This is a genomic window from Blautia sp. MCC283 (genome assembly GCF_018785565.1).
Lineage (GTDB): Bacteria > Bacillota > Clostridia > Lachnospirales > Lachnospiraceae > Blautia_A.
In genome coordinates, this window is the sequence record NZ_WQQB01000008.1 from 57,672 (window position 1) to 173,014 (window position 115,343).

Annotated in this window: 112 protein-coding genes, 1 tRNA gene and 1 pseudogene (1 of these 114 only partly in view); 95 read left to right on the plus strand and 19 right to left on the minus strand. The window is 44.4% G+C overall.

The genetic code is table 11. The features are described from left to right. Positions 1–352: 352 nt before the first annotated feature. The 10 genes from GPK81_RS02410 to GPK81_RS02455 all read left to right on the plus strand — a co-directional run bounded on the left by GPK81_RS02410 (position 353) and on the right by GPK81_RS02455 (position 10,173). Positions 353–1,318: a beta-ketoacyl-ACP synthase III gene (locus GPK81_RS02410; RefSeq protein WP_119248005.1), complete on the plus strand. Its 966-nt coding sequence runs from the start codon at positions 353–355 to the stop codon at positions 1,316–1,318. Positions 1,319–1,419: 101 nt separating this feature from the next. Then, complete coding sequence (fabK, locus tag GPK81_RS02415) at positions 1,420–2,364, plus strand: enoyl-[acyl-carrier-protein] reductase FabK (RefSeq protein ID WP_119248006.1); 945 nt, start codon at positions 1,420–1,422, stop codon at positions 2,362–2,364. A gap of 4 nt (positions 2,365–2,368) precedes the next feature. After that, the gene (fabD, locus tag GPK81_RS02420; protein ID WP_021977156.1) at positions 2,369–3,289 is read left to right on the plus strand and encodes an ACP S-malonyltransferase; all 921 of its coding nucleotides are present in this window, start codon (positions 2,369–2,371) and stop codon (positions 3,287–3,289) included. Between the two features lie 16 nt (positions 3,290–3,305). Beyond that, a complete protein-coding gene (gene fabG, locus GPK81_RS02425; RefSeq protein ID WP_021977157.1) occupies positions 3,306–4,046 on the plus strand; it encodes a 3-oxoacyl-[acyl-carrier-protein] reductase in 741 nt (246 codons plus the stop codon). 32 nt (positions 4,047–4,078) lie between these two features. Continuing rightward, on the plus strand, positions 4,079–5,320 hold the full coding sequence (gene fabF, locus GPK81_RS02430) for a beta-ketoacyl-ACP synthase II (protein WP_021977158.1): 1,242 nt from the start codon (positions 4,079–4,081) through the stop codon (positions 5,318–5,320). Between the two features lie 4 nt (positions 5,321–5,324). Then, positions 5,325–5,927, plus strand: a complete 603-nt coding sequence (accB, locus tag GPK81_RS02435; RefSeq protein ID WP_174087732.1) for an acetyl-CoA carboxylase biotin carboxyl carrier protein — start codon at positions 5,325–5,327, stop codon at positions 5,925–5,927. A 108-nt stretch (positions 5,928–6,035) separates the two neighbouring features. Next, positions 6,036–6,464 (plus strand): 3-hydroxyacyl-ACP dehydratase FabZ, encoded by a 429-nt coding sequence (fabZ, locus tag GPK81_RS02440; RefSeq protein WP_021977160.1) that lies wholly within the window; start codon positions 6,036–6,038, stop codon positions 6,462–6,464. Positions 6,465–6,473: 9 nt separating this feature from the next. Then, positions 6,474–7,838: an acetyl-CoA carboxylase biotin carboxylase subunit gene (gene accC, locus GPK81_RS02445; RefSeq protein WP_215706473.1), complete on the plus strand. Its 1,365-nt coding sequence runs from the start codon at positions 6,474–6,476 to the stop codon at positions 7,836–7,838. Continuing rightward, a complete protein-coding gene (locus GPK81_RS02450; protein ID WP_215706474.1) occupies positions 7,828–9,597 on the plus strand; it encodes an acetyl-CoA carboxylase carboxyltransferase subunit alpha in 1,770 nt (589 codons plus the stop codon). The genes accC and GPK81_RS02450 overlap by 11 nt, the downstream gene beginning before the upstream one ends. 135 nt (positions 9,598–9,732) lie before the next feature. Then, on the plus strand, positions 9,733–10,173 hold the full coding sequence (locus GPK81_RS02455; protein ID WP_118062392.1) for a MarR family winged helix-turn-helix transcriptional regulator: 441 nt from the start codon (positions 9,733–9,735) through the stop codon (positions 10,171–10,173). Between the two features lie 141 nt (positions 10,174–10,314). On the opposite strand, the gene GPK81_RS02460 is transcribed toward GPK81_RS02455, so the two are convergent. Next, entirely contained in the window at positions 10,315–10,593 is a 279-nt protein-coding gene (locus GPK81_RS02460) for a type II toxin-antitoxin system HicB family antitoxin (RefSeq protein ID WP_021977164.1), read from the minus strand. Between the two features lie 321 nt (positions 10,594–10,914). Between GPK81_RS02460 and GPK81_RS02465 the strand changes: the two genes are divergently transcribed. The 4 genes from GPK81_RS02465 to GPK81_RS02480 all read left to right on the plus strand — a co-directional run bounded on the left by GPK81_RS02465 (position 10,915) and on the right by GPK81_RS02480 (position 15,467). Next, positions 10,915–11,358: an HD domain-containing protein gene (locus tag GPK81_RS02465; RefSeq protein WP_215706475.1), complete on the plus strand. Its 444-nt coding sequence runs from the start codon at positions 10,915–10,917 to the stop codon at positions 11,356–11,358. A gap of 127 nt (positions 11,359–11,485) precedes the next feature. Next, positions 11,486–12,292 (plus strand): DNA-3-methyladenine glycosylase family protein, encoded by an 807-nt coding sequence (locus GPK81_RS02470; RefSeq protein ID WP_118062329.1) that lies wholly within the window; start codon positions 11,486–11,488, stop codon positions 12,290–12,292. 324 nt (positions 12,293–12,616) lie between these two features. Next, positions 12,617–13,564: an alpha/beta hydrolase gene (locus GPK81_RS02475; RefSeq protein WP_118062393.1), complete on the plus strand. Its 948-nt coding sequence runs from the start codon at positions 12,617–12,619 to the stop codon at positions 13,562–13,564. Between the two features lie 91 nt (positions 13,565–13,655). Next, positions 13,656–15,467 carry a DUF6320 domain-containing protein gene (locus GPK81_RS02480; RefSeq protein ID WP_215706476.1) on the plus strand — a complete coding sequence of 604 codons (1,812 nt, stop codon included), beginning with the start codon at positions 13,656–13,658 and terminating at the stop codon, positions 15,465–15,467. 85 nt (positions 15,468–15,552) lie between these two features. Here GPK81_RS02480 and GPK81_RS02485 read toward each other — a convergent pair whose 3' ends face one another. Together GPK81_RS02485 and GPK81_RS02490 are read right to left on the minus strand one after the other, a co-directional pair. After that, positions 15,553–16,086, minus strand: a complete 534-nt coding sequence (locus GPK81_RS02485; RefSeq protein ID WP_215706477.1) for a DUF3877 family protein — start codon at positions 16,084–16,086, stop codon at positions 15,553–15,555. A 46-nt stretch (positions 16,087–16,132) separates the two neighbouring features. Next, complete coding sequence (locus GPK81_RS02490) at positions 16,133–16,768, minus strand: endonuclease III domain-containing protein (RefSeq protein ID WP_215706478.1); 636 nt, start codon at positions 16,766–16,768, stop codon at positions 16,133–16,135. 291 nt (positions 16,769–17,059) lie between these two features. Between GPK81_RS02490 and GPK81_RS02495 the strand changes: the two genes are divergently transcribed. The 27 genes from GPK81_RS02495 to GPK81_RS18130 all read left to right on the plus strand — a co-directional run bounded on the left by GPK81_RS02495 (position 17,060) and on the right by GPK81_RS18130 (position 50,008). Continuing rightward, positions 17,060–19,501 (plus strand): methyltransferase domain-containing protein, encoded by a 2,442-nt coding sequence (locus GPK81_RS02495; RefSeq protein ID WP_215706479.1) that lies wholly within the window; start codon positions 17,060–17,062, stop codon positions 19,499–19,501. Positions 19,502–19,505: 4 nt separating this feature from the next. After that, a complete protein-coding gene (locus GPK81_RS02500) occupies positions 19,506–20,414 on the plus strand; it encodes a LysR family transcriptional regulator (RefSeq protein WP_215706480.1) in 909 nt (302 codons plus the stop codon). Between the two features lie 428 nt (positions 20,415–20,842). Continuing rightward, entirely contained in the window at positions 20,843–21,835 is a 993-nt protein-coding gene (locus tag GPK81_RS02505; RefSeq protein ID WP_215706481.1) for an ABC transporter permease, read from the plus strand. After that, positions 21,829–22,746 (plus strand): ABC transporter permease, encoded by a 918-nt coding sequence (locus tag GPK81_RS02510; RefSeq protein ID WP_021977174.1) that lies wholly within the window; start codon positions 21,829–21,831, stop codon positions 22,744–22,746. Before GPK81_RS02505 ends, GPK81_RS02510 begins: the two co-directional genes overlap by 7 nt. 91 nt (positions 22,747–22,837) lie before the next feature. Further along, positions 22,838–24,424 (plus strand): ABC transporter substrate-binding protein, encoded by a 1,587-nt coding sequence (locus tag GPK81_RS02515; RefSeq protein ID WP_215706482.1) that lies wholly within the window; start codon positions 22,838–22,840, stop codon positions 24,422–24,424. A 25-nt stretch (positions 24,425–24,449) separates the two neighbouring features. Further along, positions 24,450–26,399, plus strand: a complete 1,950-nt coding sequence (locus GPK81_RS18200; protein WP_275945126.1) for a dipeptide ABC transporter ATP-binding protein — start codon at positions 24,450–24,452, stop codon at positions 26,397–26,399. A gap of 132 nt (positions 26,400–26,531) precedes the next feature. Further along, positions 26,532–27,476 (plus strand): nickel ABC transporter permease, encoded by a 945-nt coding sequence (gene nikB, locus GPK81_RS02525; protein WP_215706484.1) that lies wholly within the window; start codon positions 26,532–26,534, stop codon positions 27,474–27,476. Next, a complete protein-coding gene (gene nikC, locus GPK81_RS02530) occupies positions 27,473–28,342 on the plus strand; it encodes a nickel transporter permease (RefSeq protein ID WP_110102741.1) in 870 nt (289 codons plus the stop codon). Before nikB ends, nikC begins: the two co-directional genes overlap by 4 nt. 91 nt (positions 28,343–28,433) lie before the next feature. Then, on the plus strand, positions 28,434–29,945 hold the full coding sequence (locus GPK81_RS02535; protein WP_442860739.1) for an ABC transporter substrate-binding protein: 1,512 nt from the start codon (positions 28,434–28,436) through the stop codon (positions 29,943–29,945). Between the two features lie 100 nt (positions 29,946–30,045). Further along, positions 30,046–30,849 carry an ABC transporter ATP-binding protein gene (locus GPK81_RS02540; protein WP_215706486.1) on the plus strand — a complete coding sequence of 268 codons (804 nt, stop codon included), beginning with the start codon at positions 30,046–30,048 and terminating at the stop codon, positions 30,847–30,849. After that, on the plus strand, positions 30,849–31,613 hold the full coding sequence (locus tag GPK81_RS02545; protein WP_215706487.1) for an ABC transporter ATP-binding protein: 765 nt from the start codon (positions 30,849–30,851) through the stop codon (positions 31,611–31,613). The genes GPK81_RS02540 and GPK81_RS02545 overlap by 1 nt, the downstream gene beginning before the upstream one ends. Before the next feature lie 158 nt (positions 31,614–31,771). Further along, positions 31,772–32,266, plus strand: coding sequence for a GNAT family N-acetyltransferase (locus GPK81_RS02550; RefSeq protein WP_118607853.1), 495 nt, complete (start codon positions 31,772–31,774; stop codon positions 32,264–32,266). An 84-nt stretch (positions 32,267–32,350) separates the two neighbouring features. Beyond that, complete coding sequence (locus GPK81_RS02555; RefSeq protein ID WP_252196579.1) at positions 32,351–33,679, plus strand: MBL fold metallo-hydrolase; 1,329 nt, start codon at positions 32,351–32,353, stop codon at positions 33,677–33,679. A 161-nt stretch (positions 33,680–33,840) separates the two neighbouring features. Continuing rightward, positions 33,841–35,115 carry a YARHG domain-containing protein gene (locus GPK81_RS02560; protein WP_215706488.1) on the plus strand — a complete coding sequence of 425 codons (1,275 nt, stop codon included), beginning with the start codon at positions 33,841–33,843 and terminating at the stop codon, positions 35,113–35,115. Positions 35,116–35,153: 38 nt separating this feature from the next. After that, positions 35,154–36,383 carry a CpaF family protein gene (locus GPK81_RS02565; protein ID WP_215706508.1) on the plus strand — a complete coding sequence of 410 codons (1,230 nt, stop codon included), beginning with the start codon at positions 35,154–35,156 and terminating at the stop codon, positions 36,381–36,383. A 23-nt stretch (positions 36,384–36,406) separates the two neighbouring features. Continuing rightward, positions 36,407–37,267, plus strand: coding sequence for a type II secretion system F family protein (locus tag GPK81_RS02570; protein ID WP_118071322.1), 861 nt, complete (start codon positions 36,407–36,409; stop codon positions 37,265–37,267). 13 nt (positions 37,268–37,280) lie between these two features. Beyond that, the gene (locus GPK81_RS18245; RefSeq protein ID WP_118071321.1) at positions 37,281–38,144 is read left to right on the plus strand and encodes a type II secretion system F family protein; all 864 of its coding nucleotides are present in this window, start codon (positions 37,281–37,283) and stop codon (positions 38,142–38,144) included. Between the two features lie 68 nt (positions 38,145–38,212). After that, complete coding sequence (locus tag GPK81_RS02580) at positions 38,213–38,431, plus strand: Flp1 family type IVb pilin (protein WP_174087744.1); 219 nt, start codon at positions 38,213–38,215, stop codon at positions 38,429–38,431. A gap of 3 nt (positions 38,432–38,434) precedes the next feature. After that, on the plus strand, positions 38,435–39,127 hold the full coding sequence (locus GPK81_RS02585; protein ID WP_021977189.1) for a TadE/TadG family type IV pilus assembly protein: 693 nt from the start codon (positions 38,435–38,437) through the stop codon (positions 39,125–39,127). Between the two features lie 16 nt (positions 39,128–39,143). Further along, entirely contained in the window at positions 39,144–41,651 is a 2,508-nt protein-coding gene (locus tag GPK81_RS02590) for a DUF5702 domain-containing protein (RefSeq protein WP_215706489.1), read from the plus strand. Between the two features lie 11 nt (positions 41,652–41,662). After that, positions 41,663–42,373: a TadE/TadG family type IV pilus assembly protein gene (locus GPK81_RS02595; RefSeq protein WP_021977321.1), complete on the plus strand. Its 711-nt coding sequence runs from the start codon at positions 41,663–41,665 to the stop codon at positions 42,371–42,373. A 21-nt stretch (positions 42,374–42,394) separates the two neighbouring features. Beyond that, entirely contained in the window at positions 42,395–42,955 is a 561-nt protein-coding gene (locus GPK81_RS02600) for a prepilin peptidase (RefSeq protein WP_118071317.1), read from the plus strand. 15 nt (positions 42,956–42,970) lie between these two features. Continuing rightward, on the plus strand, positions 42,971–44,260 hold the full coding sequence (locus GPK81_RS02605; RefSeq protein ID WP_021977323.1) for a WG repeat-containing protein: 1,290 nt from the start codon (positions 42,971–42,973) through the stop codon (positions 44,258–44,260). Positions 44,261–44,278: 18 nt separating this feature from the next. After that, a complete protein-coding gene (locus tag GPK81_RS02610) occupies positions 44,279–45,853 on the plus strand; it encodes an FHA domain-containing protein (RefSeq protein ID WP_215706490.1) in 1,575 nt (524 codons plus the stop codon). Further along, the gene (locus GPK81_RS02615; RefSeq protein ID WP_215706491.1) at positions 45,850–47,811 is read left to right on the plus strand and encodes a tetratricopeptide repeat protein; all 1,962 of its coding nucleotides are present in this window, start codon (positions 45,850–45,852) and stop codon (positions 47,809–47,811) included. Before GPK81_RS02610 ends, GPK81_RS02615 begins: the two co-directional genes overlap by 4 nt. 21 nt (positions 47,812–47,832) lie before the next feature. Beyond that, positions 47,833–49,863: a serine/threonine-protein kinase gene (locus GPK81_RS02620; RefSeq protein WP_021977326.1), complete on the plus strand. Its 2,031-nt coding sequence runs from the start codon at positions 47,833–47,835 to the stop codon at positions 49,861–49,863. A gap of 10 nt (positions 49,864–49,873) precedes the next feature. Then, positions 49,874–50,008 (plus strand): hypothetical protein, encoded by a 135-nt coding sequence (locus GPK81_RS18130; RefSeq protein ID WP_021977327.1) that lies wholly within the window; start codon positions 49,874–49,876, stop codon positions 50,006–50,008. Between the two features lie 45 nt (positions 50,009–50,053). Here GPK81_RS18130 and GPK81_RS02625 read toward each other — a convergent pair whose 3' ends face one another. After that, positions 50,054–50,860: a hypothetical protein gene (locus tag GPK81_RS02625; protein ID WP_178705289.1), complete on the minus strand. Its 807-nt coding sequence runs from the start codon at positions 50,858–50,860 to the stop codon at positions 50,054–50,056. 317 nt (positions 50,861–51,177) lie between these two features. Between GPK81_RS02625 and GPK81_RS02630 the strand changes: the two genes are divergently transcribed. The 18 genes and pseudogenes from GPK81_RS02630 (at position 51,178) to GPK81_RS02715 (ending at position 65,801) form a co-directional block, all read left to right on the plus strand. After that, on the plus strand, positions 51,178–51,573 hold the full coding sequence (locus tag GPK81_RS02630; protein WP_118062351.1) for a hypothetical protein: 396 nt from the start codon (positions 51,178–51,180) through the stop codon (positions 51,571–51,573). A gap of 93 nt (positions 51,574–51,666) precedes the next feature. Beyond that, positions 51,667–52,440, plus strand: coding sequence for a hypothetical protein (locus tag GPK81_RS02635; RefSeq protein WP_021977330.1), 774 nt, complete (start codon positions 51,667–51,669; stop codon positions 52,438–52,440). Between the two features lie 130 nt (positions 52,441–52,570). Continuing rightward, positions 52,571–53,830, plus strand: a pseudogene (locus tag GPK81_RS02640) (endonuclease Q family protein); the annotation flags it as partial. Between the two features lie 14 nt (positions 53,831–53,844). After that, a complete protein-coding gene (locus GPK81_RS02645; RefSeq protein WP_021977332.1) occupies positions 53,845–54,312 on the plus strand; it encodes a metallophosphoesterase family protein in 468 nt (155 codons plus the stop codon). A 247-nt stretch (positions 54,313–54,559) separates the two neighbouring features. After that, positions 54,560–54,922 (plus strand): CidA/LrgA family protein, encoded by a 363-nt coding sequence (locus GPK81_RS02650; protein WP_021977333.1) that lies wholly within the window; start codon positions 54,560–54,562, stop codon positions 54,920–54,922. Next, complete coding sequence (locus GPK81_RS02655) at positions 54,919–55,611, plus strand: LrgB family protein (protein WP_021977334.1); 693 nt, start codon at positions 54,919–54,921, stop codon at positions 55,609–55,611. Before GPK81_RS02650 ends, GPK81_RS02655 begins: the two co-directional genes overlap by 4 nt. Before the next feature lie 232 nt (positions 55,612–55,843). Continuing rightward, on the plus strand, positions 55,844–56,098 hold the full coding sequence (locus GPK81_RS02660) for a hypothetical protein (RefSeq protein ID WP_021977335.1): 255 nt from the start codon (positions 55,844–55,846) through the stop codon (positions 56,096–56,098). Between the two features lie 15 nt (positions 56,099–56,113). Next, a complete protein-coding gene (locus tag GPK81_RS02665) occupies positions 56,114–57,100 on the plus strand; it encodes a helix-turn-helix transcriptional regulator (RefSeq protein WP_021977336.1) in 987 nt (328 codons plus the stop codon). A gap of 261 nt (positions 57,101–57,361) precedes the next feature. After that, entirely contained in the window at positions 57,362–58,366 is a 1,005-nt protein-coding gene (locus GPK81_RS02670) for a biotin--[acetyl-CoA-carboxylase] ligase (RefSeq protein ID WP_330627479.1), read from the plus strand. A gap of 182 nt (positions 58,367–58,548) precedes the next feature. Beyond that, entirely contained in the window at positions 58,549–59,214 is a 666-nt protein-coding gene (locus GPK81_RS02675; RefSeq protein WP_118062399.1) for a F0F1 ATP synthase subunit A, read from the plus strand. Positions 59,215–59,277: 63 nt separating this feature from the next. Further along, positions 59,278–59,496 carry an ATP synthase F0 subunit C gene (gene atpE / locus GPK81_RS02680; RefSeq protein ID WP_021652814.1) on the plus strand — a complete coding sequence of 73 codons (219 nt, stop codon included), beginning with the start codon at positions 59,278–59,280 and terminating at the stop codon, positions 59,494–59,496. A 50-nt stretch (positions 59,497–59,546) separates the two neighbouring features. Continuing rightward, positions 59,547–60,047, plus strand: coding sequence for a F0F1 ATP synthase subunit B (atpF, locus tag GPK81_RS02685; protein WP_330627480.1), 501 nt, complete (start codon positions 59,547–59,549; stop codon positions 60,045–60,047). Further along, complete coding sequence (gene atpH / locus GPK81_RS02690) at positions 60,028–60,531, plus strand: ATP synthase F1 subunit delta (RefSeq protein WP_015525579.1); 504 nt, start codon at positions 60,028–60,030, stop codon at positions 60,529–60,531. The genes atpF and atpH overlap by 20 nt, the downstream gene beginning before the upstream one ends. Positions 60,532–60,538: 7 nt before the next feature. Continuing rightward, positions 60,539–62,047, plus strand: a complete 1,509-nt coding sequence (atpA, locus tag GPK81_RS02695) for a F0F1 ATP synthase subunit alpha (RefSeq protein ID WP_118169537.1) — start codon at positions 60,539–60,541, stop codon at positions 62,045–62,047. Between the two features lie 8 nt (positions 62,048–62,055). Next, complete coding sequence (atpG, locus tag GPK81_RS02700) at positions 62,056–62,946, plus strand: ATP synthase F1 subunit gamma (protein WP_021977341.1); 891 nt, start codon at positions 62,056–62,058, stop codon at positions 62,944–62,946. 5 nt (positions 62,947–62,951) lie between these two features. Beyond that, on the plus strand, positions 62,952–64,349 hold the full coding sequence (atpD, locus tag GPK81_RS02705; RefSeq protein WP_021977342.1) for a F0F1 ATP synthase subunit beta: 1,398 nt from the start codon (positions 62,952–62,954) through the stop codon (positions 64,347–64,349). A 9-nt stretch (positions 64,350–64,358) separates the two neighbouring features. Next, positions 64,359–64,766 (plus strand): ATP synthase F1 subunit epsilon, encoded by a 408-nt coding sequence (gene atpC, locus GPK81_RS02710; RefSeq protein ID WP_021977343.1) that lies wholly within the window; start codon positions 64,359–64,361, stop codon positions 64,764–64,766. A gap of 186 nt (positions 64,767–64,952) precedes the next feature. After that, entirely contained in the window at positions 64,953–65,801 is an 849-nt protein-coding gene (locus tag GPK81_RS02715) for a hypothetical protein (RefSeq protein WP_215706493.1), read from the plus strand. 56 nt (positions 65,802–65,857) lie between these two features. On the opposite strand, the gene GPK81_RS02720 is transcribed toward GPK81_RS02715, so the two are convergent. Genes GPK81_RS02720 through GPK81_RS02730 form a run of 3 tightly spaced genes read right to left on the minus strand, consistent with a single transcriptional unit; the run spans position 65,858 to position 67,627 of the window. Next, on the minus strand, positions 65,858–66,571 hold the full coding sequence (locus GPK81_RS02720; protein WP_215706494.1) for a hypothetical protein: 714 nt from the start codon (positions 66,569–66,571) through the stop codon (positions 65,858–65,860). Between the two features lie 3 nt (positions 66,572–66,574). Further along, complete coding sequence (locus GPK81_RS02725) at positions 66,575–67,069, minus strand: hypothetical protein (protein WP_215706495.1); 495 nt, start codon at positions 67,067–67,069, stop codon at positions 66,575–66,577. Next, the gene (locus GPK81_RS02730; RefSeq protein ID WP_330597604.1) at positions 67,070–67,627 is read right to left on the minus strand and encodes an RNA polymerase sigma factor; all 558 of its coding nucleotides are present in this window, start codon (positions 67,625–67,627) and stop codon (positions 67,070–67,072) included. Between the two features lie 64 nt (positions 67,628–67,691). Here GPK81_RS02730 and GPK81_RS02735 point away from each other — a divergent pair, with 64 nt between their 5' ends. Both GPK81_RS02735 and GPK81_RS02740 read left to right on the plus strand, forming a co-directional pair. Next, positions 67,692–68,894, plus strand: coding sequence for an alanyl-tRNA editing protein (locus GPK81_RS02735; protein ID WP_256441802.1), 1,203 nt, complete (start codon positions 67,692–67,694; stop codon positions 68,892–68,894). A 5-nt stretch (positions 68,895–68,899) separates the two neighbouring features. After that, a complete protein-coding gene (locus tag GPK81_RS02740; RefSeq protein WP_118062401.1) occupies positions 68,900–69,790 on the plus strand; it encodes an amidohydrolase family protein in 891 nt (296 codons plus the stop codon). Here the strand turns inward: GPK81_RS02740 and GPK81_RS02745 are convergent. The 4 genes from GPK81_RS02745 to GPK81_RS02760 form a co-directional block, all read right to left on the minus strand. Further along, positions 69,760–70,923, minus strand: a complete 1,164-nt coding sequence (locus GPK81_RS02745; RefSeq protein ID WP_118071306.1) for a hypothetical protein — start codon at positions 70,921–70,923, stop codon at positions 69,760–69,762. The two genes, GPK81_RS02740 and GPK81_RS02745, sit on opposite strands and share 31 nt — an antisense overlap. A gap of 26 nt (positions 70,924–70,949) precedes the next feature. Next, entirely contained in the window at positions 70,950–71,150 is a 201-nt protein-coding gene (locus GPK81_RS02750) for a hypothetical protein (RefSeq protein ID WP_021977351.1), read from the minus strand. A gap of 127 nt (positions 71,151–71,277) precedes the next feature. Next, complete coding sequence (locus GPK81_RS02755; protein ID WP_021977352.1) at positions 71,278–72,042, minus strand: GNAT family N-acetyltransferase; 765 nt, start codon at positions 72,040–72,042, stop codon at positions 71,278–71,280. A gap of 4 nt (positions 72,043–72,046) precedes the next feature. After that, entirely contained in the window at positions 72,047–72,673 is a 627-nt protein-coding gene (locus GPK81_RS02760; protein WP_215706497.1) for an SGNH/GDSL hydrolase family protein, read from the minus strand. Between the two features lie 225 nt (positions 72,674–72,898). Here GPK81_RS02760 and GPK81_RS02765 point away from each other — a divergent pair. The 13 genes from GPK81_RS02765 to GPK81_RS02825 all read left to right on the plus strand — a co-directional run bounded on the left by GPK81_RS02765 (position 72,899) and on the right by GPK81_RS02825 (position 83,402). Further along, positions 72,899–72,970 (plus strand) — tRNA-Glu (locus GPK81_RS02765). Between the two features lie 298 nt (positions 72,971–73,268). Beyond that, positions 73,269–73,775: an A24 family peptidase gene (locus tag GPK81_RS02770; RefSeq protein ID WP_021977354.1), complete on the plus strand. Its 507-nt coding sequence runs from the start codon at positions 73,269–73,271 to the stop codon at positions 73,773–73,775. Then, complete coding sequence (locus tag GPK81_RS02775) at positions 73,772–74,785, plus strand: hypothetical protein (RefSeq protein ID WP_118071303.1); 1,014 nt, start codon at positions 73,772–73,774, stop codon at positions 74,783–74,785. Before GPK81_RS02770 ends, GPK81_RS02775 begins: the two co-directional genes overlap by 4 nt. After that, positions 74,782–75,972 carry a CpaF family protein gene (locus tag GPK81_RS02780; protein ID WP_215706498.1) on the plus strand — a complete coding sequence of 397 codons (1,191 nt, stop codon included), beginning with the start codon at positions 74,782–74,784 and terminating at the stop codon, positions 75,970–75,972. The genes GPK81_RS02775 and GPK81_RS02780 overlap by 4 nt, the downstream gene beginning before the upstream one ends. Beyond that, positions 75,969–76,751 carry a type II secretion system F family protein gene (locus GPK81_RS02785; RefSeq protein ID WP_118071302.1) on the plus strand — a complete coding sequence of 261 codons (783 nt, stop codon included), beginning with the start codon at positions 75,969–75,971 and terminating at the stop codon, positions 76,749–76,751. The genes GPK81_RS02780 and GPK81_RS02785 overlap by 4 nt, the downstream gene beginning before the upstream one ends. Positions 76,752–76,760: 9 nt before the next feature. Beyond that, a complete protein-coding gene (locus GPK81_RS02790) occupies positions 76,761–77,792 on the plus strand; it encodes a type II secretion system F family protein (RefSeq protein ID WP_119248241.1) in 1,032 nt (343 codons plus the stop codon). A 34-nt stretch (positions 77,793–77,826) separates the two neighbouring features. Further along, positions 77,827–78,006 (plus strand): Flp1 family type IVb pilin, encoded by a 180-nt coding sequence (locus tag GPK81_RS02795; protein ID WP_021977359.1) that lies wholly within the window; start codon positions 77,827–77,829, stop codon positions 78,004–78,006. Between the two features lie 56 nt (positions 78,007–78,062). Then, on the plus strand, positions 78,063–79,553 hold the full coding sequence (locus GPK81_RS02800; protein WP_243003839.1) for a DUF5702 domain-containing protein: 1,491 nt from the start codon (positions 78,063–78,065) through the stop codon (positions 79,551–79,553). Positions 79,554–79,571: 18 nt separating this feature from the next. Next, a complete protein-coding gene (locus tag GPK81_RS02805; RefSeq protein ID WP_021977361.1) occupies positions 79,572–80,348 on the plus strand; it encodes a TadE/TadG family type IV pilus assembly protein in 777 nt (258 codons plus the stop codon). Positions 80,349–80,383: 35 nt separating this feature from the next. Continuing rightward, positions 80,384–80,776 (plus strand): prepilin peptidase, encoded by a 393-nt coding sequence (locus GPK81_RS02810; protein WP_330384652.1) that lies wholly within the window; start codon positions 80,384–80,386, stop codon positions 80,774–80,776. Next, on the plus strand, positions 80,773–81,204 hold the full coding sequence (locus GPK81_RS02815) for a TadE family protein (RefSeq protein ID WP_242997086.1): 432 nt from the start codon (positions 80,773–80,775) through the stop codon (positions 81,202–81,204). The genes GPK81_RS02810 and GPK81_RS02815 overlap by 4 nt, the downstream gene beginning before the upstream one ends. A 1-nt stretch (position 81,205) precedes the next feature. Further along, complete coding sequence (locus GPK81_RS02820; protein WP_215706499.1) at positions 81,206–82,657, plus strand: DUF6382 domain-containing protein; 1,452 nt, start codon at positions 81,206–81,208, stop codon at positions 82,655–82,657. Between the two features lie 142 nt (positions 82,658–82,799). Continuing rightward, positions 82,800–83,402, plus strand: a complete 603-nt coding sequence (locus GPK81_RS02825) for a rhomboid family intramembrane serine protease (RefSeq protein WP_021977365.1) — start codon at positions 82,800–82,802, stop codon at positions 83,400–83,402. Here the strand turns inward: GPK81_RS02825 and GPK81_RS02830 are convergent. Continuing rightward, the gene (locus GPK81_RS02830) at positions 83,369–84,043 is read right to left on the minus strand and encodes a two-component system sensor histidine kinase NtrB (RefSeq protein ID WP_021977366.1); all 675 of its coding nucleotides are present in this window, start codon (positions 84,041–84,043) and stop codon (positions 83,369–83,371) included. The genes GPK81_RS02825 and GPK81_RS02830 overlap by 34 nt on opposite strands. Before the next feature lie 122 nt (positions 84,044–84,165). Here GPK81_RS02830 and GPK81_RS02835 point away from each other — a divergent pair, with 122 nt between their 5' ends. After that, a complete protein-coding gene (locus tag GPK81_RS02835; protein ID WP_021977367.1) occupies positions 84,166–84,570 on the plus strand; it encodes an HIT family protein in 405 nt (134 codons plus the stop codon). A 23-nt stretch (positions 84,571–84,593) separates the two neighbouring features. Further along, positions 84,594–85,121: an RNA polymerase sigma factor gene (locus tag GPK81_RS02840; protein ID WP_215706500.1), complete on the plus strand. Its 528-nt coding sequence runs from the start codon at positions 84,594–84,596 to the stop codon at positions 85,119–85,121. Positions 85,122–85,176: 55 nt separating this feature from the next. Here the strand turns inward: GPK81_RS02840 and GPK81_RS02845 are convergent, their stop codons facing one another. After that, positions 85,177–86,244, minus strand: a complete 1,068-nt coding sequence (locus GPK81_RS02845; RefSeq protein ID WP_021977369.1) for an undecaprenyldiphospho-muramoylpentapeptide beta-N-acetylglucosaminyltransferase — start codon at positions 86,242–86,244, stop codon at positions 85,177–85,179. Positions 86,245–86,336: 92 nt separating this feature from the next. Here GPK81_RS02845 and GPK81_RS02850 point away from each other — a divergent pair, with 92 nt between their 5' ends. The 3 genes from GPK81_RS02850 to GPK81_RS02860 all read left to right on the plus strand — a co-directional run bounded on the left by GPK81_RS02850 (position 86,337) and on the right by GPK81_RS02860 (position 89,608). Continuing rightward, the gene (locus GPK81_RS02850) at positions 86,337–87,149 is read left to right on the plus strand and encodes a DUF4367 domain-containing protein (RefSeq protein ID WP_178705312.1); all 813 of its coding nucleotides are present in this window, start codon (positions 86,337–86,339) and stop codon (positions 87,147–87,149) included. Positions 87,150–87,216: 67 nt separating this feature from the next. Continuing rightward, positions 87,217–87,690 (plus strand): DUF6147 family protein, encoded by a 474-nt coding sequence (locus tag GPK81_RS02855; protein WP_118062405.1) that lies wholly within the window; start codon positions 87,217–87,219, stop codon positions 87,688–87,690. Between the two features lie 301 nt (positions 87,691–87,991). Further along, complete coding sequence (locus GPK81_RS02860) at positions 87,992–89,608, plus strand: MBL fold/beta-CASP domain-containing RNA metallo-hydrolase (protein WP_021977372.1); 1,617 nt, start codon at positions 87,992–87,994, stop codon at positions 89,606–89,608. 69 nt (positions 89,609–89,677) lie between these two features. On the opposite strand, the gene GPK81_RS02865 is transcribed toward GPK81_RS02860, so the two are convergent. After that, the gene (locus tag GPK81_RS02865; protein WP_021977373.1) at positions 89,678–89,926 is read right to left on the minus strand and encodes a TIGR03905 family TSCPD domain-containing protein; all 249 of its coding nucleotides are present in this window, start codon (positions 89,924–89,926) and stop codon (positions 89,678–89,680) included. Positions 89,927–90,168: 242 nt separating this feature from the next. Here GPK81_RS02865 and GPK81_RS02870 point away from each other — a divergent pair, with 242 nt between their 5' ends. From GPK81_RS02870 to GPK81_RS02910, 9 genes are all read left to right on the plus strand, one after another. After that, positions 90,169–90,870, plus strand: a complete 702-nt coding sequence (locus GPK81_RS02870; RefSeq protein WP_021977374.1) for a 5'-methylthioadenosine/adenosylhomocysteine nucleosidase — start codon at positions 90,169–90,171, stop codon at positions 90,868–90,870. A 75-nt stretch (positions 90,871–90,945) separates the two neighbouring features. Further along, the gene (locus GPK81_RS02875; protein ID WP_118062370.1) at positions 90,946–91,320 is read left to right on the plus strand and encodes a hypothetical protein; all 375 of its coding nucleotides are present in this window, start codon (positions 90,946–90,948) and stop codon (positions 91,318–91,320) included. 84 nt (positions 91,321–91,404) lie between these two features. Further along, positions 91,405–92,574, plus strand: coding sequence for a class I SAM-dependent methyltransferase (locus tag GPK81_RS02880; RefSeq protein WP_021977376.1), 1,170 nt, complete (start codon positions 91,405–91,407; stop codon positions 92,572–92,574). Between the two features lies 1 nt (position 92,575). Then, complete coding sequence (locus tag GPK81_RS02885) at positions 92,576–95,029, plus strand: hypothetical protein (protein WP_021977377.1); 2,454 nt, start codon at positions 92,576–92,578, stop codon at positions 95,027–95,029. A gap of 139 nt (positions 95,030–95,168) precedes the next feature. Further along, positions 95,169–96,659: a UDP-glucose--hexose-1-phosphate uridylyltransferase gene (gene galT, locus GPK81_RS02890; RefSeq protein WP_118062406.1), complete on the plus strand. Its 1,491-nt coding sequence runs from the start codon at positions 95,169–95,171 to the stop codon at positions 96,657–96,659. A 51-nt stretch (positions 96,660–96,710) separates the two neighbouring features. Beyond that, positions 96,711–98,192 carry an InlB B-repeat-containing protein gene (locus GPK81_RS02895; RefSeq protein WP_119248094.1) on the plus strand — a complete coding sequence of 494 codons (1,482 nt, stop codon included), beginning with the start codon at positions 96,711–96,713 and terminating at the stop codon, positions 98,190–98,192. Positions 98,193–98,364: 172 nt separating this feature from the next. Beyond that, positions 98,365–99,756: an asparagine--tRNA ligase gene (gene asnS, locus GPK81_RS02900; protein ID WP_021977381.1), complete on the plus strand. Its 1,392-nt coding sequence runs from the start codon at positions 98,365–98,367 to the stop codon at positions 99,754–99,756. A gap of 69 nt (positions 99,757–99,825) precedes the next feature. Further along, positions 99,826–100,887: a metallophosphoesterase family protein gene (locus GPK81_RS02905; protein ID WP_215706501.1), complete on the plus strand. Its 1,062-nt coding sequence runs from the start codon at positions 99,826–99,828 to the stop codon at positions 100,885–100,887. Between the two features lie 28 nt (positions 100,888–100,915). Then, positions 100,916–102,463, plus strand: a complete 1,548-nt coding sequence (locus GPK81_RS02910; protein ID WP_021977383.1) for an ATP-binding protein — start codon at positions 100,916–100,918, stop codon at positions 102,461–102,463. 188 nt (positions 102,464–102,651) lie between these two features. Here GPK81_RS02910 and GPK81_RS02915 read toward each other — a convergent pair whose 3' ends face one another. The 4 genes from GPK81_RS02915 to murC all read right to left on the minus strand — a co-directional run bounded on the left by GPK81_RS02915 (position 102,652) and on the right by murC (position 107,753). Then, the gene (locus tag GPK81_RS02915; protein ID WP_118071290.1) at positions 102,652–103,836 is read right to left on the minus strand and encodes a ribose-phosphate pyrophosphokinase; all 1,185 of its coding nucleotides are present in this window, start codon (positions 103,834–103,836) and stop codon (positions 102,652–102,654) included. A 1-nt stretch (position 103,837) separates the two neighbouring features. Beyond that, positions 103,838–104,824: an ATP-binding protein gene (locus GPK81_RS02920; RefSeq protein WP_021977385.1), complete on the minus strand. Its 987-nt coding sequence runs from the start codon at positions 104,822–104,824 to the stop codon at positions 103,838–103,840. Between the two features lie 22 nt (positions 104,825–104,846). Continuing rightward, the gene (locus GPK81_RS02925; RefSeq protein WP_178705327.1) at positions 104,847–106,043 is read right to left on the minus strand and encodes a DnaD domain protein; all 1,197 of its coding nucleotides are present in this window, start codon (positions 106,041–106,043) and stop codon (positions 104,847–104,849) included. Between the two features lie 330 nt (positions 106,044–106,373). Beyond that, positions 106,374–107,753, minus strand: a complete 1,380-nt coding sequence (murC, locus tag GPK81_RS02930) for a UDP-N-acetylmuramate--L-alanine ligase (RefSeq protein WP_118169515.1) — start codon at positions 107,751–107,753, stop codon at positions 106,374–106,376. 313 nt (positions 107,754–108,066) lie between these two features. Between murC and GPK81_RS02935 the strand changes: the two genes are divergently transcribed. The 4 genes from GPK81_RS02935 (at position 108,067) to GPK81_RS02950 (ending at position 112,495) form a co-directional block, all read left to right on the plus strand. After that, positions 108,067–109,344 carry a glucose-1-phosphate adenylyltransferase gene (locus tag GPK81_RS02935; protein WP_118062375.1) on the plus strand — a complete coding sequence of 426 codons (1,278 nt, stop codon included), beginning with the start codon at positions 108,067–108,069 and terminating at the stop codon, positions 109,342–109,344. After that, positions 109,341–110,462 carry a glucose-1-phosphate adenylyltransferase subunit GlgD gene (gene glgD, locus GPK81_RS02940; RefSeq protein WP_118062376.1) on the plus strand — a complete coding sequence of 374 codons (1,122 nt, stop codon included), beginning with the start codon at positions 109,341–109,343 and terminating at the stop codon, positions 110,460–110,462. Before GPK81_RS02935 ends, glgD begins: the two co-directional genes overlap by 4 nt. Before the next feature lie 51 nt (positions 110,463–110,513). Then, positions 110,514–110,810 carry a septation regulator SpoVG gene (spoVG, locus tag GPK81_RS02945; RefSeq protein ID WP_118062377.1) on the plus strand — a complete coding sequence of 99 codons (297 nt, stop codon included), beginning with the start codon at positions 110,514–110,516 and terminating at the stop codon, positions 110,808–110,810. Between the two features lie 260 nt (positions 110,811–111,070). After that, the gene (locus tag GPK81_RS02950) at positions 111,071–112,495 is read left to right on the plus strand and encodes a PcsB-like coiled-coil domain-containing protein (protein WP_118071287.1); all 1,425 of its coding nucleotides are present in this window, start codon (positions 111,071–111,073) and stop codon (positions 112,493–112,495) included. A gap of 192 nt (positions 112,496–112,687) precedes the next feature. Here the strand turns inward: GPK81_RS02950 and pduB are convergent, their stop codons facing one another. Continuing rightward, the gene (pduB, locus tag GPK81_RS02955) at positions 112,688–113,410 is read right to left on the minus strand and encodes a microcompartment protein PduB (protein WP_174087765.1); all 723 of its coding nucleotides are present in this window, start codon (positions 113,408–113,410) and stop codon (positions 112,688–112,690) included. Positions 113,411–113,637: 227 nt separating this feature from the next. On the opposite strand from pduB, the gene GPK81_RS02960 reads away from it, so the two are divergent. The 3 genes from GPK81_RS02960 to GPK81_RS02970 form a co-directional block, all read left to right on the plus strand. Continuing rightward, positions 113,638–114,189 (plus strand): biotin transporter BioY, encoded by a 552-nt coding sequence (locus GPK81_RS02960; RefSeq protein ID WP_021977987.1) that lies wholly within the window; start codon positions 113,638–113,640, stop codon positions 114,187–114,189. Next, a complete protein-coding gene (locus GPK81_RS02965; protein ID WP_021977986.1) occupies positions 114,179–114,619 on the plus strand; it encodes a DUF1284 domain-containing protein in 441 nt (146 codons plus the stop codon). Before GPK81_RS02960 ends, GPK81_RS02965 begins: the two co-directional genes overlap by 11 nt. A gap of 408 nt (positions 114,620–115,027) precedes the next feature. After that, positions 115,028–115,343, plus strand: the start of a protein-coding gene (locus tag GPK81_RS02970) for an Ig-like domain-containing protein (RefSeq protein ID WP_215706502.1). 3,191 nt of this gene lie beyond the right edge of the window; 316 of the gene's 3,507 nt are visible here — the first part of the coding sequence; the start codon lies at positions 115,028–115,030; its stop codon lies beyond the right edge, outside the window.

A 115,343-nucleotide genomic window follows, 5' to 3' on the forward strand; every position in this document is an offset into this window, starting at 1 on the left:
AATATAAGATATCAGATGCAAAGAGGTTAAAAGTTGTTCATGTCTGCACGATAAGAGCAGGCTTTTACTTCTGATTTTGCATTATAACAATCATAGCACAAAATTCCATTCATACCAAACCATAGTCCCATCTGACAGGATATCCACGATTTTTATAAGAAATTTCCTTCTTGACAAATACTTTTATGATGATATAATTTGATAATCAAAATATTTTAAGATAAAAGATAAATCAGAGAGCAGCAGTATAGATTAATCCAGCCAGGAGGCCATTGCAGAAAAGCATAAAAGCAATGTTCACCGGATGAGATCTTTTACAGGCTGATGTAAGACAGATATCATGGAGAAAAAGATGACAGGTAAAATATGTGGAACAGGTTCCTGGGTCCCGGATAAAGTGTGGGATAACAACGATCTTGCCAGAATGGTGGAAACCAGCGATGCGTGGATCCGTGAGAGAACCGGCGTGGTACAGAGACATATTGCAAAAGAAAACGAGGATACCGTGACAATGGCAGCCCGGGCAGCGCAGAAGGCGCTGGAAGATGCAGGTATGAAGGCGGAAGAAATCGACCTGATTATTGTAGCAACGATCTCTCCTACAGAGATCATGCCCTGTGTGGCATGTGGTGTACAGGAGCAGATCGGAGCGGAAAATGCTACCTGCTTTGATCTGAATGGAGCCTGTACGGGATCTCTTCTGGCACTGAACACAGCGCAGGCATACCTGGCCCAGGGAATTTACCGGAGTGCCCTTGTGATCGGTGCAGAAAAACTGTCCGGTTTAACGGACTGGACGGACCGTGGTACCTGCATCCTTTTCGGGGACGGCGCAGGAGCAGTTGTGCTGAAAGCAGAAGAGGGTGGCAAATATGCACAGGTAACCCATTCCATTGGAAAAAAAGGCGGGGCACTTACCTTGCAGAGCAGAAATCAGATCTGTTACGAAAATAATCCCAAAGCAAAGGAAACCTACATACAGATGAATGGAAAAGAAGTGTTTACCTTTGCGGTATCCAAAGTACCGGAAGCGGTGAAGGAGCTTCTTTCCAGAGAGCAGGTTCCCTGTGGGGATATCCGCTATTATCTTCTCCACCAGGCAAACGAGCGGATCATCCGTTCTGCGGCAAGGCGGCTGGGCGAAGACATTTCCAGGTTTCCCATGAACATGGACAGATATGGAAATACGTCTTCCGCAAGCCTTCTGATCCTTCTGGATGAGGTGAAGAGAAGCGGAGAACTGCAGAGAGGTGATAAACTGGTCCTTGCAGGATTCGGCGGCGGACTGACGTATGGAGCGAGTTTGATTGAGTATTAAATGAGAAAATCAAAGTCCCGATTAACGGACTGTTAAAACTATGAGTAAGTAGAAAAGTGGATTGCAAATATCCGCCTGACTCAATTTCCCGGAGGTAAAAAATGAAAACAAGAGTTACAGAATTACTTGGTATCGAATATCCAATCATTCAGGGTGGTATGGCCTGGGTGGCAGACCATCACATTGCGGCAGCAGTATCCGAAGCAGGAGGCCTGGGACTGATCGCGGCAGCAAACGCACCGGCAGAATGGGTACGTGAGCAGATCCGCGAAGCAAAAAAACTGACAGATAAGCCTTTCGGTGTAAACATCATGCTGATGAGTCCAAACGCCGATGAGGTTGCGAAGATCGTAGTGGAAGAAGGCATCAAAGTGATAACAACCGGTGCCGGAAGCCCGGAGAAATACATGGAAGCATGGAAAGCTGCAGGAGTAAAAGTGATCCCGGTCGTTGCATCCGTAGCTCTTGCAAAAAGAATGGAGCGCTGCGGCGCAGATGCGGTGGTAGCTGAGGGAACCGAGTCCGGTGGACATATCGGTGAGACAACTACCATGGCGCTGGTACCACAGGTTGTGGATGCGGTAAAGATCCCGGTGATCGCGGCAGGTGGAATCGCAGATGGCCGTGGGATTGCGGCGGCTTTTATGCTGGGTGCAGAGGCTGTACAGATGGGAACCCGTTTTGTTGCCACACAGGAATGTAATGTACATGAAAACTATAAGCAGTTTGTCCTGAAGGCAAAAGATATCGACACAAGAGTAACCGGACGTACCACAGGTCATCCGGTCCGTACCTTAAGAAATCCCATGACAAAGGAATATCTGGAAAAAGAAGCAGCAGGAGCATCTTTTGAAGAGCTGGAGCTTCTCACACTGGGAGGTCTTCGAAAGGCGGTTGTCGACGGTGATGTAAAAACCGGAAGCGTGATGTCCGGACAGATCGCAGGTATGGTAAAAGACATTCCCACCTGTAAAGATCTGATGGCAAGACTGATGGCGGAGACAAAAGAAACAGTCAGAAAAAACAGTTTTCTTGCGGAGGAATAAACAGATGGGAAAAACAGCATTCATCTTTCCAGGACAGGGCGCACAGAAAGCCGGGATGGGAAAAGATTTTTATGAGAAATATGATACTGCAAAAAAGGTTTTTGATTCTGCCAGTAAGTGGCTGGATCTGGACATGAAAGCACTCTGTTTTGAAGAAAATGACAAGCTTGATCTGACGGAGTATACACAGGCAGCGCTGGTCACCACCTGCCTCGCCATGGAAAAGGTCGTAGAGGAGATGGGACTTCATCCGGATGTAACTGCAGGCTTAAGCCTTGGTGAGTATTGTGCCATCGAAGCAGCAGGCGGCATGGAGCTTTGCGATGCCATTACAACCGTAAGAAAAAGAGGAATCCTGATGGAACAGGCAGTTCCGGCAGGAAAAGGAAGCATGGCGGCAGTTATGGGAATGGAAACAGAGAAGATCGAGGAAGTGATCGCAGACATTTCAGATGTCAGCATTGCCAATTATAACTGTCCTGGTCAGATCGTGATCACAGGACTTGCAGAGGCAGTTGCAGAAGCTTCTGAAAAACTGAAATCAGCTGGCGCAAGAAGAGTGATCCCGTTAAATGTCAGCGGTCCCTTCCACTCCGCAATGCTTATTACAGCAGGAAAAGAGCTGGGGAAGGTTCTGGAGGGTATCACACTCCACCAGCTTAAAATTCCATATGTAACAAACGTAACCGCAGAGTATGTGGAAGATCCATCCGAAACAAAGGCACTTCTGGAAAAACAGATCTCATCTTCCGTGCGCTGGCAGCAGAGTGTGGAAAACATGATCCGCCAGGGAGTGGATACCTTCGTGGAGATCGGACCTGGAAGAACACTGGCCGGGTTTATGAGAAAGATCGACAGAAATGTAAAGGTATATAACATCCAGACTGTAGAAGACGCAGAAAAAGTCTGCCAGGAACTTAAGTGATCAGAAAGGAATTCATATGTCAGAGAAAAAAATCGCAGTGGTAACAGGCGGTGCACGTGGAATCGGAAAAGCCATCGCCCTGGAACTTGCAAAAGCAGGAAATTTTGTAGTGATCAATTATAACGGCTCAGAAGAAAAAGCCCGGGAAACAAAAGCAGAGATCGAGGCAGCTGGCGGCCAGGCAGATATCCTGCAGTGTAATGTGGCAGATTTTGATGCATGCGAAGCTTTTTTCAAAGCCATTGCAGAAAAATACGGACGTGTTGACATTCTGGTAAACAATGCCGGAGTTACGAAGGACGGACTTCTCATGAAGATGAGCGAGGAAGATTTTTCCAGAGTTGTTGACACCAACCTGAAAGGAACCTTTAACTGCATCCGCCATGTGTCCAGAATGATGCTGAGACAGAGAAGCGGCAGGATCATCAGTCTTTCATCGGTGGTAGGCCTTCGTGGAAATGCGGGACAGGCCAATTATGCAGCATCCAAAGCGGGAATCATCGGCCTTACAAAATCCGCCGCAAAAGAGCTGGCATCCAGAGGAATCACGGTCAACGCCATTGCACCGGGATTTATCAAAACCGATATGACAGACGTGCTTTCCGACAAAGTGAAAGAAAATATTTCGGCATCCATTCCCATGGGAAGCATGGGAACTGCAGAAGATGTGGCAAAAGCAGCCGCTTTTCTGGCATCGGACGGCGCACGTTATATTACAGGACAGGTACTTCGTGTAGACGGCGGAATGGCAATGTAAAAAAGGCTCCCCGGAGTCAGGAGGATAGATTGATGAAAAGACGAGTAGTAGTAACAGGACTTGGAGCAGTAACACCGATCGGAAACGATGTGGAAAGCTTCTGGAACGGAGTGAAAGAAGGAAAAGTGGGGATCGGACCGATCACCCGTTTTGATACAACCGGATATAAGGCAACACTGGCAGCGGAGCTGAAAGGCTTCGTAGCAAAAGACCGCATGGATCCCAGAACCGCAAGAAGAATGGAGCCCTTTTCCCAGTATGCGGTGGCAGCCGCACTGGAAGCTGTGGAAAATGCAGGTCTTAAGATGGAAGAGGAAGATCCGTACATGGTAGGCGTGATCATCGGTTCCGGTGTGGGAAGCCTTCAGGCTACGGAGCTGAATGAGAAGAAGCTTGTGGAAAAAGGTCCTTCAAGGGTTGATCCCCTTCTTGTTCCCAAGATGATCACAAACATGGCAGCAGGAAATGTTTCCATTGCCACCGGTGCAAAAGGAAAGTGTACAAACGTGGTAACTGCATGTGCAACAGGAACTCACTGTATCGGAGACGCTTTCCGTGCCATCCAGTACGGCGATGCAGATGTAATGCTTGCAGGCGGTACAGAAGGTGCTATCTGCCCCATCGGAATTGCAGGATTTGCAAGCCTTACCGCACTGAGCACAAGCGAGGATCCGCTGCGTGCTTCCATTCCTTTTGACAAAGACAGAGGTGGTTTTGTCATGGGTGAAGGCGCAGGTGTGGTTGTTCTGGAAGAACTGGAACATGCGAAAAAGAGAAATGCCAATATCCTGGCAGAGGTTGTGGGATATGGTGCAACTGCAGATGCTTTTCATATCACATCTCCGGCCGAGGACGGAAGCGGCGCCGCACGTGCCATGGAAAACGCCATGAAAGAAGCAGGTGTTGCACCGGAGCAGGTAGATTATATCAATGCACACGGAACCGGAACCCACCACAACGATCTGTTTGAGACAAGAGCCATCAAGCTTGCGTTCAAAGATGCGGCAAAAGATGTAAAGATCAACTCCACAAAATCCATGGTAGGACATCTTCTTGGCGCAGCAGGTGCTGTTGAGTTTATCGTGTGTGTAAAATCCATTCTGGACGGATTTATCCATCAGACTGTGGGAACTACGGAAACAGAGGAGGAGCTGGATCTCAACTATATGATCGGCGCTCCGGCAGAACAGGAAGTACGCTATGCAATGAGCAATTCCCTTGGCTTTGGAGGCCATAACGGAACCTTGCTTGTAAAGAAGTATGAGGAGGAGTGAAATCATGGAATTTAACCAGATCCTTGAGCTCATCGATCACGTATCCGCATCAGAACTTACTGCTTTTACTTACGAGACAGCAGATCTGACCTTAAGCATGGAACACGGAAAACCACAGATCATCCAGGGAGTTATGGGGGAAACTGTGGAAAACATTCCGGCGGCAGGAATGGCCGGTGGAAAAGTCCGCAGGGCAGTGCATACAGTGCCGATGGCAGGTGCAGGTTCCGTGGCGGCGACAGTATCAGATTCGGCAGATGAAATGGCAGCGGCAGACAAAAATGTAGCAGAAACACAGGGCGTGCAGAATACAGTACCTGTGCAAAATATAGAGCAGCCGGAAAACGTATCACAGAAATCAGATGACCAGACCGGCAGCCTGGTAACTTCTCCGCTGGTCGGAACTTTCTACGCAGCACCATCCCAGGATCTTCCGCCATACGTCCAGGTAGGAGATAAAGTAAAAAAAGGCCAGGTTCTTGCAATCGTGGAAGCAATGAAACTGATGAATGAGATCGAAAGTGATTTTGACGGCGAGATCGCGGAAATCTATGTGGAAAACGGACAGCCGGTAGAGTATGGACAGAAACTTTTCCGTATCCGATAAAATATCTTCAGGTCAGAATTAAAGAATAAGAAAGAGAATGTTTCGGAGAAAAAGAATACAGATTATGTAATCGGTCGTTTTCTCCGTGATTTTTCAGGAGGATAGAGAATGAAACATCTTGACGTAAAACAGATCGAAGAGATCATCCCGCACAGACATCCGTTTCTGCTTGTGGACTATATCGAAGATTATGAACCAGGTGAATTTGCTGTTGGATATAAATGCGTGACTTTCCGCGAGGACTTTTTCCGGGGACATTTTCCGAAGGAGCCGGTAATGCCGGGCGTCCTTATGGTAGAGGCTCTGGCACAGGTTGGTGCGGTAGCTATTCTTTCCCTGGAGGATATGAAGGGAAAAACTGCTTATTTTGGCGGCATCAACAAGTGTAAATTCCGCAGAAAGGTAGTTCCCGGAGATAAACTCCGTCTTGAGACAAAGATCATCCGCAGAAAGGGCCCCGTGGGAATCGGTTCCGCAGTGGCATCTGTAGATGGAGAGGTTGCCGTAGAGGCAGAACTTACATTTATGATCGGGTAAGGTGATTGTATGATTCGAAAGTTACTGATCGCCAACAGAGGCGAGATCGCGGTGCGTATTATCCGTGCCTGCAGGGAAATGGGAATTGCCACAGTGGCAGTTTATTCCGAGGCAGATGAGGAAAGCCTTCACACACAGCTGGCAGACGAAGCAATCTGTATCGGTCCGGGACCTTCCGCACAGAGCTATCTGAATATGGAGCAGATCATCAGCGCCACCATGGTTTCCGGTGCGGATGCCATCCATCCGGGATTTGGTTTCCTTTCGGAAAATGCCAGATTTGCGGAGCTTTGTGAAAAATGCGGAATTACATTTGTGGGACCGCCATCGAAGGTCATCCGCATGCTTGGAAACAAAAAGATCGCAAGAAGCACCATGATCGCAGCAGGTGTTCCGGTAGTTCCAGGCAGTGAAGGGGATGTGGAGGATATTGAAACCGGCCTTAAGGAAGCAGAGCGGATCGGCTACCCGGTGATCATCAAGGCAGCTCTTGGCGGCGGTGGAAAAGGTATGCGTGTGGCAAATACCCCGGAGGAATTTCCAGAGGCCTACGCAACTGCCAGAAAAGAGTCTGAGATCGCTTTTGGTGACGGTACCATGTATATTGAACATTTTGTGGTAAATCCCAGACATATTGAATTTCAGATCCTTGCGGACAACCAGGGAAATGTCATTCATCTGGGAGAACGTGACTGCTCCATTCAGAGAAATCATCAGAAGATGATAGAGGAATCTCCAAGCGCCGCAGTTTCGCCGGAATTAAGAGAAAAAATGGGTCATGCGGCAGTGACGGCAGCAAAAGCGGCCGGCTATGTCAATGCGGGAACCATTGAATTTCTGCTGGAGCCGGATGGAAAATTCTGGTTTATGGAAATGAACACAAGAATTCAGGTAGAACATCCGGTGACAGAATGGGTAACCGGAATCGATCTTGTGAAAGAGCAGCTGAAGATCGCTTCGGGGATGCCTCTTGAAATATCACAGGATGATGTCCATATTATGGGACATGCCATCGAGTGCAGGATCAACGCCGAGAATCCTCAGAAAAACTTCCGGCCTTCACCGGGAACTATCCAGGGGGCACATTTTCCGGGAGGAAACGGGATCCGTGTGGATACCTGCGTTTATAACGGCTGTAAGATCCCACCGTATTATGATTCCATGCTTGCCAAGCTGGTCGTTCATGCAGACAGCCGTGAGGCAGCCATTGCAAAAATGCAGAGTGCCCTTGGTGAGGTGATCATTGACGGAATCGATACAAACATTGACTATCAGTATGAAATCTTGAAAAATGAGGATTATCAGTCCGGAAATTTTGACACCGGTTTTCTGGCAAGTCATATCATTGCGGGAGTGAAGATCAATGAGAATTAAGCATATGTTCAAAAAAACAGTACGGGATATCCGGGGGGAGGAGTACGGGAACACTCCGGAGGTTCCGGATAACCTGATGCGAAAATGCAATGCCTGCAAGGCTGCCGTTTTTGCAGATGAGGTAAAACAGAATCATTACATCTGCCCACATTGTGGAAATTATTTTCATGTACCGGCTTACCGGCGGATCAAGATGGTCGTAGATCGAAAGAGTTTCACAGAGTGGGACGTACATATGGAAGAACAGAATCCGCTTCAGTACAAAGGATATGAGGAAAAAATCAGATCACTCCGTGAAAAGACAGGACTTGACGAGGCTGTGGTTACCGGTAAGTGTACGATAAAAGGGACACCGACAGCGCTTGGTGTCTGTGACTGCCGTTTCATGATGTCCAGTATGGGAGAGGTTGTTGGGGAAAAGATCACCCGGGTTTTTGAACGTGCCACAAAGGAGAGACTTCCGGTGATTCTCTATATCTGTTCCGGCGGTGCCAGAATGCAGGAGGGACTGGTATCCCTGATGCAGATGGCAAAAACCAGTATGGCCATTCGAAAACACAGTGATGCAGGGCTTCTCTATGTGCCGGTTCTTACAGACCCGACGACAGGTGGTGTGACTGCAAGCTTTGCCATGCTGGGAGATATTATCCTGGCAGAGCCAAAAGCACTGATCGGATTTGCCGGCCCCAGAGTCATTGAGCAGACCATCGGTCAGAAACTTCCCAAAGGATTCCAGAGAGCGGAATTTCTTCTGGAACACGGTTTTGTGGATAAGATCGTGGAACGTGAGGAGCAGAGAAGCGTGCTGGCGGATATCCTGAAGTTACATGAAAATAAAATACCAGATTATGGACAGTCCGATAATTCGGACATGGAAATGAAATATAAATCTGATAATGCGGAATCGACAGAAACTGCCGTGGGAGATAAACGGGAATCAGAGAATACAATCTGGCCGGAATTCATCCCATCAGGAAATTACACTCCCTGGGAACATGTCCAGCTTGCCAGAGCAAAAACACGTCCCACGGGAAAAGACTACATCGAGGCACTCTTTGACGATTTCATGGAATTTCACGGTGACCGCCACTGTGGTGATGATCCGGCAGTGATCGGCGGTGTGGCATTTTTTCACGGAAAGCCGGTGACGGTTCTTGCACAGGAAAAAGGTGAGGGCACCAGGGAAAATATTGCCCGGAATTTTGGAATGGTTTCTCCGGAAGGCTACTGGAAATCTCTGCGTCTGATGCAGCAGGCAGAGAAATTTCACCGACCGGTGATCTGCCTTGTGGATACGCCAGGTGCATTCTGCGGACTGGAAGCAGAAGAACGAGGACAGGGTGAAGCTATTGCGAAAAATCTCTATACGCTGGCGGGACTTACCGTTCCTGTACTTTCCATTGTGATCGGTGAGGGAGGAAGCGGCGGTGCGCTCGCTTTTGCTGTAGCGGATGAGGTATGGATGCTGGAGCATTCCGTCTATTCCATCTTGTCTCCGGAGGGCTTTGCCTCTATTCTCTGGAAAGACAGCAAAAAGGCAAAGGAGGCTGCCGCAGTGATGAAACTTACTGCTGCGGATCTTTATCAGATGGGAATGATCGAGCATGTGATCCCGGAAGCTGAGCCTGTAAGCCGTGAGAACATAAACGATGCTACGGCTTATCTGGAAAACGGAATAGAAGATTTCCTTGGAAAATATGGCAAGACAGAGCCAGAGAAGCTTCTGGAACACCGCTACGAACGTTTTCGGAAAATGTAGAAATTTTAAGCGCAGTGATTTTGTATCCGCAAAGCAAAAATCCAGTGGAAAAAATCCTATATTTATGTTACGATGGCTTCATAAACAGAGAACCGGAGAAGCTTTTTGGCTCCGGAGAAACAGGAGCGGGGTAGAGTGGACAATCGGGAAGTTATAAATGACGTGCTGGTGAATCTGTTCAACGAGATCCTCCGGCTGGAGGAAGAAGCCATCATCACAGATAAATATAAAGATATTTCCAACAATGATATGCACATTATCGAGGCAGTAGGCCTTGGCGGAGGAAATATGTCTTCCATCGCAGCCAAGCTGAAGATCACGGTAGGCTCCCTCACAACATCCATGAACAGCCTTGTAAAAAAGGGCTATGTGAAGAGAGAACGAAGTGAAAAGGACCGGAGAGTGGTATTTATCCAGCTTACCAACAAGGGACGTATGGCATATCACCATCATGCGGAATTTCACAGACAGATGACAGAAGCTGTGCTTGCGGAGCTTAATGAGGATGAGACAGAAGTACTGGTAAAAGCACTGGATGGACTGCGTAAATTTTTCAGGCAGTATCATGAACAATAAAGAAATGCACAATAAAAGCATCTGAATCGGTAACGAAAGAATGTTTCCGATTCAGATGCTTTTTAGCTGTGAACAGATATTTTCTGTATTGCCATATATGGAAAATGATGGCAAACAGTGGTTTTATTCCAGGTGAGAGCTTTATTCGTCCCATCCATCCTGGAAACGGATATTTACAGAAATATTGCGGACAACGTCACCCTCCTGAAGATCCAGATCGCTTTCCTCGGAAACCGGAGGAAGCTTGCCCTCAAATTCCATAAGCTCTGTGTAGATCCAGTCATATGCGGCAGCATTGGCATTTTCGATGGCGTCGTCCAGCGTGTCACCACTGGCTTCGCAGCAGGCAAGATCCGGGAAAAAAGCGTTGTATTTTTTGTCCTCTGTGGGACGGAAAACTGCGGGATATATAAATTTCATTGGTAAGATTCCTTTCTGTATTATCACCAGATCAGTGGTGATTTGCTCATTTAGAAGTAGTATATACCAATTTCAGAATGAGGGCAAGCGAGTTCATGATCGAATGAAAGATCCAGGTAAGAACAGCAGTATTTCCGGGAATGTTATAATCAGAAAATTGTCGTATATAAGGAAAAATGATAGATATATAAGACTTTTTATCCTTGTAGGAAGGAAAATCAGATGCTATACTGTGTTATACAGGGTACAGGATTGCTGTAGGCGTAAAAGGTATACAGTGATCTGAATGGCGGTTCAGAGAACCCAACGGGAGGCGCGGTTATGATTTATACAGCTTTGACGAAAAAAGCTATGAAGGTGGCATACGAGGCACATCATGGACAGACAGATCGAAGCGGGACACCTTATATTTTTCATCCATTTCATGTAGCAGAGCAGATGGATGATGAACTCAGTGTATGTACGGCACTTCTTCACGATGTGGTGGAAGATACAGAGATCACATTTGAAGATCTTACCGGAGAATTTCCGGAAGAAGTTGTGGAGGCCTTACGTTATCTTACAAGAGATAAGAGTATGAATTATTTCGACTATATCCGGAATATCCGGAAGAATCCGATCGCAAAAAAAGTGAAGCAGGCTGATCTGCTCCACAATTCTGATGTAACACGTCTTTCTGACTGCGAAAATATATCTGTGGAACAGATCTTACGTCTGCATGGAAGATATAAACGGGCATTGGAAATCCTTCATGATGCCAGGTGAATTTATTTTCGCACAGGTCATTTTATTTTCCTCTTCTGCTTTTCTTTACTTTATAAATGTCTTATAATAAACCATCGAAAATGATACGTGATAAAAATACAGAAAAATACTTACGAGAGGAACCAACATGATCACAGTAGAGCTGGAACATTTCAGCCTTGATAAAATATGCGATTCCGGGCAGTGCTTCCGGATGAAGAAACTTGGAGATGGACACTTTTCCATGGTGGCGGGAGATCAGTATCTGGAAATGCGCCAGAAGGGGGGAGTGGTAGATTTTTACTGCTCTCAGGAAGAATTTATCTGTTACTGGGTGCTGTATTTTGACCTGGATACGGATTATGAAACTTACATGAATGCAGCCAATCCACGGGATAAATATCTGGGTGCCGCCATAAAGGCAGGAGACGGGATCCGGATCTTAAGACAGGATCTCTGGGAAATGATCGTCACGTTTCTGATTTCCCAGCAGAATAATATCAAACGCATCCGCAAATGTATCGAAACTATCTGTCGGAAATATGGAGAGCGAAAAGTTTCATCAACAGGTGTGGAATATTATGCGTTTCCAACTGTGGAGGCGCTGAGTCAGGCAACGGAAGAGAACTTAAGAGACTGCGGCCTTGGATATCGGGCAAAATATATCGCAGTGACAGCCAGGACTATCGCATCCGGCGAAATCTCCCTGGAAAAAATCTATGATATGCGTTACCATCAGGCAAAGAAAGAATTGATGAAACTCTGTGGCGTTGGAGAAAAGGTAGCAGAGTGTATCTGCCTGTTTGCATTGCATCATATGGATGCTTTTCCCATAGATACCCATATCCGCCAGGTCATGGATGTGCATTATAAAAGAGGATTTCCAAACCGCAGATATAAGGGAATGCGTGGAATTATGCAGCAGTATATTTTTTACTACGACTTGTACTCGTAAGCTGCGGATGCTATCATAGTTCACAACAAAGAAAAAATTCATGGAGGTGAGGACGCGATCAGAAAGCATTTACTGAGATTAAGACGACCACAGATAAAGAAAAAAGAAAACAGTTATTACATCCGGGGCTATAAAGGAACAGAAGTAGTTATCCGTACCGATCATGAAATCCTGAAGAGGATTTCCTATGAACGAACCTGCGTGAAACGCATCCATATCCTCAGGAAGTATGAAACTGAGACGAAATATATTTATACAAGCAAAGGAAAAAGAAGAAGCCGACGTATCGTGATTCCGGGGATCCCTGTGAAAGACGGAAGTTCTATGCCACGTGCAGTACGGACAGTTCTGCAGGCTCTTTCCTATGGAGGAATTGAGGTAGACGCTTCCAGAAAGCTGGCAGATATTAAAAAAATGGATCCTATGAGTATTTTTTACAAAACACTGGATGCGGAAGTTTATAATGGGGACTATAAAGTGCCGATCCGTCTGTTTTTTCCAACAGAAGAGGCCATGGAGAATGGGGCTGCTTCCGGCAGAAAACCTCCGGTGATCCTGTTTTTCCACGGTGGTGGATGGGTTACAGAAAGCGTGGAGAATTATCAGCGTGTATGTGCCAGAATGGCGCAGTCCACCGGTCAGATCGTGGCATCTGTGGAGTACAGGCTGGCACCGGAATACCGTTTCCCGGTGGGGTTGATGGACTGCTATGCGGCAGCGAAGGCTTTTTATACCAACCGATTTCTTCTGAATACCGATCCGGATCGTATTACCATTATGGGAGACAGTGCCGGCGGAAATCTGGCTGCGGCTGTGTGCATGATGGCCAGAGACAGGGGAGAATTTTATCCGAAAAAACAGATCCTGATCTATCCGGCACTGAACAACTGTTATACAGAAGAATCGCCTTTTGAATCCGTAAAAACAAACGGGACCGGTTATCTTCTCACAGCAGAGAAGATGGAAGATTATCTGAAGCTTTATGAGAGCTGCCCGGAAGACAGAAAGAATCCGTATTTTGCGCCGATCTTGGAGAAAGATCTCCGAAATATGCCGGATACACTGATCCTTACCGCTGAGTTTGATCCTCTTCGGGATGAAGGAGAGGCATTTGGTGAACGCTTAAAAGCCGCAGGGAATCGAGTGGAAGTACACAGGATCGCGGGTGCGTTTCACGGGTACTTTGCACTGGGAATCAAATTTCTGCATGTGCAGGAGAGCTTTACGTATGTGAACCGTTTTCTGGAAACAGAAGAGCAGGAGCAGTTGTGAAAGGGCAAAATGTCTGCGGACAGGAAACAGAAATCTCAGAAAAGTCCCGGATAATGGACAGTAAATATCTCGCAGGAAGAAGGAAAACATCATGAAGAACGAATATGCACAGTGGAGAAAACTGGATAATGCGGCACTGGCGTTCCCGGCGGTGACAGGAAAAAATGACACCAGGGTATTTCGTTTTTACTGTGAACTGAAAGAAGAGATAAAAGAAGAAACGCTGCAGAAAGCGTTGGATCGTACCATGGAAAAATACCCTCTTTTCCGTGCGGTTTTAAGAAAGGGACTGTTCTGGTTTTACCTGGAGAGACGGGATATTCCGGCGGTAGTAAAGGAAGAAGCAGGTGCACCCTGCAGCGGACTTTACATTCCGGACAAAAAAACGCTTCTTTTTCGGGTGAGTTACTATAAGAACCGGATCAATTTTGAGGTATTTCACGCGCTGACGGATGGAACGGGAGCCATGCATTTCCTGATGGAACTTGTAAAAGATTATCTTCAGGAGGCACATCCGGAGAAAGAACTTCCGGAGCTTTTTCCAGACGAAAATATCACCGGAAGAGATATGGAAGAGGACAGTTTTTCCCAGTATTATTCCTCAGATGCGCCAAGAAAGAGAGAGTCCAAGAAGCCGGCTTTTCAGCTGAAAGGTGAGAAACTCAGACAGGAAGATATGAGTATCACGGAAGTATGCATTCCGGTGAAAGAGATTCACGCCCGGGCAAAAGCAGCCGGTGTGTCGATCACGGTTTTTCTTACGGCGGCTCTTATCTGGGCGATCCATGAGGAGGTGCCCCAGAATCAGGCGAAAAAACCCATTGGCCTTATGATCCCGGTAAATTTAAGGAATTATTTTCCGTCCCGGTCCATGGCGAATTTTTTCGGGTGGATCGAGATCAGCTGTTATTTTTCTGCGGAAACGACTTTTGAGGATATTCTTGAATCCGTAAAGGAGCAGTTTGCAAAAGAACTGAGCAAAGATGTGATCGAGGCGAAGCTGAATGATCTGGTAAGCCTGGAAAAGAATCCGATCCTGCGTCTGGTGCCGCTGGAGATCAAAACGCCGTTCCTTCTTGCAGGGACAACTCTTGGAGGAAGGTCCATTACCGCGATCTATTCCAATGTGGGAATTATACGGATGCCGGAGGAATACCGGAAATATATTCAGAGATTCGGGCTTTTTGCAAGTACGGACAGCCTGCAGCTGTGCTCCTGTTCTTTTGGGGATGAGATGGTTTTAAGTTTTTCGTCGAAAATTCCCAATGGAAATATAGAGCGGAATTTTGTGGGGAAGCTGAAAAAAGAGCAGGTGTCCTGTGAGATCCGGGAGAATGATTTTCCGGGGCAGAAAGAGGAACGGAAATCTCCGGCGAAGCTTTTTGAGAGCTTTACGTTTCTGTGTATTGTTCTGGCTGTGGTATGCAATCTGATCGATTATCTGGTGGACGGCCATATGGGATGGGCCTGGTTTGTGACTGCAGGAGCGTTCTGCACCTGGCTGATGGTTTCGGTGGCGTATGTGAAGCGGCGGAATCTATTGAAGAATGAAATGTGGCAGCTGGTGATCGTAACGGTAGCAGGTGTGCTCTGGGATGTGTTTACCGGCTGGCGGGGCTGGTCTGTGGACTATCTTCTTCCTCTTGCGGCCCTTGCTGTGATCTGTTCCATGTGGGCGATCACAGCGGCACAGAGGCTGGAAGTTGCGGAATATATGATCTATCTTCTGGAAGCAGGAGCTTTCGGCGTGGTGATCCCGTTGATCCTTCTGGCCATCGGTGTGGTGAATGTTCTGTATCCGTCTCTGATCTGTATCTGCGTCAGTTTTCTGATGCTGGTCTGGCTGTTTCTGTTTAAGAGAAAAGATATGGTACGGGAGATGCAGAAGAAGTTCCGGGTGTAGAGAATAAAAAGAACCGTCGGTTTACAGAAGATTTTTTTGAAAATCTGTCTGCAGACCGGCGGTTTTTTATAATGGCGTTCGGATATCAGAATCCAAAGTCCTCATAATCTTCCGGCGTGAACTTATGATAGATCATATGCTCACCTTCCAGGGACAGGCAGTACCGGTAATCGTCTGGAATACCGTCTTCAAAATATACAAGGTAGTCGAAGCCTGTGCCGGTTGTTTTTTCCATATGCACATGTTTGGAATAACTATGGAAAACATTCATCACTTCATCCAGAGTACAGCCGTGGCGGGCAACGGTGTTAATGAAACGTACCAGAAATTCACTTGGTTTCCGGTTCTCGTGAACATAGTCGGATGCCTGTGGCGGCAGAGTGATGCAGAAACGTTCGTTTTTGGAAGAAGCTTTTACTTTTCCAAGGCGGTCACAGGCATAATCGGAGAATTCTTCCATTGCGTGCTGCATTTCTTCTTCCGTAAGCTCAGTACCGAGAAGACGGTTCAGAGACTGCAGCGGATAATAAAAACGGGTAACTCCGCTCATATATCCGATCTTTACCTGCTGTTCCTGGATCATATCCAGGAGATTATTTTCCAGTTTTTTAAAATTCATAATGTTGTCCTTTCCGGGGTGTGAATGTTTATTGGACTACATACATTCATATCCCATTTTTTTCGCAGATATCACTGAGACAGCAGCGGTCACAGTAAGGCTTTGTCCGTGCTGTACAGACTTCTCTTCCGTGGTTTACAAGGCGGTGGCAGAGATCGTTGCCTTCTTCCGGAGGAATGATCTTCCAGAGAGCCATTTCCACTTTTTTCGGGTCTTTCATGTCATGGACAAGACCGATGCGGTTGGAAAGACGGATACAATGGGTATCGGTCACAATGGCAGGCTTTCCAAATACGTCGCCCATGATCAGGTTGGCACTTTTGCGCCCCACGCCGGGAAGTTTCAGAAGTGCGTTGAAGTCTTCCGGAACTTTGTCCTGGTACTGTTCGTGGAGGATCCGCATGCAGGCGCTGATATCCCGAGCCTTGCTTTTTCCAAGACCGCAGGGACGTACAATGGCCTCGATATCTTCCGGTTTTGCAGCTGCCAGGGCTGCCACGTCCGGATATTTTGCGTAGAGATCCTGAACCACCACATTCACTCTGGCATCGGTGCACTGAGCTGCCAGGCGGACACTTACAAGAAGTTTCCAGGCATCATCATAATCCAGGGTACAGTCTGCGTCCGGATATTCTTCTTTTAAACGGCTGATGACTTCATAAGCCAGTTCCTGTGTTGTCATTTGTATATAAACCATCCTTTCGATTTCGATGTGTTGAGATTTTTATTGTTGCCCCGATGCAGCGAATGCAGATCGCCAGTATCCGCTTAACTTTCAGGGATCATTACTGAATTACTACAGGTAGGATGATACCACAGCATCTGGAGAATTACAACGGCAATCCCCCCCAGGGGCTTGTTAAAACCCTGACAATTTGGTACATTAAACACAACCTATGGGGGTATGGAAAAAGTTAGGAAAACCTTATCAGATCAGGCCCCCACATAAATAAAAAAGCGCGGAGGAATCAACGTGGAAAAACTTCTCGACGAAATCGAATCTTACTGGAGCACCCGTACAGAAGGGTACTCCGAAGTGAATCATAAAGAGCTTGCAGGAACGCAGAAAAACGCATGGCTTAAGGTGCTGACCAGCCAGTTTCCAGACAAGCCAAAGGAAGAGATCCGTATCCTGGATATCGGAACAGGCCCCGGATTTTTTCCAGTGATCCTGGCAGAAGCCGGATATCACGTGGATGCTGTGGATTACACCGAAGGAATGCTGGAAAAGGCAAAGGAAAATGCGGGAGAACTTTGCCGGAACATTCATTTCCAGCGGATGGATGCACAGAAACTGGAATTTGAAGACAATACCTTTGATGTGGTTATTTCCCGAAATCTTACCTGGAATCTGGAGCATCCGGATGTTGCCTACAGAGAGTGGGTCCGTGTGCTGAAAGTGGGCGGAAAACTTCTGAATTTTGACGCTAACTGGTACGGCTATCTCTATGAGGAAGAGCAGCGGAAAGCCTACGAAAACGACCGGAAAAATGTGGAGAACAACAGTCTGGACGATCATTATCTCTGTACGGATATTGAGCGTATGGAGCGGATCGCCCTTCAGGTACCGCTGTCAAAGATCCGCCGGCCTGAGTGGGATGTAAAAACTCTCCGGGAAGCAGGACTTCTTGGAATCCACACTGATACGGAAATCTGGAAAACAGTCTGGAGTGAGGAGGAGAGACTGAATTATCAGTCCACCCCAATGTTTATGGTAACCGGCGTAAAACCGGATCATTTCCTGAATCTTCCGGTTGTGGAAGGAGAAAAAACCGAAGGATTCCTGGAGATTGGAGACGGAGAATTTACTCTTCCGGCAACCATTATCCGTGGAAAAAATCCGGGAAAAACCGTCCTTGTCACAGCTGGACTTCATGCAGGAGAATATGTGGGGATCCAGACCCTGATCGAGCTGTCAAAAAAACTGAATCCGGAAAAAGTTAACGGACAGCTGGTTCTGGTAAAAGTGCTGAACAGGCAAGACTTTGAGAAGCGAGCAGGCAGCATCAGCTGGGAAGACGGAAAAAATCTGAACCGTGTTTTCCCTGGCAAAAAAGATGGCACAAGAATGGAGCGCCTGGCAGCAGCCATCACAGAATCCCTGATCAAAAAAGCGGATTATTATATCGATCTTCACGGCGGTGACGATTATGAGGAGCTAACTCCGTATGTATATTTTGCAGGCGTGGCAAAGCCGGAGATCGTGGAAGCCTCCCGAAAAATGGCAGAGCAGGTTGATGTCCCATATATGGTACAGTCAAATGTAAGCACAGGCGGCGCCTACAATTATGCGGCAAGTACCTTCCATATTCCGGCGGTCCTTCTGGAACGCGGCTGTATGGGAACCTGGGAACGGGAGGAAGTGGATTCCATGCGAAGAGATGTAAGAAATATCCTCTGCAGCATCGGAGCCTATAACGGAATCCGTTCCCACAGTACGTACTATCCTCTGAAAATGGATGATGTGCGTTATCAATGCGCCAGTGTCAACGGTCTCTGGTACCCGGTGAAGAAACCAGGCGATATCGTTCATCAGGATGAGTATCTTGGAGAGATCCGTGATTATGAGGGAAATGTACAGGAAATCTGTCGTGCAGACATGGATGGTGTGATCCTTTATCAGGTATCAAGCCTTCAGGTTGTGGAAGGCGGCCCTGTGATCACCTACGGAAATATCGTAAGAGAAAAAGACGAGCGGAAAACAAGGATCGCCCAGTACTGGACCAGGCGCAGCGACAGCTTTCTGGAACAGAGAAGAGCAGAGCTTCACAGTGCACTTGCAGGCAGATGGATGACCGAGCTTAAGAAGCACCTGCCGGAGAAAAAGAATCTCAGGATCCTGGATGTTGGATGCGGGACTGGATTTTTTACCATTCTTCTTGCAAAAGAAGGCCATCAGGTAACCGGTATCGACCTGACACCGGATATGATCACCCATGCAAAAAAGCTGGCAGAGGAAGAAAAAGCAGACTGCCAGTTTGCGGTCATGGATGCGGAAAATCCGGATTTTCCGGATGAGGAATTTGATGTGATCGTATCCCGAAACCTTACCTGGACACTGCCGGATGCGGAACACGCTTACCAGGAATGGTTCCGTGTGCTGAAACCTGGCGGAGTGATGATCAACCTGGACGCTAACTATGGAGCAGCAGATTTTGCGGATACTGCAGATCTTCCGGAAAATCATGCCCATCATCAGATCCAGGATGAACTGATGCAGGAGTGCGAGGATATCAAGCGTCAGCTTCCGATCAGTTCTTTCCTGCGCCCGGCCTGGGATCTGGAAACACTGGGACGCATGGGCGTGGAAGAATTTTCCTTTGACCTTGGAATCAGTAAGCGTATTTATATCGAAAAAGATGAGTTTTACAATCCGACCCCGATGTTTTTGATCTTTGCAAAGAAACAGGGGTAGGATCATGCTGAATATAAAACAGATACAGTATTTTGCGGCCTGTGCCAAAACAGGCTCCTTCAGCCAGGCTGCAGAGCTGCTTTTTACCACGCAGTCAAATGTAAGCAAGGTGATCCGTTCCATGGAAGACGATATGCGTACCCAGCTGTTTGTCCGTCATGCAAAGGGCATAGAGCTGACACCGGAAGGAGAGCGTGCATATATCCATGTGCAGAGGATCCTGGAAAATATAGATGAACTGGAAATGCAGGCACAGCCACTTGCAAAAAGCAGCCTGTGTGTATGCTTTCATCCCAGCTCCTGGTTTGCGGATACCTTCGTAACGTATTATGAAGCACATAAGTGCGATGATCTTCATTATCAGGTTTACGCAGCAGATACCCATGAGATCATAAAACGTGTGAAAGGCAGACAGGATGATATGGGATTCGCCTATGTGATGCAGAATCAGCTGGCAGCGTTCCAGTATTTTCTTTCCCGAAATTACCTGGAATTTGAGCTGCTGACGGAAACCGAGGTAAATATTTATACCGGGAAAGGGAAAGCAGATGAGGGAGATTTTAAAATGTCCCAGCTCAGGCTGATCCAGAGATTTCCCGATGAATTTTCCCCGGATAATTACCGGAACCTTGTAGAGGAAAACGGTCATTCCGCAGTGGAGGCAGAGACCGTAGTCGTAACAAACAGTGATTATATCGTGGAACGTCTTCTTGGGTCCGGAGAGCTGTGTAATATCAGTGGTGCGGATCTTTCCGGCCGTGATCCGGGATATTCCTCCGTGAAATATACATTTCCGGGAGAAGGACAGAGACTTGTTTACGGGTGCATCTGCCGGAGAGGTGAAGAGCTCAGTGAACAGGGAAAGGATTTTCTGGGATTCGTGAAGGAAAGACTTCAGATTTCCGGAAAGTGATAAAAGAATAAAGCAAAAGACCAGGCGGGATTTTTCTGCACGGGACACAGGTTCCTGATACAGAAAAGTCCTGTTTTTTATATGGAATACACATCCATGCTAAAACCGACTGTCCAATATCCCCATACCGGGGTTGTCCGAAAGCTGTTAAATGATAAAATAATATCAGCAGCACACTCCGCGTGCTGAATATAAAAACACTGTGATGCACATAACCTCCGCGCACTCCTATTTGTGCATACAAATGTTTTGTCGAATAATAACACGACCCTTTCAAAAGCAGTTATGGTTTTGGATGCCATAACTGCTTTTGAAATATGAACACAAATCGTTCCACGATTTGTGTTCATGAGCATGCAGCAGAGCGGAATGCGAATGTCTGCCTTACTGTCTTACATGTAAGTAAAGGGAAGTGGGAAAGGAAAATTATGAACAAAGAAAATAAACTCGTCATCCGGATCCTGAAGCGGATCCTTCTGCTTGCTGTGGTTATGTTTCTGCTGTCTGTGGTGGTGTTCTGGCTGGCGAGACTGGCACCGGGAGATCCCCTGCAGTCCTTTTACGGAGATTCCCTGGAAATGATGACCAGCGATGAAGTGGCTGCGGCCAGAACGAGACTAGGACTGGATCAGGGAATCGGGGTACAGTATGTAAGGTGGTTTACCAATGTAGTCCATGGTGATTTCGGATTGTCGCTGAAATACAGGCAGCCGGTTATGAATGTGATCAAACCGCTGATCGGAAATACTCTGGTGCTGGGAGGAATTGCTTATATTGTGATCTTTATACTGGCAGTTCTGATCGCCATATTCTGTACGCTCCATGAGGATCAGTGGATCGACCGGCTGATCTGCAAGATCGGAACAGCAGCCTATTATGTGCCGGCTTTCTGGCTTGGTGTGGTACTAATCCTGATCTTCAGTGTAAATCTTGGATGGTTCCCAAGCAGCGGGGCCTATGATGTGGGAATGGCAGATAGTATCGGCAATCGTATGAAGCATATGATCCTTCCGCTGGTAGTAATGATCTTCAGCCATCTCTGGTATTACGCATATATGATACGTAACAAATTTCTGGATGAGGTGCGGAAGGATTATGTACTTCTTGCCAGATCCAAGGGACTTTCCAAAAGAAAGATCCTGTGGAAGCATTGTCTTCGAAATGTATTGCCGACGATCGTGAGTATCATGGCAGTTTCGGTACCCCATGTAACCGGTGGGACTGTAACTGTGGAAGCTGTTTTCAATTATGCGGGAATTGGAAACCTTGCAGTGGAATCTGCAAAATATCACGATTATAACCTGCTGATGATCGATGTGCTGATCACGGGATTTATCGTATTTTTAAGCAGCTTTGTTGCACAGACTGTCAATGAAGAGATCGATCCAAGAATGAAGGATTCGGAGGTGAGGGTATGGTAGCTGATCGGAAGCTTTTAGAAGCTGAGCTTTTTCAGGTAGTTGGTGCCGGGTGGAAGCAGCATGAATCTGAAAAACGAAAAAAAACATTTCGGGAAAAGCTGAAGGGGAAACCGGTATTTTCCATGGTCCTGCTTTTTCTGATCGTTTTGGGCTGTATATTTGCAAATGTTGTTGCAAATCATGATCCCTCAGGTTTTTATCTCCAGAATCTGAATACACCGCCGGGAAAGGAATTTATCTTTGGAACGGATTCGCTTGGAAGAGATATTTATTCACTGATCTGGTATGGTGGACGGGTTTCTCTGGTGATCGGGCTTCTGGGAGCTGCGATCATTACTGTGATCGGTGTTACCTACGGATGCATCAGCGGAACAGCAGGTCCAAAGGTGGATTCAGTTCTGATGCGGTTTACGGAAATGTGCGGAAGTATTCCGACCCTTCTGCTGATCCTGATCCTGTCTGCGGTCCTTCAGGCCAATGATGTGATCAGCATATCTGTGATCATCGGTATTACCGGGTGGTTTGCACTGGCACGTATTGTAAGAAGTGAAGTGCGGCAGATAAGGAACAGTGATTATGTGATGTATGCAAGACTCTGCGGAGGAAGTTTTGGATATGTGATGTATCACCATCTGATCCCGAATTTTGTTTCGGCGATCATGTTTGTGGTGATCTCTTCGATAAGCAGCTGTATTACCATGGAATCTACATTAAGCTTTCTTGGCCTCGGGCTTCCGGCTGATGTAGTCTCCTGGGGAAGTATGCTCTCGCTGGCAAATAAAGCACTGATCATGAATACCTGGTGGGTGATCGTGATCCCAGGAGTTTTTCTGGTCATTACTTTAATGTGCATTACCAGTATGGGAAGCTTTGTGAGAAGTGAGGTAAATAACCATTACAGCAATCTCTGATGCAGTCAAAAATATTTGAATACAAACCGTGATGAAGCATTCCGAAGTGTAGATAACCGGTTTGAAAATAAGGAAAGATGAGGAAAACAGAATGAAAAAGAGAACAGGAATCAACTATGGAAGAAAATATGCGGCGATAACACTGGCAGCAGTGACCGCAGCATGTACAGGAGCAACTGCAGGCAGTGCGGTAACCGTAGCTGCGGCAGAAGAAAATAAAACTCTGGTATATGCAGGTGAGTCAGAAAGTACAATTAATCCCCTTCTGAATAACCATGATGAACTTCCGGATCTTATTTTTTCAGGACTGATGAAATATGATGCCAATGGAAAGCCGGTAGAGGATCTTGCAGAGAGCTATACCTTTGACAAGGATACCAATACCTATACTTTTAAACTTCGAGATGGTGTTAAGTGGCATGATGGAGAAGATTTCAATGCAGAGGATGTTGTATACACTTATAAGGAGCTTACAGAGGATGAAACCCTGGGAGTCAGCATCACCAGCAACTATCAGGACATTACAAGTATTGAGGCACCGGATGATCAGACTGTGATCTTTACACTGGATCAGTATGATGCTGCCATGCTGGATTACTTTACCATGGGAATCCTTCCAGAGCATCTTCTGGAAGGGGAGGACATAAATACTACATCCTTTAACCAGAATCCGGTGGGAACAGGCCGTTATAAATTTGAAGACTGGGATGCTACCGGCGGAATGATCACACTGAAACGAAATGAAGATTATTACGGAAAGGTTCCGAATATTGAAACCGTTGTATACCGTACAGTGTCGGATGAGACTACAAAGGCAACCATGCTCCAGTCCGGCGAGGCGGATCTTGCATGGCTGAATTCCAACTATGCTTCTCAGTTCAAGGATAAGGACGGATATAATTACTGGGAGTTCACCACAGCAGATTACCGTGGAGCTGCCATGGATATGAGTACAGATTTCTGGAAGGAAAACGGAGATTCCATCGGCGTTCTGAATTATGCGCTGGATAAGGATTCCATTATTGCAGGTGTTCTTGCAGGACAGGGAGAGCCGGCATACAGCCCGATCCAGAGAAACCCTCTCGGAACAGATAAGGAAGCCAATATCTACTCCTATGATCTGGATACCTTTGCAAAGAAGATGGAAGAGCTGGGATGGAAAAAAGGTGATGATGGGATCTATGAGAGAAACGGACAGAAATTCCACTTTACCATCCAGGTACGTGATTACGAAGAAGAGCGTGTGGATATTGCCAATGTCATGTCTGATATGCTGAAGCAGGCTGGTGTGGAAATGGAAGTAAAGCTTGTTACCAAATTTGACTGGGATGCAGGATACAATGGATTTCTTGCCGGCTATGCAACACAGTTTGACCCGGATATGGCATATGTAAACTTTGTAACCGACGCAAGTGGAAACAACATGCATTATTCCAATGCAGATGTGGATAAATATCTTGAGGAAGGCCGTCACGGTGAGACTGAGGAAGCCAGAAAAGAAGCATATAGTGAATTCGAAAAGGCATATGCCAAGGCACCTGGAATCCTTCTGGTTGCTTATCTTCAGGGAGATTATGTAGGCGTTTCCGGACTTGACGGACTGGATACCACACGTGTTCTGGGACATCATTCCGTAGGTGTTATGTGGAATATTGAAGACTGGACCATTACAAAATAAGGAAAAGATCATGCAGGAAACCGTTTTGGAATTAAAAAACTATTCGGTAAGCTTTGACACACCGGACGGCAAGGTACAGGCCGTCCGGAATGTTGATCTCACGGTAAAAAAAGGAGAGATACTTTGTATCGTAGGTGAGTCCGGATGTGGAAAAACCGTTATGTGCCGTAGCGTGATGAAGCTTCTGCCACCGAATGCACATGTAAAAAGCGGAGAGATCAGTCTCTGCGGAGAGAATATCACAGCCTATAAAAGAAAAAAAATGGAAAAGCTGTGCGGAAGTAAGGTAAGCATGGTGTTCCAGGATCCTATGCTGACGCTGAATCCGACGATCCCTGTTGGCAAACAGATCACAGAGGCTATTATCAAAAATCAGAAAGTATCCAGGGATGAGGCGAAAAAAAGAGCTGTGGAAATGCTGAAGCTGGTAGGGATTCCGGATGCAGAACAGCGATATGGACTGCAACCTCATTTTTTTTCCGGAGGAATGCGTCAGCGTTGTGTGCTGGCTATTGCACTGGCCTGTGATCCGGAAATATTATTTGCCGATGAGGCGACTACAGCACTGGATGCAACCGTGGAAGCAAAGATTCTGGATCTGCTTCTTGAGCTGAGAGAAAAAACAGGGATCAGTATTGTGTTCATATCTCATGATCTGGGAGCTGTTGCAAGGATCGCAGACAGAGTTGCAGTTATGTATGCAGGAAAGATCATTGAGATCGGGACAGCGGAAGAGGTTTATTATGATCCCCGGCATCCTTATACCTGGGGACTTCTGTCTTCACTGCCTGTATTTGCAGGTGAAAAAGGGGAGCTGAATCCGATCCCCGGAATGCCGCCCTCTCTTTTGAATCCTCCGCCGGGAGATGCATTTGCCGTTCGAAATCCCCAGGCGCTGGCAATCGATTATGAACAGACTCCGCCGATGTTTAAAGTCAGTGATACGCATTATGCAGCCACATGGCTTCTGGATGAAAGAGCTCCGAAAATAGAAAAGCCCGCCATTTTGAAGGACAGATTACAGGAAAACAGCGGCCGTAAACAGAAACCGGATAAAAAGGAAGCGTCATTTTTACAGAAAACAGAACAGAAACAGGCGCCTGTACTGATCGAAGCCAGAAATCTGAAGCAGCATTTCCGTATCCGTTCCGATTATACGATCCATGCAGTGGATGATGTTTCCTTCCGTATCCGGGAAGGTGAGATCATGGCACTGTTGGGAGAGACCGGCTGCGGAAAATCCACAACAGCCAGAACGCTTGCAGGAATCTACCGGCCCACAGGCGGGGAGATCTTTTATCAGGGAGAAAGAGTGCCGGATAAAAAGGATCCTTTCGGAATGCGGAAGAAAATGCAGACTGAGATCCAGATGATCTTTCAGGATTCGGGCGCTGCACTGAATCCCCGAATGAGCATACGGCAGATCATGCTGGAGCCTGTAAAGATCAGCCGCAGGATCCGTGACAGAGAAATGCTGGAGAACAGGCTTCGGGAAATCCTGAAGGAGACAGGACTGGATGAAAGCATTCTGTCGAAAAAGCCGGGAGAGCTTTCCGGCGGACAGAGACAGAGAGTTGCCATAGGAAGAAGCCTTCTCATGGAACCACGTCTTATCATCGCAGATGAACCGATCGCATCGTTGGATATTTCTATCCAGGCACAGATCGTCATGCTTTTTAAAAAGCTTCAGCAGGAAAAAAGATTTTCTTTTCTTTTTATTGCCCATGATCTGTCAATGGTACGTTTTTTAAGTGATACAACAGGTGTGATGAAAAACGGAAAGCTGGTAGAAATGGCACCTACAAAAGAGCTTTTTGAAAATCCGCAGCATCCTTATACACAGTCCCTGCTTTCTGCGCTCCATATCCCGGATCCGCTGGAAGAGAGAAAACGAAGGCTGATCGAGTATGAAGAGCCACAGTCTCTTGGAGAGGGCTGGAAAGAATTATCCGCATGTCATTGTGTGAGAATATAAGAACATAATGGAATACATATGCATGACAAAATGGAATATGTAAAATCCCCCCGCCGGGGTTGTGGCAGAACAGCCGTGTTGTTAAACTTTTGTTATTCGAAATACTGAGAAACAAAGTGCGGAGAGGAAAATATGGGAAAATATATAATAAAACGGTTGCTGCAGCTGATCCCGGTCCTGATCGGGATCACCTTTCTTTCTTTTGCCATGATGCGTCTTGCCGGCGGAGATGCAGTAACTTATATGTATGAAAATGCAGGCTCTGCAGTATCCCAGGAGGTCATTGATAATGCAAAGGCAGAATATGGCCTTGATAAACCATTCCTTGTACAATATGCTGCCTGGTTTGCGGGAATGGCAACCGGAGATATGGGAGAGAGCTATGTGTCTCACAGAGATGTCTATGAAACCTTTATTTCAAAGCTTCCGGCAACGATGATGCTGACTCTGTCATCGATCCTTCTTACGATTGTTCTTGCGATCCCGTTGGGAATCCTATCAGCAGTAAAGCACAACAAATGGGTAGATTATCTGATAAGATTTTTAAGCTTTATCGGCAATTCCATGCCGAATTTTTTTGCTGCCATGGTCCTGATGTATTTTCTGTCCATCAGGCTGGGCGTTTTACCGGTAGTCACAAATACAGATCTTGGACAGAGTATTATTCTGCCGACACTGACACTGGCGATCTCCATGGCCGCAAAATATACCAGACAGGTGCGTGCCACGGTTCTGGAAGAACTGAATAAGGATTATGTGACCGGAGCCCGGGCAAGAGGGATCCGCAGTCGTGTGATCATCTGGAAGAATGTAATGAAGGCTTCCATGCTGACGATCATCACACTGCTGGCTCTGTCCATCGGCAATCTTCTGGGAGGAACTGCCATTGTGGAAAATATCTTTATGTGGGATGGTGTCGGAAAACTGGCGGTAGATGCGATCACCATGCGTGACTATCCGATCATCCAGGCTTATGTGGCATGGATGGCGGTTATTTATGTTCTGGTAAATCTGGTGACAGATATTATTTACCACTATCTGGATCCGAGAGTACGACTTGGAGGTGACAGAGCATGAGTGGAAAAAATAATATCACAGTCCGGAAACAGAAGATCCGGAAAAATCATACAAAAGCAAAGCTTGTCTTTTTTCTTGTGCTTACAGCATTGCTTCTGTTTGTAGCGGCATTTGCAAAATATCTCTGCCCTTATGATCCTTATGCCCAGGATCTGGCACTTGCTCAGAAACCGCCGGGACCGGAGCATCTGCTCGGGACAGACCGTTATGGAAGAGATATGCTTTCCCGTGTGATCATAGGAAGTACGACCAGTATTTATGCAACGCTGCTCCTAGTTGCAGTGATCACTGTGGTGGGAACGGCTATTGGTATTTTCTGTGGCTGGAAGGGCGGCAAAGCCGATACTGTTCTGATGCGTATCTCCGATCTGTTCCTGGCTTTTCCGGGACTGGTATTTGCCCTGGCAGTAGCAGGTGTTCTGGGAGGCGGTATCCAAAATGCCATTATTGCTCTGGCGGTGATCAGCTGGCCGAAGTTTGCAAGACTTGCCAGAGGGCTTACCCTGACTCAGAAGGACTCTGCATATCTTATGGCGGCAAAGCTTTCCGGGAGCAGTACAGGAAAGCTTCTGCTCAAACATATCCTTCCAAATATTGCAGGCCCCATACTTGTTACGTCAGTTCTTGATATCGGAACCATGATGATGGAGCTGGCAGGACTTTCCTTTCTCGGACTTGGTGTAAAGCCTCCAATGGCAGAATGGGGAAGTATGATCAACGATGGAAGAAGTATGCTGCAGATTTCACCGTGGATGGTACTTGCGCCGGGAATGGCGATTTTTATTACAGTAATGATCTTTAATCTTCTGGGAGATACGATCCGTGATTATATGGATCCGAAGGAACGAAACAGGAGAAGAGGATAACAGGCACTTATAAATAAGCATAACACAGAAAGTGAGAGCGGAGATTATGAAGAAAAAGATTCTGGCAGCAATGCTTGCTGCGTCAATGGTCATGAGCATGACGGGAGTTCCGGCAGCAGCAAAAAGCAAAGAAAAGAGTGAAGGAACTACCTTTGTTTACGGAACTACCGGATACAGTGAAGAAATGGGAGATGCAGGATTAAACCCTCACGACAATTATTCCGGATGGAGCTGTCTGCGTTATGGTGTAGGAGAAACACTGTTTAAGTACAATGACAACATGGAGGTAGAGCCATGGCTTGCTACAGACTATGAATTTACAGACGATAATACAGTAAAGATCACCCTTCGTGACGGTGTGAAATTTTCCAGCGGAAGAACCATGGACGGAGAAGCGGTAAAGGAATGTCTGGAAGATCTGATCGCAAACCATGACCGTGCACCTTACGATATGAAGATCGATAAGATCGAAGCAGATGGAATGACAGTAACAATCCATACTTCCGAACCATGTCCGGCACTGATCAATTATCTCGGTGACCCGTATGGTGCCATCATTGATATGGATTATGGCGTACAGGGAGAGGGTGGCTCTGCAAATGTGGCAGGAACAGGCCCCTATGTTGCAACAGAGGTATCCCCAACAGAGATCAAGCTGGTAAAAAATGAGGATTACTGGGGCGGAGATGTAAAGGCAGACAACGTTATCGTAAAATCTTTCTCAGATGGAAGTGCCCTGACAGCAGCATTACAGACAGGAGATGTGCAGGGAACTTACGGGCTTCAGTACGATAATTATGCCCTGTTTGACGGAAATCCGGATTATCAGATCAGCTCCGTGGCAACAAGCCGCTGTTTCTTCGGACAGTTTAACATGGAATCAGAGCTGATGCAGGATCAGAATGTGAGAAAAGCCATTGAGATGGGAATCGATAAAGAGGGATTTTGCAGCGTGATCATGCAGGAACGGGGCGTTCCGGCAGTGGGTGCTTTCCCGGGCAGTTTTTCTTATGGAAATGATGCAGTGAAGGCACCGTCTTATGATCCGGAAGAGGCAAAAAAACTTCTGGAAGAATCCGGATGGAAGGATACAGATGGTGACGGATATGTAGATAAGGATGGAAAAAAACTTTCTATTACATGGCTGACCTATCCTACACGTCTGGAGCAGCCGAAGCTTGCCGAATATGCACAGTCCACTTTAAAGGACATCGGAATTGAGGTAAATGTAAACAACACGGCAGATCATGCAACTTATGCGAAGAACGGCGATTTTGACGTATATGTAAGTTCTCTTACAACGGCACCTACCGGTGATCCGGAGTATTTTTTTACAAGTACGGTTGTATCTGACGCTGCCAAGAATTATGGTAAATACAGCAATGCTGCGCTGGATGATATCGTAACGAAGATGCATGAGACTTTTGATACTGATGAGAGAAGTAAACTTGCCATTGAAGCACAGCAGACGATCCTGGATGATGATGCGTATTTCTTTGTTTCCCATCTGAATATGGGGCTTGTATCGAAGGCAAATGTGTCAGGGCTGGCTGCGCATCCCTGCGATTATTATGAGATCACGGCGGATCTGGAAGTGAAATAATGACAGGGACAGAAGAATGTGAGCCCAAACGAAGATAAATGTACAGCAGAATGTAATATAAATGTCTGCGGTATCTGTCGGGAAAAAACGAGGAGTTAAGATGGAACCATTGTTGAAATTTGAACATGTAACGATCTGCTATAATGGAGAAAACGTTGTACAGGATATAAATCTGGAACTGAACAGGGGAGAGATCCTGGGAGTGGTAGGAGAGTCCGGAAGCGGAAAAAGCACCATCATCAAGGCAGTCATGGGACTTCTGGGAAACGAAGGCATGGTGACAGAAGGAGATATCTGGTACAAAGGAAAAAATGTAGTGGATATGCAGGAAAAAGAACTCCGCACACTTCTGGGACCGGAGATCGCCATGATCTTTCAGGATTCAGGAGCAGCTCTTTGCCCCATCCGTACCGTAGGTGACCAGATTTATGAAAGTCTCCGTGAACACGAAAAGATCAGCCGCCATGAATGCGACAGACGTGCGTTGGAAATGATGGCGAAGATCGGGCTCAAAGATGGAGGGCGTGTTTTAAAGAGCTATCCCTTTGAATTGTCCGGTGGTATGAATCAGCGTGTGGGAATCTGTATTTCCATGCTGCAGAATCCGTCGCTTCTTCTGGCAGATGAGCCTACCAGTGCTCTGGATGTAACCATACAGAAACAGGTGGTTGAGGAAATGCTGCTGATGCGTAAGGAATACGGAACAGCCATGATCGTTGTCACACACAACATCAGCGTGGTGGAAAAAATGGCAGATAAGGTTCTGGTACTGAAAAACGGAAAGGTGAGGGAATACGGAAAAACAGCTCAGGTTCTGACAGATCCGGAGGATCCCTATACAAAAGAGCTTATGAGTTCGGTACCTCGTTTGAAACGTACAGGTACCGGAAATGGAGGCAGATGATGACAGAAAATAAAAACATTCTGGAAGTACATCATTTGAAAAAAAGCTTCACCACCGGTAAAAAATCCTTCACGGCTGTAGAAGACGTAAGCTTTTCTCTGAAAACGGGGGAAGTATTAGGAATCGTAGGGGAATCCGGCTCAGGAAAAAGCACTGTGGCGAAGATGATCACACATCTGACAGAACCCACCGCCGGAGAAATTTTTCTCATGGAAAGGGATATCACACATGCAAAGGGAAAAGATCTCCGGGAAATCTACCGGGGAATGCAGATGGTTTTTCAGACACCGGCAGAATCCTTTGACCCCAGATGCACTCTTGGGGACGGGATCGGGGAAAGTCTCCGGAATATGGGGATAAGTAAGAAGGAAACCAGGAACCGTGTGGAAAAGCTTCTGCTTACCTGCGGACTGACTCCGGAATATGCAGATCGGTATCCCCATCAGGTCAGCGGAGGGGAGTGCCAGAGAGCGGCTATTGCCAGAGCCCTGGCTGTGGAACCCAGAGTGCTGATCTGTGATGAAGCAACCAGCGCCCTGGATGTGACTGTGCAGAAACAGATCATGGAACTGCTTCAGCAGTTAAAAAAAGAAAACCAGCTGTCCTTTCTTTTTATCTGTCATGACCTGGCCCTTGTCCAGCTGTTCTGCGACCGGGTGATCGTGATGCATGACGGACATGTGGAAGAGGAAGGGACACCGGAAGAGATCATTGAGCATCCGAAGACAGAGTATACGGAGCAGCTGATTCGGTCGGTACTGTAATAATAACAGATAAAAACAAAAGAGCGAAGCCCTCAGTAGTGCGAATACTGAGGGCTTTTTTGCAGGTTATACGTTGACGCATTTTCTCTCACCCGATATAATTAAAAAAGAATCGAAACCGGATGAAAACGGAATAAATATAGAGGAGACCACAAAAAATGGCAGAAAATTTACAGATCAGACTGTCAGATCCCGGTGAGGCGGATCGTCTGGCAGAGATCGAGGCAATCTGTTTTCCACCTGCGGAGGCGGCAAGTCATGAGGAAGTTGTGAAGCGTATGGGAGCCTTCCCGGAGAATTTCGTTGTAGCAGTAAAGGATGAGCAGATCGTAGGTTTTATCAACGGAGGAACCACAGATAAACCAGTACTCCCGGATGAATTTTATCATGATATCACTCTTCACAGAAAGGACGGGGAGATTCAGACTGTATTCGGACTGAATGTGATCCCTGAATACCGTCATCAGGGGATTGCCGGAGAGCTTGTGGAATATTTCAAGGAGCTTGCGAAAGAGCGTGGAAAAAAAGCCCTGATCCTTACCTGCAAGGAGCATATGATCCCATTCTATGAGAGCCACGGACTGAAGAAGCTGGGTGTGGCAGATTCCTGTCATGGCGGAGCAACCTGGTATGATATGCAGATCTGGTTCTGAGAAATGAAGACAGTAACAGAAGAAAAAAGAAGAGTCAGCTGCAGAAACAGAGACCAGCTGAATAAGAAACCAGAGGAAAAATAAATGAGAATACGAATGTACAATGTGGGGTTCGGGGACTGTTTCTGTATCCGTGACAGAAAAAGCAGCCTGCTTGTGGATTTCGGGGCAGCCAACAGCAAGATCGAAGGGCGGCCACGGAGAGAGGTCTTTGATGTGATCATCTCAGACCTTACTACTATCCGCAAAAAAAATCTGCTTCTGACACATTTTCATCCGGACCATGTTTCCGGATTACTTTATATGATGCGTTACCGAAGAGATGCCTACGAATTTGAAAAGATCTATCTTCCGGATGTATTTTCCGGTCCGGAAATGAAATACACACTGGCGCTTCTGCTCCTTGCGGATGTGACAAAAAAGGCCAGTCTTCCCGGAAGACGTGTCAGCCTTTTTGCCCTTGCAGAAGCTCTTTGCGCCAGAAGGGTAAAGATCGACCTTTTATCCAGAGGCTCAGAGTTTGAGGGAAAATATACAGCGCTCTGGCCGGATCTCAGTGAAGTCAGCCGGGAGACAGAGGAGGTATTTAATTCTCTGATCGAGAATCACGAAAATGCAATGACAGAGCTTGTGAACATTGCGGAGGAAGTAAGAGAGCTGTTTCTGTCCATGACAGAGGAGACACTGGAAGCAGAGGAGAAATCGGAGCCACTGTCTGTGCCAGAAGATACAGATGGGCCAGAGAGCTCTTTGAAAGACCCGAGAGAGTACAGCGGGGAAAACGAAGAATATACACAGGAAAAACTGGTGCTTGCAAATGAAGATGCAGGCGCAGCAATAGAAGATACAGCAGAAGATCCGGAAGAAACCGAAAAAGAGAGAGTACGTCGTCTCAACCCGGAAAAACTGGAAAAGAAATTTCGTGAATTACAGGCAACAGAAGAATTTCAGGCACTTCTGGAGAGTGCGGAAAAACAGGGCCATTCCCTGCGACAGTTCCGCCACAAGATCAGCCTGGCATTCCAGAACACCATTGACGGCGAACTGAACCTTCTGTTCACCGGAGATGTACAGCCACAGTATATGAAGATGATCGCAGAGAATTATGACGGAAAGATCCAGCTTCACGAACATTACTGGTGCATCAAGGTACCTCATCATGGAACAGAATCTCATTTCTTCGATTTCAGCGGTTTTTCCCCGGAAAACATGATGATCCCCAACGGGGCGTACTACGATAACAGCAAGAAGAAATCCAAGAACCAGAGAACTTCCATGCAGTATGGCGGCCTGTTTTATATTAATGATGCTCATATGTACTGTTCCAACTGTGACTGCTGCGACAGTTATGAAAATGGATGTTCCTGCAGAGAGTACGATGTAATTTCACCATCATATTATAAAGATATCTGATCTGTAAAAAAAAGGGGGCACACTAGGTGTCACATATTGAAAGAATTGTGTAAATGTAATAAAATTTTTGGAAAAGAAAAGATTTATCGCAATACCAGATAAATTCAAACAAATTGGACAATTAAGATCTAATATCAATCCAGAGGAAGGAGCGGGAATGTATGTATTGCGGAAGATGCGGTGCAGAAATAAAAGATAAAACAGCCAGATTCTGCGACAACTGCGGAGCGCCGCTGGAAACGGGCGGCGGTCAGAATGACTATGGCAGTGAAGATACATATAATGGAAGAGGTAATCGCAGAAACGGTACTTACAGTGGAACGGGTACCTATAATGATGGCGGAAATGGGACATACGGAACTTATGATCAGCCGTATAATAACGGAGGAAACGGAACCTATAACCGCTCACATAATAACAGAGGAAACGGAACTTATAATGGGACTTACAACAGGCGCACTGGTCAGAACCAGCAGGATGATAATCTGATCTGGGATGACGGACTGCCGGAAGTGCCAGATAACAGAGGAAACAAGGGCGATCAGAAAAAATGGCTGATCAGTATTGGATGTACAGTTGGAATCCTCGTGATAACAGTTGTCGTACTTGCTCTTCTCCTCGGAAAAAATTCCGGAGGAAGCGCCTCGGATATTGTAGTGAATATCACACAGGCACCAAAGGCTGAAATCTCACAGAACAGCACCAAAACAGCAAAAGCTGATACAGAAGAGAAACAGAATACAACAGCATCCAATCAGTCCACAACAAAAAACAGCAGTACACAGAAAAGTGTAAAAATTGCGACACCTACACCGTCAGCTGCAACAGATGCACAGGAGCTGCAGATCACAAATGAGCAGAAACCCCAGAGCTCATCTGCACAGAAAAAACAGTCAACGGTGCAGCCATCAAAAAAAAGTACACAGAAAAACACACAGTCTGCGAATACACAAAGTCAGCAGTCCCAGCAGACACAGCAGTCTGCTTCCCAGAGCCAGGCAGATAAAGATCTGGAGGCACTTCGAAATGCGCCGGTACAGGAATATACCATGCCGGAAGAAAGCACAAACAGCAGTACACAGAGTTCTCAGAACTCTACAGCAGGTACAACATCCGGATCTTCTTCAACGGCAACAACTGCAGGCTCAGGAGATTATATTTTTCCGGAGAGCAATTCCGCATATCTGACCAGGGATCAGCTGGAAGGCCTTTCCAAAGACCAGCTGGCGTATGCAAGAAATGAGATTTACGCGAGACATGGAAGAAGATTCCAAGACCAGATGTTCCAGGATTATTTCAATGCGAAATCATGGTATGTACCGCAATACGATCCAGACCAGTTCGATGCCATGCAGGATACGATCTTTAATGAATATGAAAAAGCAAACGCCAAGTTGATCCTTGAGGTAGAACAGGAACATGGATACACATACTGATCCGGTGAAAATGAGGTGATATTATGCTTTCAGAAGAGATGACAGGACGTCTTGTCAATGAGATCCGGCGTTTTCTTATAGCAGATGCGGCGACTTTGAGTAAGGCAAACGATGAACAGCTGCGAAGAAGAATTGCGGATATTATAGACCATAAGCTGGTGAATTACAGGATAAGCCCTCAGGAGCGCTCCAGGATCGTACGTCTGGTATTCAGTTCCATCCGTGGAATGGGAATCCTGGATGAGATCCTTGCAGATGACAGTATTACAGAGATCATGATCAACGGACCATTCCACATTTTTGTGGAGCGTGCAGGAAGACTGGAAGCTCTGAACAAAAAATTTGCCAGCGAAAATGAGCTGAGAAATATCATTCAAAAGATGGTAGGGTCTGTTGGAAAAGAGGTCAATGAAGCCAATCCGATCGTAGATACACGACTGGCAGACGGCTCCCGTGTAAACGTGGTCCTGCCGCCGCTTTCCCTGTCGGGCCCCATTGTGACCATCCGAAAGTTTTCCAGAACTCCGATGACGGTAGACCAGCTTTTGAAATATGGTTCCATTACACCGGAAGCAGCGGATTTTCTGGGAAAACTGGTAAGAGCCAAGTATAATATCTTTATCAGTGGGGGTACAGGCTCCGGAAAAACAACGTTTCTCAACGCCATGTCGAATTTCATTCCACGGGATGAACGTATCATAACGATCGAGGACTCTGCGGAGCTTCAGATCGTAAATATTGATAATATCGTAAGTCTGGAAACAAGAAATGCCAACACTTCCGGAAAAGGTGAGGTAACCATCCGTGATCTTATCAAATCCGCACTGCGAATGCGACCGGAGAGGATCATTGTTGGAGAGGTTCGAGGCGCGGAAGCACTGGATATGCTGCAGGCAATGAACACAGGCCATGACGGAAGTCTTTCTACGGGCCATGCCAACTCGACCAGAGATATGCTGAGCCGTCTGGAAACCATGGTGCTGCAGGGAAATGCAGGCCTGCCGCTTCCGGCTATCCGCCAGCAGATTTCCTCCGCACTGGATATCATCATCCATCTTTCCAGACTGCGTGATAAATCCAGACGAACCATGGAGATCACAGAAGTTCTGGGCTGTAAAAACGGAGAAATTCAGCTGAATCCATTATTTGTATTCAAGGAAACCCAGGGAAGTACGCTGGAAAAAGTGCAGGGACGACTGGTACGCACAGGAAATCCTCTGTATAATGATTATAAACTGCGGCTTTCCGGAATGCATTCAGGCCTGTAGATCATCAGGCCAAAAGGAAGATTATGAAAAAAGAAAAAAAACCAAAAACAAAAACTGTAAAACAAAAGAAAGTAAAACCTCAGAAAATAAAACAGAAGAAGGTTAAAGCTCCCAAATATATACCTGTAAAACCTGTTTTCGGAACAGCGGAGGATTATTATATTTATCGTCTGAATCCGGTGGAAACCGCAACAGGTGCGCTATTGGGCGGAATCGTGGGATTTTTCTTCAGTATGGTATTTTTCAGAAATGTGATTTTTTCCCTGATCGTAGGGCTGCTCCTTGTTGTTCCGGGAATCCGGAAATACCGGGATTATCTGAAAGACAAAAGAATGAAAAATCTTCTGTACCAGTTCCGTGATATGATGGAATCTCTTTCCGCATCCTATTCCGCAGGTAAAAATACCCAGGGAGCTTTTTTGGATGCCTGCGGAGATCTGATCGGAATCTATGGAGAAAAAGCAGATATTGTAAAAGAACTGAAACTGATCGTAGATGGTATTTACAACGGACAGAGCGTTGAAGAGATGCTGAGTAATTTTGCGGCACGAAGCCATCTGGACGATATCGAAAGTTTTGCCACGATCTTTGAGGTGACCAACCGCTATGGTGGTGATATGAGACGAGTGGTTGGTGAGACCAGAGAGATCATTAATGATAAGATCGAGATGGAAATGGAGATTCGGACTTTACTTACGGCGAATAAGAACGATTTGAATATTATGATTATCCTGCCGGTATTGCTTATGTTAATGTTGAATGGAATGGGAAATATGTCCATTGTGCAGAATACACCATTAAATGTAATAGTAAAGATTGGAGTACTTATTCTTTTCGGAGTTGCTTACTATATGGGAAGAAAAATTGTAGATATCAAGATATAGGGAGAGAAAAGCAGTGGATTATTTTCAGTTGATTTTACTTGCACTGGCAACACCATTTACACTGATCTGGATATATCTGGCCATAACCGGTGGGAAAAAATATCAGAAATATACAGACAGTTCTTTTGCAAAAGAATTTCAGATGAGTGAGCTTTTGTGTGTGGGATTTTCGGTTATGAGAATTCTGCATATCAGTACAAAGACAAGAGCTGCACAGGCTAAAATACGTGAAATTGCCGAGATCAAAGGGAAAAAATATGCGGAGTATTACTATTATATGCTTCTTGGGGCAAAAACAACGTATACATATACGATTGTTATAGTTGTAATGCTTCTTTCTGCAATGTCAAACAACAAAGGTCTGTTATTTATGGGATTAATTGTGGGAGGGCTTTTGATTTTATACCTGGATCTTGCACTTTTTGATAAGCTGACGGCAAGAAGACAGGAAATCTTACTGGATCTTCCACAGGTCTTATCAAAATTAACTTTGTTGGTTAATTCAGGAATGGTGCTCAGGGATGCATGGAAAAGAGTCTCCATAACAGGAGAGAGGGTACTTTACCAGGAAATGCAGAATACTAATCTCGAAATGGAAAATGGTGTTGCAGAAATTGACGCATACAGAAATTTTGCAGAACGATGTAATGTGAAGGAGATACGTAAGTTTACTTCTCTGATCATACAGAATCTGAATAAAGGTAACGAGGAACTTGCTTATTTCATGAAAGATCTTTCTGATGAAATGTGGGAGGTCAAAAAAAGTCAAGTGAAGCAGAAAGGTGAGAAAGCAAATACACAATTGCTTTTGCCGATGATGCTGATTCTTATCGGAATTCTGATTATGGTTATGGTTCCGGTAATGCAACAGGTATGATAATAAACGGCATAAGCCGATTATTATAAAAATATTGCACAATGCAAACGAAAATGGAGGACAAGAGTATGACTAGAAAACTTAATTTACTTTGGATCAGCGCAGGAAACAAAATCCGCAATTTTGTGGAAGAGTTTAAGAATGAAGAGGAGGGAATTGCTGAGATTGTTGCGATTGTTCTGATTATTCTTATTGTTGTTGGCGTGGCGGCTACATTTAATACTAATATAGGCAATGTTGTAGAAAACGTATTTGGTAAACTGACAAATTTTGTAGATAATAACTAAAATATGAACAGGGAAAACAATAACTCCGAAACAGGCGCCATCATGGTAGAAGCCGCCATCTATTTTCCCATCACCATTGGCATTGTCATGGTGGTGCTCTATTTCGGATTATTCAAGTTGCAGGAGAGCTACTTTTTCTTTCAGGTAGAAAGAGCAGCTACAGAGCTGGCGAGAGAAGCGTCTTACCCTGGCTATGACAGTTTTACAGATGAAAATCCTCTGAAAAACAGCAAGGTGGATTTTGACTGGGAAAACGGTCCGTCGGAATCACAGACGAAATCTTACTATGCTGCATATAAAGGCAGTGCTTCGAAGATCTACCGATGGGGAGTGGACAGTAAGCTTGCCAGGCGGGCAGCAGATTACCAGCAGGCGCTTCAGAAAAACAGTGCATTGTTTTCCATGGGGCGCACAGAAGCCTATGTAAAGGTCAACAGTTCCTTTTTGTCCAAGTCGGTACAGGCAGAACTCAGGTATGTTGTTTCCACGCCCGGGATACTGAAGTATCTGGGACTACGGGACAGCCTGACGATCTATACGGCGGCATATCAGCCGGCAATCAACAGCACGGACTTTGTGAGAAATGTGGATCTGGCCTGGGACATGGGAAACTTTTTCCTGAAAAAGCTGGGACTGGACGGAAAGGCTCAGAAACTGGGAGAAACCTTTGATAAGGTGAAAAATTTTTTGTTTTAACTGGGGAGGGAAGTGTATGCAGTTATTTTGCGGGAAACAGAGAGGATCGATCTGCGTACTTCTGACGTTGATATTGGTACCGGTCTTGATGTTTAGCGGAATTATTGTAGATGCTTCCCGCCTTTTTGCGTCAAAGACAGTAGTATCCGGTGCCGGAGATCTGACCATGAATGCGGCACTGGCACAGTATGATAAGAAACTGAAGGATACATATGGACTGACAGCCATGGCAAAAACTCCGGATTCACCGGACGAACAGCAGAAGCTGGAGCAGATGTTCAAAGAATCCATCAACGCAAAAAATCTGACAGGTGAAAGCAGCGATGGCTTAAGTTCACTGATACAGCTGGAAGAAACTGGCTTTGAGGCAAAAGGGGTGGCATCTTCATCCCTGGCAGAAAACGATGTTTTCCGTCAGCAGGTTATGGAATATATGAAATTCCGGGGACCTGTCTATATGGCGGATGATATTGTGGGGAAGATCAAGAAGCTTCCTTTCAACAATGTAAAAAAACAGCAGAAATATGTAAAAGCAAAGTCAGAATACGCCCTGAAAGCGTCAGAACTCAGCGAGCCTATACAGGAGGCAAAGGAAGCTGTGGAAGCACAGACGGGTGCGGTAGATCAGTTGTCAAATACAGATACTGGTTTTGCGGAGGAATATCAGAAAAAAACAGTATTTCGTCTGGCTGCGAAATCACTGCAGAAATATCTGAACGAAGAGATTGATGCACCGTTTCCGGAGGAAGCACCTGATCCGTTGACGTATGATGTGATTGAAGAATATCTGAATTATCCATTCAGCTGGGACAGCGGGAATACTACATTTGATGATCAGATGTATAAAAATATGGTAACTTTACTTGCTGTGTATCAGGTAGCAGAAGCTGATTCAGAAGTGAGAGCTGAAATCAGTGAAAGATTTACTTCAGAAGAAATACAGACATTTAATTCCATCAAATCTGTGATCAACGGAAATATCAGCAGTATGAATAAAATCTATTCTGATGCGGCCAAAACATATCAGGCCTGCATTAAGGCTTTGGAGAAAAAAGCGGATGAGATCATAGATAATGGGAAAAAAGCCAACTCAGCGCTGGATGACGTGCTGAAATGCTGGAGGAAGGTTGCTTCTAAAAAAGAAGCATATAACAAGGCAAAAGAAGATCTGATCGCAGCCGGAGAAACGGTTGAGGAAAGTGCCGGAGAAGATATTGAAATTAATGAAACAGATCTTAAAGAACTGAAAGAAACGATTCAGAATAATATAGATACAGCGAAAGCCTTTAAAGAAATGATAAAGAAATTCAAAAAGGTAACGAGAAATTTTGAAAAACTTTCTGTGGATGAGGAAGAGGCATCATATATAAGAAGTATGGGCGGCACAGCAGCTACAGAAACATTCTGGGCCCAGCATGAGGAGGAAATCGGTGGAAGTCTGTTAAATGAACAGTTCAGGGGAGGATCTTTTTATAATCCTGAGGATACAACCTTTTATCAGACCACCCTTTCCGGTGTAAAAAATGAAGACAGTGACACGACGCAGGAAGATACCAGAGCGCAGAACAGAGAAGCGGCAAAAGAGGCCAGCGGAAATTATACACAGACGAAAGACTCTCTGAATAATTCCGGAAAAGAGCAAAACCTTTCAGAAAAAGAAGGGTATCCTTCCAAGTATCCGAGCGGAATCGCCAAAACATCAGCAAGTGCAACGGGAAACAGTCCGGCAGAAGTAGATGTAAGTGCAGATAAAAAAGCAGTAGAAAGTTCCAAGGATAATGTGGATCTTCTGAACAGTGTTCTGACCTGCCTGGACAATCTGTCCGGCGGGATAATGGAACAGGCATATCTCATGGAATACACCACAGAAATGTTTAACTGTATCACGACCAAAGACGAAGATACGTCGCTCAGCAATGACAAACTTTCCGAACATGTGATCTGGAATGGGGAAATTGAATATATCCTTTATGGAAATGCTTTTACCGGCAAGAACAAAACACTGGCAGTAGCACAGCTCTATGGAACAAGGCTTGCCATTGACAGTTTATATGTTTTTATGGATTCAACTCTGAATGTAGAAGCAGATACAGTGGCAACGGTTGTATGCGGAGCAACCGGGCAGCCATGGCTTTATCCGGTTGTAAAATATGGATATCTTTTCTGTAATGCGCTGAGAATGGCAGCAACGGAAACCGTAGCGCTGGTTAACGGAGAAGAGTCGGCAGTATGGCCGGGAAAAGCGGATGGCCTTAAGTTCACTTACAAAGATTACATGAAATTATTTGTTCTGGTTAAGCTTGCAGATGAGAATGGTAAAAAGGATCTCTCCGTCCGTGCGGCAGACTGTATCCAGCTGAACACCGGCTCAACGCTAAGTCAGAAATATACCATGCTGACGCTGAACGCGAAGGTACAGACATCAACCACATTCCTTCCGAAAGTTCCGGAATTTCTGGGAAAAGGAAAGAGTACAGATGATGGCAGGAGAATCATAGATTACAAGAGTGTTTTGGCTTATTAACAGGAGGGGCAATGTCAGACAGAAAAGAAAATGGTTCGATCACTGTGGAGGCAGCACTGTTTATTCCCATGTTCCTGTTCGCGTTTATGTGCATATTCAGTCTGATCTCCTGTGTGAGGGCACAGGTACTGATCCAGTATTCTGTGGATCAGGCAGCGAAAGAGGTTGCGGAATACAGTTACATACTGGAAAAGACAGGCGTTCTGGACGCATATAAAGGACTTAATACAAAATCAGAAGAATTCTCAAAACAGATGGAGGACATTAAATCCAATCTGGAAGTGATCGAGAATACAGCCAAAAGTGTTACAAACGGACAGGGAACCATACAGGATGTGGCAGATGCCGGAAAGGCGGGAAAAGCTACATATGATCAGCTGAAAGAATATAAGAAAAATCCCAAGGAGTTTGTGAACGGTGTTCTGAACTATGTGAAAAACGGCGCATGGAACAAGCTTGCCAGTTATATGACAGGAGTCGTTGCAAAATCCTGTGTGAAGCAGCAGCTGAGTGTGGCTTCCGGAGGACAGGATGCAGACGAATATCTGGAAAAACTGGGAGTTTCCAATATGAAATTCAGCAAAAGTTCCTGGTGTGCAAAAGGTACCAATGACATAAAGATCGTTGTGGATTATGATATCAAAACGGAATTCCCGTTCTTTGATCTGGGAACAAGACATTACCGTGTCTGCGCTTCAACCCGCGTATGGGCAGGCAGCTGACGGATTGACCAAGGAGAAAAAATGGAACATATAAAAAGTCTTATAAAAGAAAAAAAATATATCCTTCTGATCATAGCAGCACTTGTTTTAGCCGAGATATTTTTTTTCAGCAAATATGGCTATCACTGGCTGAAAGCAGTCCGATATATGATATTGACGGTTTTTATGGTTTTTCTCGGATTTATCGATCAGCAGAAAACCATTATACCCAATAAGCTTCTGCTTTTCATGTTTGTCATAAGGGCAGTGATACTGGCAGGAGAAATTACAGTGAAGCCTTCTTACTGGCTGGATATCCTGAAATCAGCAGGAGGTGGAATGCTGCTGGGATTTCTGATCTTTTTTCTGGCCAGGATCTTTTCCAGAAAAAGTGTCGGAATGGGAGATGTGAAGCTGGCAGCCGTGCTGGGATGGTATCTTGGAGGCTCTCTGATATGGTTTGACATTGTTGTGAGTTTATCGCTTGCGGCACTTTATTCGATCGTACAGCTGATCCTCAAAAAACTGAACATGAAGGATTCCATTCCGCTTGCTCCGTTTTTTTCTGTGGGAACGATCCTGATTTTGTTACTTGGCTTTTGATTCGTAGAGGTGCGTATGAAAAAATTAATGGTTCTGATGATGACCGGTCTGCTTGTGGGAGCATGGTATACAACATTTACTTCTGCAGTGGAAAAACCGATGGAATATAAAAAATGTCTCCAGCAGGCTCAGAAAAATGAAGAAAAAGGAATTTATTACGATGCAATCCTGGAATATAAGAAAGCATTGGAGTATGATGGAGATAACCGAAATATCTATATGAAGATCGCGGAAGATTACAGAAATATGGGAGATGATTCCGGTTTTGTGGATGCATGCAACAGTGCGATCTCTCTTGACGGAGATAATGAACAGGCAATCCTGACACTGGCAGATTATTACGTGGAGCAGGATGAGAAACAGGACGCCATTGCCCTTCTGAAAAAACACATCAAAAAGAAAAAAAACAGTGGCGCGCTGAAGGCAAAGCTGGATTCTCTAGCAGGAGATTTCCAGTTTATCGGAGATGAATACGATAATATTTCAGAAACCTGCAACCATTATATGAGGATCACATCCGGAGAAGATGTGGGTATCCTGGATGAAGATGGAAATTCTGTGATCCGTGCGGAATATCAATATATCGGAATGTTTGGTGAAAACGGTTTCGCGCCGGTTGAGAAAGACGGCGAATGGTATTATATAGATACAAACGGTTATAAGCGGCGACAGCCGGACGAGACTTATGAATATCTGGGAACCTTCAATGAAGGGGTACTTCCTGCAAAAAAGAACGGGAAATATGGATTCCTGGATGAAGATTTCAATGAAAAGACGGAATTTGAATATGATGCGGCGACACCTATGCTTAATGGTATTGCAGCAGTAAAAAAAGATGAAAAGTGGGCTCTTATTGATAAGGACCTGAAGATTATTACAGATTTCGGATTTGACGATGTAGTCAGGGATGCCTGGGGCTTCTGCTCCAGAAATGGTGTTGTCTTTGTAAAAACCGGTGAGCAGTATCAGCTGCTTAACAGTTCCGGTGTACAGATCGGCGAAAATTATGAAGCAGTTTCTCCGTTTATTTCCAAAAATCCCGCAGCAGTTCAGCAGGCTGGAAAATGGGGATTTGTTTCATCAGAAGGAGAAAAAGTTCTGGACTGTATGTTTGAAAAAGCAAGAAGCTTTTCTGCCATTGGATATGCGGCAGTTCAGTCGGATGAAAGTTGGGGATTTATTAAGAGCAATGGTGATTTTGTGGTAAATCCGCAATTTGCAGATGCCAAGAATTTTAACAGCAGTGGAATTGCACCAGTACTGTCAGAAGGAAAATGGAAACTGATCCAGCTGGATATATACTAAGAAAAGGAGATAAAGAGTATGAATTTTGAGTATGATTTCAAAGACGGACACACAAGATTTTCCTACAGATCCAAGCCGGGAGAGGTCCTGGACGAAAAAACGTGGAGCATTTTGACACAGGGAACCGCAAATCAGTTTCTGTTGCCGGCAAATGCGAATCAGGATGGCAATGGTTTTATTTTTACATATGATATAGCCGGAACCATGAACATAATGGCATGGATGAGCGAAGCACCTCAGGAAAAGCAGATCGAAATTCAGCAGAAGGTGAATTATGTGCTTACTTTCTTTGAAGAACTGGGTGTTCCAAAGCAGGAAATCGTATCAGAGATGCAGAATATCTATGTGGATACACGAACAGAAGAAGTAAAGGTCGTTTGCATTCCGCTGAGATCAGAGTTCGGTGGATTTGGCGGCGGAGCAGACGGATTTAGTCATGAGCAGACCGGACAGACTGCCAATTATGATGAAGGTGGCCCACTGGTTCCTCCTACACCGGGTGGCGGTTTTGTAGATATGGATGGTGACGTTGAAGAAAAGAAACCGAAGAAAAAGAAGGCGTTGTTGAAGGGACTGTTCCATCGAATGGAGAAAAAACAGGAGGTACAGGAAGAAATTCCATTTCCACAGGAAATGCCACCAATGCCGCCGGAAATGCCACCACAGAGACCGGAGAATATCTGGGCGAATACTCCAAATGAGGGAGGCTGGGATAATCCGCCAGAAGAAAACAGAAAAACATATCCTTCACCAGGGGAAGGCTTCGGAGAGGACCCGGGAAGAGGTTATGAGCCAGATCCGGCGTCAGGTTTCGGAGAGACACCGGGAAGAGGTTATGAACCAGATCCGGCGCCAGGTTTTGGAGAGACACCGGGAAGAGGCTATGAGCCAGATCCGGCGCCAGGCTTCGGAGAAGCACCGGGAAGAGGTTATGAACCAGATCCGGCGTCAGGTTTCGGAGAGGACCCGGGAAGAGGTTATGAACCAGATCCGGCGTCAGGTTTTGGAGAGGACCCGGCAGGAGGTTATGAGCCAGATCCAACACCAGGTTTCTGGGACAAACCGGCAGGGGGCTATAACCCAGATCCAATGCCAGGGAATGACGGAGCTCAGGGAAGAGGCTACACTCCGAATCCAACGTCAGGTTTTGGCGAAGAACAGAGAAAAAGTTTTACTCCGAATCCGGGAACCGGTTTTGCATCAGACGATGATGACGGCAATGACGCAACTGTAATGCTGAGGGATGACGGAAGTGAAGCAACGATACTTCTGAAAGCAAGAGTTAAACCAAATGCTACATTGATCCGTCTGCATACACAGGAGAAGTTCCATATCACGACGGAGATCTGCAAGATCGGTAAGCGTGCACTTATGGTAGATATCTGCATCCGCAATAACCCGACCATCAGCAGGGAACACTGTGCGATCCATTTTGAAGAAGGTAAATATTACCTGGAAGATAAGGATTCCAGCAACTATACATACCTGAACGGAAACAGAGCAATGCCAGGCCAGAAACTGCTTCTCAATGACGGAGATCAGATCCGCCTGTCTGATGAAGAGTTTATTTTCCGAAAGGGGGATGTGAAATGAATCCAAACAATAATTCCGGAAAAAAATTATCACCGCAGATATTAGTTCCGATGATCGCAGGAATTGTCTGCGTACTCGTGATTCTGGCAGTTGTGATTTTTGTCACACCTAAAAAGGCAACTGCAAGCCAGTTACAGGAAAATCTGAACCTGGGCTCCAAATATCTGGATGCAGGAGAATACGACAAAGCAGAAGTTGCATTTAATGATGCTTTGAAGATTGATAAAAAATCCACAGATGCGACTCTGGGACTTGCAAAAGTATACAATGGAAAGAAACAGCCGGAAAAGGCACTGGATATGCTGAAAAAGACCGGCGAAAATATGAAAAATGTTTCCACATCTTCTGTGAAAAAGGATTCCGCTGCATGGAATTCCCGTGTAAACGATTATCAGAACGCTTTTGAAAATACAAAGAGCATTTTTAAAGAACAGGGAAAAACTTCTCAGGTAGAAGAGACTGAAAAAGAAGAACAGGATACAACAAAATATATCACTCTTATTATTAATATTATAAATCCAACGGCAACGCCAACGCCGACAACAGATCCGAATGAACTGGATGACGGAAGCAATAACAGTGCGGGTGGTGCAGGTCTGGATTCTGGAAAAGTTGGTGAAGTAACTGCGGCACCGCATCCTGGAGATCAGACTGATCCGACAAGTGCTCCAGATCGGGATAACACGGAATCAGAAGACGGGGCAGATCAGAACGCCGCGGATGATACGGATTCAACAGATGATGGAGATTCAACAGATGATACGGATTCCACGGATGCTTCTGATTATGCGGAAGATACAGAAAATCCATATGACAGTTCAGACTATCCGGAAGATCCGGATTCGGAAACATATGATAATCCGTCAGATGAAGCAGGAACAACAAAAGTGACCAATGAGGATGTATATGGTCAGGATGAACTCCCATCCGGAGGTTCAGAAGTTTCCAACGGAGAACAGGATGAGAACTCATACGACAATCCGGGTGAAGCCTCCAATGAAGATACAGATGATAATGCATATGAAGATCCAGCGGAAACTTCTGATGAAAACCAGGATGGAAATTACAGCGAACCGGATACAGAAACAGCTGATGATCCGGCAATACCGACACCTGGTCCGGCAGAGACTTATACGGAGACAACAGAGACCTCACAAACGGATGAGACAGGTACAGAGCAGACAGATAGCAATACCGCAGAAACTGCAGATGACGATGCTGTACTGGCTGCATATGTAGCACAGGTGGAAATCTCCAAATATACAGGAGGAAGCATTTCCTACACAGACAGTACCAGCATGGCATCTGTAAATGGCGTTCTTGCAACAGATCAGAGAGATTTTAACAGTGATGGAAGACCGGAACTTCTGGTGATTTCTATTTCCGGAGGAAAACTGCAGTTTGAACTTTACAGGGCAGAAAACGGAGAGGCACAGCAGATTGCCAGTGAATCAGCAGATCCGGGCTTTGGTGATCCAGTCGAGGGAATCACATACAGCGGAACACAGGAATGCTTTGTAAAAGATAATGGAACTTCTGTTGATATCGGAATCGCAGGCTATTATTCCGGAATGAGCGGCGAAAATGCAATGCCGGAAGCAAGGCTGGCTATCGCCCTTTATACAGTTAACAGTGACGGAACAGTAAGCCAGACAGGAAATGCGGCACTGGTAAACGGCACACAGCTTTACCTGAATGGAACGACTCCACAGGAGGGCGGAAAGGATGCCTTTATCAGCGAGATTTCCAAAATGGGATTAAGCGGATCCTGGGTTGCTGAAAGCGCAGATATGTTAGCCGGAATGGATCTTCTCAATAATCCGATGCAGGATACAGCAGGAGTACCAAATCCGATCAATACCGGTCTTTCCGCAAAAGAAACAGGAGTCCAGGACCTGGCAGTGATCAATGTGGGAATGCAGCCAGGAAGCAGCAGCATGGATTTTAGCGTAAAATAAGATAAAAAGAGGTTTGAATATATGCCAATTCCACATACTTATCGGGTTATAGGTAAGATTGGAGCTGGAAACAGCGGTGAAATCTACAAGGCTTATCAGATAAACCTTGGAAAATATGTAGTACTGAAAAAAATAAAAACAGAGATCAAAGATTTTCTGAACAACAGAGCGGAAGTTGATGTACTGAAAAACCTCAGACATTCCTGTCTGCCTCAGGTTCTTGACTTTTTTGAGGCGGACGGGGATGTGTATACAGTTATGGATTTTATCCCGGGGAATTCATTTAAGGATTATCTGGATTCCGGAACTGTTTTTGAAGAGAAATCAGTCATTATCTGGGCAAAGCAGATAGCTGCAACACTGGGCTATCTGCACAGCCAGAAACCACCGATCATCCACAGTGACCTGAAACCTGGGAATATCATGCTGACACCGGAAGGAAATATCTGTCTGATAGATTTTAACATTTCTGCCACGCTGGATGGAGATACTGCCTGGGTAACCGGATATACCAATGGATATGCGGCTCCGGAACAGATCGAGGCACTGCATTACAACCAGAACGAACTGGACCATTCACTCTGGAAAACCATAGATGCCAGAGCGGATATTTACAGTCTGGGAGCAACTTTATACCACATCATGACCGGCAGGAAGCCGAAACCGGATGAAAACGGAAATGTCAGTGATATCAGGCTTACCGGCATAAAGATCAATGATATCTTTGCACATATTATCATGAAATGCCTGGAGCCGGACCCGAACAGGCGATATCAGAGTGCGGAAGAGCTTCTGAATGATCTGAAGAATATCCAGACAAAGGACAAGAGGTATAAAGATCTCTGCGCAAAACAGCACATGGCCTATGTTCTGGTTGCAGGTCTGATGATCGGAAGTGCAGCGCTGACGATCAGTGGATATTTCAAACGGGATGTTGGAAAACAGAAAAACTATGAATCTTATGTACGTCAGGAAGCGCAGTGTATCAGCTCCGGAGATTATCAGAATTTTGAAACATATTATGAAAAAGCCACGGATCTTATTCCGGACAGGCTGGATGCCTATTATCAGAAGGCGCTGGCGCTGAACAAGCAGCAGCAGTATGGTGACAGTATTGATTTTATCAATAAAGTGATCCTTTCCAATGATGCGATCCTGAAAAGCGGATCGTCTCTGAATGATATTTATTACCTTCTCGGAAATTCCTATGAGAGAATGGAAAATTATGAGAATGCGGCAGAATGCTACAAAAAAGCCATTGATATCAAGCCGGATAACAGTGCTTACTACAGAGATTATGCCATTGCGATGGCATACACCGGAAATATGGAGGAAGCGGAAAAAGCGCTGGAGACGGCACGTGAGAATGGCCTGGATTCCATAGATATTGATTATGTTGAAGGAGAAATCTCATATAATAATGGGGACTATTCCGGTGCAAAGGATATCTTTGCAGATTGTATCCAGAAAACAGATGACGATTATCTCCGAATGCGTGCCTACATTATGGAGTGCAAATGCATTGACGGGCAGGATGACGGTGTGAGCGGATCGGATGAAAAGATCCAGATTCTGGAGAAGGCCCGTAAAGAGCTTCCAAAAGAATACAATATCGGAATCCTTGAACAGCTGGCGCAGACATACAGTGATCTTGGAAATGATACCTCAGATATGTCCTATTATCAGGAGGCCGCGAAGGTTTTTGAGCAGATCCAGAGTCAGGGCATGGGAACTTATGATACAGATTATAATCTGTCTGTTTTATATCAGAATATGCAGCAGTACGATCAGGAGGAAACGGTACTGAACCAGATGCTGGAGAAGTATGGTGATAATTATAAGACCTATAAGGCGCTGGCATATCTGGAAGTTGCAAAGCAGTCTCAGGCTGATAATGAAGGCAGAGATTATACAAAATTCCAGGAATACTATCTGAAAGCAAAGGAACTTTATCAGTCACAGCCGGATAACAATGCCAATGATATGGAGATGGATAATCTTCAGGATCTGTACGAGCAGGCAGTAGCAAACGGCTGGTTGTCTGCATCATAAGGAGAAAGAAATGGAGATAGGAACGATCATGATGATCATAGGGATCATGGGAATTATAGCAGGCATGGTCCTTTTGTTTCTGCTTCCGGGGATTTTCAGAAAGCAGAGAAAAAAAATGATGGAAGAAATCGGAGAGGATTTATAAAAAAGAGAGGCGTGTGAAAAAAATTCACACGCCTTATTATATATTTTATTTTGTTCTGCTGAGACTGCTGGATTCTACATATCCGGCAGAACTGTAGGGGTTACCGTTTCCGATTCGGGTCATAGAACTGGTATCTTTCAGATTCAGACGATATCCGAAATAGCAGTTATGACTTAATTCTATTTTGAAATAATAGCCGTAACTGGTTTTGATGATCTCATCGATATCAAAAATCCAGTATGGTTCATTTTCGGAGTCGGAGAAATAATAATTTACTTTCTTTCCGGAGAAAACAACTTTATCTCCGTCTGGTGTGTACCAGGTACCTTTGACCAGATTTAATGCTTTCTTATCTGTAGCAGAAGCCGGAATACTGGAAACACGTTTGCCATCTTTCAGACGGTAAATAACGGTTGTCTTATTGGCATCATAAGAACCGCAGCCGTGCCATGCAAAACGGTATGCGAATCGGATGTATCCATCCTTGTTGTAATCGCAGGTGCATTTGGTACTTACATAAAGTCTCATACTTCTTTTGTTTAATGTACCGTTCTTTTTGTAATCGTTGAATTCCTTAAAAAGTGTTTTTTTCAGAGAAAGATCATTGTTGTAGGAAGATTTTAAGGATTGGTTGATCCGTTTAACTGCAGTGCTGTTTCCTTTTAACTGTGGCAGCTCGTAGGAATATGTGGCACTGGAACTCTTATAGGTTTTCTTTTCCTGGATTTTTTTGATCGTATAAGTAGCTTTGGTGGCTGCCTGTACATTCTGTGTAGTTCCCACACCGGCTGTGATGCAGAACGCACACATGGCGATCAGAAATCCTGTAATTCTTTTTTTCCATATTCTCATTTTAGGGTTCTCCTTGTCTGACAGGTGGATAAGCTTATCCACTCTGGTTTCTATAGTATTTCAGAAGTTCTGTTTATAAATTTATGTAAGACGGTTCCGGAGGAGAACAGTCTTTTAAGCGGTTGATTTTATTAAGGACTTCTTCCTGTGGATTTTCAAGAGTTCTCAATAAAAAAAATTTTTAAAAAATTTTTCATTTTTTTAAAACCTGCCGGTATTCTTAGTCGTCTGTATAGTGAAAGGAGGAAAGAGGACAGGTTTTAAGCGGAAAAATATACTTATTAAAAAAATAATATTTAACACAGGAGGAAAAGAATATGGATACTATGTCAGCAAAAAATTTCTTACAGAACACAGAGGTAAAATTTAAAGTAAAAATGATCGCAACGATCATACCTGCGGCAATTTTTCTTATTACGATTCTGATTGAAGGAATAACCGGAACGGGAATACAGATCATGCAGAATATTTATCTTATTTCAGGACTGATTTTGCTGGTAGCAACAGGCGCAGTTGTGAAACTTCTGAAGATTGCTTTAACTGCGTTCAAATGGGGATGGCTGCTCACACCGTTTACACTGTTTGATCTGGTGATCGCTGTGATCGCAGGTGGATTTGTCCTGGGAGTGGGACTTCTGTTCCCATTTGGCCCTATGGCACTGGATACCTGGGATCTTTATATGGAACGTCGCAATGCGAAAGCGTATCTGTGATTTTTTCAGGTTTTTGACTGGGTTATGAGCTTTACAGATGCAGAATGAAAAATTATAATATAAATATATGCAATATAAAAAGGAGGAAATGAAATGAAGAAAAAACTTTCAATCGCAGGTATGTTGTTAATGGTTTGTATGTTGTTCTGTATTTCGAAAACAACGTATGCAGCTAGCCGTACGATTACGACGAATAAGAGTTATGATGTGATTCTTGGGAATGAGACAAAGAATTATACGGTTATTGTTCCTAATTCAGGATATTTTTATTATACGGTTATACCAATTAAATATATTGAAAATGGTATTGAATCATCTTCCAGTTCCTGGTATTTGCCATCGACAAAAATGAAAGTTGGATATAAATTATACGAAGAACAATCTGTATATTATGGCAGACCGTTTACGTCCGCGGCATATTCTTTTAAAAAGGGAACTCGGGTTAATATTTCTTTAACTGACACAAATTCTTCTAACACATATGCTTATTATAGATTGAAAGTAATTACAAAAAATCCTGAAAATTTTGAAAAAGAAAATAACAATTCAAGAAACACCGCAACGAAGATTTTATGTAATAAGACGTATAGTGGCTTGAGCCAGCAGGATGATAAAGACTGGTGGTGTTTTACTGCTCCTAAAACCGGGAAATATAAATTTTACTGCGTTGAAATTAAGGACAATAAATATCAGACTGTAAAAGCGTATTATGGAGCCAGACTTATTTCAGCGACTACAATGAGAAGTAATCAGGGCTGGGCAACATTATACAGAGGAACCTTAAAAAAAGGTCAGAAAATTTATATACTATTAGATAATGGAAGTAAGAATGAGTTCTACAGATTAAAAGTAAAGCAAATAGGGTAGTTTTTGTGTATATCTGACTATTATTAATACAGGCGAAGAATACAATAGATTCTTTTGCCTGTATTTTTTGCCATTGAGAATAAACAGAAAAGAGGATGTACATATGAAACAGAGGAAATTATAATATAAGATGTACAAATGGCATACAGGAGGAAAAATTTTGAAGCAGATCGCAGATTTACACATACATTCCAGATATTCCATGGCGACAAGCAAGGACGGAACACCGGAGATGCTGGATCTCTGGGCACGGAAGAAAGGGATCACACTTCTTGGAACCGGAGATATGACACATCCTCTCTGGCGGCAGGAATTAAAGGATAAACTGATTCCTGCGGAACCGGGGCTTTTCCGGTTGAAAGATGAATTCGTTTTGCCAGAGGCGGCACATTATCCTGGAAAATCTCCCAGATTTGTATTGTCCGGAGAAATCAGTTCCATTTATAAAAAGGATGGAAAAACCAGGAAGGTGCACAGTCTGATCCTGCTCCCGGGATTTCGGGAAGCAGATGCTTTTGCCGCAAGGCTGGAAAAAATTGGGAATATCCATTCAGACGGACGCCCTATCCTGGGGCTGCCCTGTCGTGACCTTCTGGAAATTATGCTGGAGATCAGCGAGAAAGGCATGTATATCCCGGCACACATCTGGACACCACATTTTTCTCTGTTTGGGGCAAAATCCGGATTTGATACCATAGAAGAGTGCTTCGAGGAACTGACACCATATATTCATGCGCTGGAGACGGGATTATCTTCAGACCCGGTGATGAACTGGCAGATTTCCGCGCTGGACAGATATCAGCTGGTATCCCACTCGGATGCTCATTCACCTTCCAAACTGGGAAGAGAGGCAGACCTTCTGGATATCGAGCTTTCCTATCAGGGCCTGTTTAATGCAGTTCAGAAAGGAACAGGACTTGAAGGTACGATCGAATTTTTTCCGGAAGAGGGAAAGTATCATTATGACGGCCATCGAAAATGCGGCGTATGTTTAAGCCCGCGTGAAGCAGAAAAATATAACGGCATCTGCCCGGTATGCGGAAAGAAGTTGACAATGGGCGTGGATCACAGGATCTTACAGCTTTCAGACAGGGATGAAGGTGCGGCTGCCATGCCGGAAAGCGGACGTCCTTACGAAAGTCTGGTGCCGTTGCCGGAAGTGATTTCTGCCTGCGTGGGATTTTCCACAGCAAGCAAAAAAGTGCAGGGCCGGTATGAAATGTTGCTTAAGAAACTTGGGGCAGAATTTTCCATATTAAGAGAGGTGCCACAGGAGGATATCAGGACAGTTGGAGGAGAGGCTCTGGCAGAAGGAATCCGGCGGCTGCGTGCAGGAGAAGTTGTGCGAAAACCTGGCTTTGATGGAGAATACGGAAAGATAGAATTATTCTGACGGAGGAAAATATGAAAGAAAAAATAGGTATTATCTCAGACACTCATGGCCTTCTCCGACCGGAGGTCCTGGAAATCTTAAAAGACTGTAAATACATTCTTCACGCCGGAGATGTAAATAAAGATGAAATCTTGAATGTGTTACGTTCCATGGGAAATCTTTACGTAGTACGTGGAAATAATGACAAAGACTGGGCAGAAAATCTCCGTATCAGTTTAAACTTTACAATTGGCGGGGTAAAATTTTTCATGGTCCACAACAAAAAAGACGTGACCTGGGATCTGGATGATACCCAGGTGGTGATCTTCGGACATACCCATAAATATTTTGAAAAGATCATTGATGATCGTCTGTGGCTTAATCCGGGAAGCTGCGGCAGAAGTCGCTTTGGAGGTGAAGTTACTATGGCCGTTATGACTGTTGAAGACGGACGGTATCAGGTAGAAAAAATCATTTTGACAGAGAATTCCGAAAAATGATCAGAACGTTATTTACAGATCCTTTTATGCAGAGATGTTTCCGGAAATTACTGGAATACGCTGATGCATAAAAGGATTTTTTGTATTTTATGGGATACAATCCTTGTAATTTAGGATTTGTAGCGTATAATTAGAAAACGTTTAAAACCAAAAGTGGTCTTACCACTTTTGAAATATTGCTTAAACGTATGTCAAAAAGCGGAATATGAATGTTCGCTTTACATGAATGAATCAGGAGGGATGCAGTATGAAGTACGTGCAGCAGTTCAGCATCATCCTGCTGATTTCCGTCATTGGAGAAATCTTAAAAACCTTTCTTCCACTTCCGGTACCGGCCAGTGTTTATGGACTGGTGATCATGCTGGTGGCACTGCTCACAGGCATCCTGAAGTTGGATCAGGTAAAAGGTGCGGCAGATTTTCTGGTTGAGATCATGCCGGTGATGTTTGTGCCGGCAGGTGCAGGACTGATCACAGCATGGAGTTCTCTGAAACCGATCTGTGTACCGGTTCTTATTATGACGTTTATCAGCACGGTAATTGTAATGGTCGTAACAGGAAAAGTGACACAGGGAGTGATCCGAATGGGAAAGAGAGGAACTGAAAAATGATGGAATTCATAAAAAACTCCGCATTTTTTGGAGCGATGATAAGTCTGATCGCCTACGAGATCGGACTTATCCTGAAAAAGAAATTCAAAATGGCGATTTTTAATCCTCTTTTGATTTCGATCATCTGTGTTATCGGTGTTCTTCTGATATTCCATATTGATTACAATGATTATAACGAAGGTGGCAAATATATCAGCTATCTTCTGACACCGGCAACCGTGTGCCTGGCAGTACCTCTTTATGAACAGATCCATCTGCTGAAAAAAAATCTCAAGGCAGTGGCAGCCGGGATTATTTCCGGAACACTGGCAGGCCTTTGCAGTATTCTGCTTATGTCCAAACTGTTTGGTTTTAACCATCAGGAATATGTCACCATGCTTCCGAAGTCCATCACAACAGCTATCGGAATGGGCGTTTCCGAAGAACTTGGCGGTATTGTGACGATTACAGTTGCTGTGATCATTATCACAGGAGTTCTTGGAAATATGATCGCTGAAGTTGTCTACAAGATCGCAAAGATAGAAGAGCCGATCGCAAGAGGCCTTGGCCTTGGAACTTCAGCCCATGCCATCGGAACGGCCAAAGCTATGGAGCTCGGTCCTGTAGAAGGTGCCATGAGCAGTCTTGCCATTGCAGTAGCCGGTCTGCTTACGGTTGTAGGTGCATCGGTATTTGCCGGAATGATGTAATCCTGCTTCCATAGAAAAAAAGTGTATGAAAGGTCTGCTGTTATCGGCAGACTTTTTTTCTTACCACGAAATCGAACATATTTTTGTACAAAATAAACAAATGTTCGAAAAAGACACATTCATACCGTTTTATCGGACTTATAATGCGCTATAATACCAACATACAGAAAATATGTTTGGAAAATATGTTCGGTAGATTGTAAATGGGCATATAACAGGGAGGATGGATCTTATGTGGAATACAGAGAACAGCAGGAAGGTTGCACTGGCAGAAGGAAGATACATGGAGACAGAGCACAGACACACCGGGAAGCAGAAGCTTTCTTCTGGAATGGCTATGATCCTGGGAGCGCTTCTGACAATAGAGATCATGATCGGTGGAGCGATGATCCTTAATTTTGATTTTAAGGGAGCGGATATCATTGCTGTTGTACTTGCATTCATGGTATTATACTTTGCAGTGGTTGCCTCACTGACAGATAAATAGAACGGAGGAGTCGGAATGCCCAGGGTTTTTAACCAGAAAATAAAAATTTTATATCTGATGCGCGTTTTTCTGGAACGGACAGATGAAGAACATCCCATGTCTGTGAAGGAACTGATCATCTATCTGAACAGTCTGGGAATCAGCGCAGAGCGCAAAACTGTATACGATGATATCGAAACATTACGGAATTTTGGAATGGACATTCTGAATCGCAGAGAGCAGCCGGCAGGCTTTTATGTGGCCAGCCGGAAATTTGAACTTCCTGAACTGAAACTTCTGGTTGATGCAGTACAGTCGTCCAGATTTATTACCAGTGGGAAATCCCGTCAGCTGATCGGGAAGCTGGAGAGTCTTGCAAGTGTCCATGAGGCCAGACAGCTGCGGCGCCAGGTTTTTGTACAGAATCGGGTGCGAACCATGAATGAGAGTGTGTATTACAGTATTGATGAGATTCAGAGAGCGCTTACCGAGGACAGGCAGATCTCATTTCAGTATTGTGAATGGACAGTGGAGAAGGAGCTGCGGCTGAAGAAGAACGGAGAACGGTATCGTGTCAGTCCCTGGGGACTTGTGTGGCAGAATGAGAATTATTATCTGGTCGCCTGTGATGAGAAGTGTGGCAGAGTGAAGCACTACCGGGTGGACAAGATTATGCAGATCCGGCTTGAAGAGGCGGCCCGCAGCGGCAGGGAACTTTTTGAGAATTATGATGCGGGAGAGCTGACATCCAGAACCTTCGGGATGTTTGGCGGAAAAGAGGAAACCATATGTCTGGAAGCGCATAACCGTCTGGTCGGAGTTGTACTGGACCGGTTTGGCAGGGACATTATGATTCAGAGGAAGGATCATGAACATTTCAAAACGCTGGTTCGTGTCAACGTCAGCGATCAGTTTTTTGGCTGGATAGCCAGTCTTGGCCCGGATGCGGTAATTGCATCACCCGATGATGTACGCGACAGGTACCGGGAATTTCTTGAGAAGAGTCTTTCTAATTACAAATGATAAATATATGATAAAGAAAATCTGCATATAACAGAGATTCAGGAAAATTTGCTCCTGAATCTACAGGTTTTCTACAGAAATAATTCCCAAAAAAGTTAATGAGAACAGATAAAAATGGGAAAAATTATATAATAAACATATCTGAAATATAAAAATAATATAGACAGCATATGTAAAAAAGATAATAGACATCGCGATGTTTAAGTGCTATAATGCTTTCGTCTCTTGGAAGGGAACAAATTTTGCCATTTCAGGCAGATTATGGACGGTGAAGATATGACTGTAAAAGCAAGAATGCTGAAGCTTCTGGAGCAGCACGAGAATGAGCTGATATCCGGAGAAGCGGCGGCAGCAGAACTGAACTGCACAAGAGCAGCCATCTGGAAAGCTGTGAAATCCCTTCGGGAAGAGGGATATACCATAGAAGCGGGACCAAACAAAGGCTATGTGCTCCGGGGTGGCAGCCGTTTATCGGAAGAAGGAATACGGCTTTACCTCGATCATCCGGATGTACCTGTAAAAATATACAGGGAACTGGATTCCACAAACCGTGCAGCCAAGGAGGCTGCATTTTCAGGAGAAGCAGGTCATGGCGCACTGATACTGGCGCGCAGACAGAAAAGCGGAAGGGGCCGCAGAGGCAGAAGTTTTTATTCCCCTGAAAATGCAGGACTTTATATGAGTATCGTTCTAAGACCGGACCGGACTCTGAAGGAAGGACTCCTGATCACTACGGCGGCGGCAACTGCAGTGTACCGTGCAGTGAAGAAAATCTGCGGGATTGATCTGGGGATTAAGTGGGTCAATGACCTGTATCTTCACGACAGGAAAGTGTGTGGAATACTGACTGAGGCTGTTACAGACTTTGAAAGTGGAAACATTGAGTTTGCGGTTGTTGGAATCGGATTGAATCTGTATGTACCGGAAGAGGGATTTCCAGAAGACATACAGGAAACGGCGGGTGCATTGTTTGGAAGCAGGAAGGATGCAGAACATGTAAACTGCAGTATTCTTGTGGCGGAGATTGCCAATCAGCTTCTTATGGAAGTGGAAACTCCGGGACTTTCCAGAGAATATACAGAAAATAATATCATTCCTGGAAATATGATCGTGATCGCAGACGGAGCGCGTACAAGGGAAGCATATGCCGAGGCGATAGCATCGGATGGAAGGCTTCTTGTAAGAGAACAGGATGGTTCAGAGACCTTGCTTTCCTATGGGGAAGTTTCCGTACGCAGGAAGCTGGATAAGGATCAGTCAAAATAAATTGTTTATTTTGTATAAAAAAAAGATTCTTTTTTGTGCAAAACGGGCAAAAATAATATTGACATTCTGGAAATGCGGAGTAAAATAAAGTCAACTACAAGGCGTGGTCATACCAATTGGCAAATGCAGTGATCACAGCCAGGAGAAAAGGAGGGAGAAAAACGGGAGATTTATCAAGTACACTGGCAGAAGAACTGAACAGTAAGACGGCTTTTACCATTCCGGTATTTGGTGGAATACCCATCGCGGAATGTGTGGTAGTCACATGGGTCATTATGGCGGTTCTTGTGGTTCTGTCACTGATTCTGGTTCGGAATCTCAGTGTGGAAAATCCGGGTAAGAAGCAGCTGCTTCTGGAATCCGGAGTAAGTTTTCTTCAGGATTTCTTCATGGGTATCCTTGGAGAAGAAGGCAAACAGTATGTGCCTTATTTGATGTCAACCGTAATTTACATCGGAATAGCCAACATCGCAGGCGTGTTTGGTTTTACACCACCAACGAAGGACATGAACGTAACCATTGCGCTGGCATTGATGAGCATTATTCTGATCGAATATGCAGGCTTTCATAAGAAGGGACTGAAAGGTTTCCTGAAAAGCTTTGCGGAGCCGGTTCCGATCATGCTTCCAATCAATATTCTGGAAATCGCGATCAGACCTACATCTCTCTGCATGCGGTTGTTTGGTAATGTTCTGGGAAGTTTCGTAGTCATGAAGCTGCTGGAGTTTGTTTGTCCGGCCATTCTTCCCATACCATTCAGTCTGTATTTTGATTTCTTCGACGGATTCATACAGGCATATGTATTTGTATTCTTAACATCCTTGTTTATCAAGGAAGCAATTGAGTAATGAAGCAGAGTATCTGCTTGATTCAAAAATGAAAAAAATTGTATTTTACAGGAGGAAAAAACTATGTTAATCGCAATTGGTGCAGCTATCGCAGTTCTTACAGGTATCGGAGCAGGTATTGGTATCGGTCTTGCAACATCCAAAGCAGTAGAAGCTATCGCAAGACAGCCGGAGGCAGAGAGCAAGATCAGTAAAGCACTTCTTCTTGGATGTGCTCTTGCAGAGGCAACAGCTATTTACGGTTTCGTAATCGGTCTTCTGATCATCATCATGCTTGGCTAATAGGTAAAGACGAGATACTAATTCAGGATTAAGAGAGGCAGGTGGACCAGGTGATTAAAATTGATATCAACCTTGTCTTTACTATTATAAACCTGATCGTTCTTTATCTTTTAATGAAGAAGTTCCTTTTCGGCCCGATCATTGGTGTTATGGAGAAGAGAAAATCCATGATCGATGAGCAGTTTGCTTCAGCAGAGAAGACAACCACTGAAGCAAACCAGCTGAAAGAACAGTATGAGGATGCACTGAAATCTGCGAAGGAGGAATCCTTCAGTATTGTAGAGCAGGCTAAGGACGAGGCAAAAGTACAGGCAGACAGCATCGTGAAGAGAGCTAATGATCAGGCCGGTCAGATTCTTGAGAAAGCAAGAAGAGATATCAGCACTGAGCAGGAAGCTGCTATGAAAGCGATGGAAGGCAAAGTGGCTGAGCTGGCAATGGATGCAGCATCCAGAATCATGGGAAAAAAGAACGACGAAGCACAGGATATGTCCCTATATGACCAGTTTTTAGAAGGAGCAGGTGATCCTCATGACAGAGACGTCCATTAATTATGCAAAAGCATTATACGGTCTTTCTGTCCCGGGGGAGGCAATCTGCGAAACAGGAAGGATTTTTAAGAATACACCTGAGATAGGTAAGATGCTTGAAAATCCACTTGTTTCCCTCAAAGAAAAAGAACAGGTAATAGAGCGGGTTTTTCCGCAGGAAATGAAGAGTTTTCTTAAAGTAACGTGTAAGTATCAGAAGATTGACAGAATCGGAGAGATCCTTGAAGCTTATGATGCTTACAGCCGGGAACAGAAAGGAATTCTCAAGGCAGAGCTTCTTTATGTAACACGTCCTGCCGAAGAGCAGGAAAATAAGATGAAGGAGTTTCTCCGTAGCCAGTTTTCTGCCAGAGAAGTGGAACTTACCCTTACAGAGGATAAAAGCCTTGTAGGTGGATTTGTTCTCAGGGCAGGAGATCGTGAGTACGACTGGAGCCTCATCGGACGTTATAAGAAACTGAAACAGAAATTAACCCGGAGGTGAAATTGAATTGGGTGCAATAAATCCAGATGAAATCATTTCGATTCTCAAGGAAGAAATAAAGAACTATGACGAAATCAGCAAGGACCAGGAAGTAGGCACTGTCATCTCCGTGGGAGATGGTATCGCAACTGTTTATGGCATCGATCATGCCATGTACGGTGAGGTCGTGACCTTCGAGAATGGTCTGAAAGGTATGGTACAGGATGTCCGTGCCAACAGCATGGGATGTATTCTTTTCGGAAAGGATACAGGAATCAAGGAAGGCACCAAGGTTGCCAGAACTGGCAAGCAGGCAGGTATTCCGGTAGGGGATAAATTTATCGGAAGAATCGTGAACGCACTTGGTGAGCCTATTGATGGAAAGGGAGAGATCCAGGCAGAGGAATACCGCCCGATCGAGAACCCGGCTCCTGGAATCATCGACCGTAAGTCTGTAACTGTACCTCTGGAAACGGGAATCCTTTCTATTGATTCCATGTTCCCGATCGGCCGTGGACAGCGAGAGCTGATCATCGGCGACAGACAGACAGGTAAAACATCCATCGCAACCGATACGATCATCAACCAGAAAGGTAAGAATGTGATCTGTATCTATGTTGCCATCGGACAGAAAGCTTCTACCGTTGCAAAGGTAGTTTCCAATCTTGAAAAATACGGTGCAATGGAGTATACAACCGTATTCTCCGCAACAGCCAGCGACTGTGCACCGCTTCAGTATATTGCTCCTTATGCTGGTACTGCTCTTGCAGAGTATTTCATGTATCAGGGTAAAGATGTACTGATCGTATATGATGATCTTTCCAAGCATGCAGTGGCATACCGTGCGCTGTCACTTCTGCTTGAGCGTTCTCCGGGACGTGAAGCTTATCCTGGTGACGTATTCTACCTCCATTCCAGACTTCTGGAGCGTTCCAGCCGTCTGAGTGAAGAGGCAGGTGGCGGATCCATCACAGCACTTCCGATCATTGAGACTCAGGCCGGTGATGTATCTGCATATATTCCTACAAACGTAATTTCCATCACAGATGGTCAGATTTTCCTGGAAAGTGATCTGTTCTTCTCAGGTATGCGTCCGGCAGTCAATGTTGGTCTTTCTGTATCCCGTGTTGGTGGTGCGGCACAGACCAAGGCTATGAAGAAAGCTTCCGGTAGTGTACGTATCGACCTGGCACAGTACAGAGAGATGGAAGTGTTCACTCAGTTCAGTTCAGATCTGGATGAGGCTACAACTGCACAGCTGAAATACGGAAGCTGTCTGATGGAGCTTCTGAAACAGCCGCTCTGCAGCCCGTTAAGTCTTCATCAGCAGGTAATTACTCTCTGCGTTGCGACTCACAAGCTGATGGTAGATGTAGAAAAGAAAGAGATCAAGAAATATCAGAAGGATCTTCTGGAGTACTTTGATAATGTATATCCTGAGATCGGCAAAGAGATCGAGACTACAAAGCAGCTCTCTGATGAGCTTGTAGAGAAAATCGTAAAGGCGGCAGAAGAATTCAGAGATAAGAGCAGGTAGGTGTTGATATGGCAAATGCAAAAGAAATACAGACTCGTATGAAAAGCATTCAGGACACCATGAAGATCACCAATGCGATGTACATGATTTCTTCTTCCAAGATGCAGAAGGCCAAGAAGATCCTGCAGGACACGGAACCATATTTCTATAATATGCAGGCTGCCATTGCCAGAATCCTCCGTCATATGCCGGATATCCAGCATCCTTTCTTCAGTGAGCGTCATCTTGTTCCAAAGGAAGAGAGAAAGGTAGGTACCATTGTCATTACAGGTGATAAAGGTATGGCTGGTGCATACAATCATAATGTACAGAAAATGACAGAAGATTTCATGGAAGAGGTACCGGGACATCATAAACTGTATGTTCTGGGTATGGTAGGACGTCAGTATTTCGGCAAGAGAGATGTGGATATGGACGGCAGTTTTCAGTATACAGTACAGAAGCCGACCATGCACAGAGCGCGTCTTATCACAGAAGAGATCGTACGGGCATTTCTGGAAAGAGAGCTGGATGAAATTCACATTGTCTATACACAGATGCAGAATGCAATGGCGATGGAGAATGTGAATATGCAGCTTTTACCGCTGAAAAAAGCTGATTTTAAAGTTGGTCAGGTTCCGGCAGACATTTACCAGGAGGAGATCGTGTTATCTCCATCTGCGGATGTACTTCTGGATACCATGATCCCGAACTACCTTACAGGTGTGATCTATGGATGTCTTGTAGAGGCATATGCCAGTGAGAACAATGCGAGAATGACAGCAATGCAGTCCTCTACAGATAATGCGAAGGCGATGCTGAAGGATCTTTCCATTCAGTACAACCGTGCACGTCAGGCTGCGATCACGCAGGAGATCACAGAGGTTATCAGCGGTGCTAAAGCACAAAAAAGGAAGTGATGACTATGAATAAAGGTAAGATTGTACAGGTTATGGGACCTGTTGTAGACGTTGTTTTTGAAGACGGACAGCTTCCGAATATCAAGGATGCGCTTGAAGTTGAGAACAACGGTAAGAGATGCGTTATGGAGGTGTCCCAGCACCTTGGAAATAATATCGTACGCTGCATCATGCTGGGAGCCAGTGAGGGCCTGCAGCGGGACAGAGAAGTAACAGCTACCGGAAGCGGCATCAAGGTTCCGGTTGGAGATAAAACACTTGGTCGTCTGTTCAACGTTCTTGGAGATACCGTAGATGGTGGTGAATCTCTGGAGGGCGAAGAACATTGGGTCATCCATCGTGATCCGCCTTCATTTGAAGAACAGAAACCGGCAGTTGAGATCCTGGAGACAGGTATCAAAGTTATCGACCTTCTTGCACCATATGCCAAAGGTGGTAAGATTGGTCTGTTCGGTGGTGCCGGTGTTGGTAAGACAGTCCTTATCCAGGAGCTGATCCAGAATATCGCTACCGAGCATGGTGGATATTCTATTTTCACCGGTGTCGGTGAGCGTTCCCGTGAGGGTAATGACCTTTGGACAGAGATGAAGGAATCCGGTGTTCTTGAAAAGACAGCCTTAGTGTTCGGACAGATGAACGAGCCGCCTGGAGCACGTATGCGTGTTGCTGAGACAGGACTTACCATGGCAGAGTATTTCCGTGATCAGGAGCACAGAGATGTACTTCTTTTCATTGATAATATCTTCCGTTTTGTACAGGCAGGATCTGAGGTTTCCGCTCTGCTTGGACGTATGCCATCCGCAGTAGGATATCAGCCTACACTGGCAACTGAGATGGGTGAACTGCAGGAACGAATCGCATCTACCAAGGAAGGATCTGTTACATCTGTACAGGCAGTATATGTACCGGCCGATGACTTAACTGACCCGGCTCCGGCAACAACATTTGCCCATCTGGATGCAACAACAGTTCTTTCCCGTAAGATCGTTGAGCAGGGTATTTATCCGGCTGTAGATCCTCTGGAATCTACTTCCCGTATCCTGGAGGCAGATATTGTCGGTGAAGAACACTATGAAGTAGCACGTAGAGTACAGGAGATTCTTCAGAAGTATAAAGAACTGCAGGATATCATTGCTATCCTCGGTATGGAAGAGCTTTCAGAGGAAGATAAGCAGACTGTATTCCGTGCAAGAAAGATCCAGAAGTTCCTTTCCCAGCCATTCCATGTAGCTGAGAACTTCACCGGTATCAAAGGTAAATACGTACCACTGAAAGAGACCATCCGTGGATTTAAGGCAATCATCGATGGCGAGATGGATGATTATCCTGAGAATGCATTCTTTAATGTTGGAACTATTGATGACGTAATTGCAAAAGCAAAAGCCGAGGAGAACCGGCAGTAAGGAGCGGCTATGAGTGAGACATTTGGCCTGGAAATTTACGCCAGCAATAAACTGGCTTATGCAGGACGTGCTCAGAAGCTCATTATTCCGGCAGTGGATGGTGAGCGGGGATTTCTTGCTCATCATGCGAATGTCGTAGAAGCTATCATTCCCGGTGAGATGCGTTTTGCGGATGCAGAGGGCAATGAGCATATTTTTGCGGTGAGCAGCGGATTTGTTGAGATGATCAACAACCGTGCCAAGCTGTTCTGCCTCAGCGTAGAGAGCCCGGAGGAGATTGATATCCGCCGTGCACAGGAAGCCAAGGAGCGTGCAGAAGAGCAGCTTCGTCAGAAGCAGAGCATTCAGGAGTATCATATGAACCAGATGGCTCTTGCGAGAGCGATGACACGTCTTAAAGTAACACATAAGCAGTAAAAAATATATTACAGAAAGCACCTGTTGAATAGTAAAATAAACGTAGATCATAAGTTGGTTACGTTTATGACCATGTGACAGAGCGGAATGAGAACAGCCGCTTTGTACAGAGAATATTCAAAAGGTGCTTTTTTATTATACTGATATAAAAAAGCCAGAGTATGCAAAGAAAAAGGAGGAGAAAAAATGAAGAAAGGAAGAGCAAAAAAATTACTGGGTATCTGTATATTTCTTATGGGTCTCATGATCTTTTCCGTACTGCCAGTGCAGGCGGCAGCACCCAGGATGTATACAATTCAGCCGGGAAAAACCTGGACAAGGTATGATATTACCGGCGATGGAAAGAAAGACAGGGTTAAGGTTGTCCGGAAAAAAAGTCAGTATGATGGGTGCTGGAACGGTGCAGATATTTATGTAAATAATACAAAAGTCTGTGCAATAAATAAAGCTTTTATGGATATGTCCATTCGTATTATTACATTATCTAATGGAAAACCTTTCCTGTGTCTGAGAGGTGGTACGGATAATGATATCAGTGTATTCCACGGACTTTATCAGTACCGTAACGGAAAAATCGTTCAGGTTGTAAATTTCATTAATGAAACATATGGACGACCGGTAAATGAAGCGAAAATTTACCTGAGTGGTAATACAGTTCGTGTAAGAACGGAGGCTATGTCATATTCTCTTGGATATTGTACAACAGAATTTACATACAAATATCAGAAAGGAACATTACTTCGTACATCCAATTACGGAAAATATATAAAACTTAATGCTGCTAACAAGAGAACAGGACTTTTTGCAGCGGCAAAGAACATACAGGCGTACACAACTCCCACTTCCGGAAGTAAAGCATTTGTGATCCGCAAGAATACGGGTGTGAAAATTCTGAATTTCTGGACCGCTGGGAATAAGATGTATATCCGTGTAAAAAATGGTTCCAAAACAGGCTGGATCAAAGCAGTAACATTTAAGGAATCACAGGGCTATGCAGGGTCACCGCAGTTTTCCAGGGTTATGTATACAGGCTGATGAAAATAAAAAGATCCGTTGTCGGAAGACTTCGGATCTTTTTTTGAAGTTACTGATTATTCAGAGGAAGAGGTATCTTTCTTATTTTCGGAAAGGACAGTATTTTCAGAAGGAATACTATTTTCAGAAGAAATATTGTCCTGAGAAGAAAATGTCTCAGGATTTTTTTCAGCAGCTTCTGAATTATCATCAGGGGAAGCTATTTGCTGATATGGACGGTACGGTTCCCAATAATGCTCATCTTTATTTTTTTCTTCCTCCAGTTTCTTTTTTTGTTGAGTGAGCAGATAAATACCTGCAGCAATGATACCGATAGCAATGGCAATCTGAGGAAGACTGTTGCAGATTTCATAGGCATAGTGGGACAGATTATCCGGTATAATGAGGTACAGAAGACTTGTGAAACGGCTCCACAGGATACAGATACCGAACAGGATCAGAATCCATGCAGTTACATTTCTGTGCTTCTGGAGGAACTTTCCCATATTACCGGAAAACTGATCCATGTGAAGAACGTAATTGTCATCAATAGAGTAAAATTCTTCTTCTGACAGGGATTTCAGATTATGGACATTAAAGAAACTGTAGAACCATATCACGGGGAGAAACATGGCCAGCCATCCAAGACCGGTAATGGAAGCCAGCGCGATTGAGCCCCAGAACAGCAGCATAATGCTGATCCCCTGTTTTTTGAATCCCATGTACATTTCCCCGGCACCGGGGATCAGAGAAAAAATAAATACCCAGAAACCATGTTTTTGTTTTTTCATAAATTATTTGCCTCCGTTTATAATTTTATTCGTAAGATCATTCAGATTATCACTGATATTCTGAGAATGTTCGTAAAGATGTGACCCTACCTGTTCAGAAATCCAGTTCAGTCCGGACCCGATGTTAAAAGATGAAGAGATTTTTGTCCGGGTTTCCCGGGAAGGTCGTAAAGTGGTAAAATCACTCTGTGATACAGAAAAAAGCATGATCAGTGCCACACCCATTCCAACAGCGGTACGTAAACCTGCACAGAGAAGCCGGAACCAGTAAGCGGTTTCGCGGATTTTTCTGGAAGCAGTTACCTCCGGTGAAGAAGCTTTTTTCATAATTTCTTCCTGCAGATAAGAAGGGGCAGGTACAGAAGCAGTCTCTTCCTCCTGAAGCAGCTGGTCGAGGCAAAAATCACATTGCTCCATATGTTCCAGAAAATGGATCATTTCTTCAGTATCCATAGTTCCGCTTTGAAATTTCTGTAACTCATCCTGTGGTATATGCATCTAATCGCTCCTTTCCAGCAGTGCCTTCAGCATGGATCTTGCACGGTAAATCTGCGTCTGGACTGTTTTGGTATTTTTGTTCTGCGCTTTTGCAATCTCTGCGGCAGTTTTTTCTTCGCAGAAATGTGCGGTGGCTACTTCCCTGTAGGGACTTTTCAGATCTGAACACAAATGCCGGATCTGATTCTGGAAATCTTTGTCCAGAAATGCTTCTTCCGGGGAGGATTCTTTATCATGGAGCTGTTCAAAATAAGTATCCTCTGTAGGGATGGTACGTCTGCCGGCAGCTTTCAGATGATCCAGGCACTTGTGGACTGCGATCTTGCTGAGCCAGGCTTTTTCGTAAGTACCGTCAAAACGGGAGAGATTTTTGTAGGCGGAAAGAAAAACATCCTGTGTCAGATCCTCGGCGTCAAAAGGATTGCCCACCGATTTCAGACAAATGGAAAATATTAAATTTTGGTATGTATGTATCAGATATTCCAGATATTCTTCCCGTGTGATGTGATCAGCTCCTTTCTCAGCCCGTTCACTTATTATAACGCGTAAGACAGAGATAAAACTTCAGTTTTAAAAGCAATTTTTTGAAAAAAATAGAATTCTTATAGCAGGGAACCCCAAATTGGTCTATACTATAAAACGTCAAAGCAGAGATGCAGAAAGGATGAGACAGATGACAGAGACAAAACGCTTATATTATGAAGATGTATATAAAAAAGAATTCACAGCCAAAGTCCTGGAGTGCAGAGAAGCAAAAAAAGGCTTTCACATTATTCTGGACGAGAGTGCCTTTTATCCGGAAGGCGGCGGACAGCCAAGTGATGCCGGATATCTGAACGACGTGAAAGTGAAAGAAGTACATGAAAAAGATGGAGAACTTCTTCATTATACAGATAAACCGCTGGAAGCAGGAACAGAAGTACAGGGTCGTATCGACCGGGCAAGAAGATTTGATCTGATGCAGCAGCATTCCGGTGAGCATATGGTCAGCGGCCTGATCCATGAGGCCTATGGATATGATAATGTGGGCTTTCATATGGGCAGCGATACCATCACTGTAGACCTGAATGGTCCATTGGATGAGACACAGCTTGCCGAGATCGAGCAGAAAACAAATGAAAAGATCTGGGAAGACACTGAGGTGAAAATCTTATATCCTACAGCTGAAGAACTGGAAAAAATTGATTACCGAAGCAAAAAAGAACTCACCGGCCAGGTGCGTATTGTGGAATTTCCGGGCGTGGATATCTGTGCATGTTGCGGAACCCATGTGACACATACCGGAGAGATCGGTATGGTGAAGCTTCTTTCTGTGGAAAAATTCCGTGAAGGTGTCCGTATTGAGATGATCTGTGGAAAACGTGTTCTGGATTACCTGAATATGGTCAATGACCAGAACCATCAGATTTCCGTAAAACTTTCCGCAAAGATGGACAAGACCGCGCAGGCAGTAGAACGCCTTCAGGAGGAGAATTTCCGCCTGAAAGGTCAGGTTGGCCAGATGGTGGATGATATGTGTCAGAAAGAGGCAGAGCGCTATGCAGGAAGTGGAAGCGTTCTCATCTTTATGGATGGAATGGATGCAGACAGTGTGCGAAGACTTGCAGATGCCGTGACACAGACCTGCCAGGGTTGTTGTGCGGTATTTTCCAGAAATGCAGATGGAAGTTTCAAGTACGCAATGGGTGAAAAAGACGGCGATCTCCGCCAGTTTACAAAAGAAATGAATGCAAAATTAAACGGACGGGGAGGCGGAAAGCCATTCTTTGTACAGGGATCTGTACAGGCAACAGAGGAAGAGATTCGAAGATTTTTTGAGCAGTGATGAAAATGTTTGGAGAATGTCATGCACATATATTTCTTAACGGCTACGATTACCGGAAAGCCGTTGAGACACAGAAAAACGGGCCCCAGGATGCGCTGATCCGAAGTCATCTTAAGGAATATCAGAAAAGAGGAATCCGTTTTGTAAGAGACGGAGGAGATCATTATGGTGTTTCCAGAAGAACCGCACAGCTGGCCGGTGAATATGGAATTGATTACCGCACGCCGGTTTTTGCCATTTATAAAGAAGGGCATTATGGAAAAATTGTCGGAAAAAGTTTTTCGAATATGAAGGAATATCACCGCAGGGTTCTGGAAGCTGCTGAGGAAGGGGCGGATTTTATCAAGATCATGACTACCGGCCTTCTGGATTTTGAGGATCATGGAAAGATCACGGGAACTCCGCTTTCAGCGGCAGAAGTAAAAGAAATGGTACATATTGCACATGAAGAAGGCTTTGCAGTGATGAGCCATACCAATGGGAATTATGGAGTGCAGGCTGCAGTTGAAGCCGGTGTTGACAGCATTGAACACGCCAATTACATGGATGAAGAAACGCTTTCCATGCTGGCAGACAGCAGAAGTGTGTGGGTACCTACTCTTGTGACGGTCCGGAATCTGATGGATTGTGGAAGATTCGAAAATGAGATTCTGTCCTCTATTATCCGGACAGGCGAGGAAAATCTGAAAAAAGCTTTCAGGAAAAAAGTGCATGTGGCAGTAGGCAGTGATGCCGGTGCATTTAAGGTTCTTCACGGAAAAGGTACGGAAGATGAATGCAGAGCTTTTTTTGACATTTTGGGTGAGACACCGGAGGTATGCGCCTGGATGGAAGAGGGGGAAGAAAGAATCCGAACTCTCTTCCGTCACGGGTCTTCGAATTTAATACAGGTATAAATATTGGAGGTGCGTGATTTCGCAGGGTTAAAGGTAACCCGGAGATCCGCACCTTCTTCCATTCCGCTTGTGGAAAGATCCTGGACATTTTCACGGCTGCAGAGGATTTTTACTCCATCATAAGTCTGGATCAGCACAGTATTGGCGGTTGTACCGAGGATTGTACCGGTTACAGTGGAAGAAATATTGCGGATAGAAAGTGTATCCGGATCTTCACCTGTAATTCCGCGGATTTTCATGCCGTTAGTGGATTCCCCATTAAATTTACCGGTATAAATAATATTTACATAAGAACCAGGAGCCATGCCGCCTTTAAAGTATACAGGAACAGAAGTGAGTGGAACAGTCAGTTCCGACCCCGTAGTCTGAGGGACAACAGTCATGGTACTGGTGCTGACACTTACAATTTTTGCCCGGAGATGCTGTTCTTTTTTCTTCGGTGCCGGAGAAGGGGTGGGAGTTGCCGCAGGTACTTTCAGTGGATCGGTATCAGAGACACTGATTACTTTTGTGAAACTGCCATCGTACTGTTTATCACCAACTATGGTTTCGTTAATGAATTTGCCGCGAAAATGGACATAGACCCACCTGCCGGCTTTGATTCCTTTTTTATAGTATTGTCTGACACCGGTGACAGGAAAAGTTACGGTATTTCCTTTTTCTGTAACGATAACGAGTGCATTGGAAGTAAGTTTTTTTACTTTTCCCTTCAGTGTGCGATTTTCCAGAGGGGTTTCGTTATGATATTTGTCAGTTACTTTGATCGGAGAAATGGTGCTGATATCTGTTCCGGAAAGCTGCCCCTGATAGATTACGCTGACCTGGTCGCTGAATACAACACCGTATTTACATTCCAGTCTTGTCCTGGAAACGTCAAATACATAAGTTTCTCCGTCGCTGGAAATAGTCATATTTGTGCCGTCAAAATTCTGCAGTGTGCCGGTAATTTCATCCATATAAACCCGTTCTTCCAGGGAAGAATCCGATGCTTCCCGGGAGGTGGGATCTGAAGATGTGGCATCTGAAATTTTATCCTGAAGGGAAATAATGTGATCATCGATCTGATCATTGCTGCAGCCGCCCACAAACAGGGAAAGGCCCAGAATCATACATGCAGCAGACAGTTTTTTCATTTGTGTCCTCCGACCTGGGATAACGGTCAGTCCTGTTTATCTGTAAGGTCCTGGGATTCCGGTACCGGCATAAAATCAAAGATCTGGCGGAAGGATTCCCATTGCTCACGGCTGTCTATTCCATGGTTGATCAGACCCGTGCATTCAGTACAGGCATTGGTATCCAGATAATTTTTGTAATTAATATGATAGGGATTTTTTGTGTTTTTTTCCTGCGGATCATTCATGGGATCAGTCTCCTTATTGATTGATAAGGATCAGTATATGAAAGCAGGAAAGATTTTATACATGTTAAAAGTATTATAGCAAAAAGATTTTTTGATTTCTACAGGGATTTTTGGAAAATCCCCGTATTTACTGAAAGCGTGTTCCAACAGGCTGGACGCGGAACCAGTAAGTGTAAAAATACCGGAAACCAAGAGAACTGTAAAGCTTTTCAGCGGAATCATTGTTCTTTACCACCTGGAGATAGGCGTGGCTTGCGCCTCTTTTTTTGCCTTCATTAAGTAGACCGGTGCAGATCTGACGGGCGTATCCTCTGCGGCGGTAATCTTCACGCACATGGATCGCATAGATACCAATATAATCACGATCCAGAATTCCAAGCCCTGTGGCAATGATCTGGCCGTTTTTTGTGATGGAAGCACAGACGGTTTCTTTAAGAATTGCACGGTACATGGAAGGAACCACACTCCTGTGGATCGGATTCGTAGTTTTTTTCAGGTCAAAAAGACTGTGGATCCAGAAATCAGGAATTTCATTGGTAAAGAGCACATCGGTGACAGGCGTGTCCAGAACAGCCTGGGCCAGATCTACAGTCATGACATTGGTCACATGCTGAATGGAATAGCCACGGTTTTCCAGCATGTAGTCAAAATCCTGAGATACAAGTGGACTGATCTTGAAGATCGCAGGAGTTCCAAGGCGCTTATAGACCTGCTCGCAGTAGGGGATTTTTTCCCGCCATGGAAGGGTGGACGTTCCAAACTGTTCCACGCTGTTGGTTCTGTGAGTATAAAAGTAAGAAAAACGTAGAATCCATCCGTCATAAAGTTCCATTTTATGGGAGGGCCATGCATTCAGTGACATATCTTCAATTTTTTTGATTGCTTTTTCCATAACATTACCTTTCTGCTGTAATCAATGTATAAAGTTTTTCAGCCAGAATCCGGTGTCCCTGCCTGGTAAGATGAATGCCGTCTTCCGTTATGGCTGACATTCCATGCAGAGAAGCTTTCTGATGCAGATCGTCTTGCAGCGGGACAAAAACGGCGCCGTATTTTTGACTGATTGTTCGGATATGGACGGACATCTGAGAAAGAAGGGGGAACCAGGAAGCGTAGCAGCGTGGCCATGGGAAAACAAATGGCTCCAGGAAAAAAAGCTTCCGTTTCCGGGAGCCTGTGCCGGAGAGCTTTCGGGCAAGCTGTTCATACCGGGCTGCGAATATTTCCATTAAATCCTGCTGTTGTGCGGACGAACGGCGGGTGTTCATCATGATTCCAATATCGTTGATTCCGATCAGCACAGTAACAATATCCGGATCAGAGGCTTCCAGCCAGGAATCCATGTTCTGAAGAAGCCGTTCCAGGGTAAAACCATCAATTCCTCTGTTTTCGATGGAAAAATCATTCCCGGTGTTGCAGAGCAGGCCGGAGAGAATCTTCACATAGCCATTTCCCAGAGGATCCGTGGAAAAAAGCCGTCCACAGTCTGTGATACTGTCGCCAAGACACAGGAGACGGGGCATAAAAGTTCCTTCTTTCTGTAACATTTCGTGCTTTGATAGTAGCACTTACACTCACAGTGGTCAAGCGCATGAAATATCGGAAAATGGGTAAAAAACGAATAAACGTGAAAAACATGAAATTTTTTTAAAAAAATTAAAAAAAGTACTTGCATTTTGAAAAGAAGTGTTATATACTAACGAAGTCGGTTGAGGGAAACAACTTAAACGACAGAAACAAATGAACATGGCCAGTTGGTCAAGGGGCTAAGACGCCGCCCTCTCACGGCGGAAACACGGGTTCGATTCCCGTACTGGCTATTAGCTGAAAGCAGTTAGAAACCTTATTCTAACTGCTTTTTTCGTTGTTTGAAAAGCGTTAAAGAACCAGGGTGTCATCAAAAATGTCATCAGGATATCCGGCGCAGAGGTGTGTTGCAGAGATCTGTCCGAATGTCAGAATTTGTCGAACGAAAATGCTGGACAAAAGCTTTTAAGAATCCTATAATAAGTTTCACCAGAGATCTTCTGGTATCGATCACCGCCAGGTCAGGCGGGAAATTCCACATTTATGATAACTGAATAAACATATATTTTATGGAAGGAGGCATGTATATCTTTGGGTGGTTTTTTATCCGTAGTAATCTCTGCGATGGCCGTCTGGATGGATCTCAGAGAGGAAGCTGTGGATAATAGCTGGGTACTTTTTTCGATTATGGCAGGTTTTTTACTACAGCTTTTGGAAAAGGGGCCGAAAGGCATGATCATATTCCTGACAGGAGCAGCAGTTCCACTTATTCTTCTCGGAATTCTGTTTATATTCCGGATGCTTGGAGCGGGAGATGTTAAGATTTTGTGTGCTCTGGGTGGAATCATGGGTCCACGGACAGTTACAGAATGTATCGTTTATTCATTGCTTGCAGGTGCAGGCATTTCTCTGGCAATTCTTATTTCTACAGGCGGTATCCGCCAGCGAATCCTCTATTTATATCAGTATATGAATGAATTTTACTGTACAGGCGAAATCCGTCCTTATTACAGAAAAGGAATGAAGCATCCGGAGAATTTTCATTTTACAGTGCCGATCTTTTTGAGTGCATTGCTTTATGCAGGAGGTGTGTATTGAAGAAAAACATATTTGCAGTCTGTGATCTGGAGGTGGATTATGCATTCAATTTCATGGACTATCTGAACCAGAAAAGAAATCTTCCTTTTGAAATCCAGGCATTTACAACAGCGGAGAGTCTGCTTGCCTATGGAAAAGAAAATCATATTGAGTTGCTGCTGATTTCCGATAAGGCTATGCGGAAAGAAATCCGTGAGATCGGAATAGGGAAGATCATCATTCTTTCGGAGGGAGTACACCCACCGGAACTGGATCAGTATTCAAGTGTGTATAAATACCAGTCTTCTGCAGATGTAATACGGGAAGTAATGGCCTGTTATGGAGAAGAGAAAGTGCTGAATCCGGTAGCGTTTCCGGCCCTGAAGAAAACAATGGAGATCGTAGGTGTTTTTTCACCCCTTGGAAGATGTCTGAAGACATCGTTTTCTCTTGCGCTTGGACAGATTTTGGCCAGAGAACGAGCTGTTCTTTATTTGAATCTTGAAGAGTATTCCGGATTTGAAGAACTGCTTGGGAAATCATTTTCCACGAATCTGAGCGATCTTTTTTACTATGTAAGACAGGGAAACGAGAATCTGATCCACAGGATGAACGGAATGATCCAGACGATCAATAATCTGGACTTTATACCTCCTGTGCGGATGCCTTCAGATATCCGTACGGTATGCTGGGAAGACTGGGAACGTCTTCTGCAGGAAATAACGTTGCACAGTTCCTACGAAGTGCTGATCCTGGATATGGGAGGAAATGTAGATGAAAATTTTCAGCTTCTGGATCTGTGCAGCAGAATTTATATGCCGGTCCTGAATGATACAGTTTCTGTATGCAAAATGACGCAGTTTGAAAATCTGCTGAAGATCTGGAATAAAGAAAAAATTCTGGAAAAAACAGAAAAAGTGCATTTGCCTTTTCATATGGATAACATATCTTCCGAGACTTATGTAGAACAGCTGGTCTGGAGTGAACTGGGAGATTATATCCGTAGTCTTCTGAGAAAGGAGCGGTCATGAACAGAGAAAAATTCAGAGAAATACATGATCTGCTTATGGAGCAGCTGGATGTATCCAGGGAACTGTCTGATGAGGAAATCCTGGAGGTGATCGATGAACTGATACTGAATCAGTCAAAAGAGTTGTTTTTTTCCCTGAAAGAAAAAGTGGGGCTTCGGCAGGAACTGTTCTGTTCTGTGCGAAAGCTGGATGTTCTACAGGAACTGATCGAAGATGAAAGCATAACGGAGATCATGGTAAACGGACCGGACAATATCTTTGTGGAGAGGGCCGGAAAACTTACCAGATGGAATAAAACTTTCACCTCGAAAGAAAAGCTGGAGGACGTGATACAGCAGATTGTGGGGAGGTGTAACCGTGTTGTAAATGAATCCATGCCGATTGTGGATGCAAGACTGGAAAACGGCGCACGTGTCAATGTAGTTGTTTATCCGGTAGCGTTAAATGGTCCGATCCTGACGATCCGGCGTTTTCCTGACGATCCGATAACTATGGAAAAGCTGATTTCTTTGGGTAGTATTACAGAGGAATGTGCACAATTTCTGAAAAAACTGGTGCAGGCCAGATATTCCATTGTGATCGGTGGTGGTACAGGCAGCGGAAAAACAACCTTTCTTGGTGCTGTTGCGGAATATATCCCGAAAGATGAACGACTGATCACAATTGAAGATAATGCGGAACTTAAGATCCGAGGAATTGACAATCTTGTGTGTCTGGAAGCAAAGATGGCGAATATGACAGGGGCTGTATCTGTAACAATTCGTGATCTGATCAAATCGGCTCTTCGAATGAGGCCGGACCGGATAATAGTCGGAGAAGTACGAGGCGGAGAGGCCATGGATATGCTGCAGAGTCTGAATACTGGCCATGATGGGAGTCTTTCCACACTTCATGCAAACAGCAGCCGTGATATGTTGTCCAGAATTGAAACAATGACACTGATGGGAATTGATCTTCCGCTGGAAGCAATACGGCGACAGATTGCATCAGGGGTGGATATTCTGGTACATCTCGGACGTATGAGGGACAGAAGCAGAAAACTGCTGGAAGTTACAGAGGTGTGTGGATTCCAGAACGGAGAGATTCAGACCAGACCTCTTTACCGTTGGGAAGAAGGAAAAGGGCTTGTAAAGGCCGGAGAACTTTTACATCGTGAAAAAATGGAACGGGCGGGAATCAGATTATGAAAAAGCAGAAAGGAAAGAATCAGAAATGGGAATTTACGAGGAAAGATTACAGGAAGTATCAATTTACGGTGAAAGAAGCAGCGAAATATCTTCTGGAAGGAGCTGTCATCTGCGCAGCAGTCGATTATCTGTTTTATCAGAGCCTGCTGGTACTGCTGTTTATGCTTCCCCTGCCGGTACTTTTTCTGAAAATACAGAAAAAGAAATGCATTGTTCGCCAGAAAAGAAATCTGAATTATCAGTTCCGTGATGCACTGACGTCTATGAATGTGGCGGTGCAGGCAGGGTATTCCGCAGAAAACGCGGTACGTGCTACAGTGAAGGATCTGGCAAGACTTTATGAAAAAGGAAGTGATATTCTGGATGAATTCCGCTATATCGAAAGTCAGCTGCGTTTAAGCGTTCCGGTTGAAGAATTATTTCTGGACCTGGGAAAGCGCAGTGGAGTGGAAGATATTGAAAATTTTGCGGCAGTATTTTATACCGCGAAACGGACAGGAGGAGATATGACACAGGTGCTTCAGAAAGTAGCACGAATGCTTGGAGACAAGATTGAAGTTAAAAAAGAAATTGAGGCAACACTGGCTACAAAAAAAGCAGAACAGATGGTTATGAGCATTATGCCGGCAGGAATCATCTGTTATCTGAAACTGACATCGCCAGGATTTCTGGATGTGCTTTATGGAAATCCTTTTGGTATCTGTGCAATGACAGTATGTATGGGAATCTATGGGTTGTCATACTGGCTGGGTGTGAAAATTGTAGATATAGAAGTGTAGGTGTGTGAGATGTGGGTACATATTGTGATATTTATGGTTATTCTGGGGGCAGTTCTTGCCGGAAAACTGGGGCGGCTTCCGCCATGGGCAGAAAATACGGAAAGACAGAAACTTTTTATCCTGGTGGCACTTGCCGGAAACATCGTCGGAATGCTCCTGACATTACAAAGTGGAGGAGGCACGGTGTATTCATCCGGTTACCGTATGGAAAAAGAGGAGACAGGTGCTTACGAAGAGAAATTCATAGTATCTGTAGACGGAAAAGAATCTGGTTCTCTGTATGTACAGGTACCGGAGAAAGAAACGGAAGATACCGGAGAAGAGACAGAGCCGGAAAAAGAACTGAGCGAAGAACAGCAGCGCGAGAAAGAACTGCAGGATATGATCGCACAGTATAACCAGAAAAAGAATGATCCGGAATATTATTATCTCCCGGATACGTGGAATGGAAAACATCTGGAATGGGAGCAGCCGAAAGATACGAAAGGAAATCTGATCGCCGCACTTGGCCTGGTAGCCGCACTTGCGGTGGTAATTGGCAAAGAGAGGGAAAAGCAGACTGTTCAGGCAAAAAGAAAAGAGCAGATGCTGATGGATTATCCCGGTCTGATCATGAAATTTACACTTCTGGTACAGGCTGGTTTAACTGCAAGAAAGGCATTTCAGAAGATCGCTCTGGACTATGGAAAAAAAGAAAATGGAAAAGAGCGGGCGGCTTATGAAGAAATCCGGACAACATGTTATGAAATGGACAGTGGAATTTCTGAGGCAGAGGCATATCGAAGATTTGGAGAGCGATGTGGACAGGTAAAATATAAAACACTTGCAACACTGCTGATCCAGAATCTTCAGAAAGGAAGCAGGCATCTGTCGGATCTGCTGGAAAAAGAATCTGTGGAAGCATGGGAAGAAAGAAAAAGAAAAGCAAGAGTACTTGGCGAAGCGGCAGCAACGAAACTGCTTTTGCCAATGGTACTGATGCTGCTGGTGGTAATGGCAGTAATTATGCTGCCTGCGGGTCTTTCCTTTTATGGAGGATAAAAAAGCACAGGGCAACAGAAATGCGAGGTGACAAATGAAAAATATATGGAGATGTGTGAAAGAATTTGCGATAGAAGAAGATGCGGTAGGAGTTGTGGAAATTATCCTGATTCTGGTGGTTCTGATCAGTCTGGTCGTCATCTTTAAGGAACAGCTTACCGCTCTTGTCAAAAAAATTCTTGCAAAAATCACAAAACAAAGTAATGCAATCTGAGAATAAGAAAAAACGGTAGAATATCCTGACGTTTTGGAAAGGAGAGTACCCTCTTGGTGAAAACAGTGAAAAAGGGCAGTATCACGATTTTTCTGGCACTGATCTTAAGTCTGATCCTGTCTCTTGTAAGCGCAAGTATTGAATCAGTACGCATGTCAGCTGCCAGAACGCAGATCCTGAACAGTATGGATATCGGTCTGTATTCTCTGTTCGGACAGTATGACCGGACACTTCTGGAGGATTATGACCTGTTTGCATTATATGCAGGCGGGAAAGAGGAACCGGATATGGCATCCGTATATGAGAATTTTCAGTCCTATATGAAGCCTGTGTTAAAACAGAACAGCCAGAAACTGGAACTTCTGCAGGGTGGCTTTAACGGATATCGTATGCTGACTGATGGAAACGGCGAAGTGTTTTTTGGGCAGGCGGTCAGATATATGCGTGAAACACTGGGAAGTCAGGGGGTACAGATCCTTCTTGGAAAATTACAGGACCAGGAAGAGAAAACAGAAGCAGCAGAACGAAAAGGAGAGCAGGCGGAAAATGAAGATACAATGAATTCTTATGACTCAGAGATTTCGGATGCTGCACAGAAAAGTGAAGAAGCCGAAAAGAACCAGGAAAATCAGAAAGATTCGGGCGATTTTGGAGATGGAGGAAGCAGTGAAGATTTTACCGGTGGTGTAAACAAAGATGTGGAAAATCCTATTCCTGTGATTCGAAGAGTACGAAAAATGGGACTGATCGATCTGGTAGTTCCGACAGAACGTGGGATTTCAGATGCTGTTACGGACAAAAGAACACTGACATCTGGAAGAACGCTTCAAACAGGAATGCTGATGGATTCCGGCATACAGACCGATAATTCGTACACTTCGGGAATTCTTTTCGGACAGTATCTACTGAAAAAACTGGGAAATTACCGAAAGCCGGCTGCATCAGGGCTGAATTATCAGGTGGAATATATTCTTGGTGGAAAAAACAGTGACAGAGAAAATCTCAAATCTGTAGCTGCAAAACTTCTCCTGATCCGGCAGGGCGTTAATATGGCACATCTATTAGCTGATGGAGGAAAACGAATTCAGCTGGAGACATTGTCACTGGCGATCGCATCCAGCTTTCTGGTTCCGCCGGCAGCTGCAGTGATCGAAGCGGCATTGCTCGTATGCTGGGCTTTTGCGGAGAGCGTACTGGATGTCCGGGAACTTTTTGCGGGCGGTCATGTTCCTCTTGTAAAAAATGCGTCAGACTGGCAGTTGTCATTAAGCAACCTGTCTCACATTCTGGATCATCTGGACACATCGAGGAAAGACTCTAAAGGGGGAATGTCCTATGAAGATTATCTGCGTGTGCTTCTTATTGCCAAGGGAAAGCAGGAAAAGGTGATAAGAGGAATGGATATGATTGAATGTTCGATCCGCGAAAAAGGGAAAAGACCGGGATTTCGGATGGATCACTGTATTGTTGCCCTGGAAGCTTCTGCAGATGTAAAAGCAAATAACAAGAAAACATTTACAGTCACACGACAGTATGCATATGAATAGAAAGAGAGGTGTACAGGGATGCTTTTTCAGAAAGAAAAAGAAGATAAAAATCAGATAAACAGACTGGATCAGAAAAGAGAAAGGCGCTCTCCGAGAAGGTTTTTTCTGCTTTCCCCGATGAGCAGGAAACCACTTTCTGGAAAGGCATCCCTGTGCACCTTTTTGAAAAGGGCAAGTCTTACCGTGGAAGCTGCTCTGGTTCTTCCGATATTTTTGTTTGGTGTGATCACTTTGATCTCGTTTATGGATATTTATAAAGTGCAGACAGAGCATCTGACAGAATTGTGCCAGAAGGCCAAGGAGGCGGGAATGTATGCATATGGAGCCGGTAATTCCGGAGCGGAGAATATCGTATTGCCAGATGTATATTCCTGCCAGCCTGTAGGCGGTTTACTGCCGTTACCAAGGGTCTGGTTCCACAATACAGTAAAAGTTCATGCGTGGACAGGTGTGAAATATGAAGAAGAAAACACGGCGGCAGAAAATCAGCCAATGGTATATGTCACAGAGTCAGGAACTGTATATCACAGAAAACTGGGATGCAGCTATCTGAATCTGTCGGTACAGCAGGTATCAGGATCAGCTGTGAAAAATATGAAAAATACATACGGCGAAAAGTATCAGGCATGTGAACTGTGTAGCCGTGGTCAGGAACCCGCAGGTGTTGTATATATCACAAAAAAGAGCAATCGTTTTCATAACAGAGAAAGCTGCAGTGCATTGAAACGATCTGTCCGTATGGTGAAAGAATCGGAAGTATCCGGAGAAATGAGTGCGTGTGGACGTTGTGGATGAGAGGAGAAGCTATGAGCAGAGGCGAAATATGTATGATGGCATTTCTTGGAATTAATACATGGACAGATATCCGGAAAAAAGAGATTTGTTTTCCGGTGTTTTGTCTGTTCCTGGCGGGAGGTATATTGTGGAGGATAACAGAAGGAAGTTTGTGGCCGGATGGGCTGATTTCAATGGGAATCGGGATATTTGCCGCAATAATATCTGCGCTCACAGGAGGAGAGATCGGAGCAGGAGACGGTCTCCTTATAATAGCAATGGGGTCTGTGATGACAGCAGGAGAGCTGATCGGAATACTTTTTGCTGCGCTTTTGCTGTGTGGGATATATTCCGGAATTCAGCTTCTCGTGTTAAAAAAACAGAGGGATATTGAAATACCGTTTGTACCATTTTTGCTTGCAGGATATCTTGGAGGTGTATTTTTGTGAAAAAACTGAAAAAAGGAAGTTTTACGTTGGAAGCGGCACTGCTGATGCCGTTATTGCTCACGGTTATTATGAGTATGTTGTATCTGGATTTTTTTGTACATAACAGGGCGTGGTTGACAGCAGCTGCATATGAGGCGGCAGTAAGTGGCAGTATGGAAGGATATAAAAAAGAAGCAAATATATATGAGACAGCGGATATTCAGGGACGGATGCTTGGAAGCCAGGGACTGCCTGGAGGGGAAAACCTGAGTATGCAGACAAATGCGGGAAAAAATGTGCAGGTAACTTATCGTATGGAGATACCGGCAGGGTTTCTCGGACAAAAATGGAATATTACAGTCAGCGGAACAGCGAAACCGTTACGTCCTGTAGGATGGATACGCAGGATAAAGGGAGCGGCAGATGCGCTGAAAGAGGTGAAAAATTAAAATGAGATCAGAATATAAAAGAGATATGAATCATAATTATCTGATACTGACAGGAGAAGATACGATTAATACGGATTCTTATCAGGTGAGGATGATTGTGGCAAATGTGGTACCTGATCTTCTGCAATGCCGTATTCAGGGAATCGATGGAAAATTTATGGTGTATTATGATGTGACTTCCAGACATTCGATGACTGCACTTTTCGAAAACAGAAAAATCGGAATGGAAGAACTTCAGGTAATTCTTGGCGGTTTTATTCAGGTGATGGAAGCGATGTCGGAATATCTTCTGAATCCCTGTCAGCTGATCCTGGAGCCGGAATATATTTATCTGGACGCGGAAAAGAACAATGTTCGCTTTTGCTATATGCCCGGATTTCATGGAGAGATACAGGAGCAGTTTCAGAATCTTGCAGAATATCTTCTTCCAAAACTGGATCATGAGGATGGAAAGGCAGTTATGCTGGGGTACAGTGTATACAGAAGGGCACTGGAGGACAGCTTTCATCTGGAATATATCAAGGAAGAATTGTATAAAGTAAGCAATGGAAATCAGGAAGATTTTGAAGCATATGAAAAAAAACAGGCAACTGTATCAGTACAGAAGGAAGTAACATCGGAGAAAGAACAGGAAGAATTGTGGGATATGGAAAACTGGGAACGGGACTCTGAAGCAGAAGCAGAAAAATCAAAAAAGGCAGGAAAGAGAAAAAAGAAAAAGTCGAAAGAGGATGCAGAAAAGAAAACAGATATAGGGAAAAAAGCAGCGGGATTTGCGGCAGCTGTTCTGGTTCTGCTGGGAGCTGCCATGGGAATGGCAACAGGATACCTGCCCAGGGTAAGCACTGAAATTTTTCTGTGTGGAGTTCTGGGAATAATGATCCTGGGGATGTTATCTTTCTGGCTGATAAAAAGATTTTCCAGGAAAGAACAGGATCTTCCGGTGAAAATATCAGAAAAGAAAAATTCTGTGAAAAAAGATTCTGCATATTCAGAAGAAAAGAATATGGATACGGATATAGAGGAAGGAATAAAAACGGAATGGGAAGAGAAAATGGAAAAAACATCAAAGAAACACGGAGAAAAACAGGAAATGATAAGAGAGGCAGAAGAGGGATTCGGAGAAACCATGGTTCTTACGTCAGGCTTGGTGAAGGGTCCGGCCACACTGGTAAGCCGTGAACCGGGAGAACTGGCAACGATATATCTTGAACAGGAGATTGTTGTGATCGGAAAACTGGAGACAGCATCAGACGCTGTGATCAATATGCCTACGGTCAGCCGGATTCATGCCAAGATCAGAAAAAGAGACGGAGAATATTATCTGACAGATCTGAATTCCAGAAATGGAACATCTGTTAATGGGCAGATGTTGAAAGCTGGAGAAGAACATCTATTGAAAGATGAGGATGAAGTAGATTTTGCACAGGCCCGCTATATTTTTTTGAGATAACAAAGCGAAAAAACAGGGTTTATGTCGTATTATATAGAAGACCGCAGGTTGTTTATATAATGAAAATCTGATAAAATAGTCCAATAAACTGACCACAAACTGGAAATGATTTTCCGGAGATGTTACAGAAAAGAGGACTTAAGTGGAAGAAATAAAAAAAGAACCTGTGACGATATTGCTGATTCTGTTAAATGCATTAATTTTTCTCATTGTAGAGATTACCGGTGGCTCTGAGAATGGACAACATATGCTGGAATGTGGTGCGGTTTATGCACCTCTGATCTTTGAACAGGGACAGTGGTATCGTATGTTTACCAGCATGTTCCTGCATTTCGGAGCTCCCCATCTGATCAATAATATGTTGGTACTGTTTGTTCTCGGACAACGGCTGGAACCGGTTGTTGGAAAAATAAAATTTATTCTGATTTATATTCTTGGAGGTCTTGGAGGAAATCTGCTCTCTTTGTTTTTTGATATGCAGACAGAAAAATACACATTATCCGCAGGAGCATCTGGTGCGGTATTTGCAGTTATGGGAGGAATGATCTATGTGATAATCCGTCACAGAGGAAAAGTTTCAGATCTGACCATAAGACAAATGCTGATCATGGCTGCGTTTTCTCTGTATTTTGGTTTTGCAAGTGAAGGTGTTGATAATATAGCTCATATTGGCGGTTTGCTGTGCGGTTTTCTGACTGCAGTGATATTCTATCATCCAAGAAAAATATGGAAAACGGTTCCCTGACCAGGGGTACTTTCTATGGAAATACTGCCATGGTGCGCTTCAGCTACCTGTCTGGAAATAGCAAGCCCCAGACCGGTGCCGTTTTCTTTTGTTGTAAAAAACGGCTGGAAGATACTTGCAAGCTGTTCTTTGGAAATTCCACATCCATTATCCTGAATATTGATACAAATACCAGATTTTTCAGTAAAAGCTGTCACAGAGATCTGTCCGCCGGGAACAGGAACTGCTTCCCAGGCATTCTTAAGAAGGTTCAGAAGCATCTGCCGGATTTGGATTCTGTCTAGCATCAGTGTCGGAAGATCATTGGGAATGTCTGTCACAAGACGGATATCCAGATAGTCCAGAGTAGGTTTGACAGAAGAAAGAACTGTTTTCAGATACATACCGGTATCGGTTGCTTCGGGTTTGACCCGTCCTGCGTTATTAAATGCAGAAAGTTCATCAAGAAGTTCCCGCACATAACTGAGATTATCCATAACATCATCCCAGTGTTCATAATCCTCAACTTCTGGATGGGCGGATGCGATCATCTGAAGTCCGCTGTTGATCAGAGTCAGCGGATTACGGATTTCATGAGAAAATTTAGAAAGTGTGTAATGAAAATCTTTTTTTAATTCATTAACTGTGTCGTCGTTGCACATGTTATCACCTCAAAAAAATATTAACATCAGAAATTCCAAATATCAACAAGAACAGTGTTGAAAAAATCGAGAAAATACGACAAAATAAGAATAACAACTATTTAAGCTAGGAGGATAAAACAATGGGAGATTGTATATTTTGTAAAATTGCAAATGGAGAAATTCCAGCAGCAACACTTTATGAGGATGAGGATTTTCGTGTAATTCTTGATCTGGGTCCGGCAAGTAAAGGTCATTCTCTGATCTTACCGAAAAAACATGCAGCTAATATTTATGAGCTTCCAGATGAGACAGCAGGAAAGGCAATGATCCTCGCAAAAAAAATGGCTGGAAAGCTGACAGATGCATTAAACTGTGATGGATTTAATATTGTCCAGAATAATGGAGAGATTGCAGGACAGACTGTATTTCATTTTCATATGCACCTGATTCCGAGATATAAAGGTGATGAAGTTGGACTGACCTGGAAAGCCGGAGAGCTCAGCGATGAGGTGAGAGATGAAATTCTGAAAAAGGTCAGAGACTGATAAATACCTACTAAAGAGAAAAAATGAAAAATCAGACATACGAAGAGTTTTACCTTAAATATCGAAAAATATCCAAAGCATACGCATACGGAATCCTGCACGACTGGAATATGGCAGACGATGTCAGCCAGGATGTACTTTATAAAATGTACAACATGAGAAAAGGACTGAATGTTGACAATGAAAAAATGATGTATTCCCTGATACGCAGATCTTCCGTGAATAAAGCAATGGATTATAAAAAGAAGTCCAGTTCCAGACATGAGTTTGTCTGTACAGAAGATATTTCTGAAATTCTGGAAGTTCAGAGATCTGTTGATGCGGAAGAAGTAATTCTGCGTAAAGAGAAGAAAGAATTTATGTACATGGTGTTGGAAAGATTTCGTGAAGAACAGCCTCTTAATTATGAAATCCTGATTCAGGTCAAATATCTGGATATTCCAGTTGAGATAGTTGCAGAAGAGTTTGGATTGACAAAGAGTGGTGTGAATAACAGGATATATAAGGCAAAGCGCTGGCTGAAAGAAGAGTTTCGTAAAGTTTACGAATAAAAAGAAACCCTGCCATTTCCTGGAAATGGCAGAGTTTTTTACAGAAAGTGAATGATCAGGAACGGGCGCATTCTTCAATAAGCTCTGTGATCTTGCTGATAGAATCTACACGACCGTTTCCAGCCATGGCTTCTGTATATTTCTGACGGTCAGTATAAAGCTGGTGGATGGTGTCCAGAAGTTTTGTTTCTGTGATTTCTTCTTCCTCCAGAACCATGCTGAATCCCTGGCGTTCAAAAGAACGTGCATTGAGAATCTGATCACCACGACTTGCTTTTGCGGAAAGTGGAATCAGAAGATTCGGTTTATGCAGCTCGCGGATTTCGCAGATTGCATTGGCACCTGCACGTGAAATCACAACATCAGCCATAGCGAACAGATCCGGAAGTTCATCCTGGATATATTCATACTGGACATACCCGGTGGTACCTTTAAGACTTTCATCGGTTTTACCTTTTCCGCAAAGATGAACAACCTGGAAATCTTTCAGAAGTTCCGGAAGGATCTTACGGACATTGTCGTTTACAGAAGCTGCGCCGAGACTGCCGCCAATAACCATAATTACTGGCTTGTCAGCAGTGAAACCACAGAATTTACGACCAGCGTCCGCATTTCCGGAAAGAAGTTCCTGACGGATCGGAGTTCCGGTAAGAACTGCTTTGTCAGCAGGAAGATTATTGACAGTTTCCGGGAAGTTGCAGCATATTTTTGATGCAGATGAGAGACAGAGTTTATTGGCGAGTCCGGGAGTCATATCTGATTCATGGATAAGTGCTGGGATTTTCAGGCGTTTTGCCGCAATTACAACAGGAACTGTAACGAATCCGCCTTTGGAAAAAACAACGTCCGGTTTCAGATCTTTCAGAATTTTTCTGGCCTGGCTGAAGCCTTTCAGGACACGAAACGGGTCAGAAAAGTTTTTTAGATCGAAGTAGCGTCTCAGTTTTCCAGATGAAATTCCATAATAAGGGATTCCAAGTTCTTCGATCAGTTTTTTTTCGATTCCTTCATAGGAACCGATATAGGAAATTGTATAACCCAGCTCCTTAAGTCTTGGGATCAGGGCAATATTTGGAGTTACATGGCCGGCAGTACCACCGCCGGTAAGTACGATGTGTTTCATTTGGATTCCTCCTGAATAGTCATATACTATTATTAAATATGAACTCTAACGGAGGAATTGTCAAGGAAAGATAGGATTACAGGAGAAAAATAATGGAAGATTTCAGGGATGATGAACTGAAAAAATGGTTGGCAGAAGAATACGAAAAAGAAATAGACGAGATGGAGGAAGTTCTGTTTCCGAACGGAGTTCTTCCTGATGATGGAGAAACGGAAGAAGAGGCAAAAGCTGCCTACAAAAAACTTGTGGACCGACTGAAAGCAGATGGCGTTTATGAAGAAGATGAACCTGAAAAAGTAAAAATTGTCTACCTCCCTGAGAAAAAAAGGCATAAAGCAGCAAAGGTGGCAGCGGCGGTGCTCGTGTGTGCAGCAGGCGTATTCGCCGCAAGCATGACCAGCCAGGCTAACAGGAGTTATTTTATTGATTCGGTGAAGGTTTGGACGGGGAATGATACGAAGATTAGCGTTGATAATGATCCGAGTAGTGATGTTCTTAGCATGGATGAAGATAAAGCGCGAGATGATATAAATGAACAATTAGGGATGAAAGTTCCATATTTTATGTATCGTCCTAGTGGTTTGGAATTTTTAAGTTGTGATGTAAACAAACAATTAGGTTATGCATGTATAGAGTATATCTGTAATAAGACAATTTTACTGTTGCAGATAGATGATAATATTGAAAATAAAAATAGTAGAGCATATAGTTTGGATGGAAAAAAAATAGCACAAATAAAATTTTCAGATGAAGATATTGAAGTTACTGTGATGAAAATAAAAGATGAGGCAGATGAAAAGGAAAATTATGTTGCTTATTGGCAGAAAGAAAATTTCTTTTATGAAATATCTGGAAAGCTTGAGGAAAAGGAATTTATAAAAATAGTACAAAATATGCGTTTTTAAAGAGATTAAACAATATTTGTTTCGTATTATATTTGTAATGAAAGTTTACAAGTGGGAAGGAGCAAATATGAAAAAGGTAAAAAAATTATTAGGTATATTATTGTTTTCGACAATCTTGGTTATTGCAAATACAATTCCAGCAGCTGCTGAAAGTCTTTTAGATGACATTACAGAAACGGAGACAACAGAAGATTTTTCTGAAGACACTGAGTATAGTATGCTCAGAGGTGTTAATTTAAATTTAGGAACTACTAAAATTACAAAAGTAGCTAGTAATAAAGTAGCAATAAATGGCCGTACACAGTGTCATCATGTATGTGCAAAAGTGTATTTAGATATATATTTAGAGCGAAAAGTAAATGGAACATATTCTGTTTATAAGAGTTGGAGTTTTACAGCAGACAATGCTTCTAAATTAAATAAAGATCTTACCGTAATCGTTCCAAGCGGCTACTACTACAGAGTACGTGGCTATCACGCTGCAAAAGACGGAAGCAAGGAATCTGTAACCACAGTAACAAAAGGTGTGCTGATCAAATAATCAAAAATAATTTTATAGCATAAGCTCATCCCATCCCCAGCGATGTCAACAAACCAAAAAAATCCAGTAAACTTACATTACCTTCGCTGGGGAATCTTAAAATTCTGAAAAATCTAACAATCTTTCTAAAGATAAATTCTTAAAATTCCATATATTTCACAAAAAGACTGTCAAAATCCAAACATTTCGTGTATAATAAATACAATAAAACTGTTAATAAACAGAAAGTCGATTATTTCTGCTTAAACGTAAGTCGATTGCGTTTATGAACATATAGCAGAGCGGAAAAGGGGGCTTGTGCATGAAGATAACATTTATCGGTGCAACACACGAAGTGACCGGAAGCTGCTATTATCTGGAAGCAGCAGGGCGGAAGTTTCTGGTGGATTATGGAATGGAGCAGGGACCAGATTATTACGAGAATAAAGAGTTACCGGTAGCTCCGGGTGACCTGGACTTTGTGCTCCTGACACATGCTCATATGGATCATTCCGGTAATCTTCCGGCATTATATGCAAAAGGCTATCAGGGACCAATCTACGCCACAGAAGCAACCTGTAATCTCTGTGATATCATGCTCCGTGACAGCGCACATATCCAGATGTTTGAGGCTGAATGGAGAAATCGTAAGGGGCGCAGAGAAGGAAAACCGGAATTTATTCCTGCATATACGATGGAAGACGCAATGGGTGTTCTTCGAAACTTTGTCAGATGTCCATACGATAAAATTATCAAACCTGCTGAAGGAATCGAGGTTCGTTTTGTGGATGCGGGACATCTCCTGGGATCAAGCAGTATTGAAATCTGGCTTACCGAAGATGATAAGAAAGAGAAAATCGTATTTTCCGGAGACATCGGAAATCTTAATCAGCCTCTGATCAAGGATCCTGTATATATTAAAGAGGCAGATTATGTTGTGATGGAGTCTACTTATGGAGACAGAAGTCATGGAGAACGACCGGATTATCCAGTCATGCTTGCGGAAATCATTCAGAAAACTTTTGACAGAGGCGGTAATCTGGTGATTCCATCCTTTGCTGTGGGCCGTACGCAGGAAATGCTGTATTTTATCCGTCAGATCAAAGAACAGGGGCTTGTTCACGGGCATGATGGCTTTACTGTGTATGTAGACAGTCCTCTTGCCAATGAGGCAACTACGATTTTCAGTGAAAATGCCTATACCTGCTACGATGAAGAAGCAATGGATCTTTTGAACAAAGGAATCAATCCACTGTCATTCCCGGGCTTGAAGACATCCGTTACTACCGATGATTCCAGAGCGATTAATTTCGATGAAGACTGCAAGGTGATCATTTCTGCCAGCGGTATGTGTGATGCCGGACGTATCAAACATCATCTGAAACATAATCTGTGGGATCCAAGAAATACCATTCTTTTTGTTGGATATCAGGCGATAGGAACCCCTGGCCGGGCACTTCTGGAAGGGGCCACAGAGATGAAACTGTTTGGAGAGACGGTGCAGGTTGCAGCGGAAATCAGCAGAATGCCCGGAATCAGTGGTCATGCAGATGTAAATGGCCTTCTGAACTGGGCAAGAGCATTTGAAACGAAGCCGAAGCATGTCTTTGTTACTCACGGAGATGATACGGTAACGGAGGTTTTTGCCCAGAGACTGAAAGAAGAGCTGGGATATGACGCAACGGCGCCGTTCAGCGGAACAGAATATGATCTTCTGGAGAACAAATGTATCCACGAAGCTGTTGGTGTCCGCATTGTGAAAGCCACTGCTTCACCCAAAACGACCAAAGCCGCCCGTGCATATGAGAAGCTTCTGGCTATGGGACGCCGCCTGATGACGATTATCCGTAAGAATGAAGGCTGCCCAAACAAAGATCTGGACCGTTTTGCAAGAGATATCCAGTCATTGTGTGATAAATGGGACAGAACAGATATCTGACAGAAGAAACAAATATAAAAAACACCCTGCAGAAAAAAGATTCTGCAGGGTGGCGATTGATCTTACAGATCAGCCTTCGTTTAATGCCTGACGGATTGCCTTTGCAAGCTGATCCGGACATGAAGTTGGTTTGAAACCACAGCGGATACCTTCCAGGCGGCTGATCACTTCATCAGCATCCATTCCTTCTGCAAGATGTGCAACGCCCTGTGTATTTCCGGAGCATCCACCTGTAAATTTAATATTGTGTACTTTCTTATTGTCGTCGATCTCGAACTCAATTCCCTGAGCACAGACACCTTTTGTTTTATATGTCATAAAAATTCCTCCTGTATTTATTTGCCGTCCGGTACAGAGAATATCTATATGGTTTAATATCTATATGGTTTTGTACCGGAGAGCAGTATCATATCTACCGATTATATCATCTCTTAAAAAAAGTTTCCATAAAAAATAAAATTTGTTATAATGAACGTTGTAGAAAAAGAAAAAGTACTGTTGAACAGAAGAAAAATGAAAATTCAGCAGGATATTATATTGAAAGAGAGGACTTACAGATCATGAAATGTGTTGGAATTATAGGCGCAATGGAACAGGAAGTTGCAAGACTGAAAGAAGTGATGGAAGATGTGTCCATCACTACAAGAGCAAACATGGACTTTTATGAGGGAGTTCTGGAAGGAAAGAAAGTTGTTGTAGTGCAGTCCGGAATCGGTAAAGTAAATGCAGGTATGTGTACCCAGATCCTGGCAGATCTTTTTCAGGTGGAAGCTGTGATCAATACCGGTATTGCAGGAAGCCTGAATAACGACATCAATATCGGAGATATCGTACTTTCTACAGATGTTCTTCATCATGATATGGATGCTACAGGATTTGGATATCCGAAGGGACAGATTCCTCAGATGAAAGAATTTTCTTTCCAGGCAGATGAGGGTCTTCGTAAGATCGCCCGTGATGTATGCGAGGAAGTGAATCCGGAGATCCAGGTTTTTGAAGGAAGAATTGCTTCTGGAGACCAGTTTGTATGTGATCAGGGTGTAAAGGACAACATTGTAAAAGAGTTCAGCGCATATGCAGTTGAGATGGAGGGTGCGGCGATCGGACAGGCAGCAGCTCTTAACGGAATCCCGTTCCTGATCATCAGAGCGATTTCTGACAAGGCTGATAACAGCGCAAACATGGATTATCCGGCATTTGAGAAACTTGCCATTGAGCATAGCGTGCGCCTGACTCAGGGAATGCTGAAACGCATGGCATAATTGCAGAAACAGGGGAACCGTCATATCTTTTCTGCATATACTGTAAGAGATAGCAGAGAGAGGACAGCAGCGATTATGCTTTATCGAGACTTTTATCCGTTTTATGCTGCACAGGGAAATCCTGTTTTTTATAATGAGGAGCGGGAACAGGAGAGAGAGTTTGACCTGATGAAATCCTATTACCCAGATACAGCCAGAAAGATCCAGGAGAAGGCGGAAATGCAGTGTCAGCTTCTGGACTATGAGGGAAGCCGCCTGTATGACGAGTATCCGGATCGTTTTATGCTGTATCATATCTGCAGTCTGGTGAAAGATGAGATGACCAAAGATGCCAGTGCCCAGGAAATGCCGGGCGGATTTCTGGATGATCTTATCCAGGTATTGGTATATCAGGAAATTTCCCGGAGAAGATGCCGACGCCGGAGATGTCGACAGTATTTTCCGCGATAACAGTAATGACAGAATATGAATGACAGGTTCCTCCAACATCTGTCCATATACAAGAAAAACGAAAATGAATATAATGGAAGTATGATGAAGACAATAAGGGAATTTTTAGAAGAACAGATCAATGAACAGCTGATCCAGGCTGTTGTAAGTGGCCGCAGGACTGGTGAGGGACCTTCCAAGGTGAAGCTTCGTCCTGTGGAACTGAAAGGGAAACTTTGTTACCAGGCGTCTGTGACAGAGGGAACGAAGGTTTACCATAAAAATTATTCAAGGGAAGAGATTATCGATTATCTGGAGCAGGCAATGGAAGAATTCCGTCAGCTTCAGGTAATCGGACGCAGCCAGGATGGAAGCATCCTCATAAGCAAAAAAGGCAAGGCAACGATTAAAACAAAAAATCATAAAGCTGTTCAGAATGAAAGTGTAAAAATCGCACCGCATAACCGTGTGAAACAGTATATTCTGAAAGAGGGAACCGCAGCTCCGTTTCTGGTGGATCTGGGAGTTATGACAAAAGATGGAAAGATAGTTGCTTCCCGATATGATAAATTCAGGCAGATCAACCGTTTTCTGGAATTTATTCGGGATATTCTTCCCAAACTTCCGAAAGACCGGGAGATTACAATCCTGGATTTTGGCTGTGGAAAGTCCTATCTTACATTTGCGATGTATTATTATCTCAGAGAGCTTGAGGGTTTTGATGTGAACATCATAGGCCTTGATCTTAAAGAAGATGTGATCCGACACTGCAGCGAGCTTGCCAGATCTTATGGGTATGATAAACTGCATTTCTATCAGGGAGATATTGCCGGCTATGAAGGAGTTTCTTCCGTAGATATGGTGGTGACACTTCATGCCTGTGATACAGCAACAGATTTTGCCCTGGCGAAAGCCGTGGAATGGGGGGCACAGGTGATCCTGTCTGTTCCATGCTGCCAGCATGAACTGAACCGCCAGATCAAAAATGAAATGCTGCAGCCGATCATGCGTTACGGAATTTTGAAAGAACGTATGGCTGCGCTGATCACAGATGGCCTGCGGGCAGAGCTTCTGGAAAGTAAAGGCTATGAGACACAGCTTCTTGAGTTTATTGATATGGAGCATACACCAAAGAATATCCTGATCCGCGCAGTAAAAACCGGAAAGAAAAAGAACAGAGAAAGTTTTGCGGATTCCATGAAGGCGCTTCATGTAAATCCTACACTGGACAGGCTTCTTTATCCGGAAGAGTCGATCTCACAGAAGGGAGAATGACATGAAAAAGATCCTACGTAAAGGAGCTATACTTCTGGTGATCTTCGTAGCAGTAGTGGCCTGTACATCACTTCTGATGAACAGTCAGTCTACGGATAACCGTTCAGATATGAATGACGCCACGCTTCCGGAAGTTATGGTAAAGCTGGGAAGTACACAGGCAAATAAAATGTATGGATACAGGCAGCAGATGCAGACCGATTTCATGCGAGGCAGTATTACACCTCTGGATACGACGAAAAAGCTGACATTTGAGATCAATCCATACACAGATACAGTAACAGGCCTTGCGTATGAGGTGCGTACTTCAGATGGAAGCAAGGTTATGGAGAACCGTAAGATCAAGAATCTTACCAAAGAAGAAAACGGATATTTAAGTACAGAGATCGAAATTGGCAGTGATCTTCGTATGAACCAGGAATATTCTCTTCAGATCACGCTGGATACCAGCGAGGGGGAAGTTTATTACTATACAAGAGTTGTTTCCAGAACGCAGTTAAATACAGAGGCGTATTTGCAGTTTGTAAAAGATTTTTCCTCCAAATGTCTGGATAAAGAGCAGGCAGATACTCTGACGGGATATCTGGAGGCAGAAGATACGACCAGTGGAACCAATTTCAATAATATTACCATCTCTTCAGGCCTTTCCAATATCAGCTGGGGATCACTTTCACCCAAAATGTATATGGAAGGTGTGCCTTTGATCGATGATATCAACGAAACAACCGCAAGTATTACTTTGAATTATCAGGTTTCTGCACAGGATGATGAGGATAAAACAGAAATTTATGATGTTACGGAATTTTATCGTATGCGTTATACGGAGACCAGGATCATGCTGTTGGACTTCAAGCGTTCTGCAACAAAAGTTTTTGATCCTTCTCAGACGGTTGTTTCCGATGCGGGACTTCTTCTGGGAATCCGAAATAAAAATGTCACCTATGCGTCTAACAGTGATGGAAAGATCGTTGTTTTTGAGCAGGATGGTGATCTCTGGTCTTATGCACCGTCCAGCGGTAAGATCACAAGGATCTTCAGTTTCCGTAAAGATGAAAATAATGATTCCAGATATGTGAGAACGGAACATGATATTAAGATCATCCGCGTGTCAGACAGTGGAGATGTGGATTTTGTACTTTATGGTTATATGAACCGTGGTGTTCATGAAGGATACAGCGGAGTCTGTGTTTATCATTACAACAGTGACCGTAATGTAGTGGAAGAAAAGGTTTTCATACCGAGCACAGAATCCTACGAATTCCTGAAGGAAGATCTCGGAACACTTACTTATGTAAACAAAAATAATCAGCTGTTTCTTCTTTTTGCACAGAAGCTGTATCAGGTAGATATTGAAACAGGAACTTCTGAGATCCTGGAAGATGGTATTAAACAGAATTATTTTGTAGTATCTGAGACCAAGGCACATGCGGCATGGCTGATCACTTCCGGAGATGATAAAGGAAAGATCAGAGAAATCGAGTTTGATTCACTGAAAACAAGAGATCTCCTGCCGGAAAGCGGGCAGAAACTGAGAACTCTGGGATTTATGAATGAAGATCTGGTATATGGAATCCTTTCTGATGAGGATATTCTTACAGATGCCAACGGACATGAAACAGAAGGACTCAGTACATTCCGCATTGAGAGCTTTAAGGGTAAAGTAAAGAAAGAATATCATCAGGATGGCCTTTATGTCACAAATGTGACGGTTGGAAGTACCATGATGGAATTTGAGCTTTCCGCAAAATCAGGAAATACTTATACAGTCCAGAAAAAAGATAATATCATGAATAACAAAAAGGCATCCGGAAGTCAGGTAGATGTGGCTCTGATCACTACAAACCGCGCAGGAACACTGATCCGCCTGACCATGACCCAGAAGCCGGAGACGGACAGCCCGCTGCTTGTTTATTCCAAGATCGAGAGTACAGAAGATTCACCGGTGACACTGGATACGACTGTTCCGCAGGGAGAACTTTATTATGTTTATGCATATGGATCTCTTGACCGGATTTATACAGATCCGGCAGCAGCCGTAAAACGTGCGGATAATCAGACCGGAGTTGTCCTGAACCGTGCTCAGCAGTATGTCTGGGAACGTGGAAATAAAAAGACAAAGATCCAGATGGATATAGAAGATGTACCGGATACGATCCTGACAGCTAACTGGAAGAAGAAGGAACTTCAGGATGGACTGGGAGATACAGGAACTGTGATCGATCTGACCGGATGCAGTCTTGATAATGTCCTTTATGAGGTCAGCGCCCAGAGGCCGGTAGTGGCCAAAACCGGAGAGAATTCCAGCGTTGTGATCGTAGGCTATGATGAATATAATACGTATCTTTATGACCCGTCTACAGGACAGACAAGCCCATATGGAATGAATGACAGTACAGCATTATTTGAAAGTGCGGGAAATGTATTCCTGACCTATATAGAAAACGTTACAGAGTGACGCAGATAAATGGCCGGATAAAAGCCGTGGGGTAACAGCAGAGATGACAAATCGGGAAGACCCGTTTGGCATAAATCAGAAAAGGACAGGTGTATTTGTCCTTTTTTGGAAAAAGCGCGACAGGAAAGGGGAAAATGTAATGTTAAGTGAAAGTATCAAAAAACTGGTGCAGTATGGAGTGGAGACAGGAATAACACCAGAATGTGAAAGAATCTATGCGACGAATCTTCTTCTGGATGCCTTTGGGGAAAGTGAATATACAGAACCCGAGACAGAGTATGCTAAAATTGATCTTGAGGCGACTCTCGATGAGCTTCTGGATGAAGCTGTAAAGAGAGGGATTATTGAGGACAGCGTTGTATACAGAGATCTCTTCGATACAAAACTTATGAACTGTCTGATGCCGCGTCCGGCGCAGGTGCAGAAAGAATTCTGGGATGCTTATAAAGAAGATCCGGAGAAAGCAACGGATTATTTTTATAAACTGAGTCAGGACAGCAACTATATCAGACGCTACCGTGTAAAAAAAGATCAGAAGTGGACAGTAGACAGTGAATATGGTAAGATCGATATCACCATCAACCTTTCCAAACCGGAAAAAGATCCGAAAGCCATCGCAGCTGCCAAACTTGTGAAATCCAGTAGTTACCCGAAATGTCTGCTTTGTCCGGAGAATGAAGGTTACGCAGGAAGAGTAAATCATCCGGCAAGAGAAAATCACAGAATTATCCCGATCACGATCAATGACAGTCCGTGGGGCTTTCAGTATTCCCCATATGTTTATTACAATGAACACTGTATTGTATTTAACAGTAAACATACACCTATGAAGATCGAGAGAAACACGTTTATCAAGCTGTTTGATTTTGTAAAACTGTTTCCGCATTATTTTCTTGGCTCCAATGCGGATCTTCCGATCGTTGGTGGTTCTATCCTGAGCCATGATCACTTCCAGGGCGGACATTATACATTTGCCATGGCGAAGGCTGAGATCGAGAAGCATGTGACGATTCCAGGATATGAAGATGTAGAAGCCGGTATCGTGAAATGGCCGCTTTCTGTTTTGCGTATCCGGAGTAAAGATGAGAAGAGACTGATCGATCTGGCGACACATGTGCTGGAAAACTGGAGAGGCTATACAGACGAAGCTGCATTTGTTTTTGCAGAGACAGACGGTGAGCCTCATAATACCATCACGCCGATCGCACGTAAGGTGGGAGATACTTTTGAGCTGGATCTGACACTTCGAAACAATATTACAACAGAAGAGAATCCGCTTGGCGTTTATCATCCACATGCATGTTACCATCACATCAAGAAGGAAAATATTGGTCTCATTGAAGTTATGGGCCTGGCCGTTCTTCCGGCACGTCTGAAAGAAGAACTGGAACTTCTGGAAGAGTATATTTTGAGCGGCAAGGATATCGCTTCTAATGAAAAGATCGAGAAACATGCTGCATGGGTTGCAGAATTTCTGCCGAAATACGAGAAACTTGACAAAGATAATATTCAGGATGTTCTCCGCAAAGAGGTGGGCAATGTATTTGTTCATGTTCTGGAGGATGCCGGTGTTTATAAATGCACACCAGAGGGCAGGGATGCATTTATGAGATTTATCAGCACTCTGTAAAAAAGGAGGCACACCGGGACTGGATATGGATTTCAGAAGGAGTTTGTTTAAATGAAAAAAACAGAAAGAACCGGAAAAGCCTTTTACATGAAGTGGCTTTTGCTGGCACTTTTCGCAGCAGCACTGATCATAATGCCGGCAGCTTCCCAGAAAGTATCGGCAGCCAAAATGGTCTATACTGTGAAGTTTAATAATAATTCAGGTACCAGCAAAAGCAAAACATATACAGCGTTGACAAGAAACGTAACATTAAATACCACGATTAAGCTTCCAAGTGTTCCGAAGGCAGTCGGATATCAGAATCTTGGGTGGACGACACAGAAAGGCAGTACCAAAGTGGTATATAAAGCCGGAGCAAGTGTAAAAGTCACCAGGGATATGAATCTGTACGCAGTCCGCAGAAAAAGCAGGTATTATACAGTAAGCTTTTATCTGGGAAATGGAAGCAGTAATTCCACATATCGGAAACTTCAGAAAAAAGTAGAAGAGGGCACTTATTATACTCTCCCGACAGTGCCATCCAGATCGGGCTATGTGAACCTTGGATGGTCTACGACAGTAAATGGAAAGACATCCACTGCAAAGAAGGCTGGAACAAAGATTAAGATCAGTAGAAATATCAAGTACTATGCAGTACAGATGCAGTCTGTAAGTGTGAATCTCTGTAAAGCAAATGGAAGCGTATGGAAAACAGTAACACTTGGTAAAGACGGATACCTGAAGCTTCCGTCAGCTTCCAATGCAACGGGTTATACATTCATGGGATGGTCAAAAACCAGACGTACAGGATCTGCAACATCGCCGGATTATGAAGCCGGAGAGCTGGTTAAAATAAGCAAGACTACGACCCTTTATGCAACGGTGTTCAACCGTACAATGGAAAAAGATATCAGTTCTGCAAATATGTCAAAACCTGCCATTGGAATGAAGTACAGTAAGGTGATCTTCGTAGGAGATTCCCGTACTGCAGGAATGAAGGCAACTCTGAATAAACAGGTAAGCAGTTCCGTGACCAGCGATGTTTCTTTTATTGCAAAAGCCGGACAGGGACTTAGCTGGTTTCAGAGCACAGGATATACTCAGCTTATAAACGAAATCAACAAAACCAAAGGAAGCAAACCGATTGCGGTTGTTTTCAATCTGGGCATCAACGACATGGCAAACATCAGCAATTACATCAGTTATATGTCCGACATTGCTTCTACACTGAAGAGCAAAAACTGTAAACTGTTTTACATGTCTGTCAATCCGATCAACAGTGTTATGATCACGAAAGCAGGAAAAGGTGCACGTACAGAAGCGCAGGTAAGAGAGTTTAACAGTAAGATCCACTCCGGACTTTCACTGAATTATAAGTATATTGATACTTACAGTGTACTGATGAAGAAGGGCTACGGAACGAATTCCTCTTATTCCGGAACGGATGCTGCTTCTGATGACGGACTGCATTACACGACCAAAACATTTAAGAGAATTTATTATTACTGTATCACATATCTGAACACAGGAAGCATTGATGCATCAATCTACTGATCAGGCATATGATCCCGTGTACCGGACTGCTTCCGGTATGCGGGATTTTTCTGTGTATTAGGGCAATTACTCCTTGCACGAACCATAAGAATAGTCTATACTTAATTCGATACGGACATTTGGAGGTCCGCAGGGACGTGTAATCCTGAATATGAGGAATGAGGTATAGATTATGGAACTGACAACAGTGAAAGAAATTTACAGAAACCGTGAGCAGTATCTTGATAAAGAGATCACGGTAGGCGGATGGGTACGAAGCGTTCGTGATTCCAAGGCTTTTGGATTCATCGTACTCCATGATGGAAGCTTTTTTGAAACTCTTCAGATCGTATATCATGATAACATGGAGAATTTCGCAGAGGTTTCCAAGCTGAACGTTGGAGCAGCCATCATTGTAAAAGGTACACTGGTAGCTACCCCACAGGCAAAGCAGCCATTTGAAATCCAGGCGACAGAGGTATTTGTAGAGGGTAGCTCCGCACCGGATTATCCGCTGCAGAAGAAACGTCACAGCCTTGAGTATTTAAGAACCATGACACATTTAAGACCGAGAACAAACACCTTCCAGGCTGTATTCCGTGTGCGTTCTCTCTGTGCATATGCAATCCATAAATTCTTCCAGGAAAGAGGATTTGTTTATGTGCATACACCACTGATCACAGGAAGTGACTGTGAGGGTGCTGGAGAGATGTTCCAGGTAACGACACTGGATCCTGCGAATATGCCGATGACAGAAGACGGAAAGGTTGATTATTCACAGGATTTCTTTGGAAAGGAGACCAATCTTACCGTAAGTGGACAGCTGAATGGTGAGACTTTTGCACAGGCATTTCGTAATATTTATACATTCGGACCGACTTTCCGTGCAGAGAACTCCAATACAACCCGTCATGCTGCTGAGTTCTGGATGATCGAGCCGGAGTGTGCGTTTGCGGATCTTCAGGATGACATGGAACTTGCGGAGGCTATGCTGAAATATGTGATCCGTTACGTTCTTGAGAATGCACCGGAGGAAATGAACTTCTTCAATTCCTTCGTGGACAAGGGGCTTCTTGACAGACTGAACCATGTGCTTAATTCTGAATTCGCACATGTAACTTATACAGAAGCTGTTGAGATCCTTGAGAAGAACAACGACAAATTTGATTACAAGGTATTCTGGGGATGCGATCTTCAGACAGAGCATGAGCGCTATCTGACAGAGCAGATTTATAAGAGACCGGTATTTGTTACCGATTATCCGAAGGAAATCAAAGCCTTCTATATGAAACTCAATGAGGATGGAAAGACTGTTGCTGCTATGGATTGCCTGGTACCGGGAATCGGAGAGATTATCGGAGGAAGCCAGAGAGAGGATGACTATGGTAAGCTGAAAGCACGTATGGACGAGCTTGGCCTGAAACCGGAGGATTATGATTTCTATCTGGATCTCCGTAAATATGGTTCTACACGTCATTCCGGATTTGGTCTTGGTTTTGAGAGATGTGTAATGTACCTTACAGGTATGGGTAACATCCGCGACGTAATTCCATTCCCGAGAACTGTAAAGAACTGCGATCTTTGATCACAGACCTCAGAGAGGAACTGACAATAAGTATTGACTATGTGTAACTGATACACAGGGGAGAACATCATGAGATTTATTCATCTTGCAGACTTGCATCTGGGAGCTGTTCCTGACAGGGGATGCCCATGGAGCAAAGAGCGGGAGGAAGAGATCTGGAGCACTTTCCGCCGGGTTATTGCGGGTATCCGCGAAGACCCGGTGGATTTGTTATTTATATCCGGAGATCTGTTCCACCGTCAGCCGCTTATGAGAGAACTTAAGGAAGTGAATTATCTGTTTTCTACTATTCCGGATACCAGAGTGTATCTTATGGCAGGAAACCATGATTTTATCAGCCGTGATTCTTTTTATCGTACTTTTGAGTGGAATTCCAATGTGACTTTTTTCAAAAACAGAGAACTGACCTGTGTCAAGGACCCGGAGCTGGATGTCTATGTGTATGGACTCAGCTATTACGACCGTGAGATCAGAGAAGGCCTGTATGACAAGGCGGTACCGGTGCAGGAGGAGGGAATCCATATTCTTCTTGCACATGGCGGAGATGAGAAACACATTCCGCTTAGTGCAGCTTCCCTGGCAGCAGCAGGCTTTGATTATGTGGCACTGGGACACATTCACAAGCCACAGATCCTGATCCGCGATCAGGCTGCTTTTTCCGGAGCTCTGGAACCGATAGACAGAAATGATACCGGAGAACATGGATATATGGAGGGACGGGTAGTAAACGGTCGTATCCGCACAGAATTTGTACCTTTTGCCTGCCGGTCTTATCAGCAGCTTGTGATGCCGCTTCATGAAGAGACGACACAGATATCGCTGGAAGAGGCTGTGAAATCTCAGATATTCCGCCGGGGAGGGCGTAATATTTACCGCATTATTCTGCAGGGAATACGTTCGCCGGATCTTCTGCTGATTCCGGAGAAATTAAAGAGTCTGGGTAATATTACCGATGTTGTGGATGAGTCCTGGCCTGCATATGATCTGGAAGAGCTTTATAAACGCTACAGTGGTACGCTGATCGGTGATTATATCGGCTATTTTCTCGCAAAGGGCAGAATGGATACGGTAGAAAAAAAGGCACTGTATTATGGTCTTCAGGCATTGCTTGAAACCGGAAGCAGGCGGTAAAAGGGACAGCACGGGAGGATAGCGCAAGATGGTTATCAGACGTTTGAAAATAAAAAATTTCGGGAAGATCCGGAACAGGGATATGGAGCTTATTCCCGGGATCAATGTGCTTTACGGAGAAAACGAGAGCGGTAAGACAACGACGCATACATTTATACGATCCATGTTTTACGGTGTCCGCAGACTCCGTGGCAAAGCTGCACAGAATGATACTTATACGAAATATGAACCCTGGGAAAATCCTGCCGAATATGGTGGGATCATGTGGTTTACAAGTAAAGGAAAGAATTATCGCCTTACAAGAAATTTTTATAAAGAAAAGAAAATGGGAGAACTTCTCTGTGAAGATGACGGAAGCCTTGTGGATGCGGAACAGGGAGCTCTTGAGTCTGTTCTCGGAAATGTAAGTGAGGCGGTCTATGATAATACCGTATCCGTGGCACAGCTGAAAAGTGTTACCGGAAAGGATCTTGTCCGTGAATTGCAGAATTATATGGCCAGCTATCAGGGAACCGGCGACAGCTCTGTTGATATGGGACGTGCCATGCAGATGTTGAAAATGTCCAGAAAAGGATATCTGACAGAGGCGGCCCGCCGTAAAAAAGACCTCGAAAAAGAAAAAGAAAAAATTTCTGCAAATATAGAGTATATCCGTAAAGAAATCAGGGAGCTGGATGAAAAAAGAGACAGGATCACGCAGCAGCAGGATGGAATGAATATGGGAACCAGAGATAAGAGTACCGAAGATCTTCTGGAACTCCGGATCGATCGGGTAAAAAGACGACGGGAGCTTAACGGGGCGGTTCTGGCAGTTGTATTGCTGGCAGGTATTGCCGGAACCGGATGTCTGGCCGCTTTTTCCAGCCAGCTGATCCTGAGTATCCTTACCGGTGTGCTGACAGCGGGGATAACGGTAGCTGCTCTGTTCTTCCGTGTTCGTCTGAGCAGGGAGCTGAACAGGAGGGAACGCCAGAGAGAACGATGGCTTTCCAGACACGATGAGCTGACCTGGAACCGGAACAGTCTGGACAGTGATCACGAAGAAAAACATACTGCACTTTCCAATCTTCAGGCAGAACTTCAGGAGTGTGAAGAGAATACAGAGGTACTTACTCCGGAAGAAACAGAGATTCAGGCTTTAAATATGGCTATGGAAACGATAGAGGCACTTTCCGGGAATATTACAGATCAGGTGGGAGTTCGCCTGAAACAGCGCACTTCACAGATCTTAAGTGAGATTACGGGAGGAAAGTACCGGGAAGTTCTGATGGATGAGGAATTACATATGTCTGTGAATACCGGAGAGAGGACGGTTTCCATTGAACGTCTGAGCAGAGGTACTCTTGAACAGATCTATTTTGCCCTTCGTATGGCGGCAGGTGAACTTTTCTGCAAAGAAGAACCGTTTCCGGTGATCCTGGATGATGTGTTTGGGATGTATGATGAAGAACGTCTTGCAGCAGCTCTTCGCTGGCTTCACAAAGAAGAACGACAGGTGATCATAAGTACCTGCCACAAGAGAGAAATGGAGATCCTGGATAAGGAAGGAATTCCATATCAGAAACTTCCCATGTAGATTTTTATGAAATTTTATGGAATATATGGCAAAGCGGGGAATAAATATCCGCTTTGCTTTTTTTATGTAGAAGTCAGGTGGATATTCGTAAAAGCCACAGGGGACTTACTTGATTTGGTTAAAAAGCGGCTGCGTTTCCAGCGGATCAGTCTGTGATCCTGAAAATGCAGCCGCCTGTAAATTATTATTTATTTCTCATACTGGCTCATGTAGTTTGCTACACAGCGTTTAATTCTGTCTACCGGATTCAGGAGGTGGCTGACAGAAGTATCATGATTCAGGGTATCAATGATCAGTGCGATGTATTTGCTCATATCACAGCTGATGTAGTATGGCTTCTCAAGAAGCTCCGGTGCCTGGTAAACCAGGTTGGTAGTGAGGAGTTTGTCGAAGTAGCCTTTTTTGTAAGCATCATCGAATTTATCAAGACCGTCTGTGAAGAATCCGAATGTAGAGCAGATGTAAACCTTACCTGCACCTTTCTCTTTCAGGAGAGAAGCGATTTTCAGGATTGTATCACCGGAAGAGATCATATCATCGATGAGGATCATATCCTTGCCTTCGATCTTCGGTCCGAGGAATTCATATGCAGCGATCGGATGACGGCCGTTTACATATTTTGAGTAATCCAGACGTTTGTAGTACATACCCATATCAACACCCAGAACGTTGGCAAGATAGATTGCACGGCTCATGCTTCCCTCGTCCGGGCTGATCGTCATGAAATGATCCTTGTCGATGTGGAGACCCTTTTCATTTTTAAGAAGAGCCTTGATGAACTGGTAGGATGGCTGTACAGTCTCAAATCCGTGAAGAGGAGTTGCGTTCTGTACACGGGAATCATGTGCATCAAAGGTAATGATATTCTCAACACCCATATCGATCAGCTCATGAAGTGCATTGGCACAGTCAAGAGACTCTCTTCCGACACGTTTGTCCTGGCGGCTCTCATAGAGATATGGCATGATCACATTGACTCTGCGGGCTTTTCCGCCGACAGCGGCGATAACACGCTTCATATCCTGGAAATGATCATCCGGGGACATAAGATTCGTGTAAGGTCCGATCGGATAGGACAAGCTATAGTTAGTTACATCTACCATAACGTAGATGTCATCACCGCGGACAGACTCATTGATGGTACATTTACCTTCGCCGGAGCCGAAACGTGGAGTCTTGGCATCGATGATGTAAGAATCACGTTTGTATCCCTCGAATGCGAAGGAATCCATTCCAGGATACTGTCTTTCGGCACGCCATTTAACCAGCCAATCGTTCACCTTCGCACCTAATGAGCTGCAGCTCTGAAGGGGAATCAGTCCAAGTCTTCCTACCGGGAGTGTGGAAAAATCTTTTGTAGTTACCTGTGCCATTTTAATTTCCTCCTAAAAATATTTTCTGTATACGGATGTCTTTCCCGATCAGCGATATCATCTGATAGTTGCTGGCAATTCGGGAAAATGTTCTCTCGGAATAGGTATCCGAGAAATTTTTGAGCGTCAGATTCGTGGAAATGATCGTGGATTTCCTGCGCATGATCCGTTCATTGAGACAGAGAAAAAGCTGCGAGGATACGAAACTGTTGGTAAGTTCCGTTCCCAGGTCATCAATGATCAGAAGATCACAGTCATAGATCAGTTCCTCATCCGTGCCGGTATCTTTTCTGGAAAAAGAATTTGCAGCCATCATATCAAAAAGATCATAGGCTGAAAAGTACAGGACGCAGTGTGTGGATCTGAGAAGCTCCCGTGCGATGCAGTGTGAAAGAAAAGTTTTTCCAACACCGGTATCGCCATACAAAAACAGGTTTTCAAATTTATGGTCGAAGTTCTGCACAAAACGCTGTGCAGTATCATAGGCCCGTCTGGCTGTTTCCAGGGCAGACAGTCCTGTGGCTTCGTTTTTTATTGTAGCAGAATAATAGTCAAATGAAAAGCTGTCAAAATTTTCTTTTTCGAGAATTTCGTTCAGATTGGACTGTGCATAGAGCAGTTCGATCTCGGCTTTCTTGAAACAGGTGCATTTTTTGCTGCCAATATAGCCGGTGTCCTGGCAGGCAGGACAGGTATAAGGCATCTCCAGATAATCTCCGGGGAAGCCGTTGGCAACAAGAAGGGTGATGCGCTCATCGGAAAGTTCCTGAATGGCGGCTTTCAGATCTGCGGTACCCTTTTCTTCTCTGTTCAGGAGACGCCGTACTTTATCAGCACTTAATGTAGCCACCTCGTCATCAATTTCCTTCAGGCGGGGGATCTTTCCGTAGGCCTCGGCAGTGCGTTTCTCCAGAATCCGGTGATTCTGTGCCTGCCTGCGGCTGTATTCTCTCATTATAGTATCATACTGAAAATTCTGTAAAGGCATAAAAAGCTCCTTCCAGTTTCTGTTACTGGTTATTTAAAAGACGTTTCTCATATTCTGTAAAATCATAATCACGCTGGTGAAAGTTATTGAAGCGGTTATTGCTCTGGGACTGAGCCGCAGGCTGCTTCTTACGGGAAACTGCTTTCTCAAGCTGACGTTTCTTGTGTTCGGCATCCAGAAGCCGGACATCTTCCAGCGTATGTACGTTTTTCTTTTTCCAACCGGAAAGTATTTTGTCTGCATACTGGAAACTTGGCTGGCCGGTGGAGAGAACAGTACGGCTGCAGGCTTCCTGGATCAGTTCCAGATCAAAGCCGTAGGTCTTACGCCAGGTATCGATGTAACTGATCTCATTTTCTACAGGATTACGTCCACTGATTCCCATTGCTTTCAGGATCGTGTAATAATCTTTGGAAAAACGGGAGCTGGCATCACGGGCCATTTCAACTGTAGTGACACCGTCCCTGGTCCAGGCAAGGGCAACAGTTTCGATATAACGCATGCTCTTGCGGCCCCTGGAAACACAGTATTCCACCAGATATTCAATAAGGTCTGCGGACATATGGAGCTCATCGTAGAAGAAAAAAATCTTCTGCATTTCTGTAGGAGTCAGCGTCTTGGCCAGATATTGTTCGGCAATATAAAGCAGCTGACTGACCTCTTCATTCTGTTTCAGTTCGCTGATGTGGTCAGGTGTAAGGCTGCGGATGTAGTCCGCAGAGGTTGAAAGTTCTGAAGAAGTACCGCCGGAAACAGCAGAATTACTGGAACTGAGGGAGACATTTTTTGGGGCTGAACCGGTAAGAGCCACAGGCTGTGAAATACCGGCTGCCATCTGGGCGGAAACTGGCGATGAGGAAGTTCCGGCGGTGGAAAAAATGTTCTCACTGGAAGCACTGCTTTCCATATGACCGGCATCCGCAAAAGGTTCCAGTAAAGTGATTCCGGAAAGCTGTCGGTCTGTGGTATAAGTTAATGAGAGTATTTTCTCACCTTCCCAGTATTTCAGTGCACGGAAAATATCCCTTTCTGTGCAGAAAAGGCGATCCGCCATATGCTCCAGACTGAAAGAAGAAGGAGAAGAAGATACTGCCCGGAGAAGATAGATATATACTTTCACGAATTCTCCATTGGCGCGAGGCATGAAATTGTCAATAAAACGATTGGAAAGAATCGTTACCTCCAGTTCAGAGGAATTCTGAAGTGAAATCAGGCTCATGATCAGCAGCTCCCTTTCTTTGTTTTCTTCAATGGTCATGTGGTATTTAAAAGTCCGCGTTTGCTAAAAAGGATTATAGCACAACCACTTTTACTTGAGAATAGTTTATTTTCACAGAGGTTGTGCACCAATTAGCATGTGGAAAATGTGGAAAATGTGGATAACCTTGAGGATAAAATTATCAGCAACTAATAAAAACCTCGATTTTACAGGGAAAATGCGGTATTTGTGGAATTTGGCCGTTGAATTATGTCAAGTGGGTTATGCACAAAAAAATCCACATGCCAGGCACGTCTGGAATGTGCATAAGCATGTGGATAATGTGGATAACTATTTTCCGAGGAGGTGTTCTCCAATGTTTACAACGTCTCCGGCGCCCATAGTTATCAACAGATCACCATGTGCACAACTTTTTAAGAGGAAGCTCTCGATTTCATCAAAAGTCGGAAAATATTCGCAGGGGGTTCCAAGTTCCTGGATTTGTTTCTGGAGATCCTGGGAAGAAATACCAAGATCGTCTGTTTCACGTGCGGCATAAATATCAGCCAGTACAACGTGGTCAGCCAGAGTCAGGGCTTTTGCAAATTCAGGAAGAAGAGCCTTGGTACGTGTGTAGGTATGAGGCTGGAATACACACCATACTTTCTGATGCGGATAATTCTTCGCTGCGTGAAGGGTAGCTTCGATTTCTGTTGGATGATGTGCGTAGTCATCAATGATGGTAACGCCGCCGATTTCTCCCTTGTACTGGAAACGACGGTCTGTGCCTGTAAAGCTTCCGAGGCCTTTGACAATTACCTCATCCGGAAGTTCCAGAAGGCGTCCTACGGCAATGGCAGCCAATGCGTTGGAAACATTGTGGATGCCCGGTACACGAAGGTAATAGCTGCCGATTTTTTTGCCCTGGAAGAGAACGGAGAAGGAAGGATGTCCGTATTTATCCCAGGTGATATCTGCGGCTGTATAATCTGCCTCATGCTCCAGACCATAGGTGAGAACATGACATGGAAGGCCACGGGTAATAGTCTCGTATTCCGGTGTATCAGCATTGATGATCAGAGTTCCGTCAGACGGAAGAAGCTCAGCAAATTTCCGGAAGGAATGACGGATATCGTCAATATCCTTGAAGAAGTCCAGATGGTCGGCATCCATGTTCAGGATCACGCTGATCTTAGGGAAGAAGCTCAGGAAGCTGTTGGTATATTCACATGCTTCTGTGACGAAAGTTTCAGAGTTGCCGACACGGATATTCCCGTGGATGGCAGGAAGGATTCCGCCTACACTGATAGTGGGGTCACAGTCGCCCTCAAGAAGGATGTGGGAAACCATGGAAGTTGTGGTGGTTTTTCCGTGGGTACCGGAAATGGCGATCGGTGTATCGTAGTTACGCATGATCTGGCCGAGAAGTTCCGCACGTGTGAGCATTGGGAGCCCTTTTTCTTTTGCACAGGCAAATTCCGGGTTGTCCGGATGGATCGCTGCTGTGTAGACAACCACATCGACATCATCTTTGATATTGGCTGCACGCTGTCCGTAGTAGATGACGGCACCACGTTCCTCGAGTGTACGTGTAAGAGGACTGGCTTTGGCATCGGAACCGGAGATACGGAAGTTTTCCTCAAGAAGGATCTCGGCAAGGCCGCTCATGCTGATGCCGCCGATACCGATAAAATGAATATGAAGCGGTTTATGAAAGTCTATCTGATACATAATAATCTCCTTATATATATGTTATTTTCGGGGTTCTTTTGTCTGCTTTATTATAACGCCAACAGAAACAATTGAAAAGTGGTACTTTTGGCTAAAAAAATGCTTCTCTGTGGAATATAAAAGTAACCAGAAAATAATATCAAAAAATGTTGAAAATTACCAGAAGAACGAAAAAAACGACAAGTCTTACCAATTCGTGGTATACAATAGCGATAAAAAAAGTAAAACACAATCAAAATAATTGTAAAAAATGTTCACTAATACGGTAAAGTATGCTATAATTAAATAATCATAACATACAAGAGGTGATCGCATGATTAAGAAAGAGATGATTGCCATGCTCTTGGCCGGTGGGCAAGGCAGCAGGTTAGGAGTTTTGACAGAAAAGGTTGCAAAGCCGGCAGTCGCTTTTGGTGGTAAATATCGTATCATCGATTTTCCACTGAGCAATTGTATTAACTCGGGAATTGATACGGTGGGTGTGCTGACACAGTACCAGCCGCTCCGCCTGAATACACATATTGGGATTGGTATTCCGTGGGATCTGGACCGCAATGAAGGTGGTGTTACAGTCCTTCCTCCATATGAGAAGAGTACAAGCAGTGAATGGTATACAGGAACTGCCAATGCGATTTATCAGAATCTGGCTTATATGGAGCAGTATAATCCAGACTACGTACTGATCCTTTCCGGTGACCATATTTATAAGATGGATTACGAAGTGATGCTGGATTTCCACAAGGCGAACAAGGCAGATATTACCATTGCATGTATGCCTGTTCCGATCGAGGAAGCCAGCCGTTTTGGTATTATGGTCACTGATGAGAGTAACCGTATTACTGAGTTTGAGGAGAAACCGGAGCATCCAAGCAGTAATCTTGCGTCTATGGGTATTTATATTTTCTCATGGCCGGTTCTTAAGGATGCGCTGATCGCATTGAAAGATCAGAACGGATGTGATTTTGGTAAACATATTCTTCCGTATTGTAAGGAAAAAGGCCAGCGTCTTTTTGCCTATGAGTACAATGGCTACTGGAAAGATGTTGGAACACTTGGTTCTTACTGGGAAGCAAATATGGAGCTGATCGACATCATTCCGGAGTTTAATCTTTATGAAGAATTCTGGAGGATTTACACCAAGGGGGATGTGATTCCGCCGCAGTACATTTCCGAAGATGCAGTTGTGGATAAGTGCATCATTGGTGAGGGGACGGAAGTCTATGGTGAAGTACATAATTCGGTGATCGGTCCGAATGTTGTTATCGGCAGGGGAAGTGTGATCCGTGATTCCATTATCATGAAGAACACATCTGTTGGTGAGAATGTTGTTATGGATAAAGCCATTGTGGCAGAGGACGTTGTTGTAGGAAACAATGTTGTGATCGGTTGTGGTGAGGAAGCACCGAATGTTCTGAAACCTGCCGTATATTCCTTCGGCCTTGCGGCAATCGGAGAAAACAGCGTGATTCCGGACAATGTTAAGATCGGTAAGAATACCGCCATCTCAGGCGTTACAACGAAGGAAGACTACCCTGACGGAGAGCTGGCAGCTGGCCAGGTAATTGCAGCAAAGGACGGTGGGAAAGAATGAGAGCGATAGGTATTATTTTGGCAGGCGGTAACAATAACCGTATGAGAGAATTATCAAACAAAAGAGCGATTGCGGCGATGCCTATTGCAGGAAGCTACCGCGCGATCGATTTTGCCCTCAGTAACATGGCGAATTCACATATCCAGAAGGTTGCTGTGCTGACACAGTATAATGCCCGTTCCCTCAATGAGCATTTAAGCTCATCCAAATGGTGGGATTTCGGAAGAAAGCAGGGAGGGCTTTATGTTTTTACGCCAACCATTACCAGAGACAACAGTTTATGGTATCAGGGAACTGCTGATGCGATTTATCAGAATCTGACTTTCCTTAAGAACAGCCATGAACCGTATGTTGTAATTGCTTCCGGCGATGGAATCTACAAGCTGGATTACAATAAAGTTCTGGAGTATCATATTGCAAAACGTGCAGACGTTACCGTTGTATGTACCACATGCCAGGATCAGAGTCAGGTTGAGAGATTTGGTGTCCTCCGCATGAATGAGGACTGCCGGATCGAGGAATTTGAGGAGAAACCGATTGTTTCTTCTTATAATACAGTGTCTACAGGTATCTATGTCATCCGCAGGAGACAGCTGATCGAGCTGATCGAACGTGCCGCCCAGGAGGGAAGACATGATTTTGTAAATGATATTCTCATCCGATATAAGAATCTGAAGAGAATTTATGGATATAAGATCGATACCTACTGGAATAACATCTCTACTGCAGAGGCTTATTACCAGACAAACATGGATTTTCTGAAACCGGAGATCCGCAATTATTTCTTCAAGCAGGAGCCTGCGATCAAAACCAAAATTGCAGACGTGCCACCGGCAAAATATAATCCGGGAGCAACTGTGAAGAACAGTCTGATATCCAGCGGATGTATTATCAATGGAACCGTGGAGAATTCTGTTCTGTTCAGAGATGTATTTGTAGGCAATAACTGTGTGATCAAAAACTCTGTGATCCTTAATGACGTATACCTTGGAGATAATACGCACATTGAGAATTGCATTGTTGAGAGCCGGGATACTATCCGGGCGAATTCATATTACTGCGGCGAAGAAGGAGAAGTAAAGATCGTCGTGGAGAAAAACGAGCGCTACGTATTGTAAATGCAGAAATTCCCGCAGATATGTTTAGCGAAATGAAAGGGGCAAGTAACAATGAATATTACAGATGTACGTGTGAGAAAGGTAGCAAAAGAAGGGAAAATGAAGGCCGTTGTGTCGGTTACTATAGATGATGAGTTTGTGGTACATGACATTAAGGTGATCGAAGGAGAGAAAGGTCTGTTTATCGCAATGCCAAGCCGTAAGGCAAGTGACGGAGAGTACCGCGATATCGCGCATCCGATTAACTCTGCAACAAGAGAGCGGATCCAGAAGCTCATCCTGGACAAGTATCAGGAAGTAATGGCTGAAGAAGCTGAGAATGAAGTTCTTATGGAGGCTGCAGAGTAGACACAGCCTTAGGGTGTATGGCAATGACAGCGGAGAAAGATCCGCATAGCTGACAACTTGGGAATTGAGACTGCATAGGATAAGATAAATAAAAGCTGCTGTTTTGCGTGGAAAATCTGCAAAACAGCAGCTTTTTTGGTGTGCTTTTGTTGCATAGAAATTTCAATTATTACGTATTTGTTACAGAAATAAAATAAAAGTATTGCTTTCTGTGAAAAATGTGTTATACTATAACCCATGAAAGGACGAAAGGTGTTTATATGAAGAATAGAAAAGTTTTCACATTACTGCTGACAGGTATGCTCACCCTTTCCATGGGAAGCACTGTATATGCATCAGGTACAGACGCTGCGATCGCAGAAGCTCAGGCGGAGAAACAGGCCGCACAGGAGGGACTTGCACAGGTACAGAACAGCATCGGAAGCCTTGAGAGCAAGAAGCAGGAGCTGGAGAGCTATCTGGCCGATTTAAACGCACAGTATGAAGATCTTACCAACAGCATTTCTGAACTGAGTATCCAGGCTGCTGAGAAGGAAGACGAATTAAATAAAGTAAAAACAGAACTTGAGAAGGCGAAGAAGGCTTCAGCGGATCAGTATGAATCCATGAAACTCCGAATCGCATATATGTATGAGAATGCAGGTACTTCTGCATTGGAGACACTGCTCTCATCCGAGAGCCTTGCAGAATTTCTGAACCGCGCGGAGAATGCGATCCAGATTTCTACATATGACAGAAATATGCTGGATAAATATGTCAGCCTCCAGAAGAATATCCAGGAGAATGAGAAGAAGGTAGAGACAGAATCAGCAGAGATTGATAATCTGATGACTGAGCGTGCATCCAAGCAGCAGGAAGTACAGTCCATGGCGGCAAGTACAAGTGATGATATCAATTCTTATGTAGATCAGATCAGCGCCAGCCAGGAAGAGGCACAGCAGCTGATGGCAGATATCAGTAATGCGGACAGTAATATTACTGCACTGGTGCAGCAGGCAGAAGCTGAGAAAGCTGCAGAAGAGAAAGCCAGGGCCGAAGCGGCAGCGGAAGCTGAACGACAGGCTGCAGCGAAAGCGGCAGAAGAGGAAAAAGCGCAGAATACAGAAGATGCTTCTTCTGACAGCAGTTACGAAGATACAGACAATTCTTCTTCTGACAGCAGTTCTGAAGATGCAGGAGATAATTATGATGATTATGGATATGATCCGGATGAGGATACTACAGAATCTTCCAGCAGTTCTACAAGTTCCGATGTGGTTGTAGAGGAAGAGGATGCGGAGGAAGACGAGGCACAGGCTGGTGGCGCATCAGAAGATACAGATGAGAGTTATGAGGATACTTCTGATGCATCTGCAGATACTTCAGATACAGCGGCAGATACTTCAGATTCCGGTTCTTCCAGCCAGGGGACCTACCTTGGAAACTTTACACTGACAGCATACTGTAACTGTGCACAGTGCTGTGGTACAGCAGGCAATCTTACAGCCAGTGGTACAGTTCCGACAGCAGGACGTACAGTTGCAATGGCAGGAGTACCTTTTGGAACCAAGCTTCTGATCAATGGTAATGTGTATACGGTAGAGGATCTTGGAACTCCTTATGGACATGTGGATATCTACTGCGGAAGCCATGAGGAGGCATTAAGCTTCGGACTTCAGTCTGCAGATGTATATCAGGTTGGCTGATTCTGACAGAGGAGAAAATATATAAAACGAAAGCAGCGCCACAGGATCGTGTTACGATCTTCTGTGGCGCTTTTTGCAGTAATAAGGGTCAAGCGGATATTCGCAATCCGCTTCGCTACTTGCTTGATTTGGTTAAAAAATAAGAGGCCCTGTCTTGTTATCCGGGTGTTGAAAAAAGAATGCAGGAAATTTTTACAGGTATGGGATACCTGGAATCTCCGGATAGGTTCCCATGCCGATGAGGAGTTCAAGCCCTGTCTGACGGCCCTCCAGTACAGCTGCTTTTACAGCACTGGCGTCACCGGAGATGGCGATGATCACTTCGTTGGAATGGCTGGTACCGATATCTGGTGTCATGTATTTTGTGATGGATACAGCTGCAGATTTTACGGCATTGTCAGCCATAACAAGTCCGATCGCGGCGGGAGAGCCTGCCATAAATCCGAATGCTTCCCCAAGTGGTGTACCAAAGGCTTTATGAATCGCAGGGCCTGCGCTGGCAGAAAAAGCAAATTCCAGATGTCCGGATTCGCTGATGTAAACTTCGCCGGCATTTTTGTTGGTCAGTTCCAGGGCCATTGAAATGGCGTGGCGTACATCGGATACGTCATTTCCGCCAAGTACAATGTAGTTTCCGTGTCCGCCCCAGCCTTTCGTATCTCTTGGAAGTTCAATGGAAAGCACTTCTGTGTTGGTTGCTTTTACTGCATCGTCAATGGCGGTGATCTGGCCTGCAGCACCTGTACGGGAACTGAAAAGCCCGAGACAGTGGTATTTGGTGCCCACATTCATCTGCTGAAGAAGGGAATCGTCAATTCCGGAAATCACAAGTCCGATGGTGTCAAGGACTGCAGTTCCCACGAATTCTGTCCGGGTGCAGGTGGTGCTGATGTTGTGTATATCGTGTATATCCATGTGGAAAAATCCCCCTTTTTAGGCTGAAAAATCATTACTTTCAGTATAACATCGGAGAAGAAATTTTGAAAGCAGAAAAAACGTAAACTGTAAGAGAGAAAATTGGTTGACAATCTAAACACGCTGTGTTAAATTATTAACAGCAAAAGACGGAAATCATTAGGAAAAGATGTAAGACGTTTTTCCGTCAGGGAAAGCAGAAAAAGAAAGAGAGGACTTAGGTTATTATGACAACAGTGGCAGCAACCAGAAGCAAGACGTATGATCTTGTTTATATCGCGGTTTTTGCAGTAGTGATGGCAGTTTGCTCATGGATCTCCATTCCGGCACAGGTACCGTTTACTCTGCAGACATTCGGAGTATTTATGGCAGTTGGCGTACTTGGAGGAAAAAGAGGAACTCTGGCAGTCCTGGTTTACGTTCTCCTTGGAGCCGTAGGCGTTCCGGTATTTGCGGGATTTTCCGGAGGAATCGGATCTCTTCTTGGAAATGCAGGTGGATATATTATCGGATTTATCTTTTCCGCACTTGTTATGTGGGCCATTGAAAGTGTTTTTGGCAGAAAGCCGGTTGTTCAGATCATTTCCATGATCATTGGACTGATCGTATGCTATGCATTTGGAACCGCATGGTTTATGTTTGCTTACACAAGAAGCACAGGTCCGGTAGGTCTGATGGCAGTTCTTGGCTGGTGCGTATTCCCGTTTATCATTCCGGATCTTATCAAGATCGCACTGGCTTATGTTTTATCAGGAAAGGTACGTAAATATGCAAGATAAAAGCATTGCCACGGCATATGCTTCCGATGAGGGCACAGAGGGAAAGATTATTCCGCTGCGCCCTCATCATGGTATGTGCCTGGCGTATTTTAAGGGAGAGGGATACAGTGGCGGATTTACGGCGCATATGGCAGAGATGTTAAAGCTTTTTCTTTCAGGAAAGAGAATAAGGCTTCATGTGGATACTGATGAAATCTGTTCTGCCTGTCCCAATAATCAGGATGGGATTTGCGAAGCCAGGGACAAAGTTGCGGAGTACGACAGTGCCGTTCTGGAAAGATGTGGATTGAAAGCAGGGCAGGTGCTGGATTTTGCTGCATTTACAAAAACAGTCCAGGAAAAGATTCTTGCGACGGATAAGCGCAGGGAAATCTGTGGAAACTGTCAGTGGAACAGTATCTGTGAGGAACAGAAGAGCCGGTGGGCATAAAAGAAAGCAAAAATATAGAAATATAAAAAGTATATGATCTGAGAATGTCGGAGGAAATGGCAATGTCTGTTCCATTTCCTGAAATGATGTCTTGGGGTATATACTTTTTTTATTTCTTGGAATTATCAGATAATAATATGAAATATTTTGAAAATAATTTTTACTTGAGAAAAAAACAACAATAACCGTGAGATGTTTTTGGCAGATATGTATAGACAAATAATTCCGGCATTGATAAAATAACGATATGTTAGTTTAAACAAACTAAAGCGTGCTTGACAGAGCACTTCTGCAGAAAATGACATATGTTGAATATTCTGCAGAAGAAATTTCAATTAACCAGAGCAGCTGTAAGGTCATGATCTGGTATAAAGTCGTGTAATATAAAAGACAAAGAGGAGGACAGGTATGCATAAGTGGAAGCTTTTTAAGAAGTCAGCTGCACTCGTTCTGAGTTCAGCGGTAATCGCGTCAGGAGTGCCGGTAACGGCAATGGCGTCTGAGGCGGAAGTTTTTAGTGATGTGTCAGGAGAAACACAAGGAGAGACAGCACAGGAAGAAGGAGAGAACGAGGATCAGGAGTCGGTTTCCCAGGACCAGTTGGAAGTTGGTGAAGCTGATATTCAGTCGGAAGAGCCGGAAGAAAGTGATGCAGAAGGTATTCAGGAAGAAGTAGCAGAAATTTCAGCAGAAGAGATTCAACAGGAAGAGGAACCGCAGATCC

Bases quoted from the DNA above. Each gene is read 5' to 3' on its own strand.
- GPK81_RS02570 (WP_118071322.1), top strand. From the start codon at position 36,407: ATGAAAAAAGAAAAAAAACCAAAAACAAAAACTGTAAAACAAAAGAAA.
- GPK81_RS02875 (WP_118062370.1), top strand. From the start codon at position 90,946: ATGCTTTATCGAGACTTTTATCCGTTTTATGCTGCACAGGGAAATCCT.
- atpC (WP_021977343.1), top strand. From the start codon at position 64,359: ATGAGTGAGACATTTGGCCTGGAAATTTACGCCAGCAATAAACTGGCT.
- GPK81_RS02795 (WP_021977359.1), top strand. From the start codon at position 77,827: ATGAAAAATATATGGAGATGTGTGAAAGAATTTGCGATAGAAGAAGAT.
- GPK81_RS02715 (WP_215706493.1), top strand. From the start codon at position 64,953: ATGAAGAAAGGAAGAGCAAAAAAATTACTGGGTATCTGTATATTTCTT.
- GPK81_RS02755 (WP_021977352.1), bottom strand. From the start codon at position 72,042: ATGGAAAAAGCAATCAAAAAAATTGAAGATATGTCACTGAATGCATGG.
- GPK81_RS02840 (WP_215706500.1), top strand. From the start codon at position 84,594: ATGAAAAATCAGACATACGAAGAGTTTTACCTTAAATATCGAAAAATA.
- fabG (WP_021977157.1), top strand. From the start codon at position 3,306: ATGTCAGAGAAAAAAATCGCAGTGGTAACAGGCGGTGCACGTGGAATC.
- fabF (WP_021977158.1), top strand. From the start codon at position 4,079: ATGAAAAGACGAGTAGTAGTAACAGGACTTGGAGCAGTAACACCGATC.
- GPK81_RS02965 (WP_021977986.1), top strand. From the start codon at position 114,179: ATGCAAGATAAAAGCATTGCCACGGCATATGCTTCCGATGAGGGCACA.
- accC (WP_215706473.1), top strand. From the start codon at position 6,474: ATGATTCGAAAGTTACTGATCGCCAACAGAGGCGAGATCGCGGTGCGT.
- GPK81_RS02870 (WP_021977374.1), top strand. From the start codon at position 90,169: ATGAAATGTGTTGGAATTATAGGCGCAATGGAACAGGAAGTTGCAAGA.
- GPK81_RS02600 (WP_118071317.1), top strand. From the start codon at position 42,395: ATGGAACATATAAAAAGTCTTATAAAAGAAAAAAAATATATCCTTCTG.
- GPK81_RS02855 (WP_118062405.1), top strand. From the start codon at position 87,217: ATGAAAAAGGTAAAAAAATTATTAGGTATATTATTGTTTTCGACAATC.
- GPK81_RS18130 (WP_021977327.1), top strand. From the start codon at position 49,874: ATGGAGATAGGAACGATCATGATGATCATAGGGATCATGGGAATTATA.
- GPK81_RS02725 (WP_215706495.1), bottom strand. From the start codon at position 67,069: ATGCATATACCACAGGATGAGTTACAGAAATTTCAAAGCGGAACTATG.
- GPK81_RS02850 (WP_178705312.1), top strand. From the start codon at position 86,337: ATGGAAGATTTCAGGGATGATGAACTGAAAAAATGGTTGGCAGAAGAA.
- GPK81_RS02915 (WP_118071290.1), bottom strand. From the start codon at position 103,836: ATGGCACAGGTAACTACAAAAGATTTTTCCACACTCCCGGTAGGAAGA.
- GPK81_RS02895 (WP_119248094.1), top strand. From the start codon at position 96,711: ATGAAAAAAACAGAAAGAACCGGAAAAGCCTTTTACATGAAGTGGCTT.
- GPK81_RS02550 (WP_118607853.1), top strand. From the start codon at position 31,772: ATGGCAGAAAATTTACAGATCAGACTGTCAGATCCCGGTGAGGCGGAT.
- GPK81_RS02860 (WP_021977372.1), top strand. From the start codon at position 87,992: ATGAAGATAACATTTATCGGTGCAACACACGAAGTGACCGGAAGCTGC.
- GPK81_RS02805 (WP_021977361.1), top strand. From the start codon at position 79,572: ATGCTTTTTCAGAAAGAAAAAGAAGATAAAAATCAGATAAACAGACTG.
- GPK81_RS02620 (WP_021977326.1), top strand. From the start codon at position 47,833: ATGCCAATTCCACATACTTATCGGGTTATAGGTAAGATTGGAGCTGGA.
- asnS (WP_021977381.1), top strand. From the start codon at position 98,365: ATGGAACTGACAACAGTGAAAGAAATTTACAGAAACCGTGAGCAGTAT.
- GPK81_RS02485 (WP_215706477.1), bottom strand. From the start codon at position 16,086: ATGAATTTTAAAAAACTGGAAAATAATCTCCTGGATATGATCCAGGAA.
- GPK81_RS02655 (WP_021977334.1), top strand. From the start codon at position 54,919: ATGATGGAATTCATAAAAAACTCCGCATTTTTTGGAGCGATGATAAGT.
- GPK81_RS02810 (WP_330384652.1), top strand. From the start codon at position 80,384: ATGGCATTTCTTGGAATTAATACATGGACAGATATCCGGAAAAAAGAG.
- GPK81_RS02465 (WP_215706475.1), top strand. From the start codon at position 10,915: ATGATTTATACAGCTTTGACGAAAAAAGCTATGAAGGTGGCATACGAG.
- GPK81_RS02835 (WP_021977367.1), top strand. From the start codon at position 84,166: ATGGGAGATTGTATATTTTGTAAAATTGCAAATGGAGAAATTCCAGCA.
- GPK81_RS02650 (WP_021977333.1), top strand. From the start codon at position 54,560: ATGAAGTACGTGCAGCAGTTCAGCATCATCCTGCTGATTTCCGTCATT.
- fabZ (WP_021977160.1), top strand. From the start codon at position 6,036: ATGAAACATCTTGACGTAAAACAGATCGAAGAGATCATCCCGCACAGA.
- GPK81_RS02720 (WP_215706494.1), bottom strand. From the start codon at position 66,571: ATGAAAAAACAAAAACATGGTTTCTGGGTATTTATTTTTTCTCTGATC.
- GPK81_RS02670 (WP_330627479.1), top strand. From the start codon at position 57,362: ATGGACGGTGAAGATATGACTGTAAAAGCAAGAATGCTGAAGCTTCTG.
- GPK81_RS02845 (WP_021977369.1), bottom strand. From the start codon at position 86,244: ATGAAACACATCGTACTTACCGGCGGTGGTACTGCCGGCCATGTAACT.
- spoVG (WP_118062377.1), top strand. From the start codon at position 110,514: ATGAATATTACAGATGTACGTGTGAGAAAGGTAGCAAAAGAAGGGAAA.
- atpH (WP_015525579.1), top strand. From the start codon at position 60,028: ATGACAGAGACGTCCATTAATTATGCAAAAGCATTATACGGTCTTTCT.
- murC (WP_118169515.1), bottom strand. From the start codon at position 107,753: ATGTATCAGATAGACTTTCATAAACCGCTTCATATTCATTTTATCGGT.
- fabD (WP_021977156.1), top strand. From the start codon at position 2,369: ATGGGAAAAACAGCATTCATCTTTCCAGGACAGGGCGCACAGAAAGCC.
- atpE (WP_021652814.1), top strand. From the start codon at position 59,278: ATGTTAATCGCAATTGGTGCAGCTATCGCAGTTCTTACAGGTATCGGA.
- GPK81_RS02665 (WP_021977336.1), top strand. From the start codon at position 56,114: ATGCCCAGGGTTTTTAACCAGAAAATAAAAATTTTATATCTGATGCGC.
- GPK81_RS02490 (WP_215706478.1), bottom strand. From the start codon at position 16,768: ATGACAACACAGGAACTGGCTTATGAAGTCATCAGCCGTTTAAAAGAA.
- accB (WP_174087732.1), top strand. From the start codon at position 5,325: ATGGAATTTAACCAGATCCTTGAGCTCATCGATCACGTATCCGCATCA.
- GPK81_RS02830 (WP_021977366.1), bottom strand. From the start codon at position 84,043: ATGTGCAACGACGACACAGTTAATGAATTAAAAAAAGATTTTCATTAC.
- GPK81_RS02925 (WP_178705327.1), bottom strand. From the start codon at position 106,043: ATGAGCCTGATTTCACTTCAGAATTCCTCTGAACTGGAGGTAACGATT.
- GPK81_RS02410 (WP_119248005.1), top strand. From the start codon at position 353: ATGACAGGTAAAATATGTGGAACAGGTTCCTGGGTCCCGGATAAAGTG.
- GPK81_RS02910 (WP_021977383.1), top strand. From the start codon at position 100,916: ATGGTTATCAGACGTTTGAAAATAAAAAATTTCGGGAAGATCCGGAAC.
- GPK81_RS02935 (WP_118062375.1), top strand. From the start codon at position 108,067: ATGATTAAGAAAGAGATGATTGCCATGCTCTTGGCCGGTGGGCAAGGC.
- nikC (WP_110102741.1), top strand. From the start codon at position 27,473: ATGAGTGGAAAAAATAATATCACAGTCCGGAAACAGAAGATCCGGAAA.
- GPK81_RS02740 (WP_118062401.1), top strand. From the start codon at position 68,900: ATGTTTGGAGAATGTCATGCACATATATTTCTTAACGGCTACGATTAC.
- GPK81_RS02580 (WP_174087744.1), top strand. From the start codon at position 38,213: ATGACTAGAAAACTTAATTTACTTTGGATCAGCGCAGGAAACAAAATC.
- GPK81_RS02630 (WP_118062351.1), top strand. From the start codon at position 51,178: ATGGATACTATGTCAGCAAAAAATTTCTTACAGAACACAGAGGTAAAA.
- GPK81_RS02645 (WP_021977332.1), top strand. From the start codon at position 53,845: ATGAAAGAAAAAATAGGTATTATCTCAGACACTCATGGCCTTCTCCGA.
- GPK81_RS02590 (WP_215706489.1), top strand. From the start codon at position 39,144: ATGCAGTTATTTTGCGGGAAACAGAGAGGATCGATCTGCGTACTTCTG.
- GPK81_RS02475 (WP_118062393.1), top strand. From the start codon at position 12,617: ATGCCACGTGCAGTACGGACAGTTCTGCAGGCTCTTTCCTATGGAGGA.
- GPK81_RS02450 (WP_215706474.1), top strand. From the start codon at position 7,828: ATGAGAATTAAGCATATGTTCAAAAAAACAGTACGGGATATCCGGGGG.
- GPK81_RS02610 (WP_215706490.1), top strand. From the start codon at position 44,279: ATGAATTTTGAGTATGATTTCAAAGACGGACACACAAGATTTTCCTAC.
- GPK81_RS02585 (WP_021977189.1), top strand. From the start codon at position 38,435: ATGAACAGGGAAAACAATAACTCCGAAACAGGCGCCATCATGGTAGAA.
- glgD (WP_118062376.1), top strand. From the start codon at position 109,341: ATGAGAGCGATAGGTATTATTTTGGCAGGCGGTAACAATAACCGTATG.
- GPK81_RS02500 (WP_215706480.1), top strand. From the start codon at position 19,506: ATGCTGAATATAAAACAGATACAGTATTTTGCGGCCTGTGCCAAAACA.
- GPK81_RS02460 (WP_021977164.1), bottom strand. From the start codon at position 10,593: ATGAAATTTATATATCCCGCAGTTTTCCGTCCCACAGAGGACAAAAAA.
- atpD (WP_021977342.1), top strand. From the start codon at position 62,952: ATGAATAAAGGTAAGATTGTACAGGTTATGGGACCTGTTGTAGACGTT.
- GPK81_RS02950 (WP_118071287.1), top strand. From the start codon at position 111,071: ATGAAGAATAGAAAAGTTTTCACATTACTGCTGACAGGTATGCTCACC.
- GPK81_RS02820 (WP_215706499.1), top strand. From the start codon at position 81,206: ATGAGATCAGAATATAAAAGAGATATGAATCATAATTATCTGATACTG.
- GPK81_RS02750 (WP_021977351.1), bottom strand. From the start codon at position 71,150: ATGAATGATCCGCAGGAAAAAAACACAAAAAATCCCTATCATATTAAT.
- nikB (WP_215706484.1), top strand. From the start codon at position 26,532: ATGGGAAAATATATAATAAAACGGTTGCTGCAGCTGATCCCGGTCCTG.
- GPK81_RS02905 (WP_215706501.1), top strand. From the start codon at position 99,826: ATGAGATTTATTCATCTTGCAGACTTGCATCTGGGAGCTGTTCCTGAC.
- GPK81_RS02960 (WP_021977987.1), top strand. From the start codon at position 113,638: ATGACAACAGTGGCAGCAACCAGAAGCAAGACGTATGATCTTGTTTAT.
- GPK81_RS02885 (WP_021977377.1), top strand. From the start codon at position 92,576: ATGAAAAAGATCCTACGTAAAGGAGCTATACTTCTGGTGATCTTCGTA.
- fabK (WP_119248006.1), top strand. From the start codon at position 1,420: ATGAAAACAAGAGTTACAGAATTACTTGGTATCGAATATCCAATCATT.
- GPK81_RS02505 (WP_215706481.1), top strand. From the start codon at position 20,843: ATGAACAAAGAAAATAAACTCGTCATCCGGATCCTGAAGCGGATCCTT.
- GPK81_RS02745 (WP_118071306.1), bottom strand. From the start codon at position 70,923: ATGAAAAAACTGTCTGCTGCATGTATGATTCTGGGCCTTTCCCTGTTT.
- GPK81_RS02540 (WP_215706486.1), top strand. From the start codon at position 30,046: ATGGAACCATTGTTGAAATTTGAACATGTAACGATCTGCTATAATGGA.
- GPK81_RS02790 (WP_119248241.1), top strand. From the start codon at position 76,761: ATGTGGGTACATATTGTGATATTTATGGTTATTCTGGGGGCAGTTCTT.
- GPK81_RS02510 (WP_021977174.1), top strand. From the start codon at position 21,829: ATGGTAGCTGATCGGAAGCTTTTAGAAGCTGAGCTTTTTCAGGTAGTT.
- GPK81_RS02515 (WP_215706482.1), top strand. From the start codon at position 22,838: ATGAAAAAGAGAACAGGAATCAACTATGGAAGAAAATATGCGGCGATA.
- GPK81_RS02605 (WP_021977323.1), top strand. From the start codon at position 42,971: ATGAAAAAATTAATGGTTCTGATGATGACCGGTCTGCTTGTGGGAGCA.
- GPK81_RS02880 (WP_021977376.1), top strand. From the start codon at position 91,405: ATGAAGACAATAAGGGAATTTTTAGAAGAACAGATCAATGAACAGCTG.
- GPK81_RS02565 (WP_215706508.1), top strand. From the start codon at position 35,154: ATGACAGGACGTCTTGTCAATGAGATCCGGCGTTTTCTTATAGCAGAT.
- GPK81_RS02785 (WP_118071302.1), top strand. From the start codon at position 75,969: ATGAAAAAGCAGAAAGGAAAGAATCAGAAATGGGAATTTACGAGGAAA.
- GPK81_RS02635 (WP_021977330.1), top strand. From the start codon at position 51,667: ATGAAGAAAAAACTTTCAATCGCAGGTATGTTGTTAATGGTTTGTATG.
- GPK81_RS02545 (WP_215706487.1), top strand. From the start codon at position 30,849: ATGACAGAAAATAAAAACATTCTGGAAGTACATCATTTGAAAAAAAGC.
- pduB (WP_174087765.1), bottom strand. From the start codon at position 113,410: ATGGATATACACGATATACACAACATCAGCACCACCTGCACCCGGACA.
- GPK81_RS02865 (WP_021977373.1), bottom strand. From the start codon at position 89,926: ATGACATATAAAACAAAAGGTGTCTGTGCTCAGGGAATTGAGTTCGAG.
- atpG (WP_021977341.1), top strand. From the start codon at position 62,056: ATGGCAAATGCAAAAGAAATACAGACTCGTATGAAAAGCATTCAGGAC.
- GPK81_RS02760 (WP_215706497.1), bottom strand. From the start codon at position 72,673: ATGCCCCGTCTCCTGTGTCTTGGCGACAGTATCACAGACTGTGGACGG.
- GPK81_RS02535 (WP_442860739.1), top strand. From the start codon at position 28,434: ATGAGCATGACGGGAGTTCCGGCAGCAGCAAAAAGCAAAGAAAAGAGT.
- GPK81_RS02480 (WP_215706476.1), top strand. From the start codon at position 13,656: ATGAAGAACGAATATGCACAGTGGAGAAAACTGGATAATGCGGCACTG.
- GPK81_RS02660 (WP_021977335.1), top strand. From the start codon at position 55,844: ATGTGGAATACAGAGAACAGCAGGAAGGTTGCACTGGCAGAAGGAAGA.
- GPK81_RS02920 (WP_021977385.1), bottom strand. From the start codon at position 104,824: ATGCCTTTACAGAATTTTCAGTATGATACTATAATGAGAGAATACAGC.
- GPK81_RS02595 (WP_021977321.1), top strand. From the start codon at position 41,663: ATGTCAGACAGAAAAGAAAATGGTTCGATCACTGTGGAGGCAGCACTG.
- GPK81_RS02615 (WP_215706491.1), top strand. From the start codon at position 45,850: ATGAATCCAAACAATAATTCCGGAAAAAAATTATCACCGCAGATATTA.
- GPK81_RS02555 (WP_252196579.1), top strand. From the start codon at position 32,351: ATGAGAATACGAATGTACAATGTGGGGTTCGGGGACTGTTTCTGTATC.
- GPK81_RS02560 (WP_215706488.1), top strand. From the start codon at position 33,841: ATGTATTGCGGAAGATGCGGTGCAGAAATAAAAGATAAAACAGCCAGA.
- GPK81_RS02780 (WP_215706498.1), top strand. From the start codon at position 74,782: ATGAACAGAGAAAAATTCAGAGAAATACATGATCTGCTTATGGAGCAG.
- GPK81_RS02625 (WP_178705289.1), bottom strand. From the start codon at position 50,860: ATGAGAATATGGAAAAAAAGAATTACAGGATTTCTGATCGCCATGTGT.
- galT (WP_118062406.1), top strand. From the start codon at position 95,169: ATGTTAAGTGAAAGTATCAAAAAACTGGTGCAGTATGGAGTGGAGACA.
- GPK81_RS02470 (WP_118062329.1), top strand. From the start codon at position 11,486: ATGATCACAGTAGAGCTGGAACATTTCAGCCTTGATAAAATATGCGAT.